The sequence below is a fragment of the Leptospira semungkisensis genome, assembly GCF_004770055.1.
Lineage (GTDB): Bacteria > Spirochaetota > Leptospiria > Leptospirales > Leptospiraceae > Leptospira_B > Leptospira_B semungkisensis.
In genome coordinates this window covers 918,104-1,032,976 of record NZ_RQEP01000005.1, presented here as the reverse complement: position 1 = coordinate 1,032,976, position 114,873 = coordinate 918,104, and the positions used below count along the sequence as shown (strand labels likewise).

Annotated in this window: 119 protein-coding genes and 1 riboswitch (2 of these 120 only partly in view); of the genes, 55 read left to right on the top strand and 64 right to left on the bottom strand. The window is 42.5% G+C overall.

The window, feature by feature from the left end; genetic code table 11:
- From EHO59_RS04950 to EHO59_RS04930, 5 genes are all read right to left on the bottom strand, one after another.
- On the bottom strand, window positions 1-394 hold the 5' portion of the coding sequence (locus EHO59_RS04950) for a DUF4136 domain-containing protein (RefSeq protein WP_135585323.1). 290 nt of this gene lie to the left of the window's left edge; the window shows 394 of its 684 coding nt (coding positions 1-394); its start codon is at window positions 392-394; its stop codon lies beyond the left edge, outside the window.
- 129 nt (window positions 395-523) lie between these two features.
- On the bottom strand, window positions 524-1,210 hold the full coding sequence (locus EHO59_RS04945; protein ID WP_135585321.1) for a potassium channel family protein: 687 nt from the start codon (window positions 1,208-1,210) through the stop codon (window positions 524-526).
- Window positions 1,211-1,222: 12 nt separating this feature from the next.
- Window positions 1,223-3,028, bottom strand: a complete 1,806-nt coding sequence (locus tag EHO59_RS04940; RefSeq protein WP_135585319.1) for a TrkH family potassium uptake protein — start codon at window positions 3,026-3,028, stop codon at window positions 1,223-1,225.
- A 7-nt stretch (window positions 3,029-3,035) separates the two neighbouring features.
- Window positions 3,036-3,815: a hypothetical protein gene (locus EHO59_RS04935; RefSeq protein WP_135585317.1), complete on the bottom strand. Its 780-nt coding sequence runs from the start codon at window positions 3,813-3,815 to the stop codon at window positions 3,036-3,038.
- Window positions 3,812-5,155 carry an amidohydrolase family protein gene (locus tag EHO59_RS04930; RefSeq protein ID WP_135585315.1) on the bottom strand — a complete coding sequence of 448 codons (1,344 nt, stop codon included), beginning with the start codon at window positions 5,153-5,155 and terminating at the stop codon, window positions 3,812-3,814. The genes EHO59_RS04935 and EHO59_RS04930 overlap by 4 nt, the downstream gene beginning before the upstream one ends.
- A 98-nt stretch (window positions 5,156-5,253) precedes the next feature.
- Here EHO59_RS04930 and EHO59_RS04925 point away from each other — a divergent pair, with 98 nt between their 5' ends.
- Window positions 5,254-6,618: an MATE family efflux transporter gene (locus EHO59_RS04925; RefSeq protein ID WP_135585313.1), complete on the top strand. Its 1,365-nt coding sequence runs from the start codon at window positions 5,254-5,256 to the stop codon at window positions 6,616-6,618.
- Between the two features lie 148 nt (window positions 6,619-6,766).
- The gene (gene gmd, locus EHO59_RS04920; RefSeq protein WP_135585312.1) at window positions 6,767-7,789 is read left to right on the top strand and encodes a GDP-mannose 4,6-dehydratase; all 1,023 of its coding nucleotides are present in this window, start codon (window positions 6,767-6,769) and stop codon (window positions 7,787-7,789) included.
- Window positions 7,790-7,944: 155 nt separating this feature from the next.
- Here gmd and EHO59_RS04915 read toward each other — a convergent pair whose 3' ends face one another.
- From EHO59_RS04915 to EHO59_RS04900, 4 genes are all read right to left on the bottom strand, one after another.
- Window positions 7,945-8,565, bottom strand: a complete 621-nt coding sequence (locus EHO59_RS04915) for a DNA-3-methyladenine glycosylase family protein (RefSeq protein ID WP_135585310.1) — start codon at window positions 8,563-8,565, stop codon at window positions 7,945-7,947.
- A 7-nt stretch (window positions 8,566-8,572) separates the two neighbouring features.
- Window positions 8,573-9,790, bottom strand: coding sequence for a Crp/Fnr family transcriptional regulator (locus EHO59_RS04910; RefSeq protein WP_135585308.1), 1,218 nt, complete (start codon window positions 9,788-9,790; stop codon window positions 8,573-8,575).
- Between the two features lie 97 nt (window positions 9,791-9,887).
- Window positions 9,888-10,472 (bottom strand): tetratricopeptide repeat protein, encoded by a 585-nt coding sequence (locus EHO59_RS04905; RefSeq protein ID WP_135585306.1) that lies wholly within the window; start codon window positions 10,470-10,472, stop codon window positions 9,888-9,890.
- Between the two features lie 59 nt (window positions 10,473-10,531).
- Window positions 10,532-10,816, bottom strand: coding sequence for an LIC10235 family protein (locus EHO59_RS04900; protein ID WP_010513869.1), 285 nt, complete (start codon window positions 10,814-10,816; stop codon window positions 10,532-10,534).
- A 474-nt stretch (window positions 10,817-11,290) separates the two neighbouring features.
- Between EHO59_RS04900 and EHO59_RS04895 the strand changes: the two genes are divergently transcribed.
- Window positions 11,291-11,914: a hypothetical protein gene (locus EHO59_RS04895; RefSeq protein WP_135585304.1), complete on the top strand. Its 624-nt coding sequence runs from the start codon at window positions 11,291-11,293 to the stop codon at window positions 11,912-11,914.
- Here the strand turns inward: EHO59_RS04895 and EHO59_RS04890 are convergent.
- The 6 genes from EHO59_RS04890 to EHO59_RS04865 all read right to left on the bottom strand — a co-directional run bounded on the left by EHO59_RS04890 (window position 11,907) and on the right by EHO59_RS04865 (window position 17,354).
- The gene (locus tag EHO59_RS04890) at window positions 11,907-12,674 is read right to left on the bottom strand and encodes a glycerophosphodiester phosphodiesterase (protein ID WP_135585302.1); all 768 of its coding nucleotides are present in this window, start codon (window positions 12,672-12,674) and stop codon (window positions 11,907-11,909) included. The two genes, EHO59_RS04895 and EHO59_RS04890, sit on opposite strands and share 8 nt — an antisense overlap.
- A complete protein-coding gene (locus EHO59_RS04885) occupies window positions 12,674-13,489 on the bottom strand; it encodes a hypothetical protein (protein WP_135585300.1) in 816 nt (271 codons plus the stop codon). The genes EHO59_RS04890 and EHO59_RS04885 overlap by 1 nt, the downstream gene beginning before the upstream one ends.
- Before the next feature lie 108 nt (window positions 13,490-13,597).
- A complete protein-coding gene (locus tag EHO59_RS04880; protein ID WP_135585298.1) occupies window positions 13,598-13,972 on the bottom strand; it encodes a phasin-related domain-containing protein in 375 nt (124 codons plus the stop codon).
- A gap of 111 nt (window positions 13,973-14,083) precedes the next feature.
- On the bottom strand, window positions 14,084-14,851 hold the full coding sequence (locus EHO59_RS04875) for a PPK2 family polyphosphate kinase (protein ID WP_425460216.1): 768 nt from the start codon (window positions 14,849-14,851) through the stop codon (window positions 14,084-14,086).
- An 8-nt stretch (window positions 14,852-14,859) separates the two neighbouring features.
- Entirely contained in the window at window positions 14,860-15,879 is a 1,020-nt protein-coding gene (locus tag EHO59_RS04870; protein ID WP_135585294.1) for a DUF2804 domain-containing protein, read from the bottom strand.
- 50 nt (window positions 15,880-15,929) lie between these two features.
- Entirely contained in the window at window positions 15,930-17,354 is a 1,425-nt protein-coding gene (locus EHO59_RS04865) for an aminotransferase-like domain-containing protein (RefSeq protein ID WP_135585291.1), read from the bottom strand.
- 60 nt (window positions 17,355-17,414) lie between these two features.
- On the opposite strand from EHO59_RS04865, the gene EHO59_RS04860 reads away from it, so the two are divergent.
- Entirely contained in the window at window positions 17,415-18,641 is a 1,227-nt protein-coding gene (locus tag EHO59_RS04860) for an aminotransferase-like domain-containing protein (protein WP_135585289.1), read from the top strand.
- A gap of 128 nt (window positions 18,642-18,769) precedes the next feature.
- Here EHO59_RS04860 and EHO59_RS04855 read toward each other — a convergent pair whose 3' ends face one another.
- The 4 genes from EHO59_RS04855 to lepB all read right to left on the bottom strand — a co-directional run bounded on the left by EHO59_RS04855 (window position 18,770) and on the right by lepB (window position 23,723).
- Entirely contained in the window at window positions 18,770-19,147 is a 378-nt protein-coding gene (locus EHO59_RS04855; protein ID WP_135585287.1) for a phasin-related domain-containing protein, read from the bottom strand.
- Window positions 19,148-19,302: 155 nt separating this feature from the next.
- Window positions 19,303-21,174, bottom strand: a complete 1,872-nt coding sequence (locus EHO59_RS04850) for a motility associated factor glycosyltransferase family protein (RefSeq protein WP_135585285.1) — start codon at window positions 21,172-21,174, stop codon at window positions 19,303-19,305.
- Window positions 21,171-22,985, bottom strand: a complete 1,815-nt coding sequence (locus EHO59_RS04845) for a penicillin-binding protein (RefSeq protein ID WP_135585282.1) — start codon at window positions 22,983-22,985, stop codon at window positions 21,171-21,173. The genes EHO59_RS04850 and EHO59_RS04845 overlap by 4 nt, the downstream gene beginning before the upstream one ends.
- A gap of 141 nt (window positions 22,986-23,126) precedes the next feature.
- On the bottom strand, window positions 23,127-23,723 hold the full coding sequence (gene lepB, locus EHO59_RS04840) for a signal peptidase I (protein WP_135585280.1): 597 nt from the start codon (window positions 23,721-23,723) through the stop codon (window positions 23,127-23,129).
- 91 nt (window positions 23,724-23,814) lie between these two features.
- Between lepB and EHO59_RS04835 the strand changes: the two genes are divergently transcribed.
- The 5 genes from EHO59_RS04835 to EHO59_RS04815 all read left to right on the top strand — a co-directional run bounded on the left by EHO59_RS04835 (window position 23,815) and on the right by EHO59_RS04815 (window position 28,801).
- Complete coding sequence (locus EHO59_RS04835; protein ID WP_135585278.1) at window positions 23,815-24,354, top strand: LIMLP_15305 family protein; 540 nt, start codon at window positions 23,815-23,817, stop codon at window positions 24,352-24,354.
- Between the two features lie 59 nt (window positions 24,355-24,413).
- Window positions 24,414-25,409, top strand: a complete 996-nt coding sequence (locus EHO59_RS04830) for an SPFH domain-containing protein (protein ID WP_135585276.1) — start codon at window positions 24,414-24,416, stop codon at window positions 25,407-25,409.
- Window positions 25,410-25,412: 3 nt separating this feature from the next.
- On the top strand, window positions 25,413-26,789 hold the full coding sequence (thrC, locus tag EHO59_RS04825; RefSeq protein ID WP_135585274.1) for a threonine synthase: 1,377 nt from the start codon (window positions 25,413-25,415) through the stop codon (window positions 26,787-26,789).
- A gap of 151 nt (window positions 26,790-26,940) precedes the next feature.
- Entirely contained in the window at window positions 26,941-27,675 is a 735-nt protein-coding gene (locus EHO59_RS04820; RefSeq protein ID WP_135585272.1) for a hypothetical protein, read from the top strand.
- Window positions 27,676-27,715: 40 nt separating this feature from the next.
- Window positions 27,716-28,801 carry an LIC10486 family protein gene (locus EHO59_RS04815; RefSeq protein WP_135585269.1) on the top strand — a complete coding sequence of 362 codons (1,086 nt, stop codon included), beginning with the start codon at window positions 27,716-27,718 and terminating at the stop codon, window positions 28,799-28,801.
- Window positions 28,802-28,878: 77 nt separating this feature from the next.
- Here the strand turns inward: EHO59_RS04815 and leuS are convergent, their stop codons facing one another.
- Window positions 28,879-31,530 carry a leucine--tRNA ligase gene (gene leuS / locus EHO59_RS04810; RefSeq protein WP_135585267.1) on the bottom strand — a complete coding sequence of 884 codons (2,652 nt, stop codon included), beginning with the start codon at window positions 31,528-31,530 and terminating at the stop codon, window positions 28,879-28,881.
- A gap of 189 nt (window positions 31,531-31,719) precedes the next feature.
- Window positions 31,720-31,908 carry a hypothetical protein gene (locus EHO59_RS04805; protein ID WP_425460205.1) on the bottom strand — a complete coding sequence of 63 codons (189 nt, stop codon included), beginning with the start codon at window positions 31,906-31,908 and terminating at the stop codon, window positions 31,720-31,722.
- Between the two features lie 303 nt (window positions 31,909-32,211).
- Here EHO59_RS04805 and EHO59_RS04800 point away from each other — a divergent pair, with 303 nt between their 5' ends.
- Window positions 32,212-32,934: an ABC transporter ATP-binding protein gene (locus EHO59_RS04800; RefSeq protein WP_135585263.1), complete on the top strand. Its 723-nt coding sequence runs from the start codon at window positions 32,212-32,214 to the stop codon at window positions 32,932-32,934.
- Window positions 32,931-35,471 (top strand): ABC transporter permease, encoded by a 2,541-nt coding sequence (locus EHO59_RS04795; protein WP_135585261.1) that lies wholly within the window; start codon window positions 32,931-32,933, stop codon window positions 35,469-35,471. The genes EHO59_RS04800 and EHO59_RS04795 overlap by 4 nt, the downstream gene beginning before the upstream one ends.
- A 114-nt stretch (window positions 35,472-35,585) precedes the next feature.
- On the opposite strand, the gene EHO59_RS04790 is transcribed toward EHO59_RS04795, so the two are convergent.
- The 9 genes from EHO59_RS04790 to hrcA all read right to left on the bottom strand — a co-directional run bounded on the left by EHO59_RS04790 (window position 35,586) and on the right by hrcA (window position 43,561).
- Window positions 35,586-35,876 (bottom strand): hypothetical protein, encoded by a 291-nt coding sequence (locus tag EHO59_RS04790; protein ID WP_167882076.1) that lies wholly within the window; start codon window positions 35,874-35,876, stop codon window positions 35,586-35,588.
- Window positions 35,877-35,906: 30 nt separating this feature from the next.
- The gene (locus EHO59_RS04785) at window positions 35,907-36,419 is read right to left on the bottom strand and encodes a DUF2721 domain-containing protein (RefSeq protein WP_135585257.1); all 513 of its coding nucleotides are present in this window, start codon (window positions 36,417-36,419) and stop codon (window positions 35,907-35,909) included.
- A complete protein-coding gene (locus EHO59_RS04780) occupies window positions 36,416-37,201 on the bottom strand; it encodes a M48 family metalloprotease (RefSeq protein ID WP_135585255.1) in 786 nt (261 codons plus the stop codon). The genes EHO59_RS04785 and EHO59_RS04780 overlap by 4 nt, the downstream gene beginning before the upstream one ends.
- Window positions 37,202-37,249: 48 nt before the next feature.
- Window positions 37,250-37,804 carry a YqgE/AlgH family protein gene (locus EHO59_RS04775; RefSeq protein ID WP_135585253.1) on the bottom strand — a complete coding sequence of 185 codons (555 nt, stop codon included), beginning with the start codon at window positions 37,802-37,804 and terminating at the stop codon, window positions 37,250-37,252.
- Window positions 37,805-37,813: 9 nt separating this feature from the next.
- Complete coding sequence (locus tag EHO59_RS04770) at window positions 37,814-38,773, bottom strand: Gfo/Idh/MocA family protein (RefSeq protein WP_135585251.1); 960 nt, start codon at window positions 38,771-38,773, stop codon at window positions 37,814-37,816.
- Window positions 38,774-38,793: 20 nt separating this feature from the next.
- Entirely contained in the window at window positions 38,794-39,912 is a 1,119-nt protein-coding gene (gene dnaJ, locus EHO59_RS04765; protein ID WP_135585249.1) for a molecular chaperone DnaJ, read from the bottom strand.
- Between the two features lie 7 nt (window positions 39,913-39,919).
- Window positions 39,920-41,857, bottom strand: coding sequence for a molecular chaperone DnaK (gene dnaK / locus EHO59_RS04760; RefSeq protein ID WP_135585247.1), 1,938 nt, complete (start codon window positions 41,855-41,857; stop codon window positions 39,920-39,922).
- Between the two features lie 93 nt (window positions 41,858-41,950).
- Window positions 41,951-42,505: a nucleotide exchange factor GrpE gene (gene grpE / locus EHO59_RS04755; RefSeq protein WP_135585245.1), complete on the bottom strand. Its 555-nt coding sequence runs from the start codon at window positions 42,503-42,505 to the stop codon at window positions 41,951-41,953.
- A gap of 27 nt (window positions 42,506-42,532) precedes the next feature.
- Entirely contained in the window at window positions 42,533-43,561 is a 1,029-nt protein-coding gene (gene hrcA, locus EHO59_RS04750) for a heat-inducible transcriptional repressor HrcA (RefSeq protein WP_135585243.1), read from the bottom strand.
- A 512-nt stretch (window positions 43,562-44,073) separates the two neighbouring features.
- Here hrcA and EHO59_RS04745 point away from each other — a divergent pair.
- From EHO59_RS04745 to EHO59_RS04710, 8 genes are all read left to right on the top strand, one after another.
- On the top strand, window positions 44,074-45,132 hold the full coding sequence (locus EHO59_RS04745) for a DUF4238 domain-containing protein (RefSeq protein WP_167882064.1): 1,059 nt from the start codon (window positions 44,074-44,076) through the stop codon (window positions 45,130-45,132).
- 92 nt (window positions 45,133-45,224) lie between these two features.
- Window positions 45,225-46,112: a hypothetical protein gene (locus EHO59_RS04740; RefSeq protein WP_135585239.1), complete on the top strand. Its 888-nt coding sequence runs from the start codon at window positions 45,225-45,227 to the stop codon at window positions 46,110-46,112.
- A gap of 176 nt (window positions 46,113-46,288) precedes the next feature.
- A complete protein-coding gene (locus EHO59_RS04735) occupies window positions 46,289-46,747 on the top strand; it encodes a DUF6368 family protein (protein WP_135585237.1) in 459 nt (152 codons plus the stop codon).
- Window positions 46,748-47,122: 375 nt separating this feature from the next.
- Window positions 47,123-47,503, top strand: coding sequence for a hypothetical protein (locus EHO59_RS04730; protein ID WP_210413025.1), 381 nt, complete (start codon window positions 47,123-47,125; stop codon window positions 47,501-47,503).
- Window positions 47,504-47,670: 167 nt separating this feature from the next.
- Window positions 47,671-47,985 (top strand): DF family (seleno)protein, encoded by a 315-nt coding sequence (locus tag EHO59_RS04725; protein ID WP_135585235.1) that lies wholly within the window; start codon window positions 47,671-47,673, stop codon window positions 47,983-47,985.
- Between the two features lie 59 nt (window positions 47,986-48,044).
- Window positions 48,045-48,767, top strand: a complete 723-nt coding sequence (locus EHO59_RS04720; protein ID WP_135585233.1) for a glycoside hydrolase family 25 protein — start codon at window positions 48,045-48,047, stop codon at window positions 48,765-48,767.
- A gap of 239 nt (window positions 48,768-49,006) precedes the next feature.
- Window positions 49,007-50,203, top strand: coding sequence for an adenylate/guanylate cyclase domain-containing protein (locus EHO59_RS04715; RefSeq protein WP_425460204.1), 1,197 nt, complete (start codon window positions 49,007-49,009; stop codon window positions 50,201-50,203).
- 192 nt (window positions 50,204-50,395) lie between these two features.
- Window positions 50,396-50,911: an SRPBCC domain-containing protein gene (locus EHO59_RS04710; protein ID WP_135585231.1), complete on the top strand. Its 516-nt coding sequence runs from the start codon at window positions 50,396-50,398 to the stop codon at window positions 50,909-50,911.
- 109 nt (window positions 50,912-51,020) lie between these two features.
- Here the strand turns inward: EHO59_RS04710 and EHO59_RS04705 are convergent, their stop codons facing one another.
- Window positions 51,021-51,785 carry a hypothetical protein gene (locus EHO59_RS04705; protein WP_135585229.1) on the bottom strand — a complete coding sequence of 255 codons (765 nt, stop codon included), beginning with the start codon at window positions 51,783-51,785 and terminating at the stop codon, window positions 51,021-51,023.
- A 16-nt stretch (window positions 51,786-51,801) separates the two neighbouring features.
- Window positions 51,802-52,572, bottom strand: coding sequence for a methyltransferase family protein (locus EHO59_RS04700; protein WP_246052657.1), 771 nt, complete (start codon window positions 52,570-52,572; stop codon window positions 51,802-51,804).
- Between the two features lie 187 nt (window positions 52,573-52,759).
- Between EHO59_RS04700 and EHO59_RS04695 the strand changes: the two genes are divergently transcribed.
- The 5 genes from EHO59_RS04695 (at window position 52,760) to EHO59_RS04675 (ending at window position 55,922) form a co-directional block, all read left to right on the top strand.
- Window positions 52,760-53,176, top strand: coding sequence for a MarR family winged helix-turn-helix transcriptional regulator (locus EHO59_RS04695; RefSeq protein WP_135585225.1), 417 nt, complete (start codon window positions 52,760-52,762; stop codon window positions 53,174-53,176).
- Window positions 53,177-53,289: 113 nt separating this feature from the next.
- Window positions 53,290-53,652, top strand: coding sequence for an ArsR/SmtB family transcription factor (locus EHO59_RS04690; protein ID WP_425460203.1), 363 nt, complete (start codon window positions 53,290-53,292; stop codon window positions 53,650-53,652).
- A gap of 69 nt (window positions 53,653-53,721) precedes the next feature.
- Window positions 53,722-54,186 (top strand): DUF6428 family protein, encoded by a 465-nt coding sequence (locus EHO59_RS04685; RefSeq protein WP_135585223.1) that lies wholly within the window; start codon window positions 53,722-53,724, stop codon window positions 54,184-54,186.
- A 39-nt stretch (window positions 54,187-54,225) separates the two neighbouring features.
- Window positions 54,226-55,287, top strand: a complete 1,062-nt coding sequence (arsB, locus tag EHO59_RS04680; RefSeq protein WP_135585220.1) for an ACR3 family arsenite efflux transporter — start codon at window positions 54,226-54,228, stop codon at window positions 55,285-55,287.
- Complete coding sequence (locus EHO59_RS04675) at window positions 55,287-55,922, top strand: low molecular weight phosphatase family protein (protein WP_135586492.1); 636 nt, start codon at window positions 55,287-55,289, stop codon at window positions 55,920-55,922. Before arsB ends, EHO59_RS04675 begins: the two co-directional genes overlap by 1 nt.
- 36 nt (window positions 55,923-55,958) lie before the next feature.
- Here EHO59_RS04675 and EHO59_RS04670 read toward each other — a convergent pair whose 3' ends face one another.
- Both EHO59_RS04670 and EHO59_RS04665 read right to left on the bottom strand, forming a co-directional pair.
- Window positions 55,959-56,339 (bottom strand): VOC family protein, encoded by a 381-nt coding sequence (locus EHO59_RS04670; protein ID WP_135585218.1) that lies wholly within the window; start codon window positions 56,337-56,339, stop codon window positions 55,959-55,961.
- 103 nt (window positions 56,340-56,442) lie between these two features.
- Window positions 56,443-57,390, bottom strand: a complete 948-nt coding sequence (locus EHO59_RS04665; protein WP_135585216.1) for an AraC family transcriptional regulator — start codon at window positions 57,388-57,390, stop codon at window positions 56,443-56,445.
- 176 nt (window positions 57,391-57,566) lie between these two features.
- Here EHO59_RS04665 and ppnP point away from each other — a divergent pair, with 176 nt between their 5' ends.
- The 4 genes from ppnP to EHO59_RS04645 all read left to right on the top strand — a co-directional run bounded on the left by ppnP (window position 57,567) and on the right by EHO59_RS04645 (window position 59,946).
- Window positions 57,567-57,884 carry a pyrimidine/purine nucleoside phosphorylase gene (ppnP, locus tag EHO59_RS04660; protein WP_135585213.1) on the top strand — a complete coding sequence of 106 codons (318 nt, stop codon included), beginning with the start codon at window positions 57,567-57,569 and terminating at the stop codon, window positions 57,882-57,884.
- 107 nt (window positions 57,885-57,991) lie between these two features.
- A riboswitch (cyclic di-AMP (ydaO/yuaA leader) is annotated at window positions 57,992-58,116 on the top strand.
- Between the two features lie 110 nt (window positions 58,117-58,226).
- Complete coding sequence (locus EHO59_RS04655) at window positions 58,227-58,937, top strand: universal stress protein (protein WP_135585211.1); 711 nt, start codon at window positions 58,227-58,229, stop codon at window positions 58,935-58,937.
- Between the two features lie 63 nt (window positions 58,938-59,000).
- A complete protein-coding gene (locus EHO59_RS04650; protein ID WP_135585209.1) occupies window positions 59,001-59,516 on the top strand; it encodes a Crp/Fnr family transcriptional regulator in 516 nt (171 codons plus the stop codon).
- 4 nt (window positions 59,517-59,520) lie between these two features.
- A complete protein-coding gene (locus EHO59_RS04645) occupies window positions 59,521-59,946 on the top strand; it encodes a cyclic nucleotide-binding domain-containing protein (protein WP_135585206.1) in 426 nt (141 codons plus the stop codon).
- Between the two features lie 6 nt (window positions 59,947-59,952).
- On the opposite strand, the gene EHO59_RS04640 is transcribed toward EHO59_RS04645, so the two are convergent.
- A complete protein-coding gene (locus EHO59_RS04640) occupies window positions 59,953-60,390 on the bottom strand; it encodes a DUF1564 family protein (RefSeq protein WP_135585204.1) in 438 nt (145 codons plus the stop codon).
- A 130-nt stretch (window positions 60,391-60,520) separates the two neighbouring features.
- Between EHO59_RS04640 and msrA the strand changes: the two genes are divergently transcribed.
- Window positions 60,521-61,054: a peptide-methionine (S)-S-oxide reductase MsrA gene (gene msrA / locus EHO59_RS04635; protein ID WP_135585202.1), complete on the top strand. Its 534-nt coding sequence runs from the start codon at window positions 60,521-60,523 to the stop codon at window positions 61,052-61,054.
- On the opposite strand, the gene EHO59_RS04630 is transcribed toward msrA, so the two are convergent.
- Window positions 61,043-63,418, bottom strand: a complete 2,376-nt coding sequence (locus EHO59_RS04630) for a PAS domain-containing sensor histidine kinase (RefSeq protein WP_135585200.1) — start codon at window positions 63,416-63,418, stop codon at window positions 61,043-61,045. The two genes, msrA and EHO59_RS04630, sit on opposite strands and share 12 nt — an antisense overlap.
- Before the next feature lie 238 nt (window positions 63,419-63,656).
- Between EHO59_RS04630 and EHO59_RS04625 the strand changes: the two genes are divergently transcribed.
- The 3 genes from EHO59_RS04625 (at window position 63,657) to EHO59_RS04615 (ending at window position 66,454) form a co-directional block, all read left to right on the top strand.
- Complete coding sequence (locus EHO59_RS04625) at window positions 63,657-64,385, top strand: fatty acid desaturase CarF family protein (protein WP_135585197.1); 729 nt, start codon at window positions 63,657-63,659, stop codon at window positions 64,383-64,385.
- Window positions 64,386-64,449: 64 nt separating this feature from the next.
- Window positions 64,450-65,514 (top strand): alpha/beta fold hydrolase, encoded by a 1,065-nt coding sequence (locus tag EHO59_RS04620; RefSeq protein WP_135585195.1) that lies wholly within the window; start codon window positions 64,450-64,452, stop codon window positions 65,512-65,514.
- 13 nt (window positions 65,515-65,527) lie between these two features.
- Entirely contained in the window at window positions 65,528-66,454 is a 927-nt protein-coding gene (locus tag EHO59_RS04615; RefSeq protein ID WP_135585192.1) for an alpha/beta hydrolase, read from the top strand.
- 43 nt (window positions 66,455-66,497) lie between these two features.
- Here the strand turns inward: EHO59_RS04615 and EHO59_RS04610 are convergent, their stop codons facing one another.
- The 3 genes from EHO59_RS04610 to EHO59_RS04600 all read right to left on the bottom strand — a co-directional run bounded on the left by EHO59_RS04610 (window position 66,498) and on the right by EHO59_RS04600 (window position 69,491).
- Window positions 66,498-67,766: a M48 family metallopeptidase gene (locus tag EHO59_RS04610; RefSeq protein ID WP_135585190.1), complete on the bottom strand. Its 1,269-nt coding sequence runs from the start codon at window positions 67,764-67,766 to the stop codon at window positions 66,498-66,500.
- 10 nt (window positions 67,767-67,776) lie between these two features.
- Window positions 67,777-68,733: a YjgN family protein gene (locus tag EHO59_RS04605; protein ID WP_135585188.1), complete on the bottom strand. Its 957-nt coding sequence runs from the start codon at window positions 68,731-68,733 to the stop codon at window positions 67,777-67,779.
- Between the two features lie 146 nt (window positions 68,734-68,879).
- On the bottom strand, window positions 68,880-69,491 hold the full coding sequence (locus EHO59_RS04600; RefSeq protein ID WP_135585186.1) for a uracil-DNA glycosylase: 612 nt from the start codon (window positions 69,489-69,491) through the stop codon (window positions 68,880-68,882).
- A gap of 94 nt (window positions 69,492-69,585) precedes the next feature.
- Here EHO59_RS04600 and EHO59_RS04595 point away from each other — a divergent pair, with 94 nt between their 5' ends.
- The 7 genes from EHO59_RS04595 (at window position 69,586) to EHO59_RS04570 (ending at window position 74,317) form a co-directional block, all read left to right on the top strand.
- Window positions 69,586-70,521 (top strand): cation diffusion facilitator family transporter, encoded by a 936-nt coding sequence (locus tag EHO59_RS04595; RefSeq protein ID WP_135585184.1) that lies wholly within the window; start codon window positions 69,586-69,588, stop codon window positions 70,519-70,521.
- A 115-nt stretch (window positions 70,522-70,636) separates the two neighbouring features.
- The gene (locus EHO59_RS18170; protein ID WP_167882063.1) at window positions 70,637-70,786 is read left to right on the top strand and encodes a hypothetical protein; all 150 of its coding nucleotides are present in this window, start codon (window positions 70,637-70,639) and stop codon (window positions 70,784-70,786) included.
- A gap of 133 nt (window positions 70,787-70,919) precedes the next feature.
- Window positions 70,920-71,291, top strand: coding sequence for a 6-carboxytetrahydropterin synthase QueD (gene queD / locus EHO59_RS04590; RefSeq protein WP_135585182.1), 372 nt, complete (start codon window positions 70,920-70,922; stop codon window positions 71,289-71,291).
- A gap of 15 nt (window positions 71,292-71,306) precedes the next feature.
- Window positions 71,307-72,017: a 7-cyano-7-deazaguanine synthase QueC gene (gene queC / locus EHO59_RS04585; RefSeq protein ID WP_135585180.1), complete on the top strand. Its 711-nt coding sequence runs from the start codon at window positions 71,307-71,309 to the stop codon at window positions 72,015-72,017.
- Window positions 72,018-72,083: 66 nt separating this feature from the next.
- Window positions 72,084-72,365, top strand: a complete 282-nt coding sequence (locus EHO59_RS04580; protein WP_135585178.1) for an NAD(P) transhydrogenase subunit alpha part 2 — start codon at window positions 72,084-72,086, stop codon at window positions 72,363-72,365.
- Window positions 72,366-72,372: 7 nt separating this feature from the next.
- Window positions 72,373-73,782: an NAD(P)(+) transhydrogenase (Re/Si-specific) subunit beta gene (locus EHO59_RS04575; RefSeq protein WP_135585176.1), complete on the top strand. Its 1,410-nt coding sequence runs from the start codon at window positions 72,373-72,375 to the stop codon at window positions 73,780-73,782.
- A 112-nt stretch (window positions 73,783-73,894) separates the two neighbouring features.
- On the top strand, window positions 73,895-74,317 hold the full coding sequence (locus EHO59_RS04570; RefSeq protein ID WP_135585174.1) for a YbaN family protein: 423 nt from the start codon (window positions 73,895-73,897) through the stop codon (window positions 74,315-74,317).
- A 79-nt stretch (window positions 74,318-74,396) separates the two neighbouring features.
- Here the strand turns inward: EHO59_RS04570 and EHO59_RS04565 are convergent, their stop codons facing one another.
- From EHO59_RS04565 to EHO59_RS04555, 3 genes are all read right to left on the bottom strand, one after another.
- The gene (locus tag EHO59_RS04565; protein WP_135585172.1) at window positions 74,397-75,497 is read right to left on the bottom strand and encodes a tetratricopeptide repeat protein; all 1,101 of its coding nucleotides are present in this window, start codon (window positions 75,495-75,497) and stop codon (window positions 74,397-74,399) included.
- Window positions 75,494-75,898, bottom strand: a complete 405-nt coding sequence (locus EHO59_RS04560; RefSeq protein ID WP_246052655.1) for an LIC10301 family lipoprotein — start codon at window positions 75,896-75,898, stop codon at window positions 75,494-75,496. The genes EHO59_RS04565 and EHO59_RS04560 overlap by 4 nt, the downstream gene beginning before the upstream one ends.
- Window positions 75,899-75,978: 80 nt before the next feature.
- On the bottom strand, window positions 75,979-76,269 hold the full coding sequence (locus EHO59_RS04555; RefSeq protein WP_135585170.1) for an STAS domain-containing protein: 291 nt from the start codon (window positions 76,267-76,269) through the stop codon (window positions 75,979-75,981).
- Window positions 76,270-76,379: 110 nt separating this feature from the next.
- Here EHO59_RS04555 and flgB point away from each other — a divergent pair, with 110 nt between their 5' ends.
- The 5 genes from flgB (at window position 76,380) to EHO59_RS04530 (ending at window position 79,338) form a co-directional block, all read left to right on the top strand.
- Complete coding sequence (gene flgB, locus EHO59_RS04550) at window positions 76,380-76,811, top strand: flagellar basal body rod protein FlgB (RefSeq protein WP_135585168.1); 432 nt, start codon at window positions 76,380-76,382, stop codon at window positions 76,809-76,811.
- Window positions 76,812-76,852: 41 nt separating this feature from the next.
- Window positions 76,853-77,314, top strand: a complete 462-nt coding sequence (gene flgC / locus EHO59_RS04545; protein WP_135585165.1) for a flagellar basal body rod protein FlgC — start codon at window positions 76,853-76,855, stop codon at window positions 77,312-77,314.
- A gap of 14 nt (window positions 77,315-77,328) precedes the next feature.
- Window positions 77,329-77,709, top strand: coding sequence for a flagellar hook-basal body complex protein FliE (gene fliE, locus EHO59_RS04540; protein ID WP_135585163.1), 381 nt, complete (start codon window positions 77,329-77,331; stop codon window positions 77,707-77,709).
- Between the two features lie 58 nt (window positions 77,710-77,767).
- Complete coding sequence (locus EHO59_RS04535; protein WP_135585161.1) at window positions 77,768-78,844, top strand: helix-turn-helix domain-containing protein; 1,077 nt, start codon at window positions 77,768-77,770, stop codon at window positions 78,842-78,844.
- Between the two features lie 65 nt (window positions 78,845-78,909).
- Window positions 78,910-79,338, top strand: coding sequence for a DUF4345 family protein (locus EHO59_RS04530; protein WP_135585159.1), 429 nt, complete (start codon window positions 78,910-78,912; stop codon window positions 79,336-79,338).
- A gap of 53 nt (window positions 79,339-79,391) precedes the next feature.
- Here EHO59_RS04530 and EHO59_RS04525 read toward each other — a convergent pair whose 3' ends face one another.
- Window positions 79,392-81,074, bottom strand: coding sequence for a P83/100 family protein (locus EHO59_RS04525; RefSeq protein ID WP_135585157.1), 1,683 nt, complete (start codon window positions 81,072-81,074; stop codon window positions 79,392-79,394).
- A 167-nt stretch (window positions 81,075-81,241) separates the two neighbouring features.
- On the opposite strand from EHO59_RS04525, the gene serC reads away from it, so the two are divergent.
- From serC to EHO59_RS04505, 4 genes are all read left to right on the top strand, one after another.
- Window positions 81,242-82,333, top strand: coding sequence for a 3-phosphoserine/phosphohydroxythreonine transaminase (serC, locus tag EHO59_RS04520; RefSeq protein ID WP_135585154.1), 1,092 nt, complete (start codon window positions 81,242-81,244; stop codon window positions 82,331-82,333).
- Window positions 82,334-82,347: 14 nt separating this feature from the next.
- Window positions 82,348-82,923, top strand: coding sequence for a hypothetical protein (locus tag EHO59_RS04515; RefSeq protein ID WP_135585152.1), 576 nt, complete (start codon window positions 82,348-82,350; stop codon window positions 82,921-82,923).
- Window positions 82,924-83,002: 79 nt separating this feature from the next.
- Complete coding sequence (gene rpiB / locus EHO59_RS04510; protein WP_135585150.1) at window positions 83,003-83,437, top strand: ribose 5-phosphate isomerase B; 435 nt, start codon at window positions 83,003-83,005, stop codon at window positions 83,435-83,437.
- Window positions 83,438-83,459: 22 nt separating this feature from the next.
- Window positions 83,460-85,337, top strand: coding sequence for a fibronectin type III domain-containing protein (locus EHO59_RS04505; protein ID WP_135585148.1), 1,878 nt, complete (start codon window positions 83,460-83,462; stop codon window positions 85,335-85,337).
- Here EHO59_RS04505 and EHO59_RS04500 read toward each other — a convergent pair.
- The 5 genes from EHO59_RS04500 to EHO59_RS04480 are packed head-to-tail and all read right to left on the bottom strand — an operon-like array spanning window position 85,299 to window position 89,754.
- Window positions 85,299-85,715 carry a hypothetical protein gene (locus EHO59_RS04500; protein WP_135585146.1) on the bottom strand — a complete coding sequence of 139 codons (417 nt, stop codon included), beginning with the start codon at window positions 85,713-85,715 and terminating at the stop codon, window positions 85,299-85,301. The genes EHO59_RS04505 and EHO59_RS04500 overlap by 39 nt on opposite strands.
- Entirely contained in the window at window positions 85,712-85,915 is a 204-nt protein-coding gene (locus EHO59_RS04495) for a CopG family transcriptional regulator (RefSeq protein WP_167882062.1), read from the bottom strand. Before EHO59_RS04495 ends, EHO59_RS04500 begins: the two co-directional genes overlap by 4 nt.
- Window positions 85,915-86,514: a tetratricopeptide repeat protein gene (locus EHO59_RS04490; RefSeq protein WP_167882075.1), complete on the bottom strand. Its 600-nt coding sequence runs from the start codon at window positions 86,512-86,514 to the stop codon at window positions 85,915-85,917. Before EHO59_RS04490 ends, EHO59_RS04495 begins: the two co-directional genes overlap by 1 nt.
- A gap of 1 nt (window position 86,515) precedes the next feature.
- Entirely contained in the window at window positions 86,516-88,744 is a 2,229-nt protein-coding gene (locus EHO59_RS04485) for a hypothetical protein (RefSeq protein WP_135585144.1), read from the bottom strand.
- Window positions 88,741-89,754, bottom strand: a complete 1,014-nt coding sequence (locus tag EHO59_RS04480) for a hypothetical protein (RefSeq protein WP_246052653.1) — start codon at window positions 89,752-89,754, stop codon at window positions 88,741-88,743. The genes EHO59_RS04485 and EHO59_RS04480 overlap by 4 nt, the downstream gene beginning before the upstream one ends.
- 76 nt (window positions 89,755-89,830) lie before the next feature.
- Between EHO59_RS04480 and EHO59_RS04475 the strand changes: the two genes are divergently transcribed.
- On the top strand, window positions 89,831-90,796 hold the full coding sequence (locus EHO59_RS04475) for an alkaline phosphatase family protein (RefSeq protein WP_135585142.1): 966 nt from the start codon (window positions 89,831-89,833) through the stop codon (window positions 90,794-90,796).
- A gap of 3 nt (window positions 90,797-90,799) precedes the next feature.
- Here EHO59_RS04475 and EHO59_RS04470 read toward each other — a convergent pair whose 3' ends face one another.
- Together EHO59_RS04470 and EHO59_RS04465 are read right to left on the bottom strand one after the other, a co-directional pair.
- Complete coding sequence (locus EHO59_RS04470) at window positions 90,800-91,954, bottom strand: tetratricopeptide repeat protein (RefSeq protein ID WP_135585140.1); 1,155 nt, start codon at window positions 91,952-91,954, stop codon at window positions 90,800-90,802.
- Entirely contained in the window at window positions 91,951-93,585 is a 1,635-nt protein-coding gene (locus EHO59_RS04465) for a tetratricopeptide repeat protein (protein ID WP_135585138.1), read from the bottom strand. The genes EHO59_RS04470 and EHO59_RS04465 overlap by 4 nt, the downstream gene beginning before the upstream one ends.
- 173 nt (window positions 93,586-93,758) lie before the next feature.
- On the opposite strand from EHO59_RS04465, the gene EHO59_RS04460 reads away from it, so the two are divergent.
- Window positions 93,759-94,421, top strand: a complete 663-nt coding sequence (locus tag EHO59_RS04460; RefSeq protein ID WP_135585136.1) for a class I SAM-dependent methyltransferase — start codon at window positions 93,759-93,761, stop codon at window positions 94,419-94,421.
- A gap of 72 nt (window positions 94,422-94,493) precedes the next feature.
- Here EHO59_RS04460 and mtaB read toward each other — a convergent pair whose 3' ends face one another.
- The 7 genes from mtaB to EHO59_RS04425 all read right to left on the bottom strand — a co-directional run bounded on the left by mtaB (window position 94,494) and on the right by EHO59_RS04425 (window position 102,659).
- Window positions 94,494-95,804, bottom strand: coding sequence for a tRNA (N(6)-L-threonylcarbamoyladenosine(37)-C(2))-methylthiotransferase MtaB (gene mtaB, locus EHO59_RS04455; protein WP_135585134.1), 1,311 nt, complete (start codon window positions 95,802-95,804; stop codon window positions 94,494-94,496).
- Window positions 95,785-96,573 carry a tetratricopeptide repeat protein gene (locus EHO59_RS04450; RefSeq protein ID WP_135585132.1) on the bottom strand — a complete coding sequence of 263 codons (789 nt, stop codon included), beginning with the start codon at window positions 96,571-96,573 and terminating at the stop codon, window positions 95,785-95,787. The genes mtaB and EHO59_RS04450 overlap by 20 nt, the downstream gene beginning before the upstream one ends.
- A 29-nt stretch (window positions 96,574-96,602) precedes the next feature.
- Entirely contained in the window at window positions 96,603-97,028 is a 426-nt protein-coding gene (locus EHO59_RS04445) for a hypothetical protein (protein WP_135585130.1), read from the bottom strand.
- Window positions 97,029-97,095: 67 nt separating this feature from the next.
- Complete coding sequence (locus tag EHO59_RS04440) at window positions 97,096-99,633, bottom strand: ATP-dependent Clp protease ATP-binding subunit (protein ID WP_135585128.1); 2,538 nt, start codon at window positions 99,631-99,633, stop codon at window positions 97,096-97,098.
- 105 nt (window positions 99,634-99,738) lie between these two features.
- Entirely contained in the window at window positions 99,739-100,578 is an 840-nt protein-coding gene (locus EHO59_RS04435; protein ID WP_210413024.1) for an ATP--guanido phosphotransferase, read from the bottom strand.
- 4 nt (window positions 100,579-100,582) lie between these two features.
- The gene (locus EHO59_RS04430; RefSeq protein ID WP_135585126.1) at window positions 100,583-101,275 is read right to left on the bottom strand and encodes an ABC transporter ATP-binding protein; all 693 of its coding nucleotides are present in this window, start codon (window positions 101,273-101,275) and stop codon (window positions 100,583-100,585) included.
- A gap of 1 nt (window position 101,276) precedes the next feature.
- Window positions 101,277-102,659 carry an ABC transporter permease gene (locus tag EHO59_RS04425; RefSeq protein ID WP_135585124.1) on the bottom strand — a complete coding sequence of 461 codons (1,383 nt, stop codon included), beginning with the start codon at window positions 102,657-102,659 and terminating at the stop codon, window positions 101,277-101,279.
- Window positions 102,660-102,793: 134 nt separating this feature from the next.
- On the opposite strand from EHO59_RS04425, the gene EHO59_RS04420 reads away from it, so the two are divergent.
- Both EHO59_RS04420 and EHO59_RS04415 read left to right on the top strand, forming a co-directional pair.
- Entirely contained in the window at window positions 102,794-103,804 is a 1,011-nt protein-coding gene (locus EHO59_RS04420) for a hypothetical protein (RefSeq protein WP_135585122.1), read from the top strand.
- Between the two features lie 59 nt (window positions 103,805-103,863).
- Complete coding sequence (locus tag EHO59_RS04415) at window positions 103,864-104,907, top strand: LIC_10230 family protein (protein ID WP_135585120.1); 1,044 nt, start codon at window positions 103,864-103,866, stop codon at window positions 104,905-104,907.
- On the opposite strand, the gene EHO59_RS04410 is transcribed toward EHO59_RS04415, so the two are convergent.
- From EHO59_RS04410 to EHO59_RS04395, 4 genes are read right to left on the bottom strand one after another with little or no spacing between them, the layout of a single operon-like run.
- Window positions 104,863-105,138, bottom strand: coding sequence for a hypothetical protein (locus EHO59_RS04410; protein ID WP_135585118.1), 276 nt, complete (start codon window positions 105,136-105,138; stop codon window positions 104,863-104,865). The genes EHO59_RS04415 and EHO59_RS04410 overlap by 45 nt on opposite strands.
- Window positions 105,139-105,141: 3 nt before the next feature.
- Entirely contained in the window at window positions 105,142-105,825 is a 684-nt protein-coding gene (locus EHO59_RS04405; RefSeq protein ID WP_135585116.1) for a toxin-antitoxin system YwqK family antitoxin, read from the bottom strand.
- Window positions 105,826-106,521, bottom strand: a complete 696-nt coding sequence (locus tag EHO59_RS04400) for a hypothetical protein (RefSeq protein ID WP_135585114.1) — start codon at window positions 106,519-106,521, stop codon at window positions 105,826-105,828.
- Complete coding sequence (locus tag EHO59_RS04395; protein WP_135585112.1) at window positions 106,514-107,269, bottom strand: ParA family protein; 756 nt, start codon at window positions 107,267-107,269, stop codon at window positions 106,514-106,516. The genes EHO59_RS04400 and EHO59_RS04395 overlap by 8 nt, the downstream gene beginning before the upstream one ends.
- A 114-nt stretch (window positions 107,270-107,383) precedes the next feature.
- Here EHO59_RS04395 and gatB point away from each other — a divergent pair, with 114 nt between their 5' ends.
- Window positions 107,384-108,841 carry an Asp-tRNA(Asn)/Glu-tRNA(Gln) amidotransferase subunit GatB gene (gatB, locus tag EHO59_RS04390; RefSeq protein WP_135585110.1) on the top strand — a complete coding sequence of 486 codons (1,458 nt, stop codon included), beginning with the start codon at window positions 107,384-107,386 and terminating at the stop codon, window positions 108,839-108,841.
- A 23-nt stretch (window positions 108,842-108,864) separates the two neighbouring features.
- Here gatB and EHO59_RS04385 read toward each other — a convergent pair whose 3' ends face one another.
- A complete protein-coding gene (locus EHO59_RS04385) occupies window positions 108,865-109,335 on the bottom strand; it encodes a GNAT family N-acetyltransferase (RefSeq protein ID WP_135585108.1) in 471 nt (156 codons plus the stop codon).
- 78 nt (window positions 109,336-109,413) lie between these two features.
- Complete coding sequence (locus tag EHO59_RS04380; RefSeq protein ID WP_135585106.1) at window positions 109,414-110,163, bottom strand: hypothetical protein; 750 nt, start codon at window positions 110,161-110,163, stop codon at window positions 109,414-109,416.
- A gap of 208 nt (window positions 110,164-110,371) precedes the next feature.
- On the opposite strand from EHO59_RS04380, the gene dnaE reads away from it, so the two are divergent.
- A complete protein-coding gene (gene dnaE, locus EHO59_RS04375; protein WP_210413046.1) occupies window positions 110,372-113,893 on the top strand; it encodes a DNA polymerase III subunit alpha in 3,522 nt (1,173 codons plus the stop codon).
- On the opposite strand, the gene EHO59_RS04370 is transcribed toward dnaE, so the two are convergent.
- Window positions 113,890-114,798 (bottom strand): M23 family metallopeptidase, encoded by a 909-nt coding sequence (locus tag EHO59_RS04370; protein ID WP_167882061.1) that lies wholly within the window; start codon window positions 114,796-114,798, stop codon window positions 113,890-113,892. The genes dnaE and EHO59_RS04370 overlap by 4 nt on opposite strands.
- A 35-nt stretch (window positions 114,799-114,833) precedes the next feature.
- On the opposite strand from EHO59_RS04370, the gene EHO59_RS04365 reads away from it, so the two are divergent.
- Window positions 114,834-114,873: the start of an RNA polymerase sigma factor gene (locus EHO59_RS04365; RefSeq protein WP_135585102.1), read on the top strand. Its footprint extends 866 nt past the window's final position; 40 of the gene's 906 nt are visible here — the first part of the coding sequence; its start codon is at window positions 114,834-114,836; its stop codon lies beyond the right edge, outside the window.

Below are 114,873 nucleotides of genomic sequence, written 5' to 3'. Positions count from 1 at the left end.
CGCCAAATGTAGGAGAAGTTCCTACTCTACCGGAAACTCCCCCGTAAGAATGGTATAACATGCCTCTTCGGCTAGTCCATCCACCGAAAGCTCCTAATGCGATTTTGGGATTGATCAAACTTCCCCGAGGAACAATTAGAACATCATAAGAAATTAATAGATCAGCCTTATTCGATTCGACCTCTTGGTATCCTTTCTGGGAAAGTTTTTCTCGGATGAGATCTGCGTGCTCCAAGATCACTGTCTTAGGTGCATCGCCTACGAACGGTAAGAATGCATACGTCTTATCATAAAATACCAAGGCCCTAGATTTCTCTACTTCCAATTGGGACTTTACCTGCAGAGGTGAACAGGCAATCAATTTAAGCAGTAGGACGAGGACGAGGATTCTCATGACCAACTCTATCTTTCGACCGAATTATAATCAGATTTTTCCATAAACAAATGGTTTTTAATAAAAAATATCAAAGTCGATCTAGTTCTAAAGCAAAACATTCTAAATGGATCGTGCCTTGAAATAAATTCAAGGTTTGCCCACCAACTTTTCGAGGTTTTCATTCTTACCGAACAAGACCAAAACGTCTCCTTCTGCAAATACCAGATGAGGAGAAGGAATGCCTAGTATATCTTCCGTAGGATTGTTTTTGCGTCTGGATTTCTTCGGTCTTTTGACTGTTATCAAATTCAGATCCCAGTCCTCTCTTATTCGCGCTCCGGCAACAGTCTTTCCCCATAGATGCTTGGGAGCCAGAGCTTCTAAGATTCTATACTCTTCTCCGAGCAAGGTAACTCCTTTTACGCTGCTATCTGCGAGCAACTCTGCCATGGAATGAGCTGCCTTTTCCTCCGGATTAAATAGATTCTCGATCCCTAACATTTGCAGTACTCTTTTGTTCAGATCGGATTGATAGCGTGCATAAATATTCTCCACTCCAAGCTTCTTCAAAACGTCTGCAGTAATGATCAGATTTTCAAAATTATCTCCGATAGCGATCACGACAGAATCCATCTCATCCAAACCATGTTCCTTTAGTTCGGATTCGTCGGTAGAATCGATTGCCACACAATAGGTACAGTATTCTTGGATCCGATCTATCTTATTCTTATCTTGATCGACTGCTGTGACTTCTTGACCGTCGTCATGAAGCCTCTTCACAAGTTCGATCCCGAAATCGCCTAATCCGATCACTGCGATCTTTTTCTTTTTCATACGAATCTTCCTTTAACCGACCACTACGTATTCTTCGGGATACCAATATCTTCTAGGTTTGCGCTTCGGAACAAAGGCCAACAATACAGTTAAGACCCCGACTCTTCCCACAAACATTACGAAGCAAAGAAGAAGTTTTCCCGGATTGCCCAGTTCTCCCGTAATCCCTCTAGATAGACCAGTGGTTCCATAAGCTGAGACTACCTCGTAACAAATGTCCAAAAAGGACAAAGGCTTCTCAAAACAGACCAAGAAAAGTATGCCGAAAAATATTATAAAAAGCGAAAGTATTATCGCAACAGAAGCTCTAGAGAGTGAACTATCCGCAACCGTTCTCCCGAATACATCTACTCTTTCTTTTCCAGTAAAGAACTGATAGAACTGCAACGCGGATAAGGCCAAAGTGGAAGTCTTGATCCCTCCTCCGGTAGAATTCGGAGAGGCTCCCACCCACATTAGAAAAAGACTAACGAATACCATCGGAACTCCCATAGATTGCATGTCCAAGGTATTGAATCCTGCAGTTCTGGTGGTAATGGAATAGAAGAGAGAATGAAAGGACGCATCCAACCAAGAAAGTCCGTTTAAACTGAATTTCCTTTCTAAGACCCAATAAGAAATCCAACCGAATACGATCAAAAATACAGTAGTAATCAGGATCAACTTAGAACCTAGAGAGAATCTATATCGGGACTTTTCCCAAAACCTGGATTTTCTGAGGATTTGATTTACGGTGGGAAAGCCCAAACCTCCGAATACAATAAGTATCATGATCCCCGAAAGGAATAGATATGATTCTCTGAAATAAGGCTCAGCCAATCCTTTCGGAAATAAGGCAAATCCTGCATTACAAAAAGCTGTTATAGAATGGAATACACTATAGAAAAAGAGATCTTTTTCGGGAATTCCAGCTTCCTTCGGAATACTAAGATACAGAAGAATGGATCCTATTCCCTCAATCGCAAATGTCTGATAAGCGACTTGTTTTAAAATAGAACCTGCCCTTCCTATTGTCTCTTGAGAAAACAGATCCTTAACGATCAACTTCTCCGTTACCGACACCTGCCCTTCTAACACCAATGCGAAGAAGACAGTCAATGTCATCAGTCCCAGACCGCCGAGCTGCACTAAAACCAATAGAATGACCTGGCCAGTTCCAGTCAGATCCTTCGCTACGTCGATCGTGCTTAAGCCAGTCACACAAACCGCACTCACAGCAGTGAAGAAAAGATCCACCAAATGAATAGGCCTAGCCTCCGCCCTAGGCAGACAAAGCGCTGCCGTACCTAATAAGATCAAAAGAGCGAAACTGCCTGTCATTACGAAAGAAGGAGAAACTTTTCCCAAAGACAATCTTGCCTTTCTGAGAAAATGGGCGAAGCCCCCGAATGCCAAAGTGATCTGGCTAATGGATAAAAATAGAAGCACTACTTCTTCGGTTCTTCTTTGAGAAGAAGAGATCCAAGATTCTATTCTGTCTTCGAATAAGAATTGTAGGATCACTATTGCTATTATTGAGACTTCTACTTTGTGCTGCCTAATATAAGAACCGTATGATTGGAGTGTAAAAATAAAGCTCAGCAATTCATAAAGAACCAAGGACCAAACAATAAAGACTGTAAGCAAACGAAGAGGATGGATCAAATCAGGAGAATAATAAAATCCATATAAGAAAATTAGAATGAATAAGGAAAGAACCCCAAGTAATCCAAAGATTATTCTCAGCACTGGCCTGATATAAGAATCGAAGAATAAGGAAATCTCTCCCCATTTAGAAATCCAGGAAACCCAAGATTCGTTTTTATCGGAGAAAGACATTAGAGTTTTAGAAGCTTACGCTGAAAATTTCCATGTCCATTCTGTATTCCAAACTTTTGGAATACATACCGTAACTTGGGATCGCCTTAGGATGAATAGTTTCCGAAAGTTTATCCGGAACAGTCGGATTCGGAGTAGGACTCTCCGGTTGGTTTTCACGTTTCATTCTATCATAATCGCGTAAATCCAACCAAGCATTTGCAAGAGCCAAGGTGGTAGCAATGCCGGCAACCAACCAACCTCCGTCAAAACTCTTTTGGTATCCCGGATTTACTGCGCTTACGGAAGCATAACTCAAACCGGCAGCCAAAGGCAGTGTCATAAAGAAAATAATGGAGAATCTTCTTAACCTTGTTTCGGTATAAGGCTCATGATCTTTTCCGAATTCTTCCAATTTCTTTTTTCTATTTTTGGATTCCTCTTGCTGCCTTTGCAATGCCTCTATATTCACTTCGCCTGTTACCGGATTGAACAATCCATCATCTTGTCGATTCTGATTGGGATTAGTAGTTCTTCTGGTTCCCTGACTTCCGGCATTATTAGGCAGCCCGCTCTGAAAAGGAACCTGCACGTTACGCGGGTTTACTAAAGGAGGTTTGTCCATCTTGGGAGGAATGCTATACTCTCTAAATCCGTCAGGAGATCGATCGTCCCTAAAATTCCTCAGATTATAATCGTAAGGATCCGAGAAGTCACTTTGTTGTGCGTAACTCGCCACTGAATTTGAGATAAGAACACAAACTAAAAATATCTTAAGACTCTTATACAAAGAAAAAGACCTCGTCATTCCGAATAAACTCCGTCTTTCACAGGCAACCTTCCCGACAGAATCTCGGAAGTATAAAGGAAAGAATCCTTTCTAACCTTCTCCAATTGATCTTGGCTTAGACCTAAGGATTCTGCCTTGCGATATTCTTCTCTAATATCCGTTCCAAAAATGCCAGGATCATCCGTGGAGATCGTAAATTTCAAACCGTGTTTCGCGAAGCGGATCAAAGGATGATGAGATTTATCTCTGACCATTCCGATGTACTCGTTAGAACTCGGACAAGATTCTATAATTGCGGAAGTATTCCGAATACGATCCATACAATATTCTTGATATGCCTTTGTTTCCGATACCTGCGTTTCCGTAATCGAAATTTCGGTCTTTTCTTTATGTCGGATAGAATCTAATTCGGCGCTCAGTCTTTCCTTCGAAGAAATTTCTCCGTATTTAGAAACTTCTTCCCAATGATCCAAGAGATAAGTCAGAGTATCTTTTCTTTCAGAAGAAGTTTCCGAAATCGTCTTGCCTGCATACGCATTCGGATCCATTCCCAAAGCGATCGCGTGACCTAAACGGTGCGCTCCCCACTCCGCAGATTCCAAGACCCAACGAGCCGCAGATAGAATCGTCTTATCTTGAAATGATTCACCTACATGATACAGAACTGTCAACGCAGTAGAAGTCTCCGCGCGATTGTCTTTTTGGACTTGGCTTAGAAATTCCTTTTTGTCTTTAGGAGGGAAACCTTCTTCTATATAACAAAAATCTAATCCAACTACGTATTTCCGGATGATAGGATCCTTCTCCATCATCTCCTTGACCATGTCGTATTCCTTAAATACGTTTCCGTCTCTATGTAAGGAGATGACTAAACGAGAAGAAGCCTTTCCGGAAAGTTCTGATTCGACTTCCGCAAATCCTTCACAAGAAGCTAAGGTCTTAGAATAAATGCCTTCGTACGTATCGTTAGGAGCGTACATGATCCTATACTCTCCGAAGCTAACACCTTCTTCAAATTGGTCTTTGGTAACTCTTTTAGAAACGAAGCGGATCTCTTCCGGATTGAATTTGGAAAGAGCGATGATCAGATTGAATTTGGCCTGAAACTCAGGGAATGGCCCTTGGTGATTGAAAAGATAGAGTTTTTCGAAATCTTCTTTAGATCTATAATCTTCGAAGAAAGATTCAGTATTGATCTTCTTTCCGTATAGCTCTTGAAATGGTTTTGTAAATATGTCCCAACGCGGAGAAGGATTTTCGTATCCAATCTTCCAGAGCAGCTCGGGCCTTAAGCTACCGTATAAATGATTATGAAGGTCCGCAAAGCCAAGCCCGGAACCGAATTCTTTTGTATTCATCGGCTTTCTGCCATTTTAGTTCTTCAAGCAGGCTAATAAACATTTTTTCAGGGAAAAAATGTTGTTCGTGCACCTATGGCCTCAAACCTGGAATCAGTTTGGATCACTTTTATAAAAAAATACGCCGATCTTACAGAGCTAGTAGATTAAACGTTAAAATTCTATCTTTGGCCTTGCCGGTTGTTTTCGGAATGCTCAGCCAATCTTTGGTTTGGATCACCGATACGATCATGATCGGCTATTTGGGGCAGAACGCGATCGCTGCAGTAGGTATTGCAGGCACAAGTTATTATACGTTGATCGCCTTTCTAATCGGATTCTCCATGGGGGTGCAGATCATCGTCGCCCGTAGGTTTGGAGAAGGAAGAAAAGATCAGATAGGAAAAGTAGGAATTACTACTGTTTATCTTTCCTTGTTTTTAGGATCCATGCTTTCCTTTTTAGGACCGATCATCTCTCAACCATTGATGAATCTGATCGGACCGGATATTACTGTAAATTCACTCGCGTCAGAATATCTTTTCTTTCGATCTATAGGCAGTGGATTTTATTTTTTAGGATTCTGTTTTAGAGGATTTTTAGACGGATTAGGATTCACTAAGGCAGGCTTTGTTTCTATGGCCGTTACCACCTTAGCGAATATATTCTTCAATTGGATCTTTATCTATGGAAATCTAGGAAGCGATGCCATGGGAATTGGAGGCGCAGGGCTTGCCTCGTCTTTGGCGGGACTCGCAGGATTGCTCGTATTTCCTATATTCTTCTTTTATTATAGAGTTAACGAATATTTCAAAGAGATCAGTTTATTTCCCAGTTGGGAGCACTTGAAAGAGATCATAAAAGTAGGAACTCCTCCCGGCTTTGAAGAAGGATTCGTGAACGTAGCCTTTGTTTTATTCGCAAAAATTCAAGGAATGATATCTGTCATCGCGATCGCCGCTTCGAATGTATTATTTTCCACTCTTAGTTTTGCCTTTCTTCCAGGATACGCGTTCGGAGTTGCAGCAACCACCATCTTGGGCCAAGCAATGGGCGCTAAAAAATATAAGCTCGCCTATCATTCTGCATTTCGGTCCGCATTTATTTCCGCTCACGTAATGGGATTGATCGGCCTTTGCTTTATCTTTTTAGGAAAGCAGATCATAGAACTCATCACTCATGATCCTGCATTGATCGAAGAATGTTATCCTGTGCTCGCTCTCATCGGGGTCATACAGATCGGAGATGCATATCATATGGTTATAGGGGCAGCGCTCAGGGGAGCTGGAATGCAAACCTATGTCTTCAGAATATATATCTTACTAACGTATCTGCTGATGCTTCCTTCTGCCTATCTTTTCGGTATCGTATGGAAAGGCGGGACATTCGGGATCTGGGGAGGAATATTTATATGGATTGCGAGTCTTTCCATAGTATTCGTATACGAATTCAGAAAGAAGAACTGGGTGAAGGGAACGGTTTAAATTCAATCTTCCTTCCCTATATCCGAAATGAGATCCAAAGGGAAACGTAGGAAGTCCTACAAAATGGGCAAATCGACTTGGAAAACTCGAAACCGGTAGAGTTAATCCTTCTTGCCTCAATAGCAAAACCAAGGTTTTTGGTCCCAGAATGAAAAAGGCGCTTATCACAGGGATCACCGGCCAAGACGGATCCTATCTTACAGAGTTACTCTTGGATAAAAATTACGAGGTGCACGGGATTGTCCGTAGAACCAGCTCTTTGAATAGAGATAGGATCGAGCATCTTAGAGGAAATTCCCGCCTTTTCCTCCATTATGGAGATTTGACTGATTCCAGTAACCTAAACCGTATCCTGGAAAAGGTTCAGCCGGATGAAATTTATAATTTAGCAGCACAGTCTCACGTAGGAGTTTCTTTCGAAGTTCCGGAATACACTGCAGAAGTAGACGCTGTGGGAACTCTTAGGATCTTGGACGCAATCAAGCAAACCGGAGTCAAATCTAGATTCTATCAGGCTTCTACTTCCGAGCTCTATGGAAAAGTGCAAGCAGTACCGCAAGATGAGAAGACTCCTTTCTATCCTAGATCTCCTTATGCAGTCGCGAAATTATACGCATACTGGGCAGTCGTGAATTACAGAGAAGCGTTCGGATTGCACGCCTCCAACGGAATATTGTTCAATCATGAATCTCCAAGAAGGGGGGAAGGTTTCGTAACCCGTAAAATCACTCTCGGAGTTGCGGGCCTAGCTTCCGGAAAAAGCGGAGCCATCCGATTGGGGAATTTGGACTCCAAGAGAGACTGGGGATACGCACCGGATTACGTAAACATGATGTGGATGATGCTGCAACAGGATCAGCCAGACGACTATGTTGTCGCCACAAATGAAACTCATACGGTTCGCGAGTTTATCGAAGAATCCTTTAGACATCTGGACATCCAAGTAGAATGGAAAGGAACCGGAGACCAAGAGAAAGGATATGATAAGAAGAATGGAAAACTTTTGATCGAAGTAGATCCTTCCTTCTATAGACCAACCGAAGTAGATCTACTGATCGGAGATCCAGCCAAGGCAAAGGCGAAACTCGGATGGGAACCAAAAGTCAAGTTCAAAGAACTCGTAGAGATCATGATCAAAGCCGACTGCAAATCAGTTGGAATTAATATCTGATTGTTCCCACAATATTGCTGAATAGTTCCTACACGAAAAAGTTCGGCAAAATTGCGAGTTGCGAAATTAAGAATATTCTGATATAGGGAACGCGGCCCCTCCCACTGGGGACCCACCTCCACCACCCGATGAGGGTGGGGGCCACCCTCATCGCCCTACATCCAGGGCCCGTGGTCTCTCCACAAATACCAACTCAAGATCGTCCTATAAGGGGAAAATTCCGCAGTGAACTCTAGGATCTCCTTCTTGGAGTTCTCGTGGATCCCATAATTCCTCTGGATCGCTTTTCTCAGAATTAGATCGTTCAAAGAAAAATGGTCCCATCTATCCAAAGAAAACATCAAAACCATTTCTGCTGTCCAAGGACCGACTCCTTTTAAACTGCATAATAGATCCAAGACTTCTTGGTCGTTCAACTTAGAGAGCTTATGATCCGAAATTGTCCCATCCAAGTATGCATTCGCTATCCTCTTTAAGGTTTCGCTCTTTGCTACGGAGAGACCGGCTTTGCGCAATTTCGGGACCGATAAAGCGGAGAGAATTTTAGGATCCGGGAACTTCTTTCCATTTCCGTAATATTCTTTTACGCGAGCTTCCATTGTTGCCGCGGCCTTTCCCGAAAGTTGCTGGCTAATGACAGCCCTAAGCAAGACAGGATACGGTTTTCCCATCATCTCTAAGGTGCATGGGCCGACTTTTTCTATGATTTGTTTGAGCTTCGGATCCTTCTTCTTAAGCCAGAGTACGGCCTTGCGTAATCTCGCATCGCGATCCATTGGAGGCTTAAGCCCGTTTTTTGATCTTAGCGTCTATTTGTGATTTTTTGCGGAATGCTTGGACAAGCTTCTCCAATTCCACTAAGTCAGTGCAGGAAATCTTTCCTTGATCTAACTTGATAAATTTGTTTTTAGAGATCAGATCGAGTACAAGGTTCTCATCTTTCGGATACGTTAGACCGACCATCTTGATCAAGTCCTTTGTTCCGATCTCAAAGTTATAATTGGATTTCGGAACAACCTTAACTCTGTTCTTCTCAACAAGAGTCATCAGAGTATCTGCAATTCTTCCTTGAGGATCAGTAATCAACAAGTTAGCAAGCTGCTTATACGCAGTCCAAATCCTTTCTGACAAAAGAGTAATGAGTCGAGTAGCAAGCTGAGGCTGAGCCTTAACCATGCCTTCGAAGTTGGCCTTATTGATCGCAAGAAGTTGCACTTCTCCCCACGCAATAGCGGAAGCAGAACGAGGCTTATTATCTAAGAGAGCCATCTCTCCGAAAATGTCTCCGCTTTGTAGAACTGCGAGGAGCACTTCGTTGGAATCCACGATCTTAGTAATTTTTACTCTTCCGTGTTGGATAATATAAAGTTCTCTTCCTGGCTCGTGCTCGCAGAAGACCATCTCATTGTCACTGTATGCACGGTTGAATTTCGTATAATCGATCGGAGGAGGCGCAACCGGTTGATTCACTGTTTGCAATTTCAATTTAGCCTGAGTTGCAAACTGTCCATTGGGAAGGTATTGTAAATATTTCTGAAATGCGTACGCAGCATGAAGAGTGTTCTTCTGATTGAAGTAGTACTCTCCGATTGCAAATAACTGATTCGGATCCTCTTCTACTGCAGAACGAAACGTCAAACGAGTGATCGTTGAGTCGAACTGTCTGAGTTTCATGGAGAAGTAGCGAATGATCTTCATCGCTACCGGAGTATTCTTCTGAATTAAGGTACCGAATTGATCGTAACTAACTTGGATCAAGGATACATCGGTAAGTGCGATCGCAGATTCGATCTGAGCGTGCTGGCTCATCGCAGCCACAACTCCGAAAAAGTCTCCAGGACCTAAGAGCTGGTTTGGATCCTCGCCCACTACTTGATTCTCGCGTGCGACTCGAACCTTGCCCTGTCTGATTATAAAGAAATTATGGGCTTCTTTCTTGCCTTCGACGATGACATAGGACCCTTTAGGGTAGTTCACAATTTGAAAGAAGCCGTTGGACATACTTTACCAGAGATTAAAAAATCCTACCACGGGAGTTCAACTACAAACTAGTATCGGCTCGTAACCGTGGAATTCGGACTCAAATCCTAGCCTTTCCTTATTTTTCGCGGCAAGATTCCCCTTCTGGAGAAGGCTCTTCCCTTTCGGAAAGCAAATCAATCCCGGAAAACTCAAGAGCCGCTTTTTCTGCCACAGCTCTAGAGTAGGATTGCCTGCAAATAGAAGAGAAAATCTGCTTCGCTTGGTCAATTTCTCCCATCCTAGCCAACAGGCGTCCGGCTTCCAAGTAGGATTCTAGACCCGATTCTCCCGTAGGTTCCATTTTGTACAGGTCCAGACTGACTTCTAAAGCTTTCTCAGGACGATCCAGCTTCAAAAAGCAATCCCGGAGAAGAGAAAGAACTCTGGTTTTCTTTGAATTCGCCGGATAGAGCACTAGAAAATTACGAAGACTCTCAATCGCCTGAAAGAATCGGCGATCCTTATAAGCTTCTTCTGCTACCCGAAACAAAATCTCGGAATCACTTGGGCCTTGCTTAGAAGGAGTTTCTCCTTGGGAGAAGATTGAGAAAGGAAGAATTAAAAGTAATAAGAAGAAAACTTTTTGAGAAAGGAGAGAAGCTAATGAAGTGGAAGAAGTCGGGAATGATTTCCCTTCGTTGAAATAAAATCCGGAAAACAAGGCAACCTACCAGAGACGATCTCTAAATAGATTATCAGTCGTTTCCCGGATTTTATGAATTACTTTTTTTTATCTATTTTTTTCCGGTGGAATTCGCAGAGGCGATATAACCTGCCTGTAGACGGGTTTTTCTTTCCAACTTTGGTTCCGCAGACGATACAAAGACCTTCTTTTCTTCTCCTTTGGTAAAGGAGCTGAACCCTTTCTGCCCCCGACAGGTTATATTTACTAACCTGTATCCGAAATCCTTTGTAGAGGTAGTTCCCAATAGCTTCCACTGCTTGAGTCTTAACCCCGGCGATGATCTTTTCCAAATCATCGTTAGTGACTTTCTTTGGTTTCATAAATGTTAACTGACGTAACAAGAGTTATATTCTTACAAAAGTAGTAAAGTGTTTTTAATTTTCCGCATAACACAACGTTAAATTTTTTGACAAAAGCTGTATTAGGTTACACTTATTTTAATAGAAATCTACGTCATAGGCTCCCTGTTTCGACTAACGATTAACGGTTAAAGGAAACAATTGAATAGCGAAAGCCAACGTTAAGACGTTTTACACGAATTCCCAACAATTGTGGAAATTTATTTCCAAAGCTCCATCATATAACGGAGTACTTGTGCAAGATCATAGATAAATAAGACGATCTAAACTAACGCTGGACAGCCGAGCCTTTAAGGGATAAAAAAATAAAATTCAATCTGAGAGTAAGTCTTATTACTTGAAGGAGTGAAGTTGCAAAACCTATGTTTTAGGATGGATTTTTTCCTGAAAATAAGTCATATTTCTTTGAAGGAACCTTCCTACATAGCGGTCATAATGAAATCTCTTCCGGATCTAAACTTAAGAACCAAAACAGTAGTAATCTGCGTATTTTTGGCGTTTGTCGGATTCTCAAATTGCAAACAAACACCTAAAGAAAAAGTAAGAGCGGTTCTTTCTAATAACGGTTTATCCCAAGAAGAAAAGATAAAGACTGTCGCTCTTACCCTATTCGGCGAAAGATTAAAAGAAATCGAAGTCACTTCTTTGTATGATGAGCAAGGTCCTAAGTACGAGATCTATTTAGGATTCGGAGGAACTTCTGCGTTAACCTTTTTGGAATCCAGTCAATATGCGATCCGAATGAAAGTAGAATTGGCTTTGGAAACATATCGCTTCCTTCAGTCATTGGATGGAGTTCGTTTCGGAAAATATAGAATGAGTTTGATCAAGCCATTCTTTATAAAGAATGGAGCCAGTAGAGGAATCGAAGAATTCGAGATTTTTAGGTTTAGAACGGATGGAGAAGAACTTAAAAAGATCTCAGGTTTTTATGAAACGGATTCATTCGACGCAGATCGTTTTGATTCTCCTAGCGGACAAGTTATGATCGTTTTAAACGAAATGATGAAGCTTTGGCAGATCGAGTTGGATCAGTTCGCGAGAGTAGAAGTTAAGTAAGTAAAGATCTCATTCTTGTAGGAAAGTTCGTGAAGATCCCATCGACTCCCATATCTATCCCCTTCTTCAGTTCTTCTTCTGTATTTAAAGTATAAACGAGAACCTTAAATCCTTCTCCTTGTATCTTAGAAACGATCTCAGAATTTAGGTTCGCCATAGACAGATTCAAACTAAAAGCATTTAAGCGAAACCCGAGCTCCAGAGCATCTTCCCAAGAAGAAGTTTCATCTCCGATCAAGATACCGAGTTTCGGTTCCACAGAAAGTTCCCTCAGACGGACTAAAGAGTCCCAGCAAAAAGAAGAGAATAACGTCCTTGAAAAGAGAGAATTCTTCTTCGCATAATCCACAAGCTCCTGCTCGATCGCAGCTTCTATAGGTATCTCTTCATAAGCAGTGGACTTGATCTCCACATTCAAACCGATCTCTTTGTCTTTTAAGAACTCCCAAACTTCCCAAAGATTTGGAACAGGCTCACCCTTAAATTTAGGATCCTTCCAAGAGCCGGCATCCGAATTTCGTATCAAATTATAAGGAAGAAGTCGTATCTCTCCCTTTTTGTCTGTGGTCCTATCTAAACTGTCGTCATGAATGACCACGATCTGATTGTCTGAAGAATAAGTGATATCCAATTCTATCCAATCAGCCTTTATCTCTACAGCTTTACGAAAAGATAATAGAGTATTCTCCGGATAAGTCCCACTATCTCCTCGATGAGCAATGACCCAAGGCTTAGGAAAGGAAAATGGATCGAAGCCCACTAGAATGCAAGCCCCACAAATAGATTTAAACCAAAACTAGTGCTCGGCAATCTCTCGCTATTCTGATATGCATATTTTCGATACAGCAAATCGCCAGTGCTTGCTACCCGATCCGAATAATACAGATCTGAAACGGAGAAGGAACTGTGATACGGAAAATACCAGCTGTAAACTGCTTCCCATCCGAAGAAGAAACCGGATTGGGTTTGAAAACGAAAGCCTGTGCCTAATCCGGCAAAATTGCGCGGACCGGAGCCGAAAGAATCCTTTTCGAATCGATATGTCTTTCCTGCCGCTTCCCAATAGAAATTGGATTCGTTCCTAAGAAAGTTCTCCCTTCCTAACCAAAGAGAAACGAAGAAGGGAGAGTCCAATAAGTATCTCTGCAAGAAGAAGGCTCCGCCCCAATATTTCTCCTCTATATTCCTCAGCCTTCCGAAAAAATTCTGAGAAGGAAGTAGAGCATAACCAACATCGTTATCGAATCGATTCACATAAGTATTCGTGTACGCGTTAAATCCGATAGCCCACTGAGAATCCAACATGCGAGCTACTTGCAGTGAATAGTATCTGTTAAAGGCAAAGCCAGAGATCTGATTCTTAAATTTTTCCCTCAGTTCAGATTGGCTTGGCTCCGCAGGTTTTCTGTCCGGAGGAAGTCCGTTCATAGGACTTGGTTTGGGGCCCGGATCTTGTGTCTTTTCAATAGAAGGAGCATCCTGTCCAAAAACATAAATGGAAGGAAAGAACAGAATAAGTAGAAGAACCGTATAAAGGGAAAATAACTTTGAAATCGGATTTCTGGGGAAAGACATCCCTAGCAAAGACACCCGAATGGGCAAAATGTCAAGCAGGGCTAAATAGGTAGGAAGAAGAAATTAGCAGGCGAGAGAGACCCCACGCCCGCTCTTATAACAAAGGGATTAAGCTTTTGCCTTTGCAGTGGTAGCTTTGATAGTTTCAGCTACTTCAGCAAGTTTTGCTTTAACCGCTTCGAGTTGTCCTTCTGGAACGCGTTTCTTAATTTCTTCAGAAATTTGGTTGTACTTCTCTACGATTTTAGAGCGAGTATCTTCGTAGTTTTTTCCAGCTACGGTGGAAACTTCTTTGATCTCATTCAAAAGTTTATCAACGGACTCACGGATCTTAACGGAAGTCTCAGAATTGTCAGCAGCGCCTTTCGCTACTAATTCGCCATAAGTTTTTTCCAGATCACCTTTCGCTTTGTCCAAACCTTCCTGACCTGATTTCAAAAGACCGATTCCAGCGTTCAGAATATCCAACAGTTGCTTTTCCATTTTTCTCTCCTTTAGGCCCACATATTTAGTGCGGCGCACAATCCACTTTTATTGCACCGCACAAAAAGGGTCAACTGAGAATTAAAGAAAAGGGAAAAAAATAGAAAAAAATTATTCCGAGAGAGAAGGTAGCCCGAGGCTCGAATCCAGTTCAGGATAACTGAGATCCATCTTCTCCAGGCATTTTTTGACAGCTTTGGTAATCAGATAATCCCGATACCATTTCTTATCCGCAGGAATGATCTCCCAAGGAAGGGAATCTTTGGAATGATTAAAGATGAATTCGTAAGCGTTTTGGTATTCATGGAATTTTTCATGAGCTTCCAGATCGCTCGGGTCGAATTTCCAATTCTTTGTGGGATCCTGCATCCTCTCTTCGATCCGTTTCTTTTGTTCCTTTTTGGAAATATGAAGGAAGAACTTCAGAATCTGGGTATCGTTCTCTTCGACCAGAAAATTCTCAAAGAAACGGATTGCATCTAGTCTGGAGTGAAGCTTCTCCTTATGCAAAGATCCTTTTACATACGGAACAAGAATGTCCTCATACTGGGAACGATTGAAGATCTGGGTCCATCCTTTCGCAGGAACCGATTTATGGATCCTCCAAAGAAAGTCATGGCTCAGTTCCTCTGAGGTTGGGGCCTTCCAGGCCTGGCAGGTGCACCCGAGTGGATTTAGGCCGGCGAATAATTTCTTAACGGTTCCGTCCTTGCCGGCCGCATCTACTCCCTGCAAAACGATGAGCAGGGATTTTTTCTTACTCGCGAATAATCTGGTTTGTAACTCTACGATCTTATTTAGGTCTTTGAGGCGAATCTCTTCGGCCTCTTCTTTTTCGATGGATTCAGTCGGGTCAGTTGAATATTCGGAGAGTTGGATCATTTCGTTTACCAGCGAGCGATATGATTCTCAGCCCAGCCCTGTCCGCTTTCAATCCTAAATTCGTTTTTACCGATACGAAGAACCCCATCAAAACTTCCGATCATTTGGTCCACTTTAGATGCAATAATCCCGAAATTGGACGCTGCCTTGCGATGAAAATCTGGAGTGAATACAAGCTCGACAGCCTTGCTCTCCTTGGAGTAGATCATCCAAGGTTTTTTCGGATCCTTCTTATCAAATTCGAAAGCAACTACAGAAGGAATCTTATAAATTCTACCATTGATCAATAAAGCGTTCTCTGTTGTACCGGTCCCATCCGTCCAACCTCCGCCTAGATTGATCCCATAGACCTCGTTGGAAACCGGACGATACGACATGGATGCCCAATTCCATTGAGTGGAATAAGGCCAAACCCCTCTTCCATAATCCAAAACTGCAAAAGAATCTTTGGGCTGGAATTCGTAGGATCTCCCTCCGAACTCAACCTTGCCTTTGACTCCCAATCCGAATAGCTTATGAGTATATTGAAAACGATTTGCACTCCAAGGAACCACCACATTCAAACTTTCCCATTGATTAGGAATTTCTAATGTAAGTTCTGCCTTGATGGACTTTGGACCGCCTTTCATAAAGTCCACGGAGATTAGATAGGATCCGTCTTCTCTTGTTTGAAAATTTAGAAAGCCTTGCTTGCCTTCGAAGCGTGCAGTACTGGAAACAGTTTGTCCCAACATAGCACCTTTGCCGAAAGGAGAGATTACTGTGCTCTCTCGAAATTCTCCCGTTTTACGGTCCAACCAGTAACAAAAAATAACACCGGCATAATCCAGATCGGAAATCGTAAAGGAAGCCAAGAAGTTGTTATCGTAGAAGCACCAATAATTCCATTTTTTCTTTCTAGGCCAATGACCGTTAACATTACACCTATGTATCGGAGTCTTGGACCATCCGATCCCATTGCGGTTTACTTTTCCATTCGGACTACATAAAACTGAAGGCTGTTGGATTTCCGTTTCTAAATTCATGTGCGCTTACGACAATAATCCGAACTGATTCTGACTCACAATAATTTAATCTAGATTTCTTTGGCGATTTTTCCCAATGTCTGGATGGCGGAAATAACTCGAGGTCCCATGAAAACTCCCGCATTGATCCTGAAATTGTTCACATACTTTCCTGATAAAGAGAAAAGATTTCCAGGAACCAAACTGATCTTCTTCTTTGCTGCTTGGAATCGGAGCCTTCTAGAATCTTTTCCTTTCGGAAGTTCTATCCAAAGCAAGAAGCCTCCCTTCGGGATCGGGACTACAGTTCCCTTGGGAAAATATTCTAAGAAAGTATCCGCATAAGATAAGACTAATCCACTTAACCTTCTTCTAAATTCTCTTAAATGCCTTTCATGAGCCAAGGAGCCCATAAAATAAGAAGCAGCCAATTGAGAAGCTGCGGGTAAGGAAATGGATTCGACTAACCTCAGTTGCCTTGCCTTTTCTACTTGGTTCTTTTCAGAAATCATCCATCCAATACGCAAGCCCGGATTCACTGATTTGGAAAGAGAAGAGACCTGAGTCACCAAACCTTCCTTATCTAAAGAAAGCAAAGAAGGAGGCCGAACTCCTCCTGCATGTTGTAGATCCCCATAAATATCGTCTTCTAAGATCCTGATCCCGAAACGACCTGAAATTCGGAGCACTTCTTTTTTGGACTCGATCGGCATAAGACTGCCGCTCGGATTTGAAAAAGTAGGAATAGTGATCAGGAACTTCGGATTTTCTTTTTTGACTACGGAAAGATAAGAATCCAAATCCAATCCAGTATACGGATTCGTAGGGATCTCCACCGCTTTTAGTTTCAGCTTTTCTAATATTTGATAAAGAACAAAATGCAAAGGAGATTCTACTACGACTTTATCTCCAGGCTTTAAAAAAAGGCTCAAAGCTAAAAACGCAGCCTCAGAACAACCGAGGGTGATAAATACTTCTTCTGGAGAGATTCTTCTTTCTCTTCCGGAGGCTCGTATCGCTATCTTCTTTCTGAGTTCATAGAGTCCTGCCGCATCCGCATATTTATATACTTGTTGGTCCTTTAAGGATTCCTTATATGCTTTTTGGAGAGCTGAATTCGGCAAGAACTGAGAATCAGGAACTGCTGCACCGAAAGGAATAAAACTCGGATCCGCCAATTCTGACATCAAAGAACTCACTTCCTCAGGAACAGTCGGATTAGAAACTCTTACTGGTTTTTCCAATCTGAATTGAGGCCTCACCTCCGGGCGGGGAAGAACATAATATCCTGATCTTTCTCTTCCGCTAATAAAACCTCTTTCTTGCAATATTCCAAATGCCTCTACTGCAGTGGATAAATTGCATTCCTCAGAAGCGCATATCTTTCGTAAGGATGGAAGTTTGGAGCCAGGAGCAAATTCTCCAGATTCTATTCTACCGATCAGAGAAGATGCAATTCTGGAGTATTTTGTATTAGCCCGATCTGTATTGGTCATAAAATCAATTTCTGTATCTGTATGGGAAATTCTAAACAATGTATAAACAATAAATAAGGTATGAGCAAGCTAATTACAAGATCCGAGTCGAATTTTGCGGAATCCTTCCGACCTTCTTCCAGAACAAGCAAGACACCAGTTTCCGTTACTAGGGATATACTCAAGGTGATAGATTCGCCTAACGTGATCTCCTTTGCGGGAGGCTTGCCTGACGATTCACTATTTCCCATTCAAGAATTAACGGAAATCTTTCAAAACTCTGCTCTTCAAAAAGGATCCAAGCTCTTCCAATATGCGGACACGCAAGGACATCCTGAGTTAAGGGCTTGGATCGCAGAACGTTATTATCCGGATTCTTCGGCCGAGGAGATCATCATCACCAGTGCTTCCCAACAAGCCTTGGACTTAATCAGCAGATATTTTATAGAAGAAAATTCTAATATAGTCTTAGAGAGACCCAGTTATCTCGGAGCCATTCAAGTTTTCTCCTCGTATTCCCCCAATTTTCTAGGAGTAGATTACGAGAAAGAGGAAGGTCCGAATACAGATCAATTGGAGTATATCTTAAGATCTTATTCCGAAAAACCTAAGTTCTTCTATTGTGTTCCTGATTTTCAGAATCCTTCCGGGCATTCTTATTCTAGCAAGTCTCGAGAAAGGATCTGTGAACTTTCTTCTTCGTATGGACTTCCCCTCTTGGAAGATACTGCTTATAGAGAACTTAGTTTTAGTGGAAGTATGCCAGTTTCTTTATATAACTTAAATCCGGATCGAACCGTTTCGATCGGAACCTTCTCCAAAACATTGTCTCCCGGATTGAGAGTGGGTTGGATCAGAGCACCTAAACCTATGATCAAAGATTTGATCGTCCAAAAGCAATCCATGGACCTACATTCTCCTACAATGAACCAGGAGCTTGTTTTTCAATTTGTCTCTTCCGACAAATATGAGACTCATCTTTCTAAGATTAGAGAAGTGTATCAAAGAAAGGCAGTTCATACTTTCAATTGTTTAGAGAAAACTTTTGGAGCCACTCTTCCGTTTGAGATGCCTAAGGGAGGACTATTCTTCTGGCTGGAATTCCCGAAAAGGATCGATACTGATCTTCTATTTCGAAAATGCTTGGAGAAAGGTTTGGCCACTGTTCCTGGCTCTGCTTTTTATATAGGAGATCAAATTCGTAATCATCTTCGCTGGAATTTCTCCAACGCAAGTGAACAAGAGACCGAGCAAGGAATTCAAAGGCTATTCGAAGTTTATTCTTCTTTGCTAGCTGATCAAGAATAACGATTACGAACGTTCCTTTTCGTTTTACCGAAGTTAGATCTTAAAGATTAGGTTTTTATAAAATAGAGAGGGGAAAAAATTGTCGGCGGGAAGAAACTCCCGCCGATATGGGAGGTTCAAAGGGCTGATTAAGCAGTTTTCTTAACTGGAGCTGCTTTTTTAACAGTCTCAGTAACTTCGCTAAATTTAGCCTTAATAGCATCAATTTGATCTTGAGGAACGATTTTCTTAGCTTCCTCAACAACTTGGCTATAGATTTCAAGGGCCTTAGCGCGAGTATCTTCGTAGGTTTTGTTAGCTGCGGTAGTCAGTTCTTTCGCTTCGTTCAAGAACTTGTCTACGAACTCACGAACACGAACAGAAGCTTCTGAATTGTCGGAAGCGCCTTTAGCTGCGAGTTCTTGGAAACTCTTAGTAAAATCTGCTTTCGCTTTATCCAGACCTTCTTGGCCGCTCTTAACAAGACCGAGACCTGCGTTTAGGATATCTAGAATTTGTTTTTCCATTTTGTGCTCCTTGGTTACGCCGTTGTGCAGCGCACAATCCACTTTTAGTGCGTAGCACAACTTTCGTCAAGAGAAAAAAGAAAAAATTTCCAAGAGGGTTTTTTGGTCCGAAAAATGCAATGTGACGCACTTATGTCAGGATTCGGAGTGAATTCTTAAGAGTTTTGGGTGAATCTAGCTAGGGACTTGCTCAAAAGACGGATATTCATCTCTGTCGCAGTCTTCAAACCGGAATAAAGCAGCAGGCTTTTCTTGGCGATGGATAGCCTTTCATTCTTTTTCTCTTCTAAAGTGAGCTCGGTATCGTATCCTTCTGTAATTGCAAGGATCACTCTCTGCAAACTGATCCCCAAGAATTCGGTAAGTCCTTTTTTAGAACTGATAGAGTCGTCTATCGAAGATATTTCGTTTAACGCGACTCGGATGGATTCCTTGTCCTTCTCCCCTTTTTGGATCAGAGTGTAGATTTTTTTAGAGAGAACTTCTCCTGCACTCACTTGTACTTTAAATTCTTTTAATTCTTTATAGACTTTGCGGAGTGATTGGAGCACATTCTCTCTATCTACTCCCAGCCCTTTAGAAGATTGGATTGTATTTCTTACTTCATGGATCGCAGAAACATCGGAAGGATTCTCCCGGAACCAATCTGCAAAGTTTGCATTATTAATTCCTTCTAGCTTTGCTCCGTCTTTGCCGAGATTTCTCCAAGGTCTATCCTTTTGTCTTTCTTCGAACCATTTCTTAAAGATCAAAAGCTTTTCATTCGTTCTGAGTTTACTTCCTCTCACCGACTCTACCCATTTTGCGGGAAGAGCAGTCATCTGCTTATAGTTATGATGTTCTCTTCTAAACTTACGGGATTCTAAAAAGTTCAATCTTTCTTCTAAGATCGCTCCTTTGCAGTGAGCCTGAGTTCCAGGAAAAGAAAGATCCTGTCCAAGCAGCAAAATGGATCTTGCTTCCATCTTTTCGGCGAGGCTGGTCGCATTTGTAGAAACAGAGCCTCCGAAATCTACAGAACCCAATCCTCCCGGAACCGCCTCCTCGATCAACTTGATCCAAGGAAAAGGAGAAGAAGTCATATACTGCTTTTTCTCTATATAAGGCATTCTTAATGAATGATATGAAGTCGTAGGATCGAATACGAATTTGGCCTTGCCGATATATCCTTCTAAATATTTGGAATTTAGAGGTTGGGGATCCACGCTGAATACTATATCAGGATCTATTCCTACTTTTTGTAGAATCAATAGAGCCGTATCCACTGCGATCAACAGAAAGTTCTCTCTATATTCTTTCAGCTCTTGCAATGAAAGATAAAGAGAAGGCCCAGCTCCGCAGACTACCACATCCACTTTGGATTTACAGATCCCGAATAATTCGCGGATGGGTTCTAAGTTCGCTAGCTCTGGAAGGTTTCTTAGAAAATTTCCGGTCCAGACCTTTTCGAATCGGGTCAACGTTGCAGTGTTCACATCTTTCTTATGAAAGAATGTTTCCGCTAAGAACCGGAGTTCTTGGTATTCATCCTTCTTCCATTGTAAACTGCCTCTATGAGGAATAAAGCTTACTGGAAGTCCAGAGATCCCTTTAAATCCCTCATAGAATGCGGCCTCTTCATAAGGAGGTAAGAAGACCCTTAGCTTTCCCGACTTGATAGATCCGGAGAAATCATAAGTAGAGAACGCATAACGCATAATCTCCGGAAACGGTTCCATCCAAACACAGATAATCTTGTCGAATTCGAGCGCATGTCGTATGGAGTATCCGAGTCCGGCACCAAAAAATAAGAAGGCTCTTTCTTCGTCCCCTTTATTTAATTCTGCGAGCTGCCTGACGGATTCTGTCCATGGATCTCTGGAGCTATGGAGATATATGCTTCCGATCTTAAGAGTAGGAAGTCCTGCATTCGTTTGTATAAGTTCTAGTTCTTGGGAGGAGGATCGTATTCTATCTGCGGCTTCCGGAGCGAAGCTACGCAGAGCTTCTAGGTTTTTCTCGAGCAATTCCGAGCTGAACTCGTTCATTGGAAGAATATATTGATCCTTTTTCCTTCGTAGGAAGATCCGGCAGAAGGCTCTTGTTCATAACAGAATCCGCTTCCATGCAATTTATACGGAACCCCTAATGGAGAGAGTAATTCTACTACTTCTCTCTTACTCTTTCCTGATAGATCCGGCAAACGATCCGACTTGGATTGTAGAGGCTTTCGATCCAACTTAGGCAATCTAACGTTAACCGTTCTTTCGCCTTGCTCTATGATCGGAATGATATTCTCCACTACTTCTCTGAATACTGGCGCCGCGAGCCCGCCTCCAGTATGGCTGTCTCCTCGAGGTTCATCGAATAAGATCAAACCCACTACCTTCGGCTTGTCTGCAGGAAAGAATCCTAAGAAGGATGCAGACCATAAGCCGTCTTGGTATCCTCGACCGGATATGGATTTTTGTCCTGTTCCGGTCTTTCCCGCAATGGAATATTCTTGGATATATGCGTTCTTTCCAGTTCCTGCTTGAACGACTCTAGTCATCGCTCTTAAAAGTTTCTCTGTGCTGTATTCTTTGATCCCGACAGGCGCCTCTTCGGAACGGAATTCATGCAATACTTCTCCGTATGCATCCGTGATATGTGAAACTACTCTAGGAGTAATAAACCTTCCTCCGTTTACGATCGAAGCGGCAGAAGCCACTAATTGGATCGGAGTAACCGAGATACCTTGGCCGATCGCCATGAACATCGGAGTAGTAGGAGTCCATTTGTTTAGATTCGGCATATAGCCTACCGATTCGTTTGGAAGAAGTCCGGATCTATCTCCGAATCTAAAGCGTCTCATGTATTCGAAAAGCACGTCGTTGGGAATTTTAGAGGCTGCCTTAATGATTCCAGCATTGCAGGAATATTGCAATATCTCCTCTAAGTTTACTTTTCCGTGAACATGAGTACACTTGATACGTGTCTTTCCGTAGTCCACATATCCGGGACATTCGAACTTCTCGTCCGGACGTATTAAATTTTCGTTAAGTAGAATACTCGCGAGAAAGATCTTCATCGTGGAACCGGGTTCGTAGACGTGTCGAATCGCCCAGTTTGTATGAGTATATTCCTCAAAAGAAGCATATCGGTTCGGATCGAAAGAAGGAAAACTCGCCATAGCAAGTATACGCCCTGTGTGAATCTCCATGAGCAGACCGACAGCTCTTTTGGCTCCTGCTTCTTCGAATCTCTTGCCTAAGGCTTTTTCCAATTTAAATTGGATCAGACCATCCAAGGTCAGGTGAACATTCGCACCTCTCGTCGGATCGCTTTCTGTCGGAGTCATGAGCTCGCGATTATAATAATATTCTAAACCGGAAAGTGCCTTGTCATCGTCCATCCCGGTAAAACCCACAAGACTTGCGGCCAAACTTCCGTGAGGATATACCCTTTTGAATTCTCTTTCTCTACGAACTCCAGGCAGAGCCATCTCCATAATCCTGCTTGCGGTAGTATCGTCTATTTCCCTTTTCAAAAGAAAGTATCTGCTCTTCTCTCGTATCAAGGATTCTATTCTTTCAGGAGGAATATCTAGAAAAGGAGAGATTTGTACTGCTGTGAAATTCGGATCGTAAACATTTCCAGGATAGATCCCGATCGTGGAAGAATCGATAGAGAGAGCGAGTTCGATCCCCCTTCTATCATAGATAGCGCCTCTTAATATTCTTTCTCCATTCTTGAAAGCGATCTCTCGATCATTGAAGAAGACTAGAAAGCCGACGCGAATTAGTAAGCCTGTAAAAAATACGCAAAGTAGAACGAATAGAATCGTGAACCGTTTGCGGTTTAGAAGATTATAATCCATTCTTTCGATTCTGTCCCATTACTAGTTTCGGTCTTTTTCAGAATGAAAGAAGAGCTTTTTCAGTACAAGTGAAATCTTGGCCTTCCCCGCCAAAACAAACCGGCATGAATCGAATCGAAAAGAATCCTCTCGCTCGAAGGACTAAAAGCTAGTGATTACTTTGCCCCTGAGTTTTCGAAAAGGAATGAGCCCATAATTTCTGGAATCCGTAGAGAACTCTCTATTGTCTCCCAAGACCAAGATATATCCAGGCGGAATACGACCAGAATCCCCGATCCCGATATTCCCCGCTATGCCAACCACAGGCAAGATAGAAGTAGAAGGAGGCTGTGTCTTATAACCTGAATTGATAAACGGTTCTTCGAGAGAAGAGTCATTGATGTGGATCCTTCCTTCCGAGAATCGAAAGAAATCTCCGGGCAAACCCACCACTCTTTTCAAACTCAGCTCTGTTCCGATCCCATCCAAAACAAGTACATCGAATCTATCTACACTAGGATCTAAGAAGGAAATTACCCAAGGTCCCACTTGAGCAGGAAATCCCCATTTCTTAACAATGACCCAATCGTTTTCCTTATAGCTAGGCATCATGCTTGTGCCGCTAATCAGATAGAATTGAATTACAAAGATACGAAGATAAAGAACTATAAAGATCGCAAACAGTACAGGGAACGCAAGCCGAAGCCATCGAAAGATCCCATGATTCAAAGGAGAAAGATAACGAATCAATGACTGCATGGAGATAAACTGACATATTTATACTTAAACTCGGAGTTAGCGAGAAAGAAATTGTCTTGCAGGCTTTTAAATTTTCTCCGATTCTTAAGCAATGTCTTCGAACAGTCCCATCTCCAGCTATATATCGAGGTTCCAAGCCGAAAAAGGTTCCGTGAAAACCTTTCTCTCTAAATTTCCTTTTTACGGAGAAATCCTGAAGAACCATCAGTATTATGATGCAGATAGACTTGCTAGAGCCGAACTTTCCAAAAGATTAGATTCTCTCAAAGAACCGATCCGAAGGATTGAAGAAGATTTCGTAAAAGATAGAAGGTTGGATCTAATCGGCTCCACTGAGGTCTTACTTTCATTAGTGGAAAGATTGAAAAACGAGATTGTAGGAGCAAGCTACGGTTTAAACGGGCTCGGCACAGGTTTCAAAGCTAGCGAGTCCGAATTGGAGGCACTTGCAGAATGGGATTATTCCCTTCTTCATCATGCCGAAGAATTAGCCGAAAAATGCAAGGCCCACAGTTTGAATAGAGAATCCACCATGGATGCTGTGAGAGATTGGGTGAGCAAGTTCAGGGGAGAACTGGACGAATTCGATTCCGCTCTGAAGAAGAGACGGGATGTCTTTCTAAAACAATAAATCCATTTTTGATTTGCCCTAAGTTAAGACGGGAATAAAATAATTTCCAAGGAGTTTGTATGGCATTAATAGACGTAATCAAATACGAGGGACAACCGGGAGAAGTGGTCTGGAAATTTCCCAGAAACGATATCAGCACTTTCGGACAACTCGTAGTAAACGAAAGCCAAGAGGCTGTCTTCTTTAAGGAAGGAAAAGCCCTGGATGTTTTCGGAGCAGGAACCCACACATTAAAAACGGGTAACGTTCCTATTTTAGAAAAACTAGTGAACCTTCCCTTCGGAGGACAAACTCCTTTCACCGCCGAAGTGGTATATATCAACAAAGCTCTGATACAATTGAAATGGGGAACTCCTGCTCCTGTTCAAGTAGAAGATCCTAAGTACATGATCACTCTCGGATTAAGAGCGAATGGTTCTTATAATATCAAGATCACCGATTCAAAAGCGTTTGCAGTCGGTGTTGTGGGATCGAGAGGAGTTTACACACAAGACCAAGTAGATAGCTTCCTTCGTCCAATGATCGTGACTAGGCTCAGTGATTTTCTAGCCGAAGTCGTTTTGAAATCAGGCGAACCTATTACTAAGTTAAACCAATATTTAGAAGAAGCTTCTTCAGCAGGAAAGACGAAAGTACAACCTGACTTCTCCAAGTACGGGATCGAGGTCGTAGACTTCTTTGTTCAATCCATCAACTTCGATCAGAATGATCCTAACTTCCAAAAGATCCAAAAAGTTCTCACAGACAAGTTCGAAATCGAGACCTTGGGTGGAATGTACCAGCAGAAAAGAATGTTGGATATCGGAGAAGCCGCAGCCAAGAACGAAAGCGGGAATGCCGGCCAAGGTATGTCAGCTGGGCTCGGGCTTGGAATGGGAATGAATATGGGCAACATGATGTCCGGAATGGCTGCTGGTCAGAACAATGCAGGTGCTGCGAACAATCAAAACGATGCAAGCGCTCGCCTCCAAAAGCTAAAGAGCATGTTGGACCAAGGCTTGATTTCTCAGGAAGAATTTGATGCCAAAAAAAAGGACATTTTAAACTCTATCTAAAGTATGAGTTTAACCTTCACCAAGTTGAAAGCGGAGTTCCGCTGTATCAACGATTCTTGCGGAGCAACCTACGATCTGAACGAGGTCGTGTATGAATGTCGTAAATGTGGGAGCCTTCTCCAAGTCTCTCACGACATAAACGCTCTCAAGGAAACTTCCGGAAAGGAATGGAGAGAATTATTCGATTCCCGCTTGGGTTCGGTGAAATTCCCTAACACTTCCGGGATCTGGAACAAGAGAGAATGGGTTCTTCCTCATGTTCAGGACTCTGAGATCGTGACCTCTGGTGAAGGTCTTTCGCATTTATTTCATTCAGAAAGATTGACCAAACATTTTGGTCTCGGCGATCTTTGGATCAAACAATGTGGGATCTCCCACACAGGTTCCTTCAAAGACTTGGGAATGACAGTGCTTCTTTCTCAAGTGAAACACATGCTGAACTCCGGAACAAAGATACGCGCAGTGGCCTGTGCAAGCTCAGGAGATACTTCTGCGGCTTTGGCTTCTTATGCTGCGAAAGCAGGAATTCCAGCCATCATCTTCTTGCCTGCCGGAAAAGTTTCTCAGGCACAATTGATCCAACCGGTTTCCAACGGAGCCAAGGTGATCGCATTGGAGACAGACTTTGACGGTTGCATGAAGATCGTGAAAGAAGTTACTAAGGAAGCCGGAATTTATTTAGCAAATTCGATGAACAGCCTTCGTATCGAAGGACAAAAGACGATCGCTCCCGAAATAGTACAGCAGTTAGAATGGAACGTTCCTGACTGGGTGATTATTCCCGGCGGAAACCTGGGTAACGTGTCCGCTCTAGGTGCAGGTTTCGAGATGGCCAAGGAATTAGGGCTAATCGATAAACTTCCTAGAATCGTACTCGCCCAAGCGGAGAATGCGAATCCATTATATCTTTCTTATTTAAAGAATTTCGAAGAATTCAGTCCGGTTGATGCAAAGCCTACACTTGCTTCCGCAATCCAAATCGGAAATCCGGTCTCCGTTCAAAAAGCGATCCGTACTTTAAAGAAATTCAATGGAATCGTGGAGCAAGCCAGCGAAGCGGAACTTTCGGAAGCGTCTGCCAAGACGGACTTGTTCGGACTATACAACGATCCTCATACCGGAGTGGCCTTGGCTGCCTTGTATAAGCTGAGAGCAAAGGGAACGATTGCGAAAGGCGAGAAGGTGGTGGTAATCTCAACCGCTCACGGCCTGAAATTTACCGAATTCAAACTCAAATTCCATGAGGGAAAGATCCCTGGAACCGATCCTAAATTAGCTAACGTTATTCGTTCCTGCAAGCCTGAAGTGGGAGCAGTTATGGATGAGATCGGCAAATTCCTAAATTCGGAATCTGCTCTTAACCTAAAAGACATTCTATAGCTTTCCCTTTTAAAAAGAGGGAAGAGCTGCTTTTCTACAAGTACGGGCCTGTTTTTTTGCAGTTTTAGCCGAAATATTCCCTTCTTTTTTCGGGACACATTTTCGTTTTTTTCTCGTAAGCAAGGTAGGGTCCGTATAATCGAGAATCCAAATGTACGAGGGAATCGAGGAACTTCCCCAAGAATTCCTCTTCGAGGTCGAGACGGCCGTAAAAAAAGAAGAGCCGATTTCAATCATTACCTACGTCCTGAGTACTCGGGGCGAAAATAAACTCAAACATATCCTTCAAAGCGTACTCTCTAAGTATAGAAGAGACGATTTAATCGAACTCTTATTCACTTCTGCAAAAGAGTTGATTGTTAACGCGACAAAAGCCGCGATCAAGCGCGTTCTATTCAAGGAACTGGGCTTAAATATAGGAGATCCGTCTCAATACGATCTCGGAATGGAATCATTCAAAGAAAACCTAGTCAGCAGAAAATTCCCGTACTATCGCAGAAAGATGAAAGAGCATGGTCTCTTCGTAAAAGTGACGGTTAGCTTTTCCTCGGATCGGATCATTCTTCTGGTGCAGAATAATTTTACATTAGCGATACGAGAAGAAAAGAGAATCAGAGAGAAATTCGTTCATTCGAAAGAATTTGACAATCTCTTCGAATACTATATGAAATATGGTGATACCACAGAAGGTGCAGGAATGGGTATCACAATGGTTGAGATACTGGTAGCCCAAAGCGGCTATGACCGGCATTTGTTTACTATCTACAGTAGACAGTCCGAAAATAGAACGGTTGCCAGAGTCGAGATCCCATTAGCAGATTCTTATGTACCTCGAAGACAAAGATATCAAAAATGGTTACAAGAAAAGGCTAGTGGCTTAGCATGACCTGAGAAAGCCGCTAATAATCGGTTAGGCCTGAGCAAAAATGGAACAAAACCCGCAAACAAGCAAGCTCCAAGAACAGGCGAATCAGATGAATCTTGCCTTGGAATCCGTTCATACGGAAGAGCAAGCCATCGAATTAATCCAAGGTAAAATCAAAGACGCCTATTTACTCAAATTACGGATCGATATAGAAAATAGAGCAGGAGTCGTTCTGGGACTTTTGTCCAGATACAAAAACGAATTCCTCGAATTGTACTCTTTATTTTCCAATGCACCTACCATTCGTAAGATCAGAACCTTCGAAGATTTCGGACAGATCTCTCATGATATCGCTGAAGCCGCAAGAGAAGAAGCTCCAGATCCCGGATTATCCGAGCAGATCGGAAGAATTCTTCATACGAAGTTAAACAAACAAATATTAGAACAATATTATCCTATGTGGGATCGCAACGATCCTTCTGCATTGATCAATCTCTTAGAGAATCAGATCAAGACTGCGATGAAGATCAATATGATCCGTGTCCAAGCAGACGTAGAATTCGTTTCTAGTTTAAAATGCAGAGGCAAGAGTTTCTTTACCGGGATCCTTCAACCGATTGCTAAACCTCCTGAGGAAGTGGCAGAAGGAGGTGGTCCGGTTGAAAATATCGATCCAGAAAAAGCGGCTGTTCTTAGACAGATCGAAACCATTCGCAAAGGTTTCGGTAGAGTGGTCCAAGCAAAGACAATTCTCTCTCCTGTAAACGGAATCGATTTCGACGAGTTAAATGAAGGAGATAAGATCCTTCTTCAACTTCCTGCAGTTTCTCCTGAGGAAAAAGCGATCGCTAAGACCTTGGGCGCGATGGACAAGGATGGAAATGTAAAGCCTGTGATCGGGACCTTTGTAGGGATCGCTTCCGGTAAGAACGAATATCATATTTTTGCAAAAGGACCTGCTGGAGCTCTTCTGCAAGCATTCGAAGAAAGACCTGTTCGTTTAGCCCGACCTAAAACTGCTGGAGGAGCCGCTCCTCGTCCTGCGGGAATGTCCGGTAAATCGGAATCGAGCGGAGCTCTTAACTATGTGATCTTAGTGGGAGTGGTATTGCTAGTAGGTTTACTTGCGTTTATTCTTTTGAAGTGAGTATACGAGCAAACAGCTCTGAGAAAATAAAAAGCCTCTCTAATCCGAGAGGCTTTTTTGTATCCGAATCGTTTCTCTTAACCGACTACTAGGTTCACGAGTTTTCCTGGAACATAGATCTCTTTGCGGATCTGCTTTCCGTCCAAGAATATCTGTACCTTGTCCAGAGCCTTTGCAGTTTTGATAGCTTCTTCTTGTCCGATCTCTTTCGACGCTTTGAATTCGCCTCTTAACTTTCCGTTCACCTGCACTACGATCATTATCTCGTCGTCAGTCAGATACTTTTCTTCATAGCTTGGAAACGGTTCGTAGGTTAAGGAATCTTTTTTGCCTGCAAGAGCCCAGAGTTCTTCCGCCAAATGAGGAGAGAAAGGAGCAATCAAAAGCAAGAATGTTTCCAAGATCTTACGAGGTCTGCGAGCACTCGGTGTAAGCTCATTCACAAAGATCATGAGCTGAGAGATCGCAGTATTGAATGAGAAATTATTGATATCGTCTTCTATCTTCTTGATAGTCCTGTGAAGGATCTTTAGTTCATCTTCATTCGGCCCTATGTCTTCTAAACGGAAAGATTCCTCAGCGCCGGAATGATACAATCTCCAAACCCGATTCAGAAAGCGAAAGACTCCCTCCACTCCTCTAGTGCTCCAAGGCTTGACCATCTCAAAAGGACCCATAAACATTTCAAAGAGGCGTAAACTGTCTGCTCCGAAATTGGTAACCACCTCATCCGGATTCACTACATTCCCAAGTGACTTAGACATCTTGCGTTTGTCTTCTCCCAAGATCAATCCTTGGTGAACCAATTTCTTGAAAGGCTCCGGAGTAGTTACATATCCTAGATCGAATAATACCTTATGCCAAAAACGAGAGTACAATAAGTGAAGAACTGCGTGCTCCGCTCCACCCACATATAGATCCACAGGCATCCAAGCCTTTTCCAATTCAGGATCCACGAATTGCTTCGGATTTTCAGGATCTATATAACGAAGATAGTACCAGCAAGAACCCGCCCATTGAGGCATGGTATTTGTTTCTCTAGTTCCCACTTCCCCAGTTTCGGGGTCCTTGTATTTCAACCAATCGCCTGCAAGAGCAAGAGGAGATTCTCCCGTGCCTGAAGGTTTAAATTCCGATAAATTAGGAAGTTCTAATGGAAGTTCGGACTCGGGAATCGCCTTACTTACTCCGGAAGGATAGTGAACCAACGGAATAGGCTCCCCCCAATATCTTTGGCGAGCGAAAAGCCAGTCTCTTAGCTTGAACTGAATTTTCTTTCTTCCTATATTCTTTTTCTCCGCCCAATCGGCAATCTTAGAGAATGCATCCTTATACTTCAAACCGTCTATGGAGATCTCCGAAGAAGAAGAGTTGATGCAAACGGATTCCTTAGAATCGAAAGCTCCTTGCGAAAGATCTCCTTGGATAACAGGAAGGATTTCCAAACCGAAAGCTTTTGCGAATTCATAGTCTCTTTGGTCATGAGCAGGGACTGCCATGATGGCTCCTGTTCCATATCCATATAAAACATAATCGCCGATCCAAACCTGGATCTTCTTAGAAGGATCTGCAGGATTCAGAACATAAGCTCCGGTAAAGACTCCGGACTTCTCTTTAGAAAGCTCAGTTCTATCCAAATCGCTCTTTAACGCAGAAGTCTTTTTATATTCCTGCACCTTCTCCCATTGTTCCGGAGAAGTAAGCACATCCACCAAAGGATGTTCCGGTGCGAGAACCATATAGGTGACACCGAACACAGTATCAGGACGAGTCGTATAAACCTTCACTCCACCGAAGCCTAGTTCCTTAGCATTGCGAAGTTTTTCGTCGAGCTTGGCCTTGGCTCCTTCTACCCTTGCAGATGTGGAAGATTCGAATGGAAAAATTAATTCTAGACCTTCGCTCTTTCCAATCCAATTCTTCTGCATTTCCAAAGTGGATTGAGGCCAAGATACAAGACTTAAATCTTCTAACAGTCTCTCTGCATACGCGGTGATACGCATCATATACTGACGCATAGGCTTACGAACCACTTCGTAGCCCTTACCTACCCATTCTTCTACTTCTTCGTTTGCAAGAACGGTCCCTAAGCCAGGGCACCAATTCACAGGAATCTCTGCTTGGTAAACGAGACGGAATTCGGATAGAACGCTTTCTTTTTTCGCATCCGAATATTCCTTCCAATCCTTTGCGGAGAAGGCTTCGAGGCCTTCGAATCCTTCTGATCCTTTGGCTTCGAACCTTTTAAGCAATTCAGCGATTGGTTTTGCCTGAGAAGATTGAGGATCATACCAGGATTCGTATAATTTTAAGAAGATCCATTGAGTAAATTTATAGTATTTCGGGTCTGTGGTGGAGATCTCTCTATCCCAATCGTATGAAAGACCTATCATTTTGATCTGTCTTCTGAAATTATCTACGTTTTGCTTGGTAGTTAAAGCAGGATGGATCCCTGTTTGCATCGCATATCGCTCTGCGGGAAGACCGAAAGCGTCCCATCCCATTGGATGAAGTACTTCGAATCCTTTCATTCTCTTGTATCTGGAAACTATGTCAGTTGCTGTATAACCTTCGGGGTGGCCTACATGTAATCCCGCGCCTGAGGGATAAGGAAACATGTCCAAGCAATAGAATTTAGGCTTCTTAGAGCGTAGATCCGTCCGAAAAGAAGAGTTCTTTTCCCAGTAAGATTGCCATTTTGATTCAATTTCCCGAAACGGATAGTCCATACCGTGAAGTTTTTTAGTCCGGCCTAGAATCCAATTCTTTTTTATGAAGCAGAAGGGCCTTTCAGAAGGGAACCTTACTCACTATACTCGGTCAGAAATGAAGAAAGCCGGTGGAAACCGGCTTCTGAGGAGCGAACTAAGCTCTTATTTGCTTAGATGTAGTTGAAAATGGGATGGAAGGAAACGAACTTATTTACGTACTGAGTCAATAACCTTGATCAATCGTTTAAAAGTTAGGTTCAAGCAGTCACGACATAGATCGTACTGAAAGAGATTCGGTGTTAGTTTACCGCATCCTTTGCATGTGAGTTGCTTACTTTGCGCTTGAGTGAGTTCCGCTTCTTGTTCGTTGAATTCCGTCACAGTTAATAATTGCATTTTGCTCCCAGAAAAATCCATCTAATATCTTTTTATTTACGGAGTGTAAATAAGTCCGAAGTGTGAGTCTTGTTTTCGGCTCTCGACTTCCGTATGTCGAGAGTTACTTTATAAAATCGGCTCACTCTAGAGTCAAAAAAAATTAGGTTGGAAGTTTGTGAAAATGACTGCAATTTTTTTGAAAAAAAATTCCATGCGCGCTTTCCTTTGGAATAGTTTTTCAAGTACGGTTTTTTGTGAGGAAAATAAATTTCCTATCAAATGCCGAGTTTAGGTCAGTCAAAGACAGAAGGTAGGTGCACATTGTTATCAATCACGGACTTAAACAAGTCTTATACCGTCGCAGATCAACAGTTTAACGTATTAAAAGACGTTTCATTTCATATTAAGGAAGGAGAATTTGTTGCCATCATAGGTCCTTCTGGTTCCGGCAAATCAACGTTATTGGCTGTTTCAGCAGGATTAGATAAAGCAGACTCTGGAAAAGTACTTTTAGATGGTGTCTCCTTGTTCGAAAAAACAGAAGATGAACTTGCAAAGATCAGAGGCAAGCAGATCGGATTCATATTCCAAAACTTTCAACTGATCAAAACGTTAAACGCTCTAGAGAATGTGTGTCTTCCTCTTGCTTTGACCACTAACTTATCGGAGAAAGCAATCCAAGAGAAAGCTATGTATTGGTTAGAGAAAGTAGGTATCTCTCATAGAGCACATAATTTTCCAAGCCAACTCTCAGGAGGAGAAGAGCAAAGAGTCGCGATTGCTAGATCCTTTATTCATGAGCCTAAGTTATTGTTCGCAGACGAACCTACTGCAAATTTGGATAAGAAGAATGGAGAGAATATTATGGCTCTCTTAAAAGGATTAAATCGAGATAGAAAGTCTACTCTACTTGTAGTAACTCATGATCCCAAAGTCGCCGCAATTGCAGATCGAGTCTTAGAAATGAGAGACGGGGTCATATTGAACGCAAGCAAGTCCAAAGCATCTCCTAAAAAAGCTACTACTCGCGGTAAGAAGAAATGAATTTACGCTTCTTTATAAAGGTAATGTTCCGAGAGATCTTCTCTAAAAAGACTTCTTCCTTACAAATCATATTAGCGATCACAATCGGAACTGGTGCAGTTCTTGCGGTTCACTCCTATAGGGACCAATTCTCTCAATCTATCTTGAAAGAGGCCAAAAATATACTGGGGGCGGACCTGGTCGCAACTTCTCCGGCCCCACTTAGCGAGAAGCAAACAGCGTTTTTAGTGGGAGAATTGCCAAAAGGAAGCAAATCCTCTGAATTAGTGCAATTCCCTTCTATGCTTAGGAATCCTAAAAACCAGGACTCCACTCTTTCTCTCGTAAAAGCGATCAAGGGAGAATATCCTTATTTCGGAGCTGTAGAAACAGAACCCAAAAACGCATATCGTTCCTTGCAAACAGGAGAGATCCTTCTCGAAAGCAGTCTTATCCAAAATCTAAAATTAAAAAAGGGAGATGAGGTTCAATTAGGAGAATCAGTCTTTATCTTAAAGGGAAGTCTTATCAAAGAACCTGGCATGGCGGGTAACTTTTTATCCATGGCTCCAAGCTCGATCATTCATAAAGATTCGTTAGCGGATACCGGTTTAGAACAAAGAGGATCTAGGATCAATTATCAGATCCCAATCCTTCTTCCTAAGCAAACGGATGCGAGCGAATATAAGAAAAACAAGTTTAAGGAATTTGCAAAGAACGATCTGATCCTTTATGAAAGCACAGAAGCAAATTCAGGATCTCAAAAATTCCTTACCAACACATTGGATTTCTTTTCCTTATTGGCATTATGCGCATTCTTCTTAGGGGGAATTTCTATCCTTCTAACAAGCAGAGCATTGATCCGATCCAAGTCGAATACGTTTGCCGTGTATAAATGCTTGGGAGCAGGACCAAATCTAGTCTTGGGTTTGGTATTAGGTGAACTATTACTTTTATCTACGATCGGTGCTATTCTAGGTTTCGGATTCGGAATCTTCTTACAGAATCAAATCCCGAATTTAGCAAACAGTGAGTTTCTGTTCGAACCGAATTCAGTTCCTACACTCAGAGCATTCTTATGGGGATTCGTGTTAGCATGGGTGGTACCATTGGTTTCTGCTTGGGAAAGCTTATCCAAATCAAGGAACTTAAGTCCTATGTACGCGTTGAAAGCTGACTTTGCTAGCGAACTTTCTTCTGTTCCAAGACCGGAATGGAGGCAATCCATTTCCTTCGTTGCAGTCTTTGGTTTATTCTTCGTACTCGCATGGTGGGAAACCGGAGATTGGATCAAAGGATTAATACTTTGCGGAACACTTTTATTTCTACCAGTTCTTGTATATTTAGGAATCTTAATATTTAGGTTCGGACTTAGATTTGCGTTAAAGAGATTAGAACTCTCTGCAAGTCTCAGAATGGCTTTCAGAAAATTAGATAGACCTAGGACTGGATTACCTTGGGTAGTAGTAGGACTTGGTTCTTCTGTGTTCGTTCTTCTACTTAGCTTATTCTTGAGCAATAGCTTATTGGAATATAGCGGAGCGAAGGATAAAGAAAGAAGGCCGAATATGTTCATTCTAGATATTCGCCCAGAGCAGTTGGACACATTCCAACAAACTGCTGCCAAGTTCCAAGCTCAGAAGCTAATGGTATCTCCTGTCATAGGTGCTCGGTTATCTCATATCAACGGAGAATTGGTCAAGAAAGAAGACATGGAACTCTCTGCGCTTAGAAGAGACTGGAGATCCACGGCTAGGACCAGAGAATACTTTCTATCTTATCGAGAGAATTTATATCCGACTGAAAAAGTAACGGATGGAGACTTCTGGAGAAAAGGAGAAGAAGATCAAATCTCCATTGAAAAGGATTTCTCCAAGAATCTAAAAGTGGATCTAGGAGACAAACTTACCTTCTCTATTGGAGGAGTAGAAGTCACAGGCATCATCCGAAATTTCAGAACAGTCAACTGGTCCGACATGAGACCGAATTTTGTGGTCTTGTTCTCGAAAGGAATCTTGGAGAAGGCTCCTAAATTCTATTTAAGTTCGTTCTTACTCGAATCGGCCCAAGACAGATATGCATTGCAAAAGGAACTGATTAATGAGTTCCCGAATATGACAATAGTGGATACTGAAAAAGCGATCCGATCCTTTATGGGAATCTTAGAAAAGATCTCGTTTGCAATCCAATGGATGACCGCATTGATCGTGATCTCATCCTTGTTGCTCATACTTTCTTCTTTAGAACTAAGCAGAAAGGAAAGATTAGAAGAGACTTCTCTTTTGAGGATTATAGGCGGATCCAGGGACTTCTTACGAAAGTATTTTCTGGCAGAATCCCTTCTACTCGCAAACCTCTCCTTCTTTTTGGCATTTGGATTGGTTTGGGGAGTTTCCGAGTATTTATCCCAAGTAATATTCGAGATCCAAGCAACCGTTCCTTGGCTAGAGATTCTGATCTATTATATAGGATTGAATATCGCAGTAGCAGGAATGTACTTCGCAGCCTTGCGCAAGGAATGGAAAAGAAGTCCTACCTTGTATTTAAAAGAAGTTTGATAGAATAAGATCTTGTTGCAGGCGGCCAACGGGATCGCTTTTTACTTTGAATGCAGGATCGAACCTGTTCCTCCTACAAACATGCAGAGGAACTCTTTTCTGGATTCAGAGATTCTATCTTAAGTACCTTGCGATTAAGTTCTTGGATTTGCTTTCGTTCAGAACAGAGCAGACCTTATAATTGGAAGCGGTCGGACAGGCCGCAGTTCCTGTAATCTTGCAGCCCTTTCCTTCGCAACGTTTACGTGTATCGAAAGAATCCGATCCGGAGAATCTGCAATAATCCCTGCACATATCGGAACTTCCTTCTGCACAGAGGTAACAGCCGTCAGCAGAAACCGGTTGGATTGAAAAGAATATGAATAAAACAGAAATTAGAAAAAAGAAACGAAGCAAGCCTTGCAAGAAAATCACCCAGGTCCTGTATCAAGAACATCAACCCTTGGGCTGGCGATCAAGGTTTTTCTTATCTGCCTTATCCTCCAAAAATTCAGCGAAGTCGATCTGGCCTTGGATGAATTTCAAATTATAGCGGCTCTCGTACAACAAGAGTCCGCTCGCGATAAAAAGAAATACTCCGCCGACTAATGCTAAGCCTGTCGAGATCCAAGAAGCTGAACTTTCCGTGGCGACTATAATTCCCAAACTCAAACTAGAAGCTACAAAGAAGAGAGTCGCAGTATAAAGCGCAGCCATAGATCTTTGGATGAGTCCGGCCCTTTTCTTTTGGACCTTTAGTTGTCTGCGTAAATATACGGAACGTTCTTCAGGATAGGAAGTTCTTCCATCCACAATCCCTTCTATCTCATTCTTGAGAAGATTGACTCGATCGAAGATCCTTCCTAATCGATTTGCGGTAGAGAAAATCAAACTGGAACTCGCGGAAATCAAAACCGCAGGAGCAATCATCCCAGAAAGAATTTCAGTACCGGTCAAAGACGAAATCATTTTCCCAATCTGTATAGAATTTGCCAAAAGTAAATTGAATTATCTGTTTGAATGAATTCGGAAACCTTACGATTCGCTTCATACACTCTCGCTCTCGAAAGAGCCAAAATTGTTGCGAGAGATTTAGAATTGGGCAAAGAATTGTCTCGATTCAGATCGGCGAGAACATCAAAGACTCGGTTCACCCAAATCGCAAATCTGCCTCCGTAACTTCCGGTATTCAGACAGTATTCATACGCGACTCTCGCTTCGAATTCTTCCGGAGTGAAAACTGTTAGAGATGGTATTCCGAGCAAAAGATAATTTTTACTTGGACCGAAAATTCCGAAATTAAAAATCCGAATAAAAGAAATGCTTTCGGTTTCAGTCAGATAAACTTCACGTATTCTCGGACCGGAAATAGCACGACCCAATCTCTCTAAAAATTCGAATAGCTCCGGATGGCTTTCCTTCTTCGCAATCGTTCCAGTTACCATAGAAGTTTTTACTCGAAAAGAAGAAAGAATGATCCAAAACGGAACGAGACTAGAAAGAATAGCGATCGCGCCTATCATACCAAAAATTGTGAAGAATATTTCACTTAGGATTTCGTTATGAGCGAAGAAGTTTTCATAAACCGCTATACCGAGATAAGAAGCTGCAGCTAATATCGCGGCTCCGATAAATAAATAAGAATATTCTAATAGAATAAGAAGGAGGATGTTTAATTTAAAAAGAAAAGGAGAACTTCTTGCAAAAATTTCTTTTTTGGAAACCCTATTTTGGAAATCTAGATCGGTCATTTGTCCCCAATAATAGAAACAAATCCCGATGCTAAAAATTCGCGAATTTTAGTTCAGCATCGGGTCTTTAGTATGCTCAACGAAATACTTGTACAGTCCGCCTTTACTCTTCAAGGCTTCTTGCCAAGTTGCTTCCGGATCTTCCGTAAAGATCCATTCTGCGTTCGGGTCATGAACCACCCAAGACTTGCGTTCCATTTCCCCTTCCAATTGAGCAGCTCCCCAACCGGAATATCCTTGGTACACATTAAACTTTGTTTTATCAGGATGTTCTAATAACTCGATCAGAGCTTCGAAGCTTCGTGCGAGGAATACTCCTGGAATGACTTCGATCCCAGGTTGTTTTAACTTCGGATTATCATGAAGGATGGAAACGTAAGTCGGATCGACTGGACCTCCCGAATAAATCGGAAGAGAACCATCTATGCCTTCCGGAATTCCTTGGATCACATCGTTCAAGGAAACTTCCATCTTCTTGTTCAATACGAGACCGAAAGCTCCCGAATTATCGTGCTCGACCATAAGAATTACAGTACGATTGAAATAATCCGTTACTATAGAAGAATTTGATATTAATACTTTGCCGCTGTAACCGTTTTCCATACTACCCGATCAGTTTTTATGGATCTCTTTCAAAATTTTATATGCGATTTCCAAGGTCTGGATATCGGACTTACCGTCCACCAGTGGATCCGTTTCCTTCAAGATGCATTTCACGAAATGTTCCTGCTCTTGTTTCAACGGGTTATCTTTATGCACGAAGATTTTTTCGACGATGGACTCTTGGCGATATTTGATCTCGCCGGTTCTAAGTAGAATATCCGAAGTCGCTTGTCTGTGCAGTTCGATCTCTTGGTCGCTGAAATCCAAAGTGATATAAACATCCTTTTGAGTGATGTTTAAGGTCCTAATTTTCGATTGGGTATTTCTGCTTGCTGAAATATTTGCGATGGTGCCGTTCTCAAAGTGAAGAACAACAGCAGCAATATCCTCATGATTAGAAACTACTTTAGTTCCCACAGCACTTAGATATTTGACGGGAGATTTTACAAGATTCAAAACGATATCGATATCGTGGATCATCATATCCAGAACCACGCCTACATCTTTGATCCTAGGATTGAAAGGCGCAAGTCTTCTGGATTCAACAAGCAATGGCTCGGTTACGATCTTGCCTAATTCCAGAACCGCTCCGTTAAAGCGTTCTACGTGACCCACTTGAAGTACCAGATCGTTCTTCTCAGAAAGAGCTACGAGTTCTTTGGCTTGTTCAAGAGTTTCTGCAATCGGTTTTTCGACTAGTACATGTTTGCCGGCTTCTAATGCCTTCTTTGCAATTTCATGATGTAAGAAGGTGGGAACTGCAATCACGACTGCGTCCACATTCTTGATCAGATCGTTCACAGTCGAGAAGGCAGAAGTCTTATGCTTGTCTGCCATCTGCCCTGCTCTCTCGGAATCGGAATCATAGATACCGATCATTTCCGCATCACTTAAGGTCTTTGCCACGTTCACGTGGTATTGGCCCATATGGCCTGTACCGATTACTCCGATCTTGACTTTTTGGGTCATGAAACTTCCTTTTAGCAGGTTTACTTATTCGTAAAAATCTTACCCTTGGAACCGGAGACTCCTTCTCCTGATTCGCGGGCAAATTCTTCGATCAATTCTCTTTGTCGTCTAGTCAATTTTTTAGGGATCTCGATCTTAACAATCACGTGTTGATCCCCTTTTCCGTAGCCACCAAGATAAGGAATTCCATGTCCTTTCAGACGGAAGACTTGTCCTGACTCGGTTCCTTCTGGAATTTTCATCTTAACTTTCTTGCCGTCTATTGTAGGAACTTCTATGTCCCCGCCTAAGATAGCTTGGGTAAGACTGATCTTCTTTGCAAGGATTAGGTCGTTTGCTTGGCGCTCGAATAATTCATGTTTCTTAATATGCGTTACAACATACAGATCACCGTGAGGACCACCGTTAGGCCCTGCTTCTCCTTCTCCGGAGACTTTTAAACGGCTGCCCGATTCGATACCAGGCGGAATCTTGATATTGATGGTGCGACGTTTTTCTACCAAGCCTTGGCCATGACAGGTCTTGCAAGGATTGGAGATAATGGTTCCTTTGCCTCTACAAGTACCGCATGTAGTTGCAACGGAAAAGAATCCCTGAGATCTACGGATCTGGCCTGAGCCTCCGCAATCCGGACATGTAGAAGGAGTACTTCCTTTTGCCGCGCCGGATCCAGCGCAATCGGCACAGGTTTCCAGTCTTGGGATTTCAATCTTGTATTCTCTACCTAGAGCTGCGTCTTCGAGAGAAACTTCTAGATTATAACGAAGATCGGAGCCTCTTTGTGGACCTGACCTGCGACCACCGCCTGGCCTTCCCCCACCACCGAAGAAGTCTCCGAAAATATCACCGAAATCCCCGAAGATATCGGAGAAGTCAGTATACGCTCCTCCTCCAAATCCGCCTGCGCCTCCGGCGCCCACACCTGCCTTGCCGTATTGGTCGTACGCTCTTCGCTTATTCGCGTCGCGTAAAACCTCGTAGGCCTCTGTGGCTTCTTTGAATTTTTCTTCGGCGGCTTTATCACCCTGATTCTTATCAGGGTGATATTTGATGGCTAGCTTCCTGTATGCGGACTTGATCTCTTCGTCAGTCGCAGTCTTGGAAACTCCGAGGATATCGTAGTAACTTTTGTCACTCATGTCTTAGTTACTTTTTCTCATCGTCCACTACGGTATAGTCCGCGTCCACGACCTTTTCTCCCTTAGCTTGGGAATTGTCGGAACCTTCTCCCGCAGCTTCCCCGCCGTTAGGTCCAGGACTAGCCTCTCCACCAGGAGCACCTTGGGAATAGATCTTGGTTCCGATCTCGGAAGCGAGCTTGGTCACGGATTCCTTAGTAGCGTTAATTCTTTCTAAGTCGCCTGACTCAATTGCTTCTCTCGCTCTTTTGATCTCGTCGGCTGCTAATTGCTTCTCGCTATCCGAAAGCTTATCGCCTGCATCTGCGACCGCCTTCTCAAGAGAATACGTAATAGTATCCAACTCGTTCTTAGCTTCGACTAGCGATCTCGCGGCCTTGTCCGCAGCAGCATGAGCTTCTGCATCTTTGACCATTTTAGAGATCTCATCTTCGCTCAATCCAGAAGAAGATTCTATTCGGATCTTCTGCTCCTTGCCGGTTCCCAGATCTTTCGCGGAAACATGAACAATACCATTCGCATCTATATCGAAGGTAACTTCGATCTGAGGAACTCCTCTTGGAGCAGGAGCGATCCCGATCAAATCAAATCTTCCTAATGTACGGTTTCCTGCAGCCATATCCCTTTCTCCTTGGAGAACATGGATAGACACAGCATTCTGGTTATCTGCAGCCGTAGAGAATACTTGTGATTTCTTTGTAGGAATCGTAGTGTTTCTCTCGATCAACTTGGTCATAACTCCACCAAGAGTCTCGATACCCAAAGAAAGAGGAGTTACATCCAGAAGAAGAACATCCGAAACTTCTCCAGCTAAAACCCCACCTTGGATCGCAGCACCGATGGCGACAACCTCATCCGGATTCACGGAACGGTTTGGCTCCTTGCCAAAGATTCCTTTTACAAGTTCTTGCACTGCAGGAATACGAGTAGAACCACCAACCAAGATCACTTCGTCTATATCGGAAGCTTTCATCCCAGCATCACGGATCGCGTTCTCACAAGGAATACGAGTTCTTTCAACTAAGGCCCGAGTCAACTGATCGAACTTAGCTCTAGTAAGATTCATATCCAAGTGTTTTGGACCGGTAGCATCCGCAGTGATGAACGGAAGATTGATCTGGGTCGCCATGGTTCCGGACAACTCGATCTTAGCTTTCTCAGCAGCTTCTTTCAAACGTTGAACGGTATTCTTGTCTTGGGAGATATCGATCCCATACTGTTTTTTGAATTCGTCGATCATCCATTCCATGATGACCATGTCGAAGTCGTCACCGCCTAAGTGAGTGTCCCCGTTAGTAGACTTCACTTCGAATACTCCGTCGCCCAGTTCAAGGACGGAAATATCAAAGGTTCCACCACCTAAATCGTAAACTGCGATCTTAGCATTGCTCTTCTTCTTATCGAAACCGTAAGCAAGTGCAGCTGCAGTAGGCTCATTGATGATACGTTCTACTTCGAGACCTGCAATACGACCTGCATCTTTGGTTGCCTGACGTTGCTCGTCATTGAAGTAAGCAGGAACAGTGATGACAGCCTTGGTCACCTTATGACCCAGATAGTCTTCTGCAGTTTGCTTCATTTTCTGAAGAACGCGTGCGGAGATCTCTTGTGGAGTAAACTCACCTGTTGCAGTCTCGAATTTCACGCCATCATTTCCGCTACGAACAACCTTGTAGGAAACGTGTTTCATTTCCTGCTCGGCCTCGTTGAATCTGCGTCCAATGAAACGTTTTGCGGAACGGACAGTGTTCACAGCATTAGTAATAGCTTGGTTTTTTGCGAACTGGCCGACTAACGTTTCACCTTTAGCAGTGAAAGCAACGATAGACGGAGTGGTTCTAGCACCCTCGGAGTTCTGAATGACTACAGGATCCCCACCCTCCATAACGGATACGCAGGAGTTAGTGGTCCCTAAGTCGATTCCGATGATCTTCTCTTTTGACATTTTGGTTTCTCCTTTCCGCCGGCTCGAAATCCAATCGGCCAAAAGCGGTTCATCATAAATTCTAAAAACGCGGCCACAAAGCCGCCGCCGAAGTTAAGCCTTCGGTTTCCCTATCCTAACTCTCGCAGGTCTTAAGGAGAACTTGTCTTCGTTTTCCTTAATATAGAAACCTGCCTGATATACTTCGATCACAGTCTCTTCAGAGTATTGATCTCCCTCTTCGGAAGAAAGAGCTTCCATCAGAGTAGGATCAAACGGTTCTCCCTGAGGAACCTGTCTGAAAACATTCGATTTCTCTAATACAGAATAGAACTCTTTCAAGATCATTCCAACACCGTCAACGAACGGCTTCAATTCATCCGTAACACTTACACCGGCACCGACTCGATCCAAATTATCGATCGGATTCAAGAATCCAGCAACGAGAGACTTAACCGCCTCTCTCTTGATATTGGAGAATTCCTGAGCGGTCCTTCTCTTATAATTCTGGAATTCCGCTCTCTCGCGGGTCCAGGAATCCTTTAAGGATTCGATCTCTTTCTTTGCGGTTTCTAATTCCTTGCGCAAAGTATCCTCGGCGGTTTCCGGTTTTTTAACTTCTTCGGAATTTTCTCCCGAGGAGGTTGCTACCGCTTCTTCTTGGCTCATCTCTCTATCATTTCCTTGCATACATTATTACTTACTAATACGCGTAATCATCTCCGAAACGAGTTTCGAAGTAAAGTCCACGAGAGGAAGGGCGCGATGATAGTCCATTCTCTGAGGACCGATAATCCCCATGGCACCAATCCTCTTCTCGCCCATCCTATAACCGGATGTGATAATACTCACACCGCCCATCAAACCGTCGCCGTCCTTGCCGATAACGGTATACACACCGTCATGCTCGGAATATTCGCCGAACATACCCGTCAGGAATCTCTTATCGTCCAGAAGAGCGAGAACCTGATTTAATCTCTCTTCTTCGTCCCTGAACCTACCATAGAGATTCTTGAGACCGTCGATATAAAGCGAAACCTCTGAATTATCAGGGGTCATCGCCGCGGAAAGCACACCAGATACTTTATAAAAGTCTAATGGACCATCCTTTCTCAAAAGGAGGGAAGGAATTACCTTTCCCTGAATCTCGAACATATCATAGCCCTTGGCGTTATCGTTCAGATACTTGGAGATCTGATACAATTCCTCCTGGCTATAGTTTCTATCCAAGAAAACGTTACGATTCAGAACAGCGCCGGATCTCATGACCATGATCATAAGAACCTCGTCGCCATGCACGTGGATCAACTCCACATGCTTGAGAGTATCCAAACTCTTTGCCGGCCCGAGAACGATACCTGCAGAGTTGGAAAGACTAGCAAGAACACTCGCAGTCGCCTTTAGGATCTGATCCAACTTGAACTGCATCTTCAGGTATTCTTCCTGAATTCTTTGCTTCTCCTTGATCGTGAGCTCATAGAGCACAACGAGAGAATCCACATAGAATCTATATCCGCGTTCCGTAGGGATCCTGCCGCCCGAGATATGCCGAGACGCAAGATAGCCCATGTCCTCGAGCTCTTTCAACACGGTCCGAATGGACGCGGGAGAAAGACCAATATCATGCTTATCGAATAAGGTCTTGGAGCCGACGGGACGATTCTCTTGAATGAATTCATCCACGGTGGCCTTGAGGATCATCCTATGTCTCGGGGAGAGTTCCATTCCTATCCTTTAGCACTCTGGCTATTAGAGTGCTAATCACTCCCTCAAGTTTCCAAAAGAATCCTAAAAAAGTCAAGAATTTTGGATTTTTAGCGTAGGAAGGGCTCTTCTGTGCAAGTCGGGTGGCCCTTGAGGGATGAATTTTGATGCGGGTGGGCACGGAATGGAGATTCCGGGGAGTGCGGAGGAGAAGTGATCTGGGAAGGGGATTGTGCTGTACTATTCGCAAGATGTGTAGGAGTACGCGCGAGGTTGGCTTGGGGGAAGTTGGAGAAGGTGGATTTCGTTGTGCGGTCCCGTGAGGTGGGGGGTGGAGCCCGCGATCCGGTTGAACGTTAAGTAAGAAGTTGCAAATAAGCGAGAAAGGTAAAAGCTGCTCGCGTTGAAAAAACAAATTTGGATTTTTCAAAAAATAGATCGGTATACGTAATTTACAGATTTATTATTATATGAGAAGTTAGACGAAATTTCGATTACTAGCGGTTAGACGTAATATCAAGAGCGATTTTAGAGTGAAAAAAAAGAACCAACACTTTGTCCCTAAGTTTCTTTTAAAGAACTTTGCATCTGATTTAGATAAACGACAAATAAATCTGTTCAATCATTCTAGTGGAAAATTCATAACTTCAGCTTCAATAAAGCATCAATGCAAACGCGACTATCTTTACGGAAAAGATTTACATATTGAAAACGCATTTATGGCATTGGAGACAGATATCAGTTCCATACTAAAAAAGGCAATGAAGGACCCAAAAGAATTTATAGAGATTTTGATTCAAGATAGACTCAAAATCTATGAATTCGTAGTTTTCCAATATTTTAGAACGACTGGGTCAATGCAAGAGATTGATGAATTTATCAATATGTTATTTCATAATATGATTAAACATGATCCAAGAGTTTCTGGCTTCGTTGATAAATATAAGATTTCTCGATCTGATCCTGCAATATACAACCTTAAGATAGGTGCAGATTTAGTGAATGTCGTTTTTGATCTTGAGATTGCGCTTTTTGAAGGAGACGGGAGATATTTTTTATTATCTGATAATCCGGTTATTTTCACTAATCCATTCTTGAATCTTAAGGGATGGGGTGGGAGTGGATTGGGTCTAGGTTGCATTGGTATCATTATATTGTTACCGATTTCCTCAAAGCATTGCTTGGCTTTATATGATATAGGTTCCTATCGATTAAAGAAGAGATATTACCATATCCTTTCAAAAAATGATGTGGATCGGGTGAATAAAATATCAATTTATAACAGTGTTGATAACATTTATTTTGATACTGAAGTTCAGAAAGAGTATATTGGTGAGCTATTGCAAGATCCGCTTTTACGCCCACAAACTAGGTTTCAGTCGCAAGAATTTAAAGAATATAGAAACAAAGATATTAATAGGGATAATCGTTTGATAATCGGCGGAAGAAAAAAACCTCAGTTCGACACGAATTTAAGGAGTATTCCTTTGCTAAGCTATGCATTTAATAGATCGTTACCGGAAACTATGGATCCTTCTCGACCCTATGTTCAGCAGCTTCGAAATGAAAGAAATTTCAATAAGCACTCTTGATACTAACGTCTAACTGTCGGTGCTTCCGCTTCGAGCTTGCTTCGCAACTCTCGCTCGGGCTTTGCCACATCTGCTTCAGTCACTTCGTTTGCATGAGCAAACTCGTGCCATCGCAAACGTCGGAACACCTTGGTCGTTATGCGCAATTGCCAAAAATGAACATTTTCACAGATAATTTACATTCAGATGAAATGGATCAATATTATATATTGACTAGGGACGATAAATATCGAAAGGAAACTAAAGATGTAATTCAGCATGTATGGGATACCCTGATTGAATTAAAGTTGATTGGTGATAATATTGAAAAGTTTGTTAAGGATGCGCAACGAAACTTTCACGGAGCCCTTTGGCAGTTAGAACTAACATATATTCTACAAGGACGATTTAATCTTATTCCACCAAAGGAAACTGGGCCAGATATAATAATAGAAAGAGCAGGGGAGATAATAATTATAGATTGTGTTTCTTCAAATATTTCGGGAATAAATAAGGTTGAGAGAATCATGGGCCAGGTTGAGGTTTTAAATCAAGATAGTAGAAAACTCAGAGTATTAGAGAGTATTAATAAGAAATATAGCATATACGAAAAATGGGTTAAAAAAGGCATCGTTACTGCATCGGACAAACTCGTGATAGCAGTCGATACTTCAAATATCCCTAGCGGTGATTTAGTTGGTCATCCATACGCGAACATTATGGAATCCGTTCTTTTTGGAGTTGGAAATCAAGTTTTTGTTTATAACCATGAGACAGGAAATTTAACGATCCAGTACGATAAGCAAAAGGAAATTAAAAAAGAAAATGGAAGTTTAGTGACGACTAATCTTTTCGAAAATCCAGACTTTCAAGATATTTCTGGAATTGCTTGGAAAAATACTAATTTTCTATTCGATCATAGTTTATCGGGTGATAATATTCGTTTGTACAAAAATCCAAAAACGAGTAAGCAGTTAAGCTTAGATTCATTTTCGCGTTAGTGTAGGCAACTGCGTCTAAATATCGGCTCTGACACATCGCTTCGGGATGGTTCGCCCCCTCGCTTGGCCTTCGGCACATTTCGCTTTGTAGTTAGGCGAAATCGGCGCTTATTGAAAATTTGAATTCTTTGTAGATTAACATTCATTTGTAGCAACAGGAGAATGAAAAGTATTTAATGGGTCCAGTAATTTCAATCGCTTCGCCTTTTACGCTAGATTCTAATAAAATAGATGAAGTTACGAAACTTATTGCATCGTCGGCCGAAAAGGTTCAGAATCAAGATTTTTGGATAAAGAGCCGACCGTTTTACTATAGTAACAAATTAGAATATTCAGAGATACTTGAGGATTATAAAGATTTGGCAAAATTTTTAAATTGGAGACCTAAGTCTGTATATTATATTTCTGCAGGATGCAATGATATTCTTGATCATCTGATTCTTGGCAATATAGCGTTTGAATTTTGCAAGTTACTAGAGGGAGTTATTCTTTTCGGAAGCTTGTTATCAAATTATACTAGTGATAATGAAATTTTGAATAATCCAAATCTCATACACTATCATAATGAAACTATCTTTAAAGTTCGAGAATTTGAACTTTGGATGTTACATCCTGATTTTCGCTTGGTAAAATAGGTTTTTAGGAATTTAAGTATTATCGGCTCTGACGCTTCCTTTCGAGGCACTATGCACATTCTTACTTAATCCCCGCCGTCGCGCGGTCTTCAAGCCTCAATCACTGGAAATTGAAAATTTAAATATAAAATTAAGCTCTTCCCAATTGTTGTTTAGCAATGATTATGCGAAAACTGAAACGGTGCAAATAAATGGGTTCAATAGTTTCAATTGCTTTGTTCTTAAAATTAAACTATCGGGGTTGGATGCAGCATTCCGATTTTCTTATAGTAAAATAAGTTTTTAGAAATATTAGAATTTGTAAAAGGCAATGGTCGCCGAAACCTGATCATTAGGTGAGATTTCTGATCGAAAATTTACTACTAGGAAGGAATAATGCTCAAAAAATTAACTGACTTTACTTATCAACGTAATTGGCAAGAGGCTTTCGTCTTTTATATTGCATGGTTATTCTTTCTAATCATATCATCCGGTTTGATTTCCGCCACAGTGATAGGCTCGCTGAGCATTATCGGTTTCGAGTTTCTGCCAAGAGAGGGCTTTGAGCTCGGACTAAAGGTTGGTAGCATAATTGCAGTAATAAGCTGTCTGTTTATTGCATTCTTTACTTTAAAAAAGAAAAATCTTCATGCACATATAGGTTTTATATTGGTCGGACTTCTTGCAGGCCTTTTGGCAGTTTTCATAGGCGGGGTTGGAGGATTAATTCCATGTGCTTATCTCAGCACACTTCCAGTTAATAACGACAATAACTAAGACTTTTGTTTTTGGTTTCGAAAATCCAGTTTATGTGCGCAGATATTTTTATGCGATTTGTAAGTTCATTTATCACAGACTAAATTAAATTTCATAGATACTTAATTGCTGTTATGAATATAAACTATAATGCTATTTCTAAATTTTTATTAGGGAGGTGAATTTCAATGATCGAATTTCAGTATTTTGATGGATGCCCAAATTCAGAAGCCACGTTAAATAATCTAAAAAACCTAATAAAAGAAAATATAATCGATATAAGAGAAGTGAAAATTGTTGAAGTAAAAAACCCAGAAGAGGCTGATAAACTCAACTTTCAAGGATCACCTACAATTCTAATAAATGGCATCGATATCTATACAGGGATGGTCCCAGAAACTTCAAACTTTTCATGCCGATCCTATGTCTTCGAAGGAGAAAGGACAGGCGTAATTAGCGAAGAATATATTAAATACAAGTATGAACAGTACAAAGTAAAATAAAAGTGAATTGCTATGCTACCTGCGGTTTAAATTTGTTCCGACTTTCCAATAGACAACTCATGATTAAAAAATTTGTCATTCTAACTATACTCTTAGGTATTGCTGCTTTCTCTTTATACAGAGCTCTTGATCTGGGCCTCGTTTGGTTTGTATATCCTTCAGAAGATAAATATCCGATCAGAGGCATTGACGTTTCTAATCATCAAGGAAAAATCGATTGGGACTTGCTTCCTAAAAAGGATATTTCCTTTGTTTATATTAAATCTACAGAAGGTGGAGATTTTAAGGATAAATCCTTCCTGGTTAATTGGAATGCCGCCAGAAAAGAAGGCTTTAAAGTAGGAGCCTATCATTTCTTCACTCTATGTAAGACTGGTTCTGAGCAAGCGGAGAATTTTATTCAAACTGTTCCTAAACTCGCAGATTCTTTGCCTCCAGTAGTTGATCTTGAATTTGTTGGGAATTGCAAAGATAGACCAAAGATTGAAAATGTTCAAAATGAAATTTCTATTTTTCTTGAGAGAGTTGATGCTTACTATAATGCAAAAACGATTCTTTATTTAACGAACGAATTCATTGAAGAATATCTAGAAGACAATTTCTTTCATCATCCAGTTTGGATTAGAAATATTTTCATTCATCCAAATACTTTCTCCTCCATTGAATGGATTATTTGGCAATATAAAAGCAGAGCGAGAATCAAAGGAATCAACGGCCCCGTTGATCTGAATGTTTTAAATGGAAATTTGGATGACCTAACTAGGTTTACTAATTTAAAATAAATCAGCCACCTCAGCCCTTAGCTGCGCATCTCATTTGCACTCGCAGACCGCCCTATCCCGAAACGGACTTTACATTCGAAAGATTTTCCCTTCTTTTGGTTGCACCTATGAAAACCAAGATCCGATATGCTCTCCACTGGTTACTCGGTCGTCACATTTCTGCAGGTCTGCCTGAAGAAGAGCGACGCTCTTTTCAACTTACCGCCAATACTCTCCTGTGCCTAGCAATCATAGTGTTCTTGTCTTGGCTGCCGCCTGTTCCAGAGAACCTGGTCGGACTCTTACGCGCAGTGAATATTGCCGGCTTACTAGAACTTACCATTAGCGGGGTTCTGTTGCGAAGAGGCTATATGCTGGCTGCACAGATTTTCTTGTGTTTTGCTACATGGATCCAGTTGCTCACTATCATTTTCACTCTTCCCGGCCAACAAGCATACATGTATCTATCGGTAGGAATGCTTCTACCGTTGCTCGTCGTTGTTCGCAAACATAAAGTAGCAAGAATAGTTCTTGCTCTGATCCCATTTTGCCTGCTTATCGCGCAGCAGACCTATTTTAAGATCCTCGGAGGCAAAGCCTTCTACGGCGAGGAGCCTAAGGTTTTCCGAGCTGATGAAGTCCTTGTGGATGTGGTCGGAAGTCAGTCACTTCTTCTTTTGCTTGCATATCTATTCATTCGTAGTCGAGACGAGGCAGAAGCGAAAATACAAGCAGAGCATAAAAAGTCGGAACAACTTCTTCTCAACATATTACCGGAGGAAATTGCTCAGGAATTAAAAGAGAAGGGAGTGTCCGAACCTCGACTCCATCGCAGCGCAACAGTTTGTTTCACCGACTTCAAGGGCTTTACCCAAATCGCAGAGACCATGTCACCCACCGAACTTGTCGCGGAGCTCGATCGCTGCTTCTCTTATTTCGATAGTGTAATGGAGAGGCATAATCTAGAGAAACTCAAGACGATTGGAGATAGCTATATGTTTGCCGGTGGAATCCCGGAGCCGAACCATACGCATGCGATCGATTGTGTTATGGCCGCTCTGGAAATCCAAGCGTTCATGAATCAGATGAAGGAAATCAAGGCGAATCAAAACCTTCCCTATTGGGAACTGCGTCTGGGTGTCCACTCAGGTAATTTGGTAGCAGGTGTCATTGGTGAGAAGAAGTTTGCGTACGATGTTTGGAGTGATACAGTCAATACAGCGAGCCGCTGCGAATCATCAGGTATCCCGGGTCGTATCAATATTTCCGGTGCTACTTACGAATTGGTAAAAGACTTCTTCGATTGCGAATACCGAGGTGCTGTGCCTGCCAAGAATAAAGGAAAAATCGAAATGTACTTTGTGAATGGACTATTGTCTGATCTTAGACGAGCAGGAGAAGAGCGCATTCCAAACGAAGAGTTTCGTAAACGGTATGAGCGGCTTAAGGGAATATAACCGATCCTGCTCGAATTCTCATAATTAATTTCCCAGTAAAAGAAACCGTAAAAAGGCTTGACATTCCCCTATATATATCCACAAATTTATATAACTAATTGGCTATATAAAGAGCAGACCCCCGAATTCAATACTCCCGAGAGAGCTACTCGAAGGATTGTGGACGATGCAGACAAAAGGAGATCAATGAAGATGAAAACAGATCAAAGAGAACTAAAAATAGAGCGTCGAAGCGATACCGAAGTCGTCCTCACACGCTATTTCGATGCTCCACGTAAATTGGTATTCGATTGCTTTACCAAGCCGGAACTGATGCGCCGTTGGTTGACTGGTCCCGAAGGTTGGTCACTTGAATCCTGCGAGAACGATCTTAAGGTCGGAGGTAAATATCTATATGTTTATGGGGATACCCAAGGAAACAAAATGGGTATTTACGGAAAATTCTTAGAAGTAATTGTACCAGAAAAAGTAGCGAACAATGAGAATTATGCTACTGACATGGCAGCCTTTGATCCGAATGGTCCGGAAAATCCGGATGCTACTGTGGAGTCTCGCACATTCACAACGGAAGGCAATCTGACTCTCATGACTCATGTTTGTAAATATGCTTCTGCAGAAGTATGCAAGATGGAATTTGAATCTGGCGCGATCGAGTGCTGGGCTGAACTCTGCCGCGTGCTCGATAAAATAATGCTGGAGCTCTCTTGAGACACCCTACCCTGTCCCAGCCTCGCGAGTGTTAGAACTAACTACTCGCGTGGTCTGGGAGATGCATTTCGTATCAGTTAAATCTTAGCGTTAGACGAAATCTTGTTTGTCACCATTGTTGGTTTGAACTATCCCAATTTCTAGGAGCCAACCAAAGCGCTTCTGCAATTGCCAATAATCGTTTCGAGTCCGACTGGAAAATAGCAGTCATAACTTTGAACGCTCTTGACATCTTTTGCAATCGCCAGCTCGCCACTATATAATCTTCTCCAACCCTTGGACGCTCGATGATCTTACCTCGTATTTTGCTTAATACGATCAGTTGAGGCTCTCCTAAAACGGCCGAAAATCCGCCGGGACAATCCAATGCACCCCAGATTGCCGCATCTCTAACGGAGCCATCTTCTGAGGCAACCGTTCCGTCAGGTAACCAATGACCTACCATCAAGTTCTCGAATCCAACTTGTTCCGGAGCTGGACCTACAAATATTCTCATTCCATCATGCACTTCTCTTTTAGGTCCGCACACAAAGCATGTCGGAAACGGATGAGTCGTAAATCCCGGATAAAAGGCGGAGATCTTTTTTGCATCTTCCAAATCAGGAATGAATGGCAATGGATATTCAGGAAAATCTTCTTCTGCAATCGATTTCAGAGTTGCGAAGGGTTTCTTTGAATTGTCGTAAATCGCTCCTCGTTGCCCGTCTTCAGATTCCATAATAATGGACGTCTCGACAGGAGTCGGATTCAGTAAACGTATTTCAGCAGCGTTAGTTCCTACAGCTTCCACCAAAATGCCTGCCGTAAAACCACCGTTCCCTGTTTTTGGCGGACCACAAAACCTTCGAGACAATATCGTATTAAAGACTTTCATATTTTTTTCCTCCGAGTTAATCTTTTGCGATCCTTTGCTTCAGCTTTAGAAAAGGCCAAAACATAGGAACCGCGCGTTTATATTGCAGATACTTTTCGCCGAAAGTGCGGACCAAATCTCTTTCCTCAAAGAATGTTCCGATGATGATATACAGAGTCATGCCTATGGAGAGAATCAAATGACCAAGATTCATCAAGGGAGTGCCCCATAAGGCCAAGATAATTCCGAACATCATAGGATGACGCACTAGCTTATAAAGCGATGGAGTAACGAACTCCGTAGAGTGCGGTTCTGTTTTTCGAAGAAAGTCCCAAGCTTGTCGTAAGCCAAAGAGTTCAAAGTGGTCTATTAAAAAAGTGGAAACAACTGCCAGGATAGCCCCGATTAAAAAAATAGAATACGCTACATACATCCCTAAACTTGTTTTAACATTCCAAATCTCAAAATCGATAGGCTGCCATAAGCAGGAGAGAACGACTAAAGTAATGCTCGTGATGAAAACGTAAAGGCTCCTCTCAATCGCCAATGGCACGATTCGTCTACAATACTTTTTAAAACCGGGTCTCGCCATGACGCTATGAGGAGCACCGAACAGTAACACCAACGCGATATCCAAACAGATCGATCCAGTTACTCCCAGTTGAAATCCGAATGTGGTGGCTTTAATAAATGGAGCGTAATCGAGTAATCTCAAAACAAAAACCATCATACCCAAAAGGTAGATCATGTAAGAGATCAGAGCGAATATCGAAAAGGTGAGTCTCGAAAATATATTTTGCTTAGACAAATTTGCCTCCTGAATGCTTGGCATTCAAAGCTTTTTAAAAATTCTCAACCCACGTAAAGAACTGGCAATCGTCGCTGTAAATAATAAATCAGAGAAATCCTTTGATTGATCCGGAATATTGCTTGGTATTCAAAGCAATATTTGGTAAAGATAAAAGATAAGATGTTCTTTAAGAAAGGAGAAAAGAATGAAACAAGATAGACTATTAGTTCTAATTACTGTATTACGAGATCAGATTTTAGATGAAATAAAGAAAGATTATTCGCGTTTCGGACTTACGAATATAACTCCCGCGATGGGTTCCGTTCTTTGCGCCCTTAAAGGTGAACGACCTCAATCGATGAAAGAGATCGCCAAACAGATTTTTAGAGACCAGTCCACAGTTACCCCCTTAGTGCAAAAGCTTGTGGATCTAAATCTCGCAATTCAGGAACGTTCTTCTCTCGATGCAAGAGAGAGCCAGGTTCGATTAACCACATCTGGAAAAAATACTCGTATGAAAATCATTCGAGCAGGAAGAAAAATGAATGCTCGTTTGTATCGAGGTATGTCAGCTCCCGATCGTAAACAGCTTATTACATTGCTAGCTCAATTGAAAAAATAGAAAGTAACTTTACTTGGTTAATTGTCTATCTCCTCCGCAGAATGCCAGTGCCCAACTCACGCCAACCGATGGTCTAATCCCTTCTCCAGCAAACATTTGAAAATAAAATCTCATTGAAAAATCGAAAGCTCATTTACCCTTGTGGTATGGGTGTTACTAAAACAGAGTTATTCAGCAAAAAACAAAATCGCATTGCTTCGTATGCAAAAGCGCTCGGTCACCCTGCTAGAATTGCGATCCTGGAAGCTATTCTAAAAAGAAAGGCCTGTATTTGCGGCGATCTAGTCGAGGAGTTGAATCTCGCTCAGGCGACAGTATCTCAGCACTTAAAAGCGCTTAAAGAGATCGATATAATCAAAGGGACAATCGATGGCCCGGCTGTTTGCTATTGTATCAATGAGAAGGCTTGGTTGGAAATTCGCGACTTTTTCGGAAACTTTTTCGCTCAAAGCGTAGAAAACAAAAATTGCTGTTAGAATCCTCTTGACTTTAATCGTAATATTGCAATATAGTGATTTAAAATCAAATTGTATTGTGGTCCTACTATGAAGCTATCAGAAATCAAGAATCTCTTGCCAGAACTGAATGATGTCGAATTTCAATTGGAAAACGGGACATTTGTACCGGAACATTTTCATGTCACAGAAATTGGCCTTATTACCAAGCATTTCATCGATTGCGGCGGAACGATCCGAGATGAGAAAGTTATCAATTTCCAACTCTGGAATGCCAACGATAACGATCACAGATTAAAACCTGCAAAATTGTTAAACATCGTCAAACTATCCGAAGATAAACTAGGTATTCAAGATGCTAAAGTTGAAGTTGAATACCAAACAGAAACAATCGGAAAATACGATCTAGATTTTAACGGAAAGCATTTCGTTTTAAAAAATAAGCAAACGGCATGTTTGGCGAGTGATTCCTGTGGCAGTTCTTCTGCAAAACCGAAAGTACAACTTTCAGCAGGAAGTAGCTCCTGCTGCGCTCCGAATGCAGGTTGCTGCTAAGATTTTCAATTCCTAAGTACCGCTAGGATAAACTAATCTATGACAAACCCTTTGCCCATAAAAAAGCGATTATCGTTTATTGATCGATTCTTAACTCTCTGGATTTTCATAGCTATGGGAATCGGAGTAGCGATAGCTGAGTCGCTACCAAATGTAGTTAGCTGGATTCGAACTTCCGAAACGGGTGGAACAAATATACCCATCGCTATCGGACTTATTTTTATGATGGTTCCTCCGTTAGTAAAAGTGAACTATGCACGAATTCCCAAAGCATTCGGGAGAAAGGATCTAATTTACTATTCTTTAATTCTGAATTGGATCGTTGGGCCCTTGTTAATGTTTATCCTAGCGTTTCTTTTCTTTCCAAATAATCCTGAATACAGAATCGGACTAATTCTCATCGGCGTGGCTCGTTGCATAGCTATGGTTCTAGTCTGGAACGATTTAGCAGATGGAGACAGAGAAGTAGCAACAGGGCTCGTGGCCTTAAATAGTATTTTTCAACTTCTGTTGTATGGAAGTTTAGCTTATTTTTTCTTAAGCGTGCTGCCCGGAATGATCGGTTTTAGCAATTCGAGTATAAACATTCGCTATTGGGATATTGCTTCAAGCGTACTCATATATTTAGGAATCCCATTTTTACTAGGATGGTTCATTCGAACCATTAGCGTATACTTGAAGGGTGAAGAATGGACAATTACTAAACTCATTCCTGCCATTTCTCCGGTTACTTTAGTTTTCCTTTTATTAACTATTATTGTTATCTTTAGTTTAAAAGGTGATACTCTTCTCTTGATACCTTTTGATGTAATTCAAATAGCAATTCCCTTGCTGATCTATTTCATTTTTATGTTTCTACTTAGCTTCGGTTTGGGGATATTCGTGAAAGCAGATTATCCTAGAAATGCTGCTATCTCATTCACTGCCGCAGGAAATAATTTTGAATTAGCGATCGCTGTTGCAATCGGAACTTTTGGAATCGCATCTGGCCAAGCATTCGTAGGAATTGTAGGACCTCTTGTGGAAATACCCACCCTAGTACTAATAGTTGAGATCGCAAAAAAACTTAAGCAAAGGTTCTATGCGAAGGAAGCTGCATGATGAGCGATTTGCATGAACCATTGAAACTGTTCTTAAAAGAAAGAGAATCAGAATTTTCTTTTATTAGCGATAGTAGAAAGGAAAAGCTTCTCGAATTCTCCAAGGCGATTCAGAAATCAATTTCCAAGAATAACTTTTCTAACTTGGTCTTTGTTTGCACACACAATTCAAGACGCAGCCAAATTGCTCAAATGATTGCTTTGGCGTCTGCAGTGTATTTTGAAATCCCGGGAATTGATGGGTTTTCAGGAGGGACAGAAGTAACCTCATTCTTTGAGAATTCCATTAAGGCTCTAATTCATATCGGCTTTCGGATAGATACGGAAGAAGGTAGCGAACAAAATCCTAAATATCTAGTTTCCTATAAAGCAAAGAATACACCTGTCATTGCGTTCTCGAAATTATATTCGGATTCTATAAACCCGAAAAAGAATTTCATTGCCATCATGGTTTGTTCTTCGGCGGATGAAGCTTGTCCTTTTGTGCCCGGGGCAGAAGCAAGGATTAGCTTACCGTATCCGGATCCAAAAGCATTTGATAATACTAAAGAAGCCTCGCAAAAGTATATCGAAACTTGCGAAACAATTGCGAGAGAGATATTATTCGTTTTCCAAAATTTAAAGGAGAAGCAGTAGAACGGTCTCAGCTTTGATCAGCCTTTCTCTTCTCCCCTATTGCCCTGCCGGTGGTTCCCACAATTCTATCTTGTTCCCTTCTGGATCGGTAACCCAACCGAACTTGCCATATTCCGAATCCTCAGTCTTATCATCAACATTGCATCCTTCTTGTTTGAGCTTCGCCAAAAGCTCAGCAAGATTATCAACTCGATAGTTGATCATGAATCCGGCAGTACCAATTTTTGTAGAATTCTGATCGAAAACTGTCCACACTGTCATTCCTTTGAAAGCGTTGCCTGCTTCGTCTGCCCACTCGAATACGGCTCCACCCCAATTCGAAACGTCTATACCTAAATGATTCTTGTACCAATCTCTAAGTAGACCCGCATCCTTTGCTTTGAAAAATATTCCACCAATTCCAGTAACACGCGCCATCGCCTTTCTCCATCTTGTCCGTTAGGAAATTATTTTCAGTATGGGCAAAGGTAGTGCACCGACATATCTTAGTAAAGCCTGTTATTTGGTGCCGACGACTACTCTATACGCTTACGATCGATCTGTCTTCGGTTATGAGAATGCTTCCTTCTTCTCCTCTTAGATTGACTACATCTTTTCCTGGAGTCACTCCAAAGAATCGTTTGTATTCTCTGCTGAATTGAGAAGGGCTTTCATAGCCAACTCGAAGTGCTGCGTTATGCGCGTTGAATCCATCCAAGGTCATTAAGATGCGTGCCTTATGCAGTCTCACATTTTTGATGTATTGCAAAGGAGATGCGTTCGTCACAGCTTTAAAGTTTGCGTGGAATGTGGACACGCTCATTCCTGCGTCGGATGCTAGTGTTTTGATATCCAAGTCTTCATGAAAGGATTCATGGATCCGATCCAACGCGCGTGCGATCTGAAAGAAGCGCCGATTTCTGTAAGCCAATGCCTGCAGAGCTCCCCCTTCTTCGCTGCATAAAACTCTATAAATGATCTCTCTTACGATCATTGGTCCCAATATTTTTCCGTCTCTTTGAGAGGTTAGCGCTTCTAAAAGTCGAATGGCTGCGTCAGTGAGTATATTCGTAAGAGGAGCGGAGTAAATTCCCTTTGGCAATGATTCCTCATGATAATGAGGGTCCTCCATATCGAGCAGTATCTCTCCCACAGAAGCAGGATCTACTGTGATATAAATTCCTAATATAGGTTCGCCGGCGCTCGCAGTTGTTTCGCATTCTATGGGAAGAGGAACGGAGACTACTAAGTAATTCGTAGGATCATAAGTATATACTTCTTCTCCCAAAAACACTCTCTTCTGTCCTTGGGCGAGGATCACGATCCCTGGTTCGTACGCCTTTTGCACTCTAGGAGCAGAGCTATCCCTTCTAAAGATCCTCACTCCTTTTAAACCGGAAGGCTGCACTCTTTCCTCCGGCAATAATTGCATAAGTAACTCCGCCATCCGTTTGCGGTTTTCTTCGGTTACTAATTCTTTTTTCCCCATAAGATGATTCTATCATATACTGACAGTTAAAATGCTCATTTTTCTTAAGGTTCGTAGAATTAGGCAATAATGGATGAGACCAGATATCAATAAGAAGAAGATGGAAAGGAAGCAGAAATCGCTGTTCCTCTGGCCCTTCTCCTAAACTTTTGCTTTGGAGCAATCTGATTAGAAACATGCAACAGTTCGAAAACGTTACTATTATCAAAAAAGCGAATGTATACTTTGAAGGGAAGGTCACTAGCAGAACGGTGATCTTCGCGAACGGAGAGAAAAAAACTCTAGGGATCTTAATGCCTGGCGAATATGAATTCGGAACGGCAGAGAAAGAAATCATGGAGATCTTAGACGGTGACCTTTTGGTTCAACTGCCAGGAAATTCAAATTGGCAAGAGATCAAGGGCGGCCAATCCTTTGAGGTTCCTGCGAATTCAAAATTCAAACTCAATGTTAAATCACTCAGCGATTATTGCTGTTCTTACTTAAAGAATTAATGATTTCGGGATCTTCTTCGCTAGAAAGAAGATCCCTCTGAAGCCTTTCATTCGTCTCGATCCCACTTCTCCCACTTGACAAATTCTATCAAGTGATTACACTGCGGTCCTTGAGTCTGCCTAATCCGAGTAATCGGAGCGGAGGAACCATTTTTTGGGGCAAACCGCTAAGCGGGGGATATCTCTCATTCCCAGCCCGTCAGCTAACTTCGTAGGCATGGAGAGAAGACCAGGGGGACTTACCTCCCATTCTTCCGGCTCATAAAGACAAAACACCAGAAGGCCTTCTTGTATCTTCTCAAAAAAGGAGAAGGCCCGAAGATCAACCGTCGGAGAATTGAAATGAAAGTTTTGATATCGTTCGCCAATCCCAAGATGGGAGCCAAGCTTTTCGGTTTGGCAAGGGCATTGTTTTCCAAAAAAGACCAAGAGCTTTTCATCGTGGCTCTGCATGTGGTTTCCGTCGAATCGGAATCGGAGGGATTCCCGTTATTAACCGAAGACGAGATTTTCCAAGCAGTACGAGAAGAAGCTGCAGGATCTGCATTCCATTTTGAAACGGTTGGATTTCCGTCCGACTGGATTGTTCCAGGCATCGTAGAAACTGCAAAAAGCAAAGGAGTCGATTTACTCTTGTTAGGTGCTTCTCGCTCTTTATTCTCCGATGATTTGCTCGGGGGAAAAGTAGGAGATGTGCTGAGGGAATTATCCGATCTAGATATCGCAGTCTTGGCAGACAACGGATTGCATTCCCCCATCGAGCCTGTGATCTATTCTCCTGGATTGGAATCAGCTCCTCTCTTTCCTTTTTCGACAGGACTTTCTACATTCATCGAGAAGCCCATCCCGGTTTTAGCAGGGTCCGGGCAGAGAGAATTTCAGATTGAATCTCCTGAAAAATTCCGTCCTTGGCTCCCCTTCTCTCTCGCTGCACCGGATCCTTCTAAGAATCTGAATCTTGCAATCGTAGAATACGGAACCTATAAATCTTTTCATTCTGTTCTCTTAGATAGGAAAGGGCTTTCCTTTCTGATCTTAAGAACAGGAAATTAATTCGAGTTCCAGAAAATGTAAAATCAGGTGAAGATTCCGTAGAGGCTTTCCGTCTCACATTAAATGGCCACCATCCTGGATTTTGTTCACAGCGTTTTCACCAAAGTCTACACCAAAGACTCTTTCATCTTTAAAGAAGGAGAAGAATCCGACGGGAACATGTATTTTCTATTCCAGGGGAATTTGAAGGTGTTCAAGGATCGCCCGGAAGGTTCGGACAAGGCCATCAAGGAACTATTTCCTGGAGAATTTTTCGGAGAGTTAGCTTTGATCTCGGGAAGAGCTCGTGCCATGTCGGTTCAAGTACTTTCTCCAAGTGCTAAAGTGGGAGTACTGAACAAATCCGTTTTTGAAAAACTCGAAAAGACCAGTCCTCAATTCCTTTTGCTCCTTCTCAAAAACACATTCGAAAAATTGAATCGAGCCGAGGCAAAATTAGAATCCCTGTATACCGAGATCCACAAGAAAGAAGAAAACAGACCTGCCTCGGCGGAGATACATATAAATTCTGCTGAAGAAGCGGCCTCATCGAGCGAATCAGAATCGGCTGCAGTTCCTGCGGAAGCAAAGAAGGCATAATCAAATGAGCATTAATATATTAGAATTCATTAATAATGTTTCGGTCCGTACCTTTTTAGCGGGAGAAACCATCTTCAGAGAAAAAGACGCTTCGAATGGAATGATGTATTTTGTTTTTACGGGAGCCTTGGAGATCAGAAAATCCTACGACGGAGAAGAAAGAGTGATCCGTAAACTGGAGCCTGGCGCATTTTTCGGAGAGATTGCTCTCATCAATAATGTTCCTAGGGCGGCGACAGTTCGTGTAATCACTGAAAAATCTAAGATCGGGATCTTGGACCAAGATATGTTTTATAGAATTGGTCAGACCAATCCTAAGTTCTTTTCGATTCTTCTGAATACTACGATCCAAAGATTGGTTTCTGTAGAAGAAGAGATCGCAAAGATCGGTTCAGGCCTAACGATCAATCCTGTCAGAAAAGCGGACTAATTTTACTTAAGCCGCCTTTTTCTTTTGTAAAGAACCGGGCCCTTTTTCTCCTTTAAAATATCTTTCTAATAAAAAGGTAAATAAATAACAACGAGAGACTCCATGTTTTCTCGCAAGCAGTCCAAGCTTACTCCAATCTTCAGTATCTGGTCTGAAATTCAATCGATTCCAATTCGTCTTAGTATCTTCTTCTTTTCTTTGGTAGAGTAGAAGGTCCGGATCCCGATTCATTCTATCTTTTTCCTGCAGTTCCTTTGCGTATAAAAAGAGAAGCTCTTTTAGGCAACGGGCTCCCGCTCTTTTGCCCCTCCATTCTTTTCTTACTTTCTTGTGTAGATCCTTAGGAAGTATCACTGTGCAGACGGATAACTCATTCACCGAAGAATGTGCTTTGAGAGTTTTCGCTTTTATCCGTTTCGAGTTGGTGATCAGTTTCAATCTCATGCGTAAGCCGGGTTCTTATGAATCGGATCGCTCGCGTTTTTTTCCGATTTTAGTCGAAAATTGTTTCCGTGTTTCGATTTCGGTCTTACTTTCTTTTATGAATCGAATCTAATATACGAGGAAAAACCAAATGTCCGATCGAAACGATTTAGAATACGCTACTCTAGGTGGAGGCTGCTTCTGGTGTGTCGAAGCCATCTACCAACTCGTAGAAGGTGTGGAGTCCATCGTTTCCGGTTATGCAGGAGGTTCGGATCCTTCTCCCAATTATAAATCCGTTTGCACTGGTCTTACAGGTCATGCGGAAGTCATTCGTATCGGCTTCGATCCCAAGGTGATCTCTTTCAAAAATATCTTGGACATCTTTTGGGAAGCTCATGACCCTACGACCAGAAACCGCCAAGGAAATGACGAAGGCCCTCAGTATAGAAGTATCATCTTATACGAAAACGCGACTCAGAAAGAGATCGCTGAGAAGTCTAGAGAAGAATATGGTCCTAGATTTTCTTCTCCTATCGTAACTGAAATTGTTGCACTAGAGAAATTCTTTCCAGGGGAAGGGTATCATCAGAATTATTTTAGAACGAATCCTGCTCAGCCATATTGCCATTACGTGATCCGTCCTAAGATCGAGAAATTCTTAAAGAAACATTCAGTTGGGTAGGTTCACAAAAAAGGTAGTACCGTCTGCAGAAGTCTCGAAATGAATGGAGCCATCATGATTTTCTACGATTCTCTTCACTATATCGAGTCCGAGTCCTGAACCTTCTCCAGGTGCTTTGGTAGTAAAGAAAGGTTCAAAGATTCTATCTTGTATGGATTCCGGAATCCCAGGTCCTGTATCCGAGATCCGGATCTGTATGGATTCTATCTTAGGTTTACAGATCTTGATCTTCAATACGCCTTTGAAGTTCATCGCTTGCGCTGCGTTGTAGATCAGGTTCGTCCAAACATGCAATAGATCGTCGGAGTATGCCTGGATCGCAGGCGTATGATCGTATTCTTTCACGATCTCTATTCCGGATTTTAATTGGTTCTGATAAATAGTAAGAACTGTATCTATACTTTCCTTTAGGTTCACTTCGGATTTTGGTCCGCCAGTTCTGAAATGTGAGAAATTCTTGAGAGCGTATACTATCTTCGAAGTCCTATCCACGGACATTTCGATAAGCTTTGAACTTCTGTTTGCCAATATTTCGTCTAACGCGTACTGTAAGATTTCCTTTGTTTTCTTCCCTTGGAATAATTTAGGATAATCTTCCATTGCATTTTCGAGTCCGGCTTCTACCAGTCCTTCGGCAAGATTTCTAGATTCTTCGATTCCCAATTCTTTGAGTTTTGCTTCTAGGATCTTTGTCTTGGCTCGTACTTCTTTGGGAGGAAGGATCTCTTCGTACAATCTTCCCTTGGTAAGAAGATAGGCAAAATCCTCAGCAGTCTCCGGATTCAAATTTTCTAATACGGAATAAGCCGCCTGCATTCTATCGAGAGAACGCAAGAAATGGTTCTTTACGGATTCGTTCGCGGCCCGTATTACTCCGATCGGATTGTTGATCTCATGCGCAATCCCGGCAACGAGTTGTCCTAATGCCGCCATCTTTTCGGAAAGGATGAGCTGGTTCTGGGTCTTTTGCTGGTATGCGAGAGCTTCTTCTAATTCTTTCTTTTGTTTTTCGATGAGTTCATTTTGCGCGGAGATCTCATTGTTTAGAATCCTCAACTGTTCCGCTTCTTTTCTCTCGGAGATATCCTTGACCATATTGATCATCCTGGCCTCTCCATCTATCATTGCGAATCTTGTGGAGAACTCCGCAGTAAAGATACGTCCGTCCTTTGCTTGGAACAATGTCTCTTCATTGAATAAGAATCCATCCACTGCAATCTTCTCTTTGAATAGATCTCTTGCTTTCGGATCGGCCCAAATCCCTAACTCTATGCTTGTTCTTCCGATTGCTTCTTCTCTCGTATAGCCCATTAAGCGTGTGAAGCCATCGTTAATATCTATATATCTTCCATCCTCAAAATTAGAAATGGAACTAGCATACGGACTCAACTTGAATACCTTGGAAAATAATTCCTGGCTGGATTTGATCTCTTCTTCTGCTAGATGTTTTTCGGTGATATCCTGTCCTGTACCAAAAGCCAAAGAGTTGTCTTTGTATTTTCCGTTGACTAGAATATATCTTTGCTTTCCGTCCTCTCCTCTGGCTCTAAAAACAAAGTCCGCAGAATAATTCGGATCTTCTCTATAATTCAACGCCTCATTCAGGACGAGAACGATTCGTTTGCGATCCTCTTCTTCCTCCACATATTTTTCCAAGAAAGAATCAAAGCTTAGAGTGACGGATTCTTTTGCATCTTTGTCTCCAAGCAAGACCCTATATTCCTTGGTCAGAGTTAGCACCAAGGTATCCACATTCAGGATCCAACCACCGAGCTTTGCCGTTATATGTGCTTGCGAGAGTTCCTGTCGGACACGATTGAGACCTCCTAATCCGAAACGCATCAGTATCAACGTTACAAAAAATCCGATCGAGTTTCCGACTAACGCAGCCCAATGACCTGGTAAGGTAGGAGGAGCAATGCTTCCTCTTTCCATCATGAAAATACTCAACACTCCCGCAGCAAAGGAAGCGACCGAATACATCAATGCCACAAAATTCCCCAAGAGAAGAGAGGCGAGAAGGATCATCACCATGAACAGGGAAAATGCAGTCGCGTGCACTCCCCCTTCTTTCTTCATCACCAAAAGAAGGGACAACCATTCCAGAAGAATGAGCAGATGCGCGCCTAGTCTGATCCTTCCGGTCTTTGCAAGAATATGACAGACAAGCACTGCTGCAGGAATCAGATAAAAAGAATAATAGACGTCCTTTGGCGGAGAGACGAGTGGATGGATAATCCTAAATAAGACAGCGACTAGCAAGGTAACATACATTAGCCCGTATAAAAGCCTGATGGATACCGCCTTCTCCGCATCGGTATGTATAGGAGGACTAAGGATCTTTTTTAATTTGGAAAATACCATGCGAATCGAATGAATCACTTTATAATAAGTGTGTAGAGGTCTGAGAATGAAAAGCCTGATTTAAAATTTTCCGTAAAATTGCCGAAGAATTTCCTCTCTAACCCAAAGTACATAGAACTCATTCCGAACTAAGTCTCTTAAGCATCCGAGAGTAATTGCTTTCGATTTTTAGTTCTTAATGGATGTATTCATGAAAAAAATTTTTGCCATACTTTCCCCGAATTGCATAATGTAGGTTATGAACTTCCTAAGAGTCTTGTTCCCTTCTCCTTTTAAGATCCATAGATTGATCGAAGTTCTGAGTGTTTTTCTATTTTTGATCTTCTCTGCACTCTCTATTTGGAAATTCGGACTGCTGGCAAAATCCTCCTTCTTCGATTCCTATTTATTTCTTTCGCTTCGACTTTTAGGACTCTTACTCTCTGCTTATATAACCGCAGACTTCCTTTCCGGCTTCGTTCATTTTCTGGGAGATAGTTTCGGAGATGAGAATACTCCATACGTGGGATCCGCATTTATCTTTCCTTTCCGAGATCATCACGTGGATCCGAAAGGGATCACTCGGCATGATTTCATAGAAACCAATGGCAATAATTGCTTAGTCTCACTTCCTATTCTTCTCTATTGTTTTTATGCCCCGTTAGAAAGCGGTATATTTCCTTGGGCCAGGACTTTCTGGATCTTAGTGTTGATCGGGATCTTCTTCACGAATCAGATCCATAAATGGGCCCACCAAGACAAACCATCTAAGGTAATCCACTACTTGCAAAAAAAGAGATGGATCCTTTCTCCGGACCATCATCAGATCCATCACACTACTCCGTATGACACGTATTTCTGCATTACCACAGGTTGGTGCAATCCCTTGCTTCACAAGATCCGATTCTTTCCTTTCGTAAAAAGAATGATCCGATCGATCATAAACGTTCTCAGCTTCTCGAATACAAACAAACATCGTTCTTTGTAAGACTAGAGAAATGTGCGGATGAATTTTCCTTGATTCATTTCTAGGAGAATAGAGCATCGCGGGTATGCTTCGTTTTATCTCGGCGCTTCTCGCCTGTCTCCCGCTAATCGTTTCTTGCTCCGCAAGCATAGCTCTCAACGGAGAACTAGTGCATCCCAAGACCTCGGACAATTGGGATCTGACTCTGGAACATTTCCCTCCTGCAGCTGGTTCTTCAGCAAAAAAATATCCGGTCATTCTCTGCCACGGCTTTATTGCGAACCGCATCTACCTGAAGATAAATGAAAAATCTTCCATCGTTGCGAATCTACAAAGAGAAGGTTACGATGTTTGGCTTTTGGATCTGAGAGGAAAACAAGCCGCAGGTTCTCCTTCTTTATTCTTCGGAGATAAGACTTTCGATTATTCTATCGATGAGTACATCAAGCAGGATGCAGATGCAGCCATCCAATATGTTCTGAAAGCAACCGGAAAAGATAAGGTGAACTGGATCGGTCATAGTATGGGGGGAATGTTGCAATACGCTCGCCTCGGAAGTCTGGGAGAGAATCGTGTTGCTAACTTCGTAGCAATCGGATCACCAGCGATCATGGATCCTCCTTCCGACGCATTGAAACTTTGGTCCAAATTTACTTGGGCTACGTACCTTTGGCCTGCAGTTCCCACCGAAACTTGGTCAGGAATTCGAGGAGGAACAGGCATCCCATTCTTTCCTAAGAAAAGTTTTGAAGAAGTCTTTTGGCACGAACCCAATATCGATCCTAAGATCGTAACAGGAGTTTATACGACTGCTATCGCAACTGTTACTAGGAGAGAAGTCAAACAAATGGAGAAGATCATTGAAACCGGTTCCTTCCGTTCCGAAGACGGAAAGATGAACTATGCTGAAGGTCTTTCCAATATTAAGATCCCAGTCCTCCTAGTCGCAGGAAGAAGGGACAAACTCGGTTTCACTTATTCTCTTCGCTATGTTTACGACCAATTGGGAAGCACTGATAAGACCTTATTCGTTCTATCCAAAGGAAAAGGACATTCTGAGGATTATGGTCATACCGATCTAGTCGTAGGAAAAAAGGCCGACGACGAAGTATTCCCAACCATACTCCAATGGTTGAACAAGAGAAATTAATCGAGATCCAATCATGAAATTACAGAAACAAATCGCCTTCCTATTTACAATTCTCTCTCTCGCTCTGTCTTGCACAAGGTATGCAGTGATCACTGAGGAGAAATTCAGAAAACAAACCGCGAATATTGCGCCTAACGTATATCTCACTACATTCTCGGATGTGAACTCAGAATATCCTCCTGTGCTCCTACTAGATCCGGTCCTTGTAAATAAAAAATCCCTGTATCTGGGTGATCATCATGGACTCATAGGAGTGTTGAGCGGAAACGGTTTCTCCGTTTGGCTGCTTCATTTTGAAACCTATCCTGGTCTGGACCTAAAGGATATAGGAGAAAAACTTATTCCTCAGGCAGTCTCTCAGATCCAAAAGGTAAGCGGCAAAAAGGAATATATCCTAGGCGGGATCTCTCTTGGAGGACAGGCTGTTCTTCAATACATTAAATCCAAAAAAGATCCTTCTATTTCCAAGGCATTCTTCTTGGGAACAGGAATGGATTATAAGTACAACGATAGTTTCTTGGATGATATGAAAAAGGAGAAGAGACTGGGCACGGACGTTTCCAACTCTTGCAAGAACAAGGACAGTTTCTGTTCTCGTTTCATCTCTCTGGATGAGGACAATCCTACAACTCTGTATCTCTACCAAACTCTATGGAATTTTCTTCCGGGTTTAGAAGAGAATCCTAAAACTTGGACTGAGTTTGAAGCAATGGATTTTCCGACACTCTTTGTCGCTGGCAAGATAGACAACGTAGCAACCACCGAATCTATTCATCCAGTATATCGTAGAAAAAGAGGATTCACTCAGTTCTATGAAGCAGGAAGGGACAACGGAGGAAGTATAGACTACGATCATATTTCCTTATTTGCCCATGAAGATGCGCCTTCGGATATTTATCAGAAGATCGCAGACTGGCTCTCTAAGAAGAAGGGTGACTAATTTCTATTGATCGGCCCTGGAGTTTACCACGGGCCGATTCGAATTAAAGATCTAATTCTATTTTTTTCTTAGGCGGAACAGAAGAGCATCTATTTTTGATCTTATTCCATTCTGCTTTAGAAAAACCTAATTTTCCTCTAGGATAGCCCGGTTTAGAGATCGTATCCTTAACATATTGAATCCGATCGTCTGTTGCCGGGTGAGAACTTAAGAAATCGGGAACACGAAAGGACTTCGATTCTTCTTCTGATGCATCCGATTCGGAGCCTTTAGAAGCTTCTCCCGAATTTTCCGAGTTAGAAACCTTATCCTTCTCCGATTCTTCCGATGAATTGTTCTCATCAGATCCGTCTTTTTCAGAAGTTTCATACGCTTTAAATCTTTCGAAGAAAGTCAAAAATCCGGAACCGGTTACATTTGCTTTTTTCAATTTTTCTAAAGCGATCTCGTCTGCTTCGGTTTCATATTCTCTTGAGAATTTTTGATCGTATAAGGTAACGCTTAAGACCTCGTACACTGAGTCCATATTCTCCAGCATATCCACGCCTTCAAAACCGGAACCTATCCCCAGAGAAAGAAGGAGCACATTACCCGCAGATTGAATCTGTCTTCGAACTCCGTGCCTTCGATGAATATGTGCCATCTCATGCGCCAGAATTCCTGCAAGCTCTTCGGCAGAATCAGTCTTTTGCAATAAATCCGTGAACACCACAATGGTCCCTCCGGGCATCGCAAACGCATTGAATACTTCGTCATCTATTACGATAATATCATATTCAAACGGATCGTCCTTATCCTTTAGCTTCAGGCCGATCTTGCGAACTGCGGATTTAAGGCTTGGATCCGTGCATTCCGGAAAATAATCTCTGACCCAAGTCGACATGATCTTGGACTGCTGTTTATCATAGCTAAGTGGAACAAAGAAATATGCGTACGACAAACTCCTGTTGTAAGCAAAGAAGACGAGTCCTGCCGTCAAAAGAAGAAATCCCAACTTAATCGCAAAATTCGTATCGTACCAAAGATCTAAGATCGGATTCTTTTTTTGTGATCTTTGGTACTTTTGGATCAGACCTTGGGTTTCTTTAGAATGGAATACGATCATATAACCGGCAAATTTATTTTGCGGATTGTTCAGCTCTAATCTGTATTCCTTTCCTACCTCGTCTAGATTTAGAATATCGGAATATGCAAAACGAAACGATCCCTTCTCCCCTTGAAAATAAAGACCGTCTTGTTCCGCTCTCAATTCTCCCGAAACAGGGATCGCACTCTTTCCGTCATAAAATTTATCCGTTTGATCAGTTTCCATCGAATGAGTATTAATCGAATACGTCAGCTAAGGCTTCGAGAGCACTCTCAAAACCTTCTGCCAAAGCGGAAGCACCTGCATCATATTCAGGAAGGATCTGAGTCAGATCAGGCTCCACTTCCATGCTGATCGCTTCATAGAATAATTTGTAAAAGATAACTGCGATCCAAGGAAACGCAAAACCTAAGGAAGCGATGATCGACGCGTAACCGAGCATGAGATAAACAAGAAGATCTCCTCCTTGCAAGTTCCCTTTAAAACGGATCCCGTTTACAGAGAGATGGTTCCAATAGTAATTATAAACATTCGCCTGCCACCAAGAAGTATAGAAACCGAATGTAGGAATGATAAGCAAAAATCCTTTTAGATGGATCCAAAATAATTCAGAGCCAGTTCCGTCGAATTTGAATCCTGCGTTTCCATAATACGTATTTTCGTATTGGAATCTTCTGAGACGAACATTGAACCAAGGAGAATAAAAGCCTAAAGTTATGATCAATAGAGGAATTCCTATTAAGAAGATCTTAACGAGCTCCAATACTCTTCCAGAAAAATGGAATCGAATATTATTATAAGAAGTCCTGCTTAAGTGAAATCGGATCCTTCCCACAAAGATAAATGGACCAAGCACATATAATAGTACAAAGATCGGGATCAACGTAGAGAATGTGCTGAGTTCTTCGGAGAAAACCCACCACTGCAAAGGAAGTTTGATCGCAAAGAACAGAGCCAGAACGATAGGCGCAGCCTTGATAAACCCTAAAAACCTTTCCTTTCCTGTGGCATGAAAGTCAAACCTCTGCCCTAGGAAGGTGGTATGCTGACGCATGTATCTGTCTACCTTGGTCCTTGCCCAAAAAGAATAGATACCCAAAGTACTGATCGTGGCTAACGCATTAAAAAGATATAATTTAAATAGGTCCCAGCCAGTCCCATCGAAGCCAACTCGAGTTGTGGATTTTTCCATTGTCTCTCCCAAAATTATTACCGATCCAAAGATTCGAACCGGTCCCAAATAGCATATAGATAGAGAGTCAAAGTAGAGCTAAGATTCCAGAGGAGCAAGAAACTATTGGAAAAAATTTTCAAGAAGCCTTTGTTCCCAAAACAATTTTAGCTGGGACGAGCCCAACCCAACTTATCCAGAACCTTCTTAATATCCTCCCAAACATCTCTTTTTAAAGGACTGTTCTCTCCACCGTTACGGATCACATAGCTAGGATGATAGGTAGGCATCACAGGAATTCCATGAAAGTCTCCCCATTGTCCTCTCAACTTTGTGATCCCTTCTTTAGTGCGAAGAATGCAGCGAGTCGAAGGATTTCCGAGAGTGATGATCACCTTTGGCTGTATAATAGAAATCTGACGAAGAAGAAAGGGAGAGCAAGCGATCACCTCATCATCTTCCGGAGGACGATCTTTCTCGAATTTTAAATCTACAGTAGGACGGCATTTGGTAACATTCGCGATATAAACTTTTTCTCTAGGCACTCCCATGCCCTTCTCTATGATGCGAGTCAGTAATTCACCGGCCTTTCCTACAAAGGGACGACCGGTCAAGTCCTCTTGTTTGCCTGGACCTTCTCCTATGAACATGACCTCTGCGTCCGGATTGCCTTCGCCGAAAACGGTTTGGGTCCGAGTGCTACTCAACTTACAACGAACGCAAGGCTCGACTTCTCTTTGGATAGAAGCCAGCTCTTCTAATTTGGAAGACTCACTCATCTTGGTTCTTACCGATAAAGAGAACCCATTATCCTGCAACCAATTTCCCAAAAAGAGACTGGCCTAATTTTCAACAATCTTATACCCTAGATCCATGCACGGGCATCATCACTCTCACGAAGATCATGATCACGACCATTCTCATGCATTCGGTCACCATCATGGACCGGAGCCGGAAAATTCCCGCGCATTCCTGTACGCATTCTTACTCAATTTTGGATTTGCTATCATAGAATTTGTAGGTGGATATTTCTTCCAAAGTCTTGCGATCTTATCCGATTCATTGCATGATCTAGGAGACAGCGGATTCTTAGCTCTCGCTTGGATCTTTCAGAAGATAGCAACCAAACCTAGAACTCGTACATTTACATTCGGTTATAAACGTTTAAGCCTTTCTGCTGCGCTTGTGAATTCTTTCGTACTGTTCGTGGGCTCTCTAGCGATCTTATTCTTTGCGGTCAGCAAATTGAATGAGCCAGCTTCTCCAAATGGTTGGGGAATGTTAGGCCTTTCCATTTTAGGAGTAATCGTAAACGGAGCCGCGTTATTCAAATTAAAAGGCGCTTCCGGATTGAACGCGAAGACTGCATTCTTGCATTTGATAGAAGATGTACTCGGATGGGTTGCTGTACTTATAGGGAGTATCGCAGTAATCACACTAAGTTGGGGATGGGTGGATCCTTTCCTTTCTATCTTCATCTCTCTTTGGGTGGGTTTTCAATCTTTTCGTAATTTACGAAAAATTTTATTACTTCATCTGCAATCTTCTCCAGAAGGTATAGATACAAAAGAATTGCAGGATCGGATCCTAAAACTCAAGGGAGTGCAGTCCGTTCACGATCTTCATCTCTGGTCCATGGACGGAGACTATCATGTGCTCACTCTACATGTGGGAGTAAAAGGAACTTCTATCTTAGAGGCTCAGAAGCTAAAGGAGAAGATCCGAAATATCAGCAAGGAATTCCATATTCCTCATGCGACTGTAGAAGTCGAACCCGCCGGCGCAGAATGCCCTTACCAAGAATGCTAAATGATTTGAGGTCTGGAATTTAAGTTTTTCATAATGAGACATAATCCGGATCCGTTATTAAACTCCAGGCTTTCTCTACTTGACATCGGGGCCGACCGCCGGATTTTGGTTGGTTATGAACCAAAAAACGGCTAAACTTCTCAAAAAATACGCGGAAGCAAAAGGTATTAACGAGAAACAAATCAAACGCGAATGGCTGGTTTTGAACGAATTCCAAAAAGACCAGAAAAGACAGGAAATCCTGAAAGAGTTGGTTAAAAAGTAATCTTCGCTTTTCGTTTCTTCAGACCGGCTGAAATACAAAGTCGGTCCGTTTCCTTCTCCGTATTCTATCCAGTAGAATTCGAAAAAGAAAGTCTCCGATCCATTCAACTTCTTTCGTTCGTCCTTTTACCTCCATGGAAGAAATAGAACTCACCAAAGAATTTCGCTTCGACGCGGCCCATTTTCTCCCGAACGTACCGGAAGGTCATAAGTGCAGAAGAATGCATGGCCATAGTTTTCGTTTCAAACTTCACCTAAAAGGCCAAGTAGATCAACACACAGGATGGCTCATGGACTTTGCAGAAGTCAGCAAGGTTGTAAAGCCTCTTGTAGAAAATCATTTGGATCATTATCTACTGAATGATGTAGAAGGTTTGGAAAATCCTACCAGTGAGAATATCAGCATCTGGCTTTGGAAGAAGTTGAAGCCGGAACTTCCTCTTCTTTATAAGATCACTCTTCACGAGACCTGTACAAGCGCTTCTGTGTACAATGGTCCAGCTTAAACGATCTACTCTTTCATGAGCTTCCAAAAACCTTCTTCCAAATTGAACGGTGTTCAAAAAAATTCCAAGGGCCCCAAGGCTGTGGTTCTTTTTTCGGGGGGCTTGGATTCCACCACTTGCCTGTACAAAGCCATTAAAGACGGCTATTCTCCTACGGCTCTTTCTTTCGATTATAATCAAAAGCATAAGGAAGAATTAAAATCTGCAAAGAAGATCGCAAAGCTTCTAGGCATCCCTCATCTTATACAAAAGCTACAACCCGATTTCTTCAAGGGTTCTTCCTTAACAGAGAAGAAGATCCGTGTTCCCAAAAATTCTTTGGGTCATACTAAGATACCGAACACCTATGTGCCTGGCAGGAATATTCTATTTCTTTCCTTTGGTGTTTCTTTGGCGGAAGGTATTTCTGCCGAACGCCTGTACATTGGAGTGAATGCTTTGGATTATTCAGGTTACCCGGATTGCAGGCCAGAATTCATTAAGGCGTATGCCGAAGCCATCCGCCTAGGAACCAAGATGGGAGCCGAAGGGAATCCTTTGGAGATTTGCACTCCCTTGCAGTACTTGGATAAAAAAGAGATCGTTCTATTAGGCTCTAGTTTGGGTGTTCCCTTCTCCCTAACTCACTCTTGTTATGATCCGATCCAGGGCAAACCTTGCGGAAAATGCGACTCCTGCTTGCTTCGAAAAAAGGGTTTTCAGGAAGCAGGCATCCCAGAAAAGTGAACGAACAGATTTTAAGGGCCCGGTTTTCTTAAGTTTTCTTGCCGGTTTCCCTTCAAGGAAGCTAATATGGAACAGTTCGTAAGCTACCTGACGATATTCTTGATCGCAGTATTCGTAGGAATCGAGGTAATCAACCGTATTCCTCCTCTTTTACATACCCCTCTAATGTCAGGCTCGAACGCTATTTCGGGAATTACCATCATCGGGGCAATCTTAACCCTTCATGCTTCTCACAGTTGGATCATACAAGTTCTGGGATTTATCGCAATCGTGGGCGCAACCATCAACGTGATCGGAGGGTTCGTAGTAACTCACCGCATGTTGGGAATGTTCAAGAAAAAGGATTAAACTCTAAATGGAAAAAGCGTACATCAACCTCCTTTATCTAGTCTCCAGTATCCTTTTCATCATCGGATTAAAACTTCTTTCTCACCCTAAGACTGCAGTGAGAGGAAACTTTACCGGAGCTCTCGGTATGTTCTTAGCAGTGGTAGGCGTCTTCTTAGAATACGGCACCATCAAGCAAAGCGATATCATTCTCATCGGATCTGCAATCCTAGTAGGAACTGCAATCGGAGCTTATATAGCTCTGAAAGTAGAAATGACAGGAATGCCTCAGCTTGTTGCTCTTCTAAACGGTCTGGGTGGTTTAGCTTCCTTCTTAGTAGGTGGGAACTCTCTTATGGAGATCCTCGAAACAGGAAAGAACACCGAACTACTTAGCAATCTTCAGTTCACAATCTCCACTGCTGCGACAGGGATCATCGGTGCAGTTACCTTGACCGGTTCCTTGATTGCTTTCGGAAAACTACAAGGTTTAGTTTCCGAGAAAGCGGTTCGCTACTTCGGAGATCAGATCGTAAAAGTACTTTTCTTGATCGGATCCATTTATCTCGGATACCTGAACGTTATCGAACCTACTAAGATCGAATGGTACTGGTACGTTGTTCTTGTAGCTTCCATCTTGGGAGTTCTATTAGTAATGCCTATCGGTGGCGCGGACATGCCGGTAGTGATCGCACTTCTCAACTCTTACTCCGGACTCGCAGCTTCTGCTACCGGATTCGTATTGGGAAACAATGTTCTTATTATCTCCGGATCTCTTGTAGGAGCTTCCGGGATTCTACTTACACAGATCATGTGTAAGGCGATGAACCGCTCTCTTCCAAACGTTCTCTTCGGAGGCTGGGGAGCTGCTGCTTCTACTGCCGAAACTGGAGACATCTACGCAGGCAAAACCAAAGCTACTTCTGCAGAAGAAGTGGCTATGTTGTTGGATATGGCTCAGAGAGTCGTAATCGTTCCTGGTTATGGAATGGCAGTCGCGCAAGCACAGCACGCGGTTCGCGAATTATACAACCAACTTACCGATAGGAATATCGAAGTTGAATTCGCGATCCATCCGGTTGCAGGAAGGATGCCTGGACACATGAACGTTCTTCTCGCAGAAGCAGATATTCCTTATGACAAGATGAAGGAAATGGATGAGATCAATCCTACCTTCAACACTGTGGACGTGGTCATTATCAACGGAGCAAACGACGTTGTGAATCCTCTGGCAAAAACAGATCCAGGTTCTCCTATTGCAGGTATGCCTATTTTGGATGTGGACAAGGCTAAGACGATCATCGTGATCAAGCGTTCTTTGAGCCCTGGATTCGCGGGAGTTCCTAACCCTCTCTTTATCCAAGAAAATTGCCTCATGTATTTCCAAGATGGTAAGAAAGCCACTCAGGAAATCGTAACGGCTCTCAAAGATACCTGATCAAATCAGACAAAGAATTTCATTTCAACAGAAATGATTCTTGAAAAAGGGAGGCTTGCCTCCCTTTTTTATTGGAGAGACTGAAATCGGATCGATCTCGCGAGGTAAAACTTTGGCCCAAGAATTTAAGGATTACAGTGACGAAGTCAAATTGCACAGATCGAGTATCGTGCGTTATGTGCTCATTATTATAGGAACGATTTCGCTAGTTCTCGGAATTATCGGAGTCTTCACACCTGTACTTCCTACCACTCCCTTTTTGCTTTTGACTGCGGCTTGTTACGCGAGAGCCTCTCAGAAATTTTATAATTGGCTAATGAACAATAAGTACTTCGGTAATTTTATCCGAGATTGGAGAATTCATAAAGCAATTCCGCTTAGAGCCAAGATCATTGCGGTTTCTTCTATCGTGATCACAATGACGATCAGTGCTATATTTGCTCCTATCATTTATGTGAGGATCGGAATGGCAGTCATCGGGATCTGTGTGATCGCTTACATTCTTCAGTTTCCTACTAAGAAGAAAGAAGATTAATCTGCAGTTGGATTTATATCTTTCACTTCAAGCAGCAATACGCGATAGAGTGCTTGCCTTTAGGAAAAGCACTTAGTATTCAATATGGATTGCGAGAAGGAAGCATGTGATAGACTTTGGGATCGTTGTCCTTTAAGAGTTCCGCGACATCCAATGCCTCTTGGATCTTGAGTTTCTTTTCGGGCTCTTCTGCCATCCAAGAACTTACGAATAATTCCAATCTTCTATAATCACGAATGAAAACGAGAGAACGGAGATAATTGATCTTATCTTCCTCTGAAAGGATCTTGGAGCCTGCGATAATAGAATACGTATTTGCAGAAGCTCTATAATTCGCGGTATGAAAATATGCATGAGCGAGAAATCGTTTCTCATTAAACGGAAGATCCGGAAATTGATTATATAATTTGATCGCTTTTCTGAAATTCTTATCCAGATCCATTGCCAAGCGTGCATAGATATAAGCGAATTCCTTGTGCAAGAACCCTTCTTTTGCAAATTCTTTGCACTGGGCTAATGCCTCCGCCTTGTTTCCTAAAAGGAAATTCACTTTCAATAAAACTAATTTAGCATTTCTGTAATTCGGTTTGAGCTCTATTCCCTTTTCCGCTTCGGCCTTGGCTTTGATATATTGACCGGTCTCGAAATATGCGAGCGCCATATTCAAACGATAGAATGGATTGTAATTCGCAAGTTCTACTGCCTTTTGAAAATATGGAACGGAAGCTTCCCATTTACTTCTTCTTACGAAGATCATTCCAAGCAAATAATGAGAAGGATCATGTCCAGGATTCAACTCAACCGCTCTGAGCAGAGCCTTCTTAGATTGAGGATATCTTCCGAGAGCATACAGATAAGCTCCGCTTAGATAATGGAACTCCAAACAATCCGGATCGAGTTTCTTCAGTTTCTCAATATTTGCTTGGGCCTTGGAAAGACTATTGGATCTTAAAAGATTGATCGTCTCCGTATTCAGTGCGAGGATCTGGTATTTTCGACGAGATAGCTCGCTCTGATCCGTGGGTTGAGGCGGAGGAGAAAGTTCTCCTTCCGGAGAAGGAGCAATAATCGACTGATTCTCATCCGTACCTGTCTCGGCTTCCTTTGCAGACAAAGAAGTCCCCAGGACCAATACGGAACTAAAGAAAAGAAGAAGTATCTTTTCCTTGGAGAAGATCATTCCGGGGCGACGCCAACCTTCTTATAGATCTCTGTATTATTTCGATCTGGATTAAATAACTCTAATTTATCCTTATCCGCCTTAAGGATCACATAGCGGATCTGAAAACCTAGATTCAAAAACCGGAATAATATCTCAGGGGAATTGGATTTTGTATCCTTCTCGAATAGTTCGTATTCTATCTTTCTTTGTCTTTCAGGATCTTCTGGATTCTCATAGATCGCAAGACCTGGACGGAGTAGAGTCAATTTCTGAACCTTGTCAGCGGGAGTATCTTGGCATTGCCCTTCAGGAGTGCAGGTAGAAGTTCTCTCCCAGATTCCGAGGACCCTTTCCTGCAAAGGAGCAGAACAACCTAGCGCGAAGGAAAGGATAAGGAGAGAAAAAAGAATTTTTTTCATGGGAGCCAGGCTAACCGGATAGAGAAAGATGTCCAGGGAATTCCTGGCTTTCAAAAACCTGAGACAGAGGGTTTCGTACTTTAAATTCGCTGAAAGTACTCGTCTATCTTTAGTACTTCAAAGGTTTTGAGAAGGTCCGGATGGATCTCTCGGATATCTATCTCGATCCCTTCGGATTTGGCATTTTTGCAGAACCAAACCAAGGAACTGATAGAAATTGAATTCATGACTGGGATCTTTCCCAAATCCAGGACGATTTTCTTAGGTTTTTTGGCGATCGCGTCCATCAGCTCGTTTCGAAACGCGTAGTAGTCATTGAAAAGGGCCGTTAGCTCCGGTTTGATCTCTATAATCTCCGAATGTTCTGCCATTTTCAGTTATAATCCTTTTTTCGGCCTTTCGGACAAAATTTTCGGCCTATTTTCTTTTTTTATCTTCGGGAAATTTGAAATTCAACCGAAATTTTATTCGGGAGAGCTTTATGTTTGAAAAAACCTATTTCATGAAGACCCAGGATCTACTGGAAAGAGGTATGAACACTGCTTCTTTAAAAAGAAAGGTGATTTCTGATAACATCGCGAACGCAGACGTTCCTCATTTCAAGAGAAGCGAAGTAGTTTTCGAATCTATGATAAAACGCGCGCTGGAATCTGAGAAGATCGAAGAGTCCAAAGCAATCCCTACTCGTATAGAAGACGAACGTCATATATCATTTTTTACTCCATTAGACTATCGTACTGTAAAACCTAAGGCAAAGGTCGACTATTTGACTACAATGAGAGCCGATGGAAATAACGTGGATCCTGAGAAAGAAGTTGTAGATGCATCCAATTCCCAAATGCAATACATGATGATGACTGAAAGACTGAATTCCAACTTTAGGGATTTGAAAAACGTAATGAGGCTAGCCTAATCCCTCTTTGGCGACATAGCTGAGAAATAAAGGAAGAAATCATGGGACTGTTTACTGCAATTAATACCTCCGCTACCGGACTTTCCGCACAGAGACTTCGGATGGATGTTATCGGAAACAATATCGCGAATGCGACTACCACTCGTAACACGAATGGCGACGGACCGTTTCGCAGAGATAGAGTGGTACTTACTCCGGTGAATTTGAGAACTCAGTGGAGAAGTCCTGTTTATCCTTTTGGTCTTGAGCCGGGCGAAGGAAGAGGTGTGAAGGTCATGAAAATCGAGAAGGACATGAGCCCTCTTCGATTGGTATATGATCCAACCCACCCGGATTCGATACAGATCGGCCCTAAAAAAGGCTATGTAGAAATGCCGAACGTAAATATAGTCACCGAAATGACCGATATGATCTCGGCTTCCCGGTCCTACGAAGCAAACGTACAGATGATCAACGGCTCCAAGGCGATGTTCAATAAGGCCTTGGAAATCGGAAGAGCGTAATTTAGGAGATTCTAATGCAAGTGGATTTCAATTCCAAACTTTGGTACACATATAACTCCGGTTATTCCGATTCTCGTTTTCCGCTTTCTCCTAAAGGCGATAAGGTCAGCGTAAAGATCGAGGACGAACGCCATTACGGAGACGTAAAAGAGCCTGTAGCTCCAGACTTCGTAGCTGAAAGTTTTTCTGAAGCGATGAGAAACGCTTTAAAATCTGTAAATGATCTACAAGCGGATGCAGATGAAATGACCCAAAAAATGGTCTATGATCCGAATAGCGTAGATGCTCACGAAGTCATGATCGCTTCTGAAAAAGCGAGAGTGGCGCTTACCTTCACCAAGACAATGGCAGACGGAGTAGTGAGAGCATACAGAGATCTCACTTCAATGAGATAAGCTCTATTATAATCTAATTTTCGATTCGACTATTTCCTTAGAGGAATACGATAAGACCATGTCCGATCTGCTAGGCTGGTTCTTTGATGGGCTCATTCTTTTCGGCGGATTTTTGGCCCTTCTTCTTTCCATAGGTGAATTTCCTGCGGATAAAAGGGATCGATTCCAAGTCTTTCTAGCGCTTACACTCGCGTCCATAGGATGCATGCAACTTTCCAGTGCCTTGGTACTAAATCAAAATTCTGGGCAGGACCTGGCCTTGAAATTTTGGAATCTTCCTCTACTTTATCTTCCGCCCGCATTCGCATTTCTCACGATTCGATCCCTTTCAGAAGATGATTTCGAATTTAGACCGAAGCATTTTCTATTCTTTCTTCCTACTTTGTTCTCATTCGCTGCCGCAATCTACTTCAGAAGTAGCGGAGAATATTTAAGATATCCTTGGAACTCGCAGTTGAATTTCGATCTTGCGTTTTTCGGGATCAACTTTTTGTATTTAGGAGCCGCGATCTATTCTCTTAGTTTTGTGATCCCAATCTTCAAAGCGTTCTTAAAGATCGAGGAGCCAAGGGCCAAATTCCTATTCGGGATTTTCTGTTTGGATTCTTTTCTCGTTTCCGTTCTAGGAATTTTAGGTCTGATCGTTCATCCGATCTTTCTAAAGCTATCGCTTGCAGTAATCTCTCTTGCGGTTTCCTTAATATATTATATTCGAAGAAAATATTTCGAATTTCCCGAGGCCCTACGATCCGATCTGATCAAGGCAAAATATGCACGTACCAGACTCAAGGGTCTGGATATGGACCCCGTCTTAGAAAATTTAGATCGTTTATTCTATGCGGATAAGATCCATAGAAGAGAGGATCTTACATTAACAGAACTCGCAAAAGAACTCTCTCTTACCTCTCATCAGTTATCCGAGCTATTAAACAACCGTCTGGGTAAGGGATATTTCTCCTTCATCAATCAGCATAGGATAGAAGATGCTAAGGAACTTCTCATTGGAACGGATAAAACCGTTTTAGAGATAGCGATGACGGTAGGATTTAATAATCGTTCTTCTTTTAATGAGGCTTTCTTAAGAATTACTCAAAAAACCCCGATTTCTTTTAGAAAAATGTATAAGACTTTATAACGCCGGACGACGCGGCCCTTTCTTTGTCGTATCTTCTTCTTATCAACTCCTTGAGAGGAAATCAAATGCAAACAAGTACAATTTCTACGACAGGCCGATTGGAGACTTCTCCATTGATACGTTTGGTCACTCAGATCTTTCTATTCATGAACCTTGCAGTTTATCTAGGATTCACTGTGGCTTTCTTTCTCTATCCGATCCCTCTGGCGGAAATGATTGGATTCTCCATTCATTCGAGTGCAGCCTTGGCTGATTTTAGGGCGATGTATAGCGGACTTTGCTTTGGAGTAGGATTTCTGATCTTTTACGGTTTGACCAGACCTGATTTCAAGTCCCCTGCCATTTTGCTTTCTGTAACAAGCGCTGGAGGCCTTTTTATAGCGAGGCTCTACACCTTGCTCTTGAACGGTCCAGGAAACGAGTATATTTATCTGAGTATGATCACAGAGATCGGATCCGTCTGCATCGGAGCCTGGCTCTTAAAAAGACAATAAAATAAAAAAGGCGGGAGATCTCCCGCCTTTCCATTCCGAAAATTGAATATGATTTACGGCTTGATCTTCTTGAGTAATTTCAGATCCGCTTTATTAAATACTGCAATCTCCGTTTTGCCGGAACCTTCTTCTTTTCCGGTTACATAAATCTTCTCACCGAAGAAGGTTACATTAGAGTTAGGAGAGATCTCCTCTTCTGTTCCAGCAGTCTTCTTTAAGCCTTTGTCGAAACGGCTCAGATAATATTTTCCATTCCTTTCTTCAAATGCATAGATATCTTCTCCTTTTAAGATCATAGGAGAGCGCCAGAATACGGCGTCATTGGACCAAACCGCAGGCTTGAGAGTCTCTTGATCGATCAGAATGAGTTTATGAGCAGCGGAGTGGTCCGACTCGTAACCTACGACCAAAGCCTTTCCGTCCACAACTTCGAAAGTACGTCCGCAGATCTTATTGAAGTCGCCTTTAAAGATCGTATCGTCCTTAGCAGGATCCAGCAATTGGAGTTCATTGCTATAATGTCCGTCGGAAGTATACTTTAAGGTTTTTAAGAAGAGAATCTTTCCTCCGACTACGTTTTTATCGAAGTCTTCTTTTTGTTTCTGTTCTTCTTTAACAGCTTCCAATTCTTTCTTAGTATCGGTGAGTTCTTGCTTCAATTCTTCTTTGGATTTGTTATCATCCGATTTGGAAGAACTGCTAGAACCTCCGGAAGAAGAAGAGGAATCTTTCTTAGAATCGCTAGACGATGAGGAGGACGAAGAAGATTTAGAATCCGATTTGCGGGATTCTTCCTTCTTAGCGATCTCCTTTTCTTTTTCTTTTAATTGCTGCTCTTCTTTCTTGGCTTGTTGCTGTTGTTGCTGAGCCTGTTTGCGTTCTTCTTGTTTTTGAGTAATCTTCTGTTTGTTCTTAACAGGATCCTTATTCAACTCTTGTAGTTCTTTCTCAGCAGATCTGTCTTTTTGAGAAGCAGCTTCTTGTTTTTTTCTGTTCTCGTCTTGTTTTTCCTGGAGCTTGCGCTTTTCATCTTCCAACTTTTGTCGTTGGAGATCGTCCATCTTCTTCTTATCTTCTTGGCCTTCTTTCTTTTTGTCCAGGTCCTTGTTTACTTCGTGCTCTAACTCGTCCGTATGAAGATCTTTTCCATCTTCGGATAAGATATTTGCAACGATCGGAATAATGATCTGCGTTTTTCCGGCCCATTCCGTATAACGTCTTGCGATACCGATCTTGTCGGCCTCGACATTCTTAACGACTTCGTCATTGTATTTGCGTTTTACATAATTTGCGTTTTTACGATGGATCGCATTGTAATATAGAATATAAGTCGCGAGAGTTTCCGAGTTTTGTTCTGAATATCCGAAATTGGATTTTACATAACCGGCGATAATCCTTTGCACCGAGTTGATATGTCCGTATTCCGAATCCTTTCCTAAGCTGATCAGGTCTGCTCCGAATTTCTTTTCTTCCGGAAGAATGCGGATCGCAGTGATTCCATCAGTGCTCGCACTAGATTTCGGATCCTTCTTCAAAGCCTCAGCCAAGGCGGCTCCAGTCTTAGCATTGCTGCCTTTCGTTTCTTCGTCGGCTCTTGCGGCAGACCGGTTTACGAAGTTTACTTTTCCGGAGGATCGAACTTCTCTCTCTCCTAATTTGGGTCCGCTTTGAGCGAACAAAGGAAGTAATGAACTCCCTACGAAGAAGATAAATACAGCCAGTCGAATCCGTGACATGATGAGGAACTCCTTAGAAACGCAGATATATCCCTGAAAAAGAAATCAGGATACGATTCGCTATCTTACGATTTTAGTACGGACTCTGCCAAGGATTTTTCCATGCTTCCAGGGATACTCCCTCGTAAGAAAGTTGCCTCTCTGGACTGGGTTTTTACCTTAACCTCATGAGCGAATTTGAACGTCGAATTTACAATTTTTGCGCAGGCCCAGCGATGCTTCCCACTCCGGTTATGGAAAAGGCAGCGTCCGAGTTCTTGAATTATAGACGTTCAGGCATGTCCATTATGGAAGTCAGCCATCGAGGAAAGCTATTCGAGAAGGTCTTGGACGAGTCCTTGGCGCTTTTAAGAGAACTACTTTCCGTTCCTGAAAATTACGAAATTATGTTTCTATCCGCAGGGGCAAGCCTCCATTTCTCGGCTCTTCCCCTCAACTTATTGCAAGAAGGTGAGTCTGCGGATTTTGCGATAACGGGGATCTGGGCCAAAAAAGCAATGGAAGAAGCGCTTCGTTTCAATCCTGTAAAAAAGATCTATGATGGAGAAGACCATAAGTATACCGAAGTTCCGGAGTTAGATGATTCTATGATCAATCCGGGCGCAGCCTATGTATACATTACTTCGAACAATACTCTATTAGGATCTCGTTATCCTAATTTCCCGAAACTAACCAAGGCTCCGTTAATAGCGGATATGACTTCGGAGATCCTTTCTCGTAAAATAGATGTAAGTCAATTCGGAGCAATCTTTGCAGGAGCTCAGAAGAATATAGGGCCTTCCGGTTTAAGTGTATTAATTATTCGTAAAGATCTTTTGGGTCGTTCCAAGAGAACTGTCCCGGTCTTAATGGATTACGCACTGACTGCTAAGAATAAATCCATGTACAATACTCCTCCTACTTACTCCATTTATATGTCCAAGTTGGTCTTTGAATGGTTAAAAGAGAAAGGAGGAGTGGATGCGATCGAAAAGTTCAATGATGAGAAGGCAAAGCTTCTTTACGATTATCTGGACACCACTTCTTTCTATCAGGCGCCGGTAAAACCTTCTAGCAGATCTGTGATGAATGTTGTGTTCACTCTTCAAGACAAAAATCTAGAATCCAAGTTCTTGGCAGGTGCAGAAGAGAAAGGACTCCATGGATTGGAAGGGCATAGATTAGTTGGAGGACTCAGAGCTTCTATCTATAACTCTATGCCTAGAGAAGGGATCCTCGCACTGATCGATTATATGAAGGAATTCGAGAAGAAGGCTTGATTGAGGCATCACCGATGAAACGGAACCTTTGCATTCTCAGTCTTCTTCTTTTAGGTTTGCAAAACCTTTCCTCGGCTCCCCTATTCTTTCGTACGAGTGTGAACACTGGAAACTGTTTCTCCGCAGGGAATGGCTCCAAAGAAGTAAAGGATTTCTATAAATCCAAACTTTTACCGGAAGAAAAGACCAAGCTAGCCGACCTACTCGCAGAAGAAGAAGCCAAGTCCCTTCTTAAGAGCCTGGAATGCATTCAGAAACTCAATCTCTCTAAAGAGGATAAGAATACTCTAGCCTTAGATCATATCAGACATCGAGAGTTAAGAGATGCTCTCTTTTCGCATTACGAGAATCATTTGCTCTCCGACGAGAAGACGATCCGACTTTCAGCATACGAAGAGAAGACCCTGCGCGCATTTTTAAACGCGAAGAAGGAACTCTTGTCCAGGCTCAACCGTGCAGAGTTAGAATCCATATCGGATAAGCCTTTGCCTTTTTCTTCCTTCCAAAGTACGTATCTGACGATCTTTCTACAGCATTGGGAATTCTATCAGATCGCTCCCGATTTCATTAAAGAAGCCTTATTCAATTAAGGTTCTCTCCCTCTTTTTCGCCATTCTATTGTAAATTGCTTGAACGAGAGAATTCTCATAGGTACGGTACCTTTAGAACATGAAAAAAATTGGTATCGCTTCCGATCACGGCGGTTTCGAACTAAAAGAATACCTCCGCAAAGAATTAGGAAACTCTGTCGAAATCATAGACTACGGAACAAAGGATGAATCCTCCGTAGATTATCCCATAGTCATTGCCGAAGCCTGTAAAAAAGTTCTCTCCAACGAAGTAGAGGGCCTCATCGCTCTCTGTGGGACCGGGATTGGTGCTTCTATCGCGGCAAACCGCCATAAGGGAATCCGCGCCGCTCTTTGTCATGATGAGTTCACTGCAGAAATGTCCCGCAGGCATAATAACGCGAACGTACTTGTTCTTGGGGGAAGGGTTCTTGGAAAAGATCTCGCCGCTCGGATCGCGCAAAAATGGCTTACCACTACTTTCGAAGCAGGACGCCATGAAAGAAGAGTCGGTCAGTTAGACACCATCGTATAAACGGATCGGATTACATTCGGGAATGCGAAACAAAGTCTTATTACCATTCTCCCTTTTCGGTTTGGTCTGTTTCGCTGTCCTCATCGGCTCCGCTATCTCCGCGGAGACAAATTCATTTTCCTTAAGTTCCTTTGTTCTAAAACAAATCCGTCTGAGTATGACGGAGAATGGAACTCCAAAATTGGATCTCAGCCCCAGAGATAGAAAAGAAGGTGCAGATCTATTCTTAGACTTTGAAGAAAAAGAAGCCTCAGATCTTACGGACAAGGCCGGTGGCTATCGAATATTATCTTCTTCTTATTTACCAGATTCTAGCAAAGCTCATTCGGGAAAAAAATCCGCCGGATTCGTGGGAAAGCGCTCCGGGATCAAAATTTCCGGAAAAACGAAAGGAATACTTACAAGCCCCGATATTAAAGAAGAATTCTATATTTCCTTCTTCCTTTTGCCAGGAACTTTGGACAAAGAGGCTGTGCTTCTTTCCAAAGAACTATACACTCGAGGGCGTAAATTCGGCTGGGACCTGAGGATTAAAGACGAAATCCCAATATTAGAATTTCGTAATTTCTTTCAAAAAGAGGATAAGACTCATGTTTCTCTGAAACTTGCGGGAAGATCCAGGATTTCCCGCTCCGAATGGAATCATTTTATCATTCATGTTCGTCCGGCGCAAAGAGAAGTAGTATTCTATATCAACGGAAAGGAAGTAGACAGATCCTCCGTTTCCAACAAAGAACCGATCGTTAGGATTGGATTCCATCCAGAAGACAGCACTCCTTTCAAGATAGGAGAAAGTTTTTATGGATGGTTGGATGATTTCTTAGTATCGAAAGGAGCGCCAGACCCCGAAGCACTCTCCACTTCTTATGAAGGGCAGAAATACGATCCTTCTTCCTTTACTGCAGAGGCGAAATTCGGAACCGCACTCTCTCCAGTGTATCGCACTAAATACACGAGTTCCTTTCCTGAAAGTGTATTCATAAAGGCGAATGTGCCAAAGTCTTCCGTGCTCGAGCTATACTTTCGTTTTTCTCCTAAGATCTTTGCAAGGACAGACGAGGGACCCGCCTGGAGATCAGTCGACTTAAGAAAGATAGAAGAAGAATATAAAGAAGACGATCCGGCTCGCGAAACCGAAGAAGAATCCGCTCCGAGCGGCAAGGCTTCCAGTTATAGGATCCCTTTGGATAGGATTTGGGCAGGCAAGGTGACCGGCTTCAAATACTACCAGGTAAAAGTAAAATTCAAAACGGATTCAGTGGCCAAGACAAGTCCTGAATTAGAAGCATTATCTTTTTCTTATAGAGAAACTCTTCCTCCAGTCAAACCTATGGGATTGAAAGTCGTCTATTTTGACGATAGCTATCCCGAAGCAGGAGGCAGCCCTAGAGTTTGTCTCAGTTGGACTCCCAATCCTGAAAAGAATGTTCAGCAAAAAGGCGGATACGTAATCCATTACGGCGTCGGCCCGAATCGTATGGTCGGTATCCTGAAAGGAACGAGCAAAGAATTAGAAAAAGGAAAGCAACCTGTTCTCACTGCGAATGGAAAGATAAAGCAACCTATGAGTGAGTATCTGGATCCGATTATGGGAGAAGATTCTTCTTGTCCAAAACGGAACGATATGAGTGGACCAAAGCTTTGTCAATGCGTGGACAATCGACTCATCAGTCTGAACGCAGAAAAACCGGAAGAGGACCAGGAAGATTCTCCTAAGCCTAAAAAGGGAAAGCGCAAACCGCAAAAAGATCCATACGACAAAAAGCTTTTATTCTTACAAAAAGGTCTAACGTTCTATTTCAAGATCGCGGCCTACAATTCTGCTTACGATCCTTTTACAGGAATAGATCAACTCAGTCCTTTAAGCGACCCCGTCGAGGTCTATTTCCTGAGCGAGTAGGATCTTTACTAAGCTCTGCTCTTTCCATTTACGATTTAAACAAAGTATACCGTCCAGATCAGCGAGAGAAGCGACGGCAACTTCTACCCATTCTTCCCAGCGTAAGGAAGCAGAAGAAGAGAGTCTAAGCGCGAGCGCTATCTCTTCCTTTCTTACGGGAAGGAATTCTAAAAATAGATTCTTGGATTGGTTCCAAAGGATCTCTCTTTTTGTCGGATCTGATTCCTTGGCTAATACTTCTTCTAAACTAGAAAGAGCCAAAACGAATACGTGATTTTTTTTAGTAAGTGATTCTATCGCGGAGAATACGGATCGTCTGGACGCCGCGGAACCTCTGACCAATTCACGAAAACATTCGGAAGATAATAATAATTTCAAGGAGAAGGTTCCGGATAGATTTTAGTCAGCTCTCTTAGAGCTTCAAGCCTTTGGTAGGAATCGGATCGAAAGATCTCATTTCGAAAACAGGTGCGAAGTAATTCGGAAGCAGAGAGTTCCCTCTTCTCCGCTTCTGTTCTCAATAGTTCGAATTCCTCTTCGGTGAGGAGCATCTGAAATCTTCTTTCGACACGGGCCATTACTCCTCTTCTTTCAGTTCCTTTTCGTTTTTCAAGTAGGTTCCGTAATAAATTTTAGAATCTGCGATCTGTCCGAGGCTCTCATAGATTGCGGCTATATTGAAATTCGCCTGGTTCAAACGAAAATCCTGTTTGAATGCCTTTTTGAAGAGCTGGATGGCTCTGTCTTCCCTTCCTGCATACCATTCCGTCATCGCCCAAAGAAAAAGCCATTTTCCCAAATCGGGATCTCTAGGAGCAATCTTACTCAAATGCCCCAGAGCTTCCTCGAAGATTCCTGCTGATCTCAGATAATTCTCTCGGATCGCTTTTATCTTTTCCATTCGGGAAAACACATCTTCCGAATGCTCGGGCAAGGGAAGGTCCGCTCTCCAAAAAAGAGCCCGGGCCAGATAGAGCCGGAACATCAGCTCGCTCGGATTCTTCTTCACATATTCTTCTAAAAAGGGAAGGCTTTCTGCCTCTTTTCCGCCTTGTTGAAAAGCTAAGATCTTTTCTTTTGCAGCCTTATTCCATTCCCTACGATTCTCTTCTTGAGCCAAGAGAGAAGCGACACTAAAAAGAAGAGACAGTACGATCGCAGATCGTATTAGAAAAATATTAAATATATGTGTAGAGATTTTTTCCATTTTCCGGATAGGGAAGAGGAATGATCTTGTAAGGTTGACCTACAGATTTCAGGATCTCATCCAATTCTTCTTGTCTTTCCTCTCTAGAGAGAACAAAGATCTCGGAAGGGGAAACACCGAAACCATAATCTTCGGAGCCAAGGATCGGTTGTATTTTTTCCAGGGCCTTTCTTCTCCATTCGTCCAAGATCGGATATTCCAGATCCCCAGTAGATCTGATCTTATACAGATTGCATTTGCTTCTTTCTCCGTGAGTCGCCCAACGCAATAACAAGAATTGGATCTGGACCAAGTCTCTTTTATCTTGTATCGCATGAGATGCCTGTTCAATCTCCAATTGTAAGAAGGCATCCTCCACAGGCTCTATCGAGTGCTCCACATTATCGCGGATTTGATCCGCTAAATCGTTATTCGGTGGATCGGGGAATAATAAGAAAAATCTAAAGTCTAATCCTGATCTGAATAGAGGAAAGGATACGATCCTCATTACTCCGTCCAAATCCGCTGCATCAAATTTCTTTCGGAAGAAATGATCATTTCGTCTTTCTTCCGTTACATCAATGATCGAGACATCTCCTGTTTCTTTACCTAAAAATTGGTCTCCATAGAGAAAGATCATGTTCTGACGACTATAAGGCTGTAATCCGTATGACACTACAGGAAGATAAGCGCCCCTTCTTCTATCATAGAAATGAATACTGAAAGATTTCAGATGAAGAGAAGAAAAGATCGTTAAATAATATTTCAACAAAGAAGATGTAGGAGTATCCAAACCTTGGTGGATCTCGTCCAAGACTTCCAATATCTTTCTCTTCTCTCGGATCGGTTGTTTCTCCAACCAGATCTTGAATTTGTCAGAAAGAGGCAGCTCCTCATTCGGATCCGTTTTTCGGATTCCCCACCAAGCCCTTGCCCACAAAAAGAATCTAGACTTGTGTTGAGGAGATAATCCTCTTGCCGCCTTAAGTCCTATCTCCGCAAGTCCTGTGACTCTTAACGCTTTTGCCAGAAGTCCGGAATCTTTAGGACGATCGCTGATTTCTATCTTCTGGATTTCTGCCGGAGCAACTGTCTTTACCTTCTCTACCAATTTAGCGAGCTCATCAGTAAAGATAGAGTCTCTCTTTTTCTGAACTGGAGGAGGAAGTTCTGCGATCGTAACTGATCCTGTGAATTCGGAAGCCGTCGGCTCCAATGATCTCTTTTCTCTCAAATACTTAGGAGTTAAGAATGAATCCTGAGGAAGATCAAAAGGCAGCACGTAAAAAGTCCCGGATACGGAGGCTCTAGTTTCCAAAACCGCAGGCTCAGGTTCAGTAACTAACTCTGGGACTTCTTGCATTTTCTTTGCTTCTATCTGCTGGAAAGCATTCTCTTCTATTCTTTGAGAAAGAAGCTGGATCAGTCTGGAGATTTCGGAGCGTCTATAAACAGAAGCAGCCTTGTTCCTACGAACGATTAAGATACAAAGATCCAATGCGAGAAGAAGACCGAAGAATATAGGAAACAATAATAGAAATAGATTCGGTTCCGTAGGAACTAGCAATAAAATCCCTTGGATGAATCCGATCTTATCATCCGGATACGATGCATAGTATCCTCTATAAGATTTCTCTCCCAATCGGATCTCTTTGAAATCCGTGCCGGAGTCTTTCATAGAACGCAATAGTTCTTCGGAGATCCTACGAGGATCGGCTTTATCTCCTTTCTCTTCCCAATCGGAGAAAGTTCCCACCTTAGGCTCGGGAACAAAATACTCCACTTTATCCTCGATAGAGATTCTGAATCTGTCCTTGTCCAAGATGGCAAGTACTGCGATCGACTTTTCCTGCAAAGGTACGAATAAGACAGGCTCATTTTCAAGTACGAGAAGCCTACTAATCTTTCCTTCCCAAGATTGAGTAAGCACAAGCCTTTCCTTCTCTGCAGAAAAATCTAGATCAGGAGTGATCTTTAAGATCGGATCCCAAGTGGTGAATGTCTTCACAGGTACGAAAGAAGAATCTATACTCAACTCTTCCGGTTTCGAATCTCTGATCTTCTTCTCTAATTCCAAAACATCCTTATTAAAGGAAGAGAATACAGAATCCAATCTAGACTTATAAAATATCCCGGAAGGAAAATAAGGCTCCAACCAGAGAACCATAGACGAGAATAAGAACGCCAAAGAAAGAACGAGTCTGAATTTAAAACCTATCATCTGGTCCTTTCCCGAAAAAGCCCGAGCAAACGAACTAATTCCGTTTTCATTTTTAATGCGTCCTCTCTCTCTAAGTATCTCTTCTCAATTCGGATCGTATATAGAATGCGAGCGGCAAGGACTCCGCCTAACAAAGCAAGAAGAGAAGAGGAGATCGCAGCCAATATCAATAACATCTCTTGGGCCCTAGACTTTCTCGGATATGTTAGAAAAATCTCGGTATTCCCTTGGGTTGCCTTCTCCCAAACAGGTCTTTCAATGAATCGATCGGATTTGGAAAATTTCTCGAGCAATGCGTGAGTTGTAGTTTCCGCATCTTCTCTAGGAACGGGCTCAGTTATCCTTTTAGTCTTCTCCGGAAGCAAAGGACTGTTCGGATCTAAATTGGTTTCTAATAGTTCATGCCCTTCTTCGGTTTTTCGAAAAACCCAATAGAGCACTCCTTCTGAAAATTCCCGAGGTAGATAAGAGCTCTTCTTACCGGTAGATTCTTTAATGATCCTTTCGCCATCTTCTTTGGGGATTTGAAAATAAAGTTCTCCATTCGAGCTGCGGTATAACAGAAATTTCTCAGTATCTTCTGCCCAACCTGACCTAAGCACTTCTAAGCCTAGGAGCCTAAGCCCACTGTGAAATGCAGGCCCTTCTGGATCGGAAGAATACATAGACCTGAAATTATAATCGTAAATGCGAATTAGTTTTAATCGAAATCCGGAGCGAAGCGATTTGCCCAATGATTCGGCATTCTTATCCGAACTTAGATTGGAAAATTCCCGTATTAAATATTCAAATCGTAAGCCTAGATCGTAATAAGGATCTTCCAGTCTATGGACTAGGTTAGAAGAGAATAGCTCCTTCTTCTGTTTTGGCTGCGAACTAAGAACTGGGACCGGAGAAAAGAAAACTGCATCCTTCCATTCTGAAGTAAAAAAAGGGATGGAAACCAACGCAGGACATAGGAGTATCAGAGATAGAATTCTAGATCTTCTGCTACTTGTACGAGGGTTCACCTTTCTAGTATCGGCGATTCTATCATAAAGAATCAGTCTAATTCAATGGTAGAGCGCTCTTCTTTCGGGCTATAAGATGATATTTTACGTATTTATAGATGGGATCGGATTCGGAGAGAAGGATCCAGAAAAGAACCCTTTTGCAAAGTATGCGAATGGGATTTTTCTTCCCCTGGGAGGAAAGGAGTTTCCTTCCGATATTTCTTCCCGCCTCAAGGACTTGGTTTATTTAAGGACCGATGCAAGCATGGGAGTCAAGGGACTTCCCCAAAGCGCAACGGGACAAACTTCTCTTTGGACAGGGATCAATGCCTGCCAAGTCTTGAGCCGCCACATGAGCGGATTTCCTACCTTCACCTTAAAGCGTATCATAGCAAAATATTCCATTATCCGAATATTAGAAGAGAACGGATTCAAAGCGGATCTCTTGAATTGCTACACTCCTGGATTTGCAGAACACGTTAAAAAGAATCCAAGACATGTATCCGCTTCTACTCTTATACAGATGGCTGCCGACAAACCTCTCAAGGGAATGGACGATCTGAGAGAAGGCAAAGGATTGTATATGGATATCAGCCGTGACTTCCTTCGTAAGTTCGGAAGAGAATTCATAGACAAAGATGATCCAGTATTGGAGATCCAAGATCCTTACAAAACCGGAAAGGATATAGTCCCTGCAGTCAAAGGTGATCATACTCTTTGCATCTACGAATATTTCATTACCGACAAGGTCGGTCATAAGATGAACTGGAGAGGCGCCCAGAAATGTATTCTGGATCTGGAGGAATTCCTGTTAGGAGTCATTGACGCAATGGATCCGGAGGAAGATCAGCTCATCATCACTTCCGATCATGGAAATCTGGAAGATCTAACCGTGGATGTTCACACTCTCAATCCTGTGCCAACAATCTTATACGGAAAATACACGGATCAAATGAAGAATAGCATCAAGGCTTTGAAAGATATACCGCATGCAATTTACGATTGCTTAGGGATCAAAATCGAAATGTCCGAACAAGAATTCGTTCAGACATCCGCTTAACTTTTAGTATTTCCAATCATCATCCAAGCGATCGTCTTCATCGTTAGAAGGTTTGGCCTTAGCAGAATCGCTGTCCTTGTATTTCAAATCGTCTTCGATCTGATCCAAAGCTTCTTTTCTCCAAGTGAGTGCCTTCTTTCCGATAGGAGAATCAGGGTTGCGATCCGCAGCGTCGTGGAACACGGATGCAGCCTTTTCATATTGCCCACTACGGAAATAAATGGTTCCTTTTCGGAATATGGCCGTTTGGTCCATAGTTCCATCAGAATTTTCTAATATTTTGTTCAAATATTGGATTGCTGTTTCTGGTTTTCCGAGAGCGTCATAACTTTCGGCAATATAGTACCAAGCTTGCTCTCTCGCGCTTTCGCTGACTCCGATGTCCAGAGCCTTCTTCAAAGTTTCGATAGCATTATAGTACTGCTTATGAACGTATAACTGTCTTCCCTTCTCCAAAAGACCTGAGCGGAATTCCTTATCCACTGCAATCTTGTCCGGATCGAAGTACGCGTCTGACTGCACGTAATCTTCGTATACATCGTAAGCGGACCAGTCCTTGCCCATTCTACGTAAAGATTTACCCCAGCGGACCCTCGCCTTAACATTCTCCGGATCTTCTTGTAATGCGAGAACGTAGTTCTTTCTGGACTGATCGTAATTGCCCTTCTTCATATAATAATCTGCGATCGCAGAAAGAGCATTGGATCTGAGTTTATTATCACTGGATGTGCGAAGCACTTCTTCGAGATGTCCTTTGCCTTCTTCGTCTCTATTTAAAAGAAGAAGAAGATTTCCAAGACCATAAGCAACCTTCGCTTTTTCTTCTCGGGAAAGACCTTCTTTCTGATTTAACTCACGAAAGATTCCGAGAGCACGCATCTTGTCTCCGGTCTTGTCCAAAGCGGCGCCCAGATCATATTGGATCCTGAAAGAAAGATCTGAACCCACATCCTTGGAAGAAAGCTCCGCAAAGATATCCAATGCCTTGTCGGCAGACTTAGGATTGGAATGTTTTAGGAACTCTTCTCCTTCTCGCACCTTTTCCAGAATAGTACGATTCGAAGAATCATTGTCCTGGATCACAGCCGTATAAATGCCCGTTAAAAGGCCGGCACAGACAAATAAAAATCCTGTTACTAATATGATGGAACGGTTCATCTTTTTCCTCCGCCTATTCTGGACAGACATTGCTTGGTCCAGAATTCGGTTCGTTCCGGATTGTAGGCCTTCGTATCCTTTTGCACAAAATACTTTAAGGCTTTATTATATTCACCTTTTCTATAATAAGACATTCCCATGTAGAACTTGGCTTTTCCACGAATGGAATTATCTCCTGCTCCGGCATAAGGTCCTAATTGCCGGATTGCTTCTGCATATTCATCCTTCCAGAAGGTGGATTTCAATACCCGATCCATTTCTTCTTCGGAAGGTTCTTCCTGTTGAACGATCAAAGGAGCCTTTTCTTCATTGTGAGAAGGTTTCTGCTCTTCTTCTTTCGGATTCTGATCTTCCTTAGGTTCCTGATCCGCAGTTTGTTGCTGATTATTCTGATCTTGCTCGTTTGGATTGGAGCCGATCGCAACGTAAGACTGATCTAGAGTAAGAGTAAAGTCCTCTACTTCTCCCCTTTTTACGGTCACACCGAAATAAACTGTTCCGTCATAGGGTTTCATACGAACCATTACATTCGTATCAGGGTGAGCCATTTCGCCTAACTTTTTGACGTTCCCGCCGAGGAAAGTGGACATTCCTCCCGCTAGAGGTTTAAGAGCTTGGTAAATAGAGTAAACAGTATTCTCGTCCGCTTTCGTAGGAGGTTTCCAATCTAAGCGGATTCCTCCTTCGACAGTAGTTGCATTCAAATCTCGAACATGCATCTCATCGAAAGAAAAGTCAGGATTGGTAACAACAGAATCATCTTCCTTAGGAGGCTTTCTCTTATCCTGGTCATAAACATAAAAATGACGAATGAAGGATTGATTCTGTACTAAAGGTAAAACTTCTTTCAAACCTTGCTTCACGGAGACTCCGTAGTATAAGGTTTGAGACTTAGTCAAATCTTGGTCCAAGAAATTGTTTTCAGGATGAGAAACTTCCGCAAGCTTCTCCGCCTTTCTCATCAGACTCAAACTAGATAAAGGCTCTGCAGATTTATAGATCGTATAAATAGTTTCGCCAGGAATTCCTTTCGGATATGGCTCCCATGTAATACGAACAAATTTACCTTCTCTCTTTGCTGCGATGTCCGTTACGCGCGCATTGTCGGATAAATATTTTTGTTCTTCAGGAGGAGGTACCTGATTATTCACCGGAGGATTTTGGGTAACAGGAGGATTCTGAGCAGGAGGTGTATTGTTTACTTGTGGATTATTTTCGATTACAATCGGAATCGTCGTAAAGTTACGATTCGCAACCAAGCGAACATCTTTCCTACGAACATGATGAGCCAAGACCACTGCATAATAATAAGTTCCCGGCTTTAAATTATAATCAAAGATCTGATTGACTCCATTGGCAACACCGCTAGGGAATTTTCCTAAAGAATCTGCAATATAACATTTATCTGCACTGTCGATAATACTAGAAGATCTCGCTACAATGATCTCGCCGGTTTCTCGCGGGGGATCCCAGGAAATTCGTACGGATTTTCCATCGCGGAGCACTTCCACATTCAAGGAACCTGCTACACTACTGGTGCCGTCCCCGTCTACGCGCAAATCCTGCTGAGCGCTAAGGGCCCCAGACAACAGGAAGCAAAATATGGCTATGATCCGAAGGCGAATTTTCATCTGGAAATAAGGTTCCGAATATCATTATCGGTCTTCCGAATCGAATTTTTTACTTCGGTTTTTCGCACGATGGAAAGAAAATAATAAAAGAGGGGAATTTCAAAAAGTCTCCGCCGCTTTGCTCTTGACTGAAATAAGTAGGCATAAGACATAATACGACTTCCGGTCTTAAGATGATAGATATCGAATACTATTACGATCCAGAATATCAGAATTTCCTTCTTTCCAGTAAACGAAGAGAGCTTACTCCTCCTGAGACCGTCTTTAAACATTTTTCATTCAAAGATGTGCAAAATATCGTAGATTTCGGAATGGGCCTCGGATTTTGGACGGAGAATCTTTTAAAAGCAATTCACAAGGAAGGCTGGGTCTGGGGAGCAGAATGCAACCAAGACTTTCTGGACGAAGTACTTCACTGGAAGAATCGAGAAGATATCCAGAGATTCACTCCCTTCTTCATGGAAAAGGCAGACCGACCCTTATTGCCCGAATGGATCCCAGTTCCCGAAGTCATATTTGCCTCACTAGTTCTATCCACATTTGCGGACCCCGGCCAAGCAATGGACGGACTCATTCGCTCTATGAAGAAGGGTGGGCGACTCATCGTTCTAGATTGGGTCAAGAATGAGTATCCGGTTGGGCCTCGTATCAACGACAAGATCTCTTTGGACAAAATGAAATTTCTCGCAGAACAGTACAAATTAGAGATCATTAAAACTGTTCGGATTAGCGAGAATGTTTATGGGTTAGAGATACAATCCGGCCCTGAATTCGAATATGGCTATTACGATTTAAGAGAAGAAGAAACGTATTCCGAAGAATTGATCCGATCGTAAGATTGCTTTTATTACAAAGCAGAGTAAGGCTTAAATGAGAAACGCCTTACTCTGAACAGAAAACGCGAAGTTCTAAACCGCAGCTAAGATGCGGCCGATTACTTTTCCTTCTTTGCCTGGCTCAGGAACGTAATCACCGATCTCTACTGTGAGGAATTGTCCAGGGCTTAGGCTTCGTAGATCCGATTCCGGAAGAATCGCTTTTAAATAATTATCAGTCACTGCGATCCCGTCTTTTTCTAAGACAGCCTCTCTTTTCTGAGAGAATTGGCTTTCGGCATAAGACTTATGCAGCCTTTGGGAAAGTTGCATGAGAGTGTGAACTCTCTCTTTCTTTTCTTCTTTGGAAACTGTTTCCGGATATTCTTCTGCAGAAGTGTTCTTGCGCACGGAGAAGGGAAATGCATGTATTTTAGCAAAACCTAATTCATCCAGAATCGAACAAGAATCTTGAAAGTCTTCTTCTGTCTCTCCTGGAAATCCTACAATCACATCTGTTCCTAAGAAAAGATTCGGGACCTTGGACTTAGCAAGTTCGATCCTCTTTCTGAATGTCTCAGGAGTATAACTTCTCTTCATTCTTTTCAGAACGGATCTACTTCCGCTTTGTAAAGGAACATGTAAGAAAGGCGTAAATCTAGGATGGGTAAGTAACTCAGCAAGCTCTACTCCTACATCAGGAGGCTCGATAGAAGATAAACGAAGTCTAGAATATTCCAGCTTGTTCAGAATCGCTTCTAACATTTTGGTAAATGATTTTCTTCCTTCTGAATCTCGATACCAACCCAGATTCACTCCAGTCAGCATGATCTCCCCTACTCCATTATCTTGCAGAAAGGAAACCTGATCCAAAACATCATTCCAATTCCTGGAAACTCCCTTGCCTCGAGCCTGAGGAATCTTGCAATAAGAGCACTGACGATCGCATCCATCTTGGATCTTGAGATACGCTCTGGTATGTCCATGAGGTAAAACATCAGAATAGGAGAATCTATCCAAGATCTCAGGTGCAGAAGAGAAGATTCCTTCCTTCTCCAAGATCATTTGAGGAAGTCTGGACTTGTCCTCATTGCCGATAACTCCTGCAATACCTGGTATGGATTCGATAGAATCCTTGTCGGTTTGGGCATAACATCCAGTCACCCAAACTTGAGCACCTGGATATCTTTTGATCGCGTTTCGAATTATATTACGATTTCTTGAATCTGCTTTATTGGTGACAGTGCATGTATTGACTACGACCACATCCGGTACATCTTCTCCGGTTGCAGCAGAATAACCATGTTTGCTTAAGGACGAAAAGAGTCCATCCGACTCAAAGAAATTCAGCCGGCATCCAAGCGTGTGAAATAGAACCTTTTTTTCACCCGGCAGATAGGGCATTGATCCTGGCCTCGACCCTTCTTAAATTTCCTTTGATCTTATCGTCTTCAGGTTTGAGCTTTAACGCAGACTCTAATTGTTCTTTGGCACTCTTCAATTGTTCCAAAGCTTTTTTGACGTTTCCGCGTTTTGCTTCTTGGTTTCCTGCTTTTTCGTACACCAAGCCCAAGTTGTTCAGAACATTCGCGTTAGCCGGAACCAAGGACTGAGCCCACTTTAAACTGACCTCAGCTTTCTCAGCGCTTCCCAAATAGAAATACACCTGAGCCTCTAAGACCAGAGGACGATAATCATTTCCATCTTCTGATTTCAGTTTCTCGATAATAAATAGAGCATCTCTCGCTTTTCCGTTATAGAGCAGAGTAGTCGCATAAAGAAGTCTGACTTCTCTATTCTTCGGATTGACCTCATAAGAATTGCGAATGATCTCCAACGCGTCGCTATTTCTTCCTGCTTGGATCAGATAGCGAGCAAAGTCCATACTGACTGCTGGATCTCCAGGTTTTAATTTCAACGCCTCGAACCAGTGAGTTGCAGCTGACTTAGTTCTTCCTGCATTATAATGACAGAAGGCAGCAAGGTAATGCGTTTCATACGAACGCTTTCCTTGTTCATGAAGCACTCGGATAATCTCCAAGGCCTTTTCAGAATTGCCTTTTTGGAATTCAGCTAAAGCGGATTGATAATCCGGCTGTTCTTGTGCAAAGATTGTCCCTGTGGAAAACACGAAAAGTATCAGGGAGAATAGGATGATTTTTCCTTTGTACATTTGTCTCTTTTCAGGCAGGGGAAAGATTTTTAAGTAGGAACCCCCATCGACTTTGTATTCAAACAATCAATCAAAGAATGAAAAGGTTCTACCGGGTCGATGAAAACGATTATACTTGGATATCGAATCGAAAGAAAATGCTCGATTCTTTCTTCCGAAACGATCAGAAAATCTCCCGTTTCTAAAACAGGCAACCCATCCAAATTCCTGTAGATCTCGTATTCCTCTCTATCGAGGAAATCGGACAACAGCATATAACCGGATCCGAAATAGACCCCGCCTTGGAAGTAGTATTTGTAGAGGACGCGTACCTCGGGAAGAAATAAATCAGGCTGGAAAACGCAGAGAGAGATTTTTTCGATCCCTGCTACAGTCCTGATTTTGCGTAGATGGAACCAGACCTTACGAACCAGCAGATATAGGAGTACAAAGATCACGGGAATTAGGTACGGCATAGACTTTCTCTTTCATAGCCTCCATTCCCGACTTCGCCCCCGCTTTTACACGGAGGCGAGATCGTTCTTATACAAGCGCAGGTTCTTCGGAACGCTCCGGATTGTTCGGAGAGCTTCCTCCGTCCTTTGGATCCGCAGGTTTATAGTCTGTCCAAGCTTCTTCCACGAAGTCCAGTTTCCCTTCCTTGAAGGCTACTGTGATCTTAGTAGGCTCTTTGTAAGCGCCTTTGAGAGTTTGAACTGCCATATAATCTTCCAAATCTCTTTGGAATACTCTGCGAAGAGGACGTGCTCCGAATTTCTCGTCGTAACCCACATCCATGAAGTGATCTTTCGCTTCTTGGGTAAGTTCGATTTGGATCTTCTTGTCCAGAAGTCTCTTATTGGTATCGCGGATCATGATATCCATGATTCCCATAAGCTCTTCTTTTCTAAGCGGTTTGAAGTAAACAACCTCGTCGACTCGATTCAAGAACTCAGGGTTGAAGTGTTTCTTCAACTGTTCTCTTGCTTGGTCGGACTTGTATTTGTCTTCTTCTCCCGAACGATCCTCGAATCCGAGTCTTACGGTGCTAGAGATTTCTTTCGCTCCGATATTCGAAGTCATGATGATGATCGCATCACGGAAGTTGACTTTACGGCCCTTGGTATCAGTCAGGTTTCCTTCTTCCATAACTTGCAGAAGGATATTGAAGATATCATGGTGAGCCTTTTCAATCTCATCCAGCAGAATGATGGAATATGGTTTCTTACGAACGAACTCAGTCAGTTGTCCGCCATCATCATATCCAACATAACCTGGAGGAGCTCCGATCAATCTGCTGACCGCATGAGGTTCCATGTATTCGGACATGTCTACACGAAGCATCGCATCTTGGTCTCCGAATAGGAATTCTGCCAAAGCTTTTGCAAGCTCTGTCTTACCCACTCCTGTAGGTCCAAGGAAGATGAAGGATCCAGTAGGTCTTCTTTCTGCCTTGAATCCAGTTCTTGCTCTGCGAACAGACTTGGCGATCTTCTCGATTGCATCGTCTTGACCGACTACTCTTCGTTTAAGTTCTTCTTCTAAGCGCAGAAGTCTAGCAGACTCGTTCTCTTCCATTCTTTGAAGAGGAATTCCGGTCCATTGGGAAACCACGGAAAGAATATCGTCTTCGTCGATGGAGACTGCGAAGTCGTCCAATTTCTCCTGCCAAGATCTGATCTTTTCTTCCAGAACTTGTTTCTTACGATTTACTTCGTCTCTGACTCCGGCAGCTTTTTCATACTCTTGAGAACGAACCAGATCTTCTTTCTTTTGAGAAAGTGATTTGATCTCTTCTTCCAAGTCTTTCACTGCTTGCGGACGAGCACAGTTCGCGAGTCTAGCTTTTGCTCCAGCCTCGTCGATGATGTCGATCGCCTTGTCAGGAAGATATCTATCGTTGATATATCTATGAGATAGTTTTACGGATTGCTCCAATGCGCGATCCGAATAACGGACCTTGTGGTGAGCTTCGTATGCTTTCTTCAATCCTGTAAGGATAAGGATCGCATCATCAACCGAAGGCTCGGCCACTTTTACGACTTGGAACCTTCTCTCCAGAGCGGAATCTCTCTCAATATACTTGCGATATTCCGTGCTGGTGGTCGCTCCGATACATTGCAGTTCTCCACGAGCCAAAGCAGGTTTCAGGATGTTTGCGGCGTCCACCGCACCTTCTGCTGCTCCTGCTCCGATCAGAGTATGCAACTCGTCGATAAAGATAATGATATTATTTGAAGAAGAGATCTCTTTCATGATCTTCTTCAATCTTTCTTCGAATTCACCTCTGTATTTGGTTCCTGCAATCAGGCTGGCCAAATCCAAAGAAAGAACTCGTTTCTCGAAGAGTAGATCGGGTACGTTTTTCTCTACGATCGCAAGAGCTAAGCCCTCTACGATTGCAGTCTTACCCACTCCTGATTCTCCCACAAGAACAGGGTTGTTCTTGGTTTTGCGGGAAAGAATCTGGATCACTCTTTGGATCTCATTGGATCTTCCAACGACAGGATCTAGTTTTTTATCTCTGGCAAGTTGTGTTAGATCACGTGCAAACTCATCCAAGATTGGAGTCTTGGTTTTTTCGGCACGCGGCGTTCCTGGCTGTGCTGTCGGTTGGCTCGAAACTCCCACAGTGCTAGTCGGAGGTGCGCCTAGCAAGCGGAGGATCTCTCCTTTGATTACATTATAATTCACGCTGAATGAATACAGCGCTCCGCCCGCGATATTATTGTTATCGCGAAGCAATGCGAGAAGGATATGCTCAGTTCCCACATAATTATGTTTCAGACGTTTTGCTTCTTCTTTGGAAAGCTCGATGATCTTTTGATATCGATCTTGCCCTTGTGCCATATCCATCAACAGTGTACCGGAGTTTTCTCTAGTCCTTCTCTCTACTTCTTTACGAAGCTCGTTGAGGTTGATGTTTAGGTTATTCAATATTTTTATCGCGACCGAATCTTCTTCCTTCAACAAACCTAATAAGATATGTTCAGGGCCTATAAATTCGCTGCCAAGACGCTTTGCTTCGTCCTGTGCGATCTCGTTGATTACTCGTTTTGCTCTTTTAGTAAATTCCAACATGTGTGCACGCCCTTCCTGCTGGCTTCTGTAGGTTAGACTGTATTCGCATCCAATTTCCAACTAGGGAGCCGGATCTTCCCTTAAAGAATATATCGGATGACTTAATCAAAAAGGATTATGGGGCAAAGATGCTTTTGTCCCGTCTTTTCCACTTATTACCAGTAAAGCTAAATAGGAAACCAAATTGAAAAAGGAATTTTTTCGATTCTGTCCGAAATTTTTACGGAAAAAAACCAATCTCTCCTTCAATTCTTCCCGATAGAAGCCCCAGTCTGTAGGCAATCGGAAACCGGAAAGATCTCCTGTCTCTGCTAGCTTTGCGGGAATGGAAACCGATAATTTATCTCCATGACCCGAGTTTGTAGGACAAGAATTCACGAAGCCTATTCCCTCTAAGAAATCAAACCGATCTCTGACCCAGAATTTTCGCAAAAAATCCGACTCTAGAATAGAGTTTAATTCAAGAAGAGAATCGGTTACATATTCCCAACGAATATGATCCTCGTCTCCTGCAAGTAGAGTCCCCGAATTCCAAGGAAATCTATCTCCAAAATCAGGAATTCTAGTATTTTTTTGAGAAGGAGTCCTATCTTCTTCCCAACTTGCAGAAGAAGATTCCAAAAATTCCCTCAAGAACCGGTTCGTTTTCCCTGATTGTTTGGGATAAATACTATTTCTTGGATTTCTTGCAACCCTGAATCTATAGGTAAAAGGCAATCGATAGGAGTCTATTTTCTCCAATCTTTCTGACAAGGAAATCGTTTCCCATTCTTCCCAGAGAGAGGCAGAGGTAAACTCTGGGAGCGGTTTCCAATCCTCAGCGGCTTGCAGGGGAATGAACTTGGTGTATTCTTCTCCCAGAAAACGGACACAATGAGAGCAGCCGATCTTGCCCTTTTCCTTCCAGTCTGAAAGTGTTAAGCCGCAATAAACGCAAGCTTCCACATTATTATACCGTTTGTGGAGATGCGACCGGTCTTAACTTTCCTTGGAAGATCTGGTTTCGTTTATGAGCAAGCGCTGCGAGCTCCATATCGTGGGTCACCAGAATTAAACTGAATCGCAAATCCTTTTGCAATTCTTGGATTAGGTTCATTAGATTTCTTGAATTTTCTCTGTCAAGGTTTCCAGTCGGTTCGTCCGCGAGAATGAGTTTCTTTCCTGCGACAAGCGCTCTTGCCACACCCACTCTTGCGCTCTCTCCTCCCGATAATTGAGAAGGATAGCTGTCCAGCCTGTCTTTCAAACCGACTTTCTCCAACATTGATGTAGCTTCTTCTTTTGCCTTATTGGGGGAATATCCTCTAATGAGCAACGGGATCGAAACGTTTTCCAAAGCGGAAAAATCCGGAAGAAGTAAATGATGTTGAAATATGAATGCGATCTTTTCTGCACGAAATGCTTCTTTGCCTTTTTCGTCCAGCTCGGCCAGTTTGATCCCGCAGACTTCTACTTCTCCGGAATCGAATGTGTCCATAGCGCCGAGTATATTCAATAAAGTTGATTTTCCGATCCCGGATTTTCCTTCAATAGAAAAGATCTCGGCTTCTTCGACATCCATGTCCAATCCATCGATGACGGAAAATTCTTTTTCTAGGACATGATACTTTTTGACTAGGTTTCTAATTCTGATGATACTCACGTTAGTCGTTCCTTATCGTGTCCACAGGATTCAAGCTAGCGGCCCATCTTGCTGGAAAATATCCTGCAATTCCGGAAAGGATAGTAGCCGCAGTCGTAACCATGAAGATAAATGCGATATTGATATCCACAGGGATCTGATCAAAGTAATAGATCCTCTTCGGCACCAATTCAACAGGACTCCAATCGGATCCTGAAAGTGCTGCAAAGTCGGGACCGAACATATTGATGATCTCTTCTATCCCGCCTACTATGCTTTCTAAGGAATTTGCCAAGAAGATACCGGTCACTCCTCCGATCAAAGAGGCGAGAATCCCGACTAACATTGCATTTAGCGTAAAGATCAAAAGTATATCCGAAGAAGGAAGCCCGAGAGCTTTTAATACTCCGATGGATTTTCTCTTTGCTCTTACTAAGGAATAAACGGAAGCAACCATTCCTAAGGCAGCAAGGATGATAAATGAGAATACGATAATAGAGATGATCGTCTTTTCGAGCTTCAATGCAGCGAGTAGATTCTCTTGTTCCTCTGCAATTGTTCTCACGGAAAGAGAAGAAGCGGATTCGACTTCTTTTTCAAATTCTGCATCAGAGAACAATCTATGCAATTTGCGTTTACAGAGTGCCAGATCATCCAAGGATTTCACCTTGATTGTGATCTGATTCACGGCCTCTCTCATCTTAAAGAATTTCTGAGCAGTAGGAAGTGCCATATAAACAAAGCTTGAATCGAACTTGTAGTTTCCTGTTTTAAAGAAACCGGAAACTCGAAAATTCTCCACGCTCACTTCGACACCTTTTCCGAGAGAGAATCTTCCCCCAGGAACTGCAAGAGTGAGTTGTTTCCCTAAGCCGAAATTATAGAGATCTTCCATTTCTTTTCCCAAGATAATGAAGTTCTCTTTATTCATCTGCGTTAGTTCATCTCGGTTATAATGAACCACTCTCGGAAAACTTGGAAGTTTATGTGCGAGTAGATCTTCAACACTCGTGACAGGGACTGCTTTAATCAAAACGGGATAAAAAATATTATATCTTTGGATAAGACCGTGGCTTTGGATCCCGCCTTCGACCGCTAAGATCCTGGATTTAAGCTCCGGGGTCTTTTCGATAAACTTGATGATCTTTTGGTAGTCCCGGATCTCTCCGCCATTGGAACTACTTTCAATTGTAATATGTTCTCCGCCTTGCCACAGAGATTCCTTCAATTGTCTTTGAAAACCGTTGAAGATGGAAAGAACAACGATCAAGAGTGAAACTCCGACTGCCATCACGATAAATGAAACCCTGGATTTCAGGGACAAAAGACCGGTAACGCGGGAACCTCTGATATATCGGGATGTGAGAAGAAGGATTAAGGGAGATCTTTTAAAGAGGAAATTCATCGGTTGAGCGGGCGAAATTAAAATACCCGCAAAATTCCTTAGTTTGACAATTATAAGATTTCGATGCAGGATGTCAAAAAAAAGTCGATATCGATTTGGGCTCAGAGTAGTATCGGTCTTTCATTCGAAATTTTATGCCATCTGAACAAGTTTATTCATTATTATTTCAATCCAGAGACACTACATCCTCTCTTTACATCTTATTTGGGGGAATTGTCGATCCTGTTGCCAGCCGTATAGAGAGATTCGAAGTCGTAGCCGTAGGAAACAGCGAACTCATCAATATACCTCTCTCCGGAGCCACCTTCAAAGACATTACAAACGTCTGCCAAAAGATCAAGTATGAAGGAAAGCAACTTAAGAATCTAACGAACAAGCTCCAAGAATTATTCCAAACTAGTGGCCGCTCCGATGATTTCATGGAACAATTGATCCATTATATCAATAAGAGAGAAGACGAGAAGATCCGATATCTGATCAATCAGGTCGGAAACCAAGCCATGGGAAATACCAAACCGGATATCTCACTTTGGTACTCCTTGGTCGATCGTGACAAGATAGAAGAGGCAGGGAGTTCCAGACCTTCTTTCGAAACTCTCGATGCTGAAGAAGCTCCCGCAGTTGTTCCGGACGAGGCTCCAGTAATTCCAGTAGGAGTTCCTACAGGTGTCGATGCAAATATTCCAGCTAATGCTACGAGGATTCAGTTCAAGTTCATTCTCTCTCCAGTATCCGGGATCCCGGTCAATCAACTTAGACCGGGTGATCAAATCGTAGTCCAATTGATCGGAAGCGATCCTGCGACTCTCGGAATCATAGATGTAATGAAATTAAAGATGGAAGACGGTAGCATAAAACCTGTTCCTGCGACGATTGTTGCTACGGAAAACAAGGGAGTAGAGAACGAAACCGTTATCAAGATAGGAAATGATATCTTCGGCAAGATCTACGAAGAAGAGAACTCTATTAAGGTCCGTCCTTATACAGGAGAAAAACCTGCGGCCGCAAAAGGCAGCACAAGCAGCGCCTCCGCTGCCTCTTCCGCTTCTTTAGAGGCAGGAGAATCCAGTCTGCTTCTTACCGTTCTGATCGCCTTAGGAGTCGTAGGGATCGGAATGGTGGCTGTATTCGTATTCTTATTTTAAACTTTTTGGATGAAGAGAATTCGGCTTAGAGAAATCCTAGTCGATACAGCATCAGTAGAATGAAATCCCGAAGCCAACTAATCATCGCATATATTATTCCATTCCTTCTTTTACTCGTGAGTGTGTTCCAACTCTTCTTGCAGCCTACATTCTTGGATGCAAACGATACTTCTACAATGGAAGCCTTATTAGATGGAACAGGGAGAGAACCTGCTTCCGGTTTTTACTTCCAGGGAGGAGCGATCTCTCAAATGCTTCTTACACAAAAGATCATTGCAGAGATCAATGATCCTTCTCTTCCGGCTGACTCTCAACCCGAAGATACCAAAGACAGACTCGGGAGAGTTCTCTTAGGACAGAAGATCCAAATCTTCTTTTATATCTTTCTCGCAATCCTTTCGGTTACTTCTTTTGTTTCCTTGTATTACAAGGCTTTCTTCTACGCATTTCTAAATCGGGTTTTGTATTTCTTCGGGATCATTTATGCTCTCACAGCGTTACCTACGTTAGTTGGAGCTACAGTTCGCACTCCGAATGCAGTGGCCTGGATCCTTCCGATAGTAATATTTTTCCTGGGATGGATCATTGGAATGATCTATCTTATGGTTTCCATTGGCTCTATCTTCAAAAATGATCCTGCGGAAAGATTTGAATCTTTACAAAATCTAAGAGAAGACGAGGCCGAATTCAGGACTGGAAAGAAGGCGGACAGTGAAACTTTCTGGGCTTCGGTTTGGCATTTCTTTGGGATCGTGGCCTTAGGGACTTTGATTGGAGATCTGATCTATATTCCCCTATTCGTTTTGCAAAAAAGTTATTCAGAGCAATTTGGGATTCTGTTGATCTTAGCGGTAATTCTTCTCTCCGCCTTTTATATTCGGAATTATTTGAAATTCGGCAAAAGTTCAGAGCTTGGAAAATACCAAAATCTTGCTCTTGCGTTCGGCTACTTGCAGGCGAGATTCATACGAATCATCTTGTATATCAATATCATACTAGTGATCGTATTCGTATTTGTGGTAGTCTTAATTGTTTGGCTGAATTCTAACTTTGGGGTCCTAAAATCCCTGCTTCCATCCATCGATAGCGGACAGAATCTCTAAAGAATTCCTTCCTAAAATATAGCACCCTGCTATATGAAAAAAAGCTAATGCAAAATAGTAGGTCCTGTCCAAGATCCTGCGAAACGCAGTGAATATTCCCAAATGAGTAACAAGCAATGCGAGAAGAAAAGCCTCGCTTGCATAATGAGTGAAAGTTAAGTAAAAACTAATATAGATAGTTAAAGAAAGAAAACTCCAGAATACAAACTTCTCCCATCGAGATTTTTGCATGGGTCATCCGCAATGGGATCCTTTCTCTTCTACATCACAGAGTTTCTTGCCATCAGGAGCATATATCGTGCGAGAGATGAATTTTCCTGAATCATCGAATACTTCTACAGATTCGGTCTGACGATTTGGGAAATAATAGAACCAGGTCCTGATCTTTTTGCCTTTGGAATAATATCCTGAGTATTCCAACTCTCCGTCCTTAAAGAACTTCTGCCAAAAATCCGATTTGAAACCGCTCTTGTAATGACCTTTTACTTCTAGATTTCCTTCTGGATAATATCTTTCGTACGGTCCGTCTTCGTTCCCTTCGTCACCGTTAAATTGAGCGGCAAGATCCTTGGGCCCAGGACCGAATTTTTGTTTTACGTAAACTTTTCCATTCGGAAAGTACCAAGTCCAATCTCCGACCTTAACTCCATGCTCATATCTTCCTTGAGCAGAAACTCCATCCTCGGAACGAAGATAGGATTTGCTATCTCCGTGGTACAACTTGTTCTCATCCACAGGACATTCGAAGAATAACTTTCCATTATCGTAATATATTCTGCTGACGCCATTCTCGATCAGAACATAAGCATTCATATTTCGATCATGTTTAGCGCCGGCAGGCAATCCTGCAGGACGATCCGCAGGCTCGCAAAATGAAAAGAATAGGAAAAAGGAAAAAAGAATTAGAAAGAATTTCATTTAGTCGATGGTGAATTTCTTGGTAACAAGAACCTCTTCGTCCTCGTTCTTGATCTCAACTTCATACGCTCCTTCTTCATCAAAGAAAGAATCGTCATAATAGGTTTGGAATTTATCGAACCTACGCTTGAAATCTTTTTCTTGGACGCTGACTTCTTCTCTAGAATCATCCACTTTATAGATCGTGAGCTTGATACGATCGGGAGAAAACCATCCGCCTCTCTTATAATAAATGAAGAAGTCTTGGCCGTGAGTAAAATGATATTCCTTTTCGGAAGTCATTCCCGAAACCTTATCGGGAGTCATCTTGTCCACATCCATATAGATCTCGTGCTTAGAAGGCCAGATCCACCAAACAAGCGCGGCAAATAAGAAGACTCCGAGGATACGAATCCACTTTTTATTCCCGTTGGAATCACGGTTTCCTGACTGGGTATATTCTTCTATCCTCATATCGTTGTTTACCTTGAAGAGGGGCTCCTTTTTGGGCAATTGTTTTTCCCGGCTTTTCTCTACATCCAAAGGCCTGACCAAAGTCTCTTTCGGGATCTCGGCCTCTTCCTTAGGTAAATCTTGAGAAAGGTTCTTAGAAGAAGTTTGTTCGGGAACTCGAACTTCTCCTCCCAAGGTTTTGCGAACCACGTCGCCTGCTGCCTTCTTCAATAGATCTTTTTTAGAATCGGACTTCTTAGCCAAGAGAGAATACCTCTTCGGTAAACTGAAGATAAGCTTTTGTTGCCTTGTTCTTAGGTTGGTATTCGTAAAGGGATTGGTTCAGTAGATGCGCTTCCTCCACGGCAACGGAAGGAGGGATCTTAGATTCGAATAAACGAAGATGCTCTTCTATCATCGGCACAACAGTCTGAGACATGGTAGTCCTTTGCTGGAACAAGGTCAGTAGAGCGCCTAAAATCTTAAGCCCGGGATTGAACCGTTTTACTGTATTGCCCTTTGCTTCTAAGATCGCCTCAATTCCATCCAAAGAAAATTTGGAAACCTGCAAGGGGACAATAACACCGGTTGCAGCAACGAAAGCATTCATAGTAATCAAAGAAAGACTAGGAGGACAATCGATCACCACCCAATCAAAATCGGAGGAATGCGGTTCTAATGCTTCTTTCAGGATAAAGAAACCGTCCATCTTGCCAGCCAGCAACACATCGATTTGGGTCAGCTTGGAAGAAGAAGGAAGAAGATGCAAACCTTCAATCCGGGTACGCACTATGATCTCCGAAAGAGGAGCCCTCTCACTGAAAAGTGAAAAGGAATCTTTGGCAGAATCCGACTTGGATTCCGGAAAAACCGAGCTCGCATTGTTCTGAGCATCCAGATCGATTAAAAGGACCTTCTCTCCTTTTCTTGCTAGGCCGGCAGCAAGATGCACGGATGTAGTGGTTTTTCCCACTCCACCCTTCTGATTCGCAATACAAAGAGTTTGTTTCATTCAAAAATCCGTTGCCGGTACTGGTCCGCTTGGAAGAATAACTCCATAGGCCTCTAAAATTTCAAGGATAAGGAAAAAACTCATCCTACAAATTCGAGGCAAAGAGGTGTTCTAGTGCAATATGAAGTGATCATCGGTTTGGAAGTACACGCACAGCTCAATACCAATTCCAAAGTATTCTCCGATAGTCCCTCTAAATTCGGTGCGGCTCCCAATTCTCAAGTTTCCTCTGTTTGCTTGGGGTTACCGGGATCTCTTCCTGTCCTGAACGAAGACGCTCTTTCTAAAGCGATCATGGCGGGACTCGCCTTCGGCTCGGATATCACTCTTCATACAAAATTCGACCGCAAGAATTATTTCTATCCTGACCTTCCCAAAGGATATCAGATCTCTCAATTCGACAGGCCGATTTGCGTTGGAGGAGGAATTACCTTCACCGTCAAGGGAGAAGATAAACCTAGATACGTAAACCTCACTCGAATTCATATTGAAGAAGATGCCGGAAAGCTAATACACTCTGCTGACCCTAAAATCCCTCAGTCTTATGTTGACTTAAACAGAGCAGGAACTCCTCTGATAGAGATCGTTTCCGAACCGGATATGCGCTCTTCTGACGAAGCATATTATTATCTATTAGCTCTCAAATCTGTACTCAGGTATATTAGAGTTTCTGATTGTAATATGGAAGAAGGTTCCCTTCGCTGCGATGCGAACGTTTCCATTCGACCAGTCGGTTCGGATAAATTCGGAACCAGAGTAGAGATCAAGAACCTGAACTCGTTCAAAGCAGTCAAGGCTGCGATAGACTACGAAGTAGAATGGCAGAAGGATATGTACACCCAAGGCAAGACCTTCCCGCAGCAAACCAAACTTTGGGATTCTGCTTCGAATGTGACTCTTACTATGAGAACCAAAGAGATGAGTCATGATTACCGTTATTTTCCGGATCCAGATCTTCCTCCTGTTATTCTTACCAAAGAAACTGTAGAAGATATTCGTAAAACCTTGCCGGAACTTCCGGATGCAAGAAGAGATCGCTTTGTAGAATCACTCGGACTTCCTAAATACGATGCGGACGTACTCACCGCAGAAAGAGAGATCGCGGATTATTTCGAAGATGCTCTCAAAGTTTCCGGAGACGCAAAGAGAACTTCGAACTGGGTCAAAGACGAAGTGCTCGGGATCGTAAACAAAGAAAGCATTACAATTTCAGAATTCAATGTAGGACCTCAAAGGATTGGCGGTCTCGTAAAACTGATCGCGGACGGAAAGATTTCCGGAAAGATCGGAAAGACTGTTTTCGAAGAAATGCTTAGCAGTGATAAGGATCCAGAGGCAATCGTAACCGAAAAGAACCTGATCGTAGTTCGCGATGACAAAGAGATCGAAAGGATTGTAGACGAGGCGATTGCTGCAAATGAAGACGCAGTCCAAAAATACAAATCCGGAAAGGACAGAGCTCTCGGTGCGATTGTAGGTTACGTGATGAAAGTCTCTAAAGGCAAAGCAGATCCGAATCTGGTAAACCAAATGCTTTTGGATAAGTTAGGGCCTCTTCCTCCAAAGGGCTAAAATTACGAGCGCCTTTGCGAAGTTTAGGCTTCCTTAGGCGCGACCCAATAGTAATGCAAAAAGGATTCGCTCAACTTGAATCCGAAATGTTCGTATAAGATCCGAGCAGTTCGATTATCTGGAGAAGTCTCCAAACCCATTCCTTTTCCTCCGCATCTTATAACTGCAGCGGTAGCCTCTTCTAAGAGTTTCTTTGCGATCCCGTTCCTACGTTCGCCTTCTCTTACATAAAGATCATTTAATATGAAATCCTTTTGGATGGTTAAAGAGGAAAACGTAGGATACAATTGTGCAAATCCGACTAAGCCTCCAGGACCTTCTGCTACTAAAAGGATGGAATCTTTGTACAAAAGCCTGTCTTCTAAGAATCGTTTTGCAGCGGGGACATCCGATTCGTATCCGTAAAACTTTCGATATAAGTCGAACAACTCCGAGAGTTCTTCCAGGTCGGATCTAGTGGCAATTCGAGTAGGGATCGTAGGCGCTTTCTGCATGGTTCTCCATTTTGCGAAAGTGCAGAATATACTAAATTTCGAATAGGATCTATTCTATTTTTATAAATAATGAAAAAATTAAAAACAATTCGCAGATAAGAGAGCCTTTGTCCCTAAATTTTGAGACCAAGACTTAGGATAGAGCAAAAAGAACTCTTTATTTGTCCCAGGATTCATTACCCAAGGATCCTTTTCATTCCAAAACTCTAAATTAGTGGTAAATAAAGGATTAGAAATCGCTTTAGAAATATTTGTTTCTCCCGAAGTCGACAGATCCATAACATTTCCAATATGCTTCATTCCGTCACAGTTTCCTTCTTTCGCGCAGGCTGCGACTGCGCCTACGATAAACACAGTAGTTAGCGTTAATACTCCTGCATTATATAAATTCTTTATGTTCCCTTTCCAATTAAGGCAGGAGATATTTTTAGGATAATTTTCCCATGCTTCGGGACGGAATGGTTCTCCTTCATGTTCGAATTCCAATCCGGATAAATTCAGAACTTCTCTTATGGAGTTATTATTTTGAATCCTTACAAACACCAGATAATAATGAGAAGAAAGCCGAAGCAAAATCGAGCTATCATCCTTTATAAAAAAATTGGCAAGTACCGCATCGGACCAATCTGCTTTCGGATCGAGAACCTCTACGGAAATATTTAGTTTTGTATCTTTGTTTGGAGCAATGCTCTTTCTTAAAACCACCCGAGTCGGTAGTTCGCTTGCAGCAGTTCGAGCAGAAAAATTTCTCTCACTATGGTCCGCAGTCACACATTCGATGACAAGCAAACCGATCGAAAGAAAGAGGAAACACTTTAGGATCCGCATCGGGACATTCTTTAAAGGATGCATTCGCAAATTCAATAATAGTACGGATAGAAACGATTATTTTTGGCGCTTTTTTCCGTTCCAACTAGCGTAGGAACTCCTAGAAAAAATCCTGGCAATTCGACACTGATTTCCGGACTAAGAATAAGAGATTCTCCCTCACTCCGCTTGACGGAGATCGGACCCAAATTCTATTATGTCCCTTGGTATGGAAGACTTCGCCCACCTCCACCTCCACACAACCTATTCCATGCTCGACGGAGCGATCCGTATCAAAGAGTTAATGCAGCATGTAAAGGAATCCGGAATGAGTTCCGTCGCCATGACGGACCACGGAAACATGTTTGGGGCGATCGAGTTTTATAACGAAGCCGTTAAAAACGGGATAAAACCGATTATCGGCTGCGAATTCTACGTTTCTCCCAATAGAAAGGCGGAGACAGAAGTCGTCAAGATTGCCGACGGAAACGCGTATCATCTTATTCTTCTAGCCAAAAACGAAGTAGGTTACAAAAATCTAATAAAGCTCGCGAGCAAATCCTATACAGAAGGCTTTTATAAGAAGGCTCGTATCGATTACGATCTATTGGATCGTTATAGCGATGGCTTGGTTTGTTTGACTGCCTGCCTTGCGGGAGAAGTGAACCGCAAGATCCTAGAGGGAAAAGAACCGGAATCTTTCCAGCTCGCAGGTAAACTGAATGAGATCTTTAACAAAGAGGACTTTTATTTAGAGATCCAAAATCACGGAATTCCGGAACAGGAGATCGTAGCCAAAGGAGTCTATGAACTCGCTCAAAAGACTGGGATCAAATTAGTAGTCACGAACGATTCTCACTTCTTAAAGAAGGACGATAAAGAAGCTCAAGACATTCTTCTTCGTATCGGAATGAGAAAGACCATCGAAGATGAGATGGAGTTCGGATTTAATCAGCATTTTTATGTTAAGTCGCCTGCAGAGATGAAGCTTCTCTTCCCAGAACTTCCTCAGGCGTTCTATTCTACTTTGGAAATTCGAGATAAGGTAGATCTAAAATTAAAATTTGGAAATCACCTTCTTCCTGAATTTACGGTTCCTAATGGTTTCGACGAGTACGGCTTTATGGAAAAGCTGGTTTGGGAAGGTGTTACTCAGCGTTATTCCAGCGTAACTTCCGAGATCAAAGAAAGGGTCGAATTCGAATTGAATACGATTAAGAACATGCACTTTGCAGGCTACTTCTTGATCGTTCAGGATTATATCAATTACGCAAAGAAAACAGGAATCCCAGTCGGCCCAGGACGAGGTTCTGCTGCCGGTTCTATCGTAGCCTATGCATTAGGAATTACGAATGTCGAGCCTCTTCAATTCAATCTTCTCTTCGAAAGATTCTTAAATCCGGACCGAAAAGATATGCCGGATATAGATACGGACTTCTGCGTGGAGCGCCGAGAAGAAGTAATCAATTATATCCGCCACAAGTACGGTGAAGATAGAGTCGGACAGATCATTACCTTCGGATCCTTAGGCGCAAAGGCCGCACTTAAAGACGTTGCTCGCGTCATGAATCTTCCGTTCGAAGAATCAAACCGACTCACTAGTTATTGTCCAAGCAAGCCTGGGATTACGATCGACGAAGCTCTTGCGATGTCCGGTGACCTGAAGCAAGCCAGCGAGAAAGATGACTTAAACAAAAAGATCTTTGCGATCGCTAAACGCTTAGAAGGAAACTATAGACAACCCGGACGTCACGCCGCAGGAGTTGTGATCTCTCCTTTCCCATTAGATGAAGTGGTTCCTCTTTCAACAGTTGCAGAGAAGGATAAACCAGGCGTTCGATCCATAGTAACTCAGTACGAAAAGAATAACCTAGAATCCGTCGGCTTGATCAAGATGGATATCCTCGGCCTCAAAAACTTAACCACTCTGAATTATGCGGTTAACCTAGTTCGAGAGAGACGCGGGATTGAATTAGATTTAGATAAAATACCTTTAGATAACGCGAACACATACGCGTTGCTCAGAAAGGCAAACACTCTCGGTATCTTCCAGTTAGAATCGACAGGAATCACTGATCTTGTCGCACGTAGCCAGGTCTCGAATTTCGACGAGATCGTAGCCTTGATCGCTCTCTATCGTCCCGGTCCGATGGAATCAGGGATGTTAGAAGAATACTTAGAACGTAAGAGCGGCAAGAAACCGGTAACCTATCCTCATTCTTCTTGCGAAGTCATCTTAAAAGAAACCTTCGGACTGACTGTTTACCAGGAACAGGTGATGAGCATCTCCAGAGTCGTGGGCGGATTCACTATGGGTGAGTCCGATATGCTCCGTAAGGCAATGGCCAAAAAGAAGAAAGAACTCATGGACCCTCTTCGCGTTAAGTTCATAGAGGGAGCCCAAGCCCAAGGACATGCCAAGAAATTCTCCGAAGATCTTTTCGATCAGTTGGAGAAGTTCGGAGGTTACGGATTCAATAAGTCCCACTCCGTGGCATACGCGTTAGTCACATACCAAACAGCCTATATGAAGGCAAATTACCCGACCGAGTACATGGCCGCATTGCTCGCGGGAGATCATTCCAAGACAACAGATATCGTTAAATACATTAACAACGCTCGTGAAATGGGGATCAATGTACTTACCCCGGATGTGAATGAATCGGACGTATCCTTCTCCGTAATCGACGAGCATACCATAAGATTCGGAATCTCCGCAATGAAAGGTGTTGGAGAAGGTGCTGCCGAGAATATCATCGCAGCGAGAAAATCTTTAGGAGGCTTCAAGGAAATCACTGAGTTCATGATCAATATAGATACTCGGATCCTGAACAAAAAGATCTTAGAAGCCTTGGTCCAAGGCGGAGCCTTAGACTCCTTCGGTTTCACTCGTAAATGCCTCTTCGAATCCATGGACAGTTTAGTTTCCTTCGCACAGAAAGAACAAGAAAGAACGAAAGAAGGTCAATTCTCTCTCTTTGGCGATGCAAGTGCCGCTTACGAATTCAAGCTTCCTAAAGATGCAGATGAATGGGAGATGGAGGACAAACTCCGCAGAGAGAAGGCTTTCACAGGGATCTATCTCTCCGGCCACCCTCTGGACAAATACAAAGGCCATTTAAAAAGTCTCAACTCGGTAGCTATCGAGACTCTGGACAATATCAAGGCCGGAACTAGGGTAGAGATCGCAGGAATATTAACTTCTCTTAAAATAAAATTCACAAAGAAGAAAGAAGAATTCGTAAACTTCAAGCTCGAAGACAGGACAGGCGAAATAGAATGCGTGGCCTTTCCTAAAGTATATCAAAGATTCAAAGATATCATCAAAGAAGACCAAGCAGTATTTTTAAAAGGAGATCTGGATCGGATCGAGGCGGGAGAATCTGAACTCAGAGGACAGATCAAGGTCAATAGTTTCGAGATCCTAGACGAGAGCACCATCGAAGACAAGATGGAAAAGGCTCTGCATATCCGACTCGAGGACCGACACAAAAAAATGCCGGATATCATCGGGCAACTTCACACATTACTAGCCGCTTACCAAGGAAATTCCAACGTATACTTTCATATCATCTCCGGAAATGAGGAGAAGAAAGTAATCCGAGCTCATAACCATTATTCCATTCAGCCAAATCCGGAATTGATGAATCGCTTGGTAACTTTATTGGGTGAAGGAAGTGTCTTCGAAAGTTTCGGAGATAACGTGAGAGTCTATAAGTCCAACGGGACCAAACAAGCAGTTAAGATCTAACGAATCCGAGTCACGTAAAACGTAAAAGTTTTCTCGGAGAGGTTTTGGCGAAAATCCCAGGCCAAGACCTTGATCGTATTCTCTCCATTACGAAAATCTAAATTACCAAGCAGATACTGATCTTTGTAATACAGGTCGGTGAACGGGAATCCTTCTGAATTCTTCCATTCTCCTTTTTCATAATGCAGATTGGAGAAGCTCGCCTTCTTCAATTGCTGGCCGTTCAAAGAAACCTGGATCTGGGCAACTCCCCTTCTCTGACCTGATTTCTTCCCCGCATCTTGAATACCTACTGTTACAGGAAAAGGCTTGGAGATATTGATATTATCTCCGTCGTTGATCTGGCTGAATTTACTCTCGTCCTGATGGACCAAAAGATTTCCGATCGCCGGAGGAGTCTCATCTTCGACTGGGGCCAAGACTTTCATAGGGTCTTGGATGATCTTTCCGAATTCTCTTAGCAAAACAAAGTGTAGGTGAGCACCGCTCGAGTGCCCTGTGTTCCCTGTATAAGCAATTTTTTCGCCGGCGGCAACTAGCCTTTCGTCCAACAGACCGGGAAGCCGACCGTCTTTCAGGTGATAATAAGAAGAATAAATCCCATTTCCATGATCCAACCAGACCGAATTTCCGGTCCCGAATTCTTCCCCAAACGGATCGTCTTCACCAAACCGCGAGTAGAGGATCTTGCCTTCGGCCATTGCCAAAACAGGTTCTCCGGAAGAAGCAATATCCATTCCATTATGAAAATGATCTCCACGGGATTCTCCGAAAACGGAACTAACTTTGTTCTCGATTCCGTCGGTTTTCACAGGGAAAAGAAAATTTATTACTTTATCGTTTTGTGCAAAGGTGCTTAGATGGAACGCGGCCAAGATAATTCCGAGATATATAATACGTCTCATTTAGCTTGGCCCCCTGGTGCAAGGTTACATAAAGAATGAATTTGTCAAAGGATAAAACCCTCGACCTGGTTACCC

Coding starts and splice junctions, on each gene's coding strand:
- EHO59_RS04945 (WP_135585321.1), bottom strand. CDS start 1,210: ATGAAAAAGAAAAAGATCGCAGTGATCGGATTAGGCGATTTCGGGATC.
- EHO59_RS04940 (WP_135585319.1), bottom strand. CDS start 3,028: ATGTCTTTCTCCGATAAAAACGAATCTTGGGTTTCCTGGATTTCTAAA.
- EHO59_RS04935 (WP_135585317.1), bottom strand. CDS start 3,815: ATGACGAGGTCTTTTTCTTTGTATAAGAGTCTTAAGATATTTTTAGTT.
- EHO59_RS04930 (WP_135585315.1), bottom strand. CDS start 5,155: ATGAATACAAAAGAATTCGGTTCCGGGCTTGGCTTTGCGGACCTTCAT.
- gmd (WP_135585312.1), top strand. CDS start 6,767: ATGAAAAAGGCGCTTATCACAGGGATCACCGGCCAAGACGGATCCTAT.
- EHO59_RS04915 (WP_135585310.1), bottom strand. CDS start 8,565: ATGGATCGCGATGCGAGATTACGCAAGGCCGTACTCTGGCTTAAGAAG.
- EHO59_RS04910 (WP_135585308.1), bottom strand. CDS start 9,790: ATGTCCAACGGCTTCTTTCAAATTGTGAACTACCCTAAAGGGTCCTAT.
- EHO59_RS04900 (WP_010513869.1), bottom strand. CDS start 10,816: ATGAAACCAAAGAAAGTCACTAACGATGATTTGGAAAAGATCATCGCC.
- EHO59_RS04895 (WP_135585304.1), top strand. CDS start 11,291: ATGAAATCTCTTCCGGATCTAAACTTAAGAACCAAAACAGTAGTAATC.
- EHO59_RS04885 (WP_135585300.1), bottom strand. CDS start 13,489: ATGTCTTTCCCCAGAAATCCGATTTCAAAGTTATTTTCCCTTTATACG.
- EHO59_RS04880 (WP_135585298.1), bottom strand. CDS start 13,972: ATGGAAAAGCAACTGTTGGATATTCTGAACGCTGGAATCGGTCTTTTG.
- EHO59_RS04870 (WP_135585294.1), bottom strand. CDS start 15,879: ATGAATTTAGAAACGGAAATCCAACAGCCTTCAGTTTTATGTAGTCCG.
- EHO59_RS04865 (WP_135585291.1), bottom strand. CDS start 17,354: ATGACCAATACAGATCGGGCTAATACAAAATACTCCAGAATTGCATCT.
- EHO59_RS04860 (WP_135585289.1), top strand. CDS start 17,415: ATGAGCAAGCTAATTACAAGATCCGAGTCGAATTTTGCGGAATCCTTC.
- EHO59_RS04855 (WP_135585287.1), bottom strand. CDS start 19,147: ATGGAAAAACAAATTCTAGATATCCTAAACGCAGGTCTCGGTCTTGTT.
- EHO59_RS04850 (WP_135585285.1), bottom strand. CDS start 21,174: ATGAACGAGTTCAGCTCGGAATTGCTCGAGAAAAACCTAGAAGCTCTG.
- EHO59_RS04845 (WP_135585282.1), bottom strand. CDS start 22,985: ATGGATTATAATCTTCTAAACCGCAAACGGTTCACGATTCTATTCGTT.
- lepB (WP_135585280.1), bottom strand. CDS start 23,723: ATGCAGTCATTGATTCGTTATCTTTCTCCTTTGAATCATGGGATCTTT.
- EHO59_RS04835 (WP_135585278.1), top strand. CDS start 23,815: ATGTCTTCGAACAGTCCCATCTCCAGCTATATATCGAGGTTCCAAGCC.
- EHO59_RS04830 (WP_135585276.1), top strand. CDS start 24,414: ATGGCATTAATAGACGTAATCAAATACGAGGGACAACCGGGAGAAGTG.
- thrC (WP_135585274.1), top strand. CDS start 25,413: ATGAGTTTAACCTTCACCAAGTTGAAAGCGGAGTTCCGCTGTATCAAC.
- EHO59_RS04820 (WP_135585272.1), top strand. CDS start 26,941: ATGTACGAGGGAATCGAGGAACTTCCCCAAGAATTCCTCTTCGAGGTC.
- EHO59_RS04815 (WP_135585269.1), top strand. CDS start 27,716: ATGGAACAAAACCCGCAAACAAGCAAGCTCCAAGAACAGGCGAATCAG.
- leuS (WP_135585267.1), bottom strand. CDS start 31,530: ATGGACTATCCGTTTCGGGAAATTGAATCAAAATGGCAATCTTACTGG.
- EHO59_RS04805 (WP_425460205.1), bottom strand. CDS start 31,908: ATGCAATTATTAACTGTGACGGAATTCAACGAACAAGAAGCGGAACTC.
- EHO59_RS04795 (WP_135585261.1), top strand. CDS start 32,931: ATGAATTTACGCTTCTTTATAAAGGTAATGTTCCGAGAGATCTTCTCT.
- EHO59_RS04785 (WP_135585257.1), bottom strand. CDS start 36,419: ATGATTTCGTCTTTGACCGGTACTGAAATTCTTTCTGGGATGATTGCT.
- EHO59_RS04780 (WP_135585255.1), bottom strand. CDS start 37,201: ATGACCGATCTAGATTTCCAAAATAGGGTTTCCAAAAAAGAAATTTTT.
- EHO59_RS04775 (WP_135585253.1), bottom strand. CDS start 37,804: ATGGAAAACGGTTACAGCGGCAAAGTATTAATATCAAATTCTTCTATA.
- EHO59_RS04770 (WP_135585251.1), bottom strand. CDS start 38,773: ATGACCCAAAAAGTCAAGATCGGAGTAATCGGTACAGGCCATATGGGC.
- dnaJ (WP_135585249.1), bottom strand. CDS start 39,912: ATGAGTGACAAAAGTTACTACGATATCCTCGGAGTTTCCAAGACTGCG.
- dnaK (WP_135585247.1), bottom strand. CDS start 41,857: ATGTCAAAAGAGAAGATCATCGGAATCGACTTAGGGACCACTAACTCC.
- grpE (WP_135585245.1), bottom strand. CDS start 42,505: ATGAGCCAAGAAGAAGCGGTAGCAACCTCCTCGGGAGAAAATTCCGAA.
- hrcA (WP_135585243.1), bottom strand. CDS start 43,561: ATGGAACTCTCCCCGAGACATAGGATGATCCTCAAGGCCACCGTGGAT.
- EHO59_RS04740 (WP_135585239.1), top strand. CDS start 45,225: ATGAGCAAACTCGTGCCATCGCAAACGTCGGAACACCTTGGTCGTTAT.
- EHO59_RS04735 (WP_135585237.1), top strand. CDS start 46,289: ATGGGTCCAGTAATTTCAATCGCTTCGCCTTTTACGCTAGATTCTAAT.
- EHO59_RS04730 (WP_210413025.1), top strand. CDS start 47,123: ATGCTCAAAAAATTAACTGACTTTACTTATCAACGTAATTGGCAAGAG.
- EHO59_RS04725 (WP_135585235.1), top strand. CDS start 47,671: ATGATCGAATTTCAGTATTTTGATGGATGCCCAAATTCAGAAGCCACG.
- EHO59_RS04720 (WP_135585233.1), top strand. CDS start 48,045: ATGATTAAAAAATTTGTCATTCTAACTATACTCTTAGGTATTGCTGCT.
- EHO59_RS04710 (WP_135585231.1), top strand. CDS start 50,396: ATGAAAACAGATCAAAGAGAACTAAAAATAGAGCGTCGAAGCGATACC.
- EHO59_RS04705 (WP_135585229.1), bottom strand. CDS start 51,785: ATGAAAGTCTTTAATACGATATTGTCTCGAAGGTTTTGTGGTCCGCCA.
- EHO59_RS04695 (WP_135585225.1), top strand. CDS start 52,760: ATGAAACAAGATAGACTATTAGTTCTAATTACTGTATTACGAGATCAG.
- EHO59_RS04685 (WP_135585223.1), top strand. CDS start 53,722: ATGAAGCTATCAGAAATCAAGAATCTCTTGCCAGAACTGAATGATGTC.
- arsB (WP_135585220.1), top strand. CDS start 54,226: ATGACAAACCCTTTGCCCATAAAAAAGCGATTATCGTTTATTGATCGA.
- EHO59_RS04675 (WP_135586492.1), top strand. CDS start 55,287: ATGAGCGATTTGCATGAACCATTGAAACTGTTCTTAAAAGAAAGAGAA.
- EHO59_RS04670 (WP_135585218.1), bottom strand. CDS start 56,339: ATGGCGCGTGTTACTGGAATTGGTGGAATATTTTTCAAAGCAAAGGAT.
- EHO59_RS04665 (WP_135585216.1), bottom strand. CDS start 57,390: ATGGGGAAAAAAGAATTAGTAACCGAAGAAAACCGCAAACGGATGGCG.
- ppnP (WP_135585213.1), top strand. CDS start 57,567: ATGCAACAGTTCGAAAACGTTACTATTATCAAAAAAGCGAATGTATAC.
- EHO59_RS04655 (WP_135585211.1), top strand. CDS start 58,227: ATGAAAGTTTTGATATCGTTCGCCAATCCCAAGATGGGAGCCAAGCTT.
- EHO59_RS04650 (WP_135585209.1), top strand. CDS start 59,001: ATGGCCACCATCCTGGATTTTGTTCACAGCGTTTTCACCAAAGTCTAC.
- EHO59_RS04645 (WP_135585206.1), top strand. CDS start 59,521: ATGAGCATTAATATATTAGAATTCATTAATAATGTTTCGGTCCGTACC.
- EHO59_RS04640 (WP_135585204.1), bottom strand. CDS start 60,390: ATGAGATTGAAACTGATCACCAACTCGAAACGGATAAAAGCGAAAACT.
- msrA (WP_135585202.1), top strand. CDS start 60,521: ATGTCCGATCGAAACGATTTAGAATACGCTACTCTAGGTGGAGGCTGC.
- EHO59_RS04630 (WP_135585200.1), bottom strand. CDS start 63,418: ATGGTATTTTCCAAATTAAAAAAGATCCTTAGTCCTCCTATACATACC.
- EHO59_RS04625 (WP_135585197.1), top strand. CDS start 63,657: ATGAACTTCCTAAGAGTCTTGTTCCCTTCTCCTTTTAAGATCCATAGA.
- EHO59_RS04620 (WP_135585195.1), top strand. CDS start 64,450: ATGCTTCGTTTTATCTCGGCGCTTCTCGCCTGTCTCCCGCTAATCGTT.
- EHO59_RS04615 (WP_135585192.1), top strand. CDS start 65,528: ATGAAATTACAGAAACAAATCGCCTTCCTATTTACAATTCTCTCTCTC.
- EHO59_RS04610 (WP_135585190.1), bottom strand. CDS start 67,766: ATGGAAACTGATCAAACGGATAAATTTTATGACGGAAAGAGTGCGATC.
- EHO59_RS04605 (WP_135585188.1), bottom strand. CDS start 68,733: ATGGAAAAATCCACAACTCGAGTTGGCTTCGATGGGACTGGCTGGGAC.
- EHO59_RS04600 (WP_135585186.1), bottom strand. CDS start 69,491: ATGAGTGAGTCTTCCAAATTAGAAGAGCTGGCTTCTATCCAAAGAGAA.
- EHO59_RS04595 (WP_135585184.1), top strand. CDS start 69,586: ATGCACGGGCATCATCACTCTCACGAAGATCATGATCACGACCATTCT.
- EHO59_RS18170 (WP_167882063.1), top strand. CDS start 70,637: ATGAACCAAAAAACGGCTAAACTTCTCAAAAAATACGCGGAAGCAAAA.
- queD (WP_135585182.1), top strand. CDS start 70,920: ATGGAAGAAATAGAACTCACCAAAGAATTTCGCTTCGACGCGGCCCAT.
- queC (WP_135585180.1), top strand. CDS start 71,307: ATGAGCTTCCAAAAACCTTCTTCCAAATTGAACGGTGTTCAAAAAAAT.
- EHO59_RS04580 (WP_135585178.1), top strand. CDS start 72,084: ATGGAACAGTTCGTAAGCTACCTGACGATATTCTTGATCGCAGTATTC.
- EHO59_RS04575 (WP_135585176.1), top strand. CDS start 72,373: ATGGAAAAAGCGTACATCAACCTCCTTTATCTAGTCTCCAGTATCCTT.
- EHO59_RS04565 (WP_135585172.1), bottom strand. CDS start 75,497: ATGATCTTCTCCAAGGAAAAGATACTTCTTCTTTTCTTTAGTTCCGTA.
- EHO59_RS04560 (WP_246052655.1), bottom strand. CDS start 75,898: ATGAAAAAAATTCTTTTTTCTCTCCTTATCCTTTCCTTCGCGCTAGGT.
- EHO59_RS04555 (WP_135585170.1), bottom strand. CDS start 76,269: ATGGCAGAACATTCGGAGATTATAGAGATCAAACCGGAGCTAACGGCC.
- flgB (WP_135585168.1), top strand. CDS start 76,380: ATGTTTGAAAAAACCTATTTCATGAAGACCCAGGATCTACTGGAAAGA.
- flgC (WP_135585165.1), top strand. CDS start 76,853: ATGGGACTGTTTACTGCAATTAATACCTCCGCTACCGGACTTTCCGCA.
- fliE (WP_135585163.1), top strand. CDS start 77,329: ATGCAAGTGGATTTCAATTCCAAACTTTGGTACACATATAACTCCGGT.
- EHO59_RS04535 (WP_135585161.1), top strand. CDS start 77,768: ATGTCCGATCTGCTAGGCTGGTTCTTTGATGGGCTCATTCTTTTCGGC.
- EHO59_RS04530 (WP_135585159.1), top strand. CDS start 78,910: ATGCAAACAAGTACAATTTCTACGACAGGCCGATTGGAGACTTCTCCA.
- EHO59_RS04525 (WP_135585157.1), bottom strand. CDS start 81,074: ATGTCACGGATTCGACTGGCTGTATTTATCTTCTTCGTAGGGAGTTCA.
- serC (WP_135585154.1), top strand. CDS start 81,242: ATGAGCGAATTTGAACGTCGAATTTACAATTTTTGCGCAGGCCCAGCG.
- EHO59_RS04515 (WP_135585152.1), top strand. CDS start 82,348: ATGAAACGGAACCTTTGCATTCTCAGTCTTCTTCTTTTAGGTTTGCAA.
- rpiB (WP_135585150.1), top strand. CDS start 83,003: ATGAAAAAAATTGGTATCGCTTCCGATCACGGCGGTTTCGAACTAAAA.
- EHO59_RS04505 (WP_135585148.1), top strand. CDS start 83,460: ATGCGAAACAAAGTCTTATTACCATTCTCCCTTTTCGGTTTGGTCTGT.
- EHO59_RS04495 (WP_167882062.1), bottom strand. CDS start 85,915: ATGGCCCGTGTCGAAAGAAGATTTCAGATGCTCCTCACCGAAGAGGAA.
- EHO59_RS04485 (WP_135585144.1), bottom strand. CDS start 88,744: ATGATAGGTTTTAAATTCAGACTCGTTCTTTCTTTGGCGTTCTTATTC.
- EHO59_RS04475 (WP_135585142.1), top strand. CDS start 89,831: ATGATATTTTACGTATTTATAGATGGGATCGGATTCGGAGAGAAGGAT.
- EHO59_RS04470 (WP_135585140.1), bottom strand. CDS start 91,954: ATGAACCGTTCCATCATATTAGTAACAGGATTTTTATTTGTCTGTGCC.
- EHO59_RS04465 (WP_135585138.1), bottom strand. CDS start 93,585: ATGAAAATTCGCCTTCGGATCATAGCCATATTTTGCTTCCTGTTGTCT.
- EHO59_RS04460 (WP_135585136.1), top strand. CDS start 93,759: ATGATAGATATCGAATACTATTACGATCCAGAATATCAGAATTTCCTT.
- mtaB (WP_135585134.1), bottom strand. CDS start 95,804: ATGCCCTATCTGCCGGGTGAAAAAAAGGTTCTATTTCACACGCTTGGA.
- EHO59_RS04450 (WP_135585132.1), bottom strand. CDS start 96,573: ATGTACAAAGGAAAAATCATCCTATTCTCCCTGATACTTTTCGTGTTT.
- EHO59_RS04445 (WP_135585130.1), bottom strand. CDS start 97,028: ATGCCGTACCTAATTCCCGTGATCTTTGTACTCCTATATCTGCTGGTT.
- EHO59_RS04440 (WP_135585128.1), bottom strand. CDS start 99,633: ATGTTGGAATTTACTAAAAGAGCAAAACGAGTAATCAACGAGATCGCA.
- EHO59_RS04425 (WP_135585124.1), bottom strand. CDS start 102,659: ATGAATTTCCTCTTTAAAAGATCTCCCTTAATCCTTCTTCTCACATCC.
- EHO59_RS04420 (WP_135585122.1), top strand. CDS start 102,794: ATGCCATCTGAACAAGTTTATTCATTATTATTTCAATCCAGAGACACT.
- EHO59_RS04415 (WP_135585120.1), top strand. CDS start 103,864: ATGAAATCCCGAAGCCAACTAATCATCGCATATATTATTCCATTCCTT.
- EHO59_RS04410 (WP_135585118.1), bottom strand. CDS start 105,138: ATGCAAAAATCTCGATGGGAGAAGTTTGTATTCTGGAGTTTTCTTTCT.
- EHO59_RS04405 (WP_135585116.1), bottom strand. CDS start 105,825: ATGAAATTCTTTCTAATTCTTTTTTCCTTTTTCCTATTCTTTTCATTT.
- EHO59_RS04395 (WP_135585112.1), bottom strand. CDS start 107,269: ATGAAACAAACTCTTTGTATTGCGAATCAGAAGGGTGGAGTGGGAAAA.
- EHO59_RS04385 (WP_135585108.1), bottom strand. CDS start 109,335: ATGCAGAAAGCGCCTACGATCCCTACTCGAATTGCCACTAGATCCGAC.
- EHO59_RS04380 (WP_135585106.1), bottom strand. CDS start 110,163: ATGCGGATCCTAAAGTGTTTCCTCTTTCTTTCGATCGGTTTGCTTGTC.
- dnaE (WP_210413046.1), top strand. CDS start 110,372: ATGGAAGACTTCGCCCACCTCCACCTCCACACAACCTATTCCATGCTC.
- EHO59_RS04370 (WP_167882061.1), bottom strand. CDS start 114,798: ATGAGACGTATTATATATCTCGGAATTATCTTGGCCGCGTTCCATCTA.